This is a genomic window from Kitasatospora sp. NPDC001660 (assembly GCF_053596725.1).
The window spans coordinates 1-109,939 of the sequence record NZ_JBSFGU010000022.1 but is presented as its reverse complement, the minus strand read 5'-3'; the positions used below and the strand labels follow the sequence as shown (position 1 = coordinate 109,939).

Genomic DNA, 109,939 nt, shown 5'->3' with positions numbered 1-109,939 from the left:
CGCCTTCGCGTCGTAGCCGTACATGTCGTCCGCGTCGGAGCCATCGTTGACCCGCAGCGGCTTCCCGCCGACGAGAGCGACGATCTTGGCGTAGGCGGTGCGCTCGACCTCCTGGAACTGCGTCCACACCTCGGCGATCTCGGCGCGTCGACGGTTGTTCTCGTGGACCTTGCCCTCGTCCTGACGCCAGTCGTGGTCACCGTCGGCCTTCGACTTGAACGCCTCGGCCTGGATCTTGAGGTCGTGCATCCGCGCCACCAGCGGACGCGCGTCCCGGCTGTAGGCGCCCAGGGCGCCGGCGATGGTGCACGCGTCGGAGCTGAGCTTCGTGCCGAGGTCGTCGACCGGCTTGGTGGTCGCGAAAAGCTGCTCGGCCTCGGGTGCGTGGTAGTAGGACTTCAGCCCGCCGAAGCTCGTGTGGACGCTCCCCGCGGCCGCGGCTGTCGCCGCCCCTGCCGTCGAGATCGACTTCACCCTGTTGTCCAGTGCGAACAGATCGCCGGTGAAGACCGGGACCTCGGCAGGGTTGACCGGATCGTTGCTCACTTCGCCCCCTCCGGCCGGATGCCCAGCGTCTGAAGGTTCGCGGTCCTCCCCGCTTCCTGCGCAATCTTCCCCGCCGTCAGATCACTCGCGTGGTATGCGTTCGTTGCCTCCACCGTGTCAGCCAGAAGCGTTTCGCCCCGCTCCGCCATCGACCTCAACCCGATGTGACGGCCCTCCAGATACGGCGACAGCCCCGCCGCGACCGGCCCCAGAGCGTGGTGCGACAACAGAGGGGCACCCGCCGACACCCCGCCCCGGACCTCGGCCCCTTTCTGCAATCCCGGCACCGCAGTCCCCGCCGCTTGCGCGGCCCCGATCAGTCCGTCCTTCTTCAACTGCCCTTGCCCGCCCTGCGGCTGGACCACCACGTCGCCCCCTGCATCCGCTACCCCGGCCGGCCGAAATCGCCGAGCACAGCCCCGCACACACACCGCGCACCGCAGCAGGAACCGAGACAGCAGCAGCGTCCCAGCCCCCGGGCACGCCCCCCGTGCGGGCCAACTCTCTTTGCCCCAAACCGAACAATCTTCGACACCGAACGATACCCAAGGCGTCACTCCGGGTCGCCATCGAGTCACCGTTCCCGGTACGGCGGCCGCGCCCGCCGTGGGTGGCGCGGCCGCCGTGGCCCTGCACGTCTACGTCCCCGACGTCGACGCCGTCACCGACCAGGCCGTCACCGCCGGCGCCGAACTCCTCGCCCCGCCCGCCGCCATGTCCTACGGCTACCGCCAGTCGACCCTCCGGGACCCCTTCGGCCATGTCTGGATCTTCCTCACGCCCCTGTCGCCCCCGACGGCCCTCACGGCCTGAGCCGGGCCGCGGAGAGAGGATCGAACTCGACCGCGGTGACCTCCGCTACCCGGCCAGCGCCGCTTCGATGGCGGCCTCCGCGTGGAGGCGGGCGGTGGGGAAGACGGGGAGGGGGCTGTCGGTGGGGCGGACGAGGAGTTCGATCTCGGTGCAGCCGAGGATGATGCCTTCGGCGCCCGCGGTCGCCAACTCGGCGATCACCCGCCGGAATTCGGCGCGTGACTCCTCGCGGACGACGCCGACGCACAGCTCCTCGTAGATCACCCGGTGCACCAGGGCGCGGCCGTCCGGGTCGGGGGTGATGACGTCGAGGCCGCCCGCCGCCAGCCGGCCGCGGTAGAAGTCCTGTTCCATCGTGAACGCCGTCCCCAGCAGCCCGACCCGCCGCAGGCCGGCGGCCCGGACCGCGGCGGCGGTGGCGTCGGCGAGGTGCAGGAGCGGGACGGAGGCGGCGGCCGCGACCTGGTCGGCGACCTTGTGCATGGTGTTGGTGCAGATCAGCAGCAGGTCGGCGCCGGCCGCCTCCAGGGAGCGCGCCGCGTCGGCCAGGATCTCGCCCGCCTCGGTCCAGCGGCCCTCGGCCTGGAGGCGCTCGACGGCGGCGAAGTCGAGCGAGTAGAGCACGAGTTGGGCGGAGTGCAGGCCGCCGAGCCGCTCCCGGGCGAGTTCGTTGAGGAGGCGGTAGTACTCGGCGGTGGATTCCCAGCTCATGCCGCCGATCAATCCGAGCGTCTTCATGGGCCAGTTATAAATCAAGCCATGATGATTCGGCAAATATATAAGTCAAGCTTTCATCAGGGCGTTCGCGGGACGCGGTGTTGCCACTCCCTCGTGAAGACGACCGAGCCGGCCTCCAGGGCGCGGAGCTGGACGATGCTGATGAAGTGGGTGGCGTCGCAGCGGAGTTGGGAGCGGGTCTGGAGGGTGACGTCCCAGCCGATGTCGGGGCGTTCGATGCGGGTGGTGTGGTCGGTGCGGGCCTGGGCGCTGAGGGGGGCGTCGGTGAGGACGCGGTAGGCGGTCACGGTGTGCTCGTCGCGGACGAGGCCGTCGGGCTGGGTGCGGGTGCCGTCGGTGGCGGGGGAGAGCTCGGTGCGCCACTCGTGGCGGCCGAGGTCGTGGACGGTGACGCGCTCGGGGTGGGCGGTGAGCGGCTCGGTGAGGTGGACGGCGAGCGGGTCGGGCAGCACCGGGGACTCGAAGACGACCGGCGTCGCGCCCAGGTCGGCGGCGAGGCGGCGGGCCGGCAGGGTGAGGGCGCTGTGCGACGGGTCGACGGCGTACTCGGCGCCCTCGGGGGCGGGCCACACCCAGGGCCAGTACGCGGACGAGAGCGCGAGCCGCAGCCGGTGCCCGGCGGGGACGGCGAAGGCGCACGCGGCGAGCTCGACGACGACGTCCTCGGGGCCCGACGGGCCGGCCGCCGCCAGCACGCCCCGCGTGATCAGCTCGGACGTGCCGTCCGGCCCGACCGCGCACAGCCGGGCGACGACCAGCGCGGGTCGCCCGTCGTCGCGCAGCCGGAGCCGGACGGACGGGATGCCGAGCACCTCGACGGGCTCGGGCAGCGGCCGGGAGTCGAAGCAGACCGAGCGCCCGTCCTCCTCCCGCTGGTCCGGCGGCCGGTCGGCGGGCCGGCCGAGCGGGACGTAGGCACCCGCGTCGAGGCCGGTGTGCTGGGGCGAGCGGACGTGGACGTAGCGGTCGTCGGAGGCGGTGCCGGCGGTCTGCAGCTGGCCGTCGAGGCCGTAGTGGACCTCGCGGACGTCGGGGGAGGGCCAGAGCTCGTCGCCGACCCAGCGGGTGCCGAGCAGGCTGCGCAGGGCGGGCTCCTTGCGGACGCCGGTGTCGATGTCGCGCAGCCAGTGGTCCCACCAGCGGAGGGTCTCGGGCAGGGTGTCCTCGGGCAGACCGTGCGGCCAGGGGCCGACCAGGGCGCGGGCCTGCGGCGACGTGGCGAGCAGGCGCAGGACGAACGAGCAGGACGGGTCGCCCCAGCCGGCGATCGCGAACGCGGGGACGGAGACCGGGACGGACGTCTCCCCGGCGGTGAGCCAGGCCTCGGCGGGCGGCTCCAGGGACTCCAGCCGGGCCAGCCACTGCGGGCGCCAGGCGTCGCCGACGTGGCGCGGGTCGGGCGGCCGGGCGGCGTCGGCGACGAGGGCGGTGAGGCGGGTGTGCAGGTCGGCGGCGAGGACGGCGCCACCGAGCCGGTGGCCGCCCTCGGGGCAGGCGGTGACGACGGCCCGGACCGTCTGGGGGGCGCGCGCGGCGAGCCGCAGGGCGGTGGTGCCGGCCGCGCCGACGCCGAGCAGGCCGACCCGGCCGCTGCACCAGGGGCGGGCGGCGAGCCAGGCGATCACGGCGGTGCCGTCGGCGAGCTCCTGCTCGTCGCCGGGGGTGACGGGCAGGCCGCCGGAGTTGCCGTGGCCGCGGGTGTCGACCCGGACGGCGGCGTAGCCGTGGCCGGCGTACCAGGGGTGGCGGCGGGCGTCGTCGGCGGCGGACCAGTCGGTGAGCCGTCCGGCGGAGTACTCCAGCAGGGCGGGGACGGGCCCGTCGCCCACCGGGCGCCACACGCGGGCGGACAGCTCGGTGCCGTCGGGCAGCGGGATGCGGACGTCCTCGCGCGTGGTGTGGAAGGGGTACGACGGCATGGCCGCTCCCATCGGGTCCCGGGCCGGTGAGTGCCGACGGGGGTGTGCGTGCCGGCATTCCGACCCTAGGGGAGGAGTCTGCCGATTTCCTGATGAATCGGGCGCGGTGGTGAAGGCCCGGGTTTGCGCCACCTTCACCTGCCCGGGTCGCTGTTCGCGGCATCTGGTATTTGCGAATCGCTTGCAACTGCCTCCCGGTCGAGGGAAGGATGGCCCAGCACTCCGATCACACGAAGGGACCACAGCATGGCCACCCCCGCCGCAGGCGCCCCGTCCGTCAGATGGCGCGACCGGCTCACCCGTGAGGAGTGGATCCGCCTGGCCGGCATGGGCGGCTTCATCCTCGCCCTGCACGTGGTCGGTTGGTTCACCCTGCTGGCGCTCGTCGCGCCCGAGCACTACGACGTCGGCGGCCAGGTCTTCGGTGCCGGCATGGGCCTCACCGCCTACACGCTCGGCATGCGGCACGCCTTCGACGCGGACCACATCGCGGCGATCGACAACACCACCCGCAAGCTGATGGGCCAGGGCAAGCGGCCGCTGTCGGTCGGCTTCTGGTTCTCGCTGGGCCACTCCTCGATCGTCTTCGGCCTCTGCGCCCTGCTGGCCTTCGGCATCCGCTCGCTCGCCGACCAGGTCGAGGCGGACGACTCGACGCTGCACAGGATGACGGGCCTGATCGGCACCACCGTCTCGGGCACGTTCCTGCTGCTGCTCGGCCTGATCAACCTCGGCGCCTTCAACGGCATCCTCAAGGTGTTCCGCAAGATGCGCGAGGGTGAGTACGACGAGGAGGAGCTGGAGCGCCAGCTGGAGAAGCGCGGGCTGATGAACCGCATCCTCGGCCGGGTCACCCGGGCGGTCACCAAGCCCTGGCACATGTACCCGGTGGGGCTGCTGTTCGGGCTCGGGTTCGACACCGCCACCGAGGTCTCGCTGCTCGTGCTGGCGGGCGGCGCGGCGGCCTTCTCGCTGCCCTGGTACGCGCTGCTCACGCTGCCGATCCTGTTCGCGGCCGGGATGAGCCTGCTGGACACGATCGACGGTTCGTTCATGAACTTCGCCTACGAGTGGGCGTTCTCCCGTCCGGTCCGCAAGATCTACTACAACCTGACCGTCACCGGCCTGTCCGTCCTGGTCGCGCTGGTGATCGGCCTGATCGAACTGATCGGCCTGCTCGGCGAGAAGCTGGACATCACCAGCGGCCCGATCGGCTGGATCGGCTCCCTGGACCTCAACTTCGTCGGCTACGCGATCGTCGGCCTGTTCGTGCTCACCTGGGCCGGGGCGATCCTGTTCTGGAAGTACGGCAAGGTCGAGGAGAAGTGGTCGGCGGGCCTGGCCTCGGCGGGCGCCGAGACGGAGTAGCCCAGGACACGCATCAGGGGCGGCGGACCGGAGGACGGTCCGCCGCCCCTGCGGCTCTCCCGGGTCAGCGCAGCGCGGCCAGCACCGCGGCCGCCATCACCTTCTCGCCCGTCGCGTTCGGGTGGAACGGCACGGCGGGCGAGCCGGGCAGCGCGCCCTCGACCCAGCGGTCGTCCGAGCACGCGTCGTGCCCGGCGGTCGGTGTCCGGGTGTCGACGTAGACCGCGCCGTTGGCCGCGGCGGTGGCCTTGAGCATGGCGTTGAGGCTGCTCAGCGTCCGGTACAGGTACGGGATGTCGCGCGGTGCGATGGGCTGGCGCAGCACGCAGGACGAGCCGTCGGCGGGCAGCACGGACGGGTAGCCGACCAGCAGCACCTTGGCCTTGGGGGCCTTGGCGTGGATCTCGGTGATGGCCTCGGCGAGCCGGGGCCGCGCCGCGTCGATGCGGTCGGCGAGGTCGTCCTCGCCGTACTGCCAGCTCCAGCTGCTCCAGCCCCAGTGGCCGTGGTTGTAGACGTCCTGGCAGGGCGTGCCGAGCGGGTTGACGATGGCGCCGGCGATGCAGGTGGCGATGACGTCGCCGATGCCGATGTCGCTGGTGCCGAGGTCGTTGCCGCCGATGCCGAGGGTGATGAGGTCGGTGTCGGGGGTCACGGCGTCCAGCTGCGGGTCGTTGACCTTCAGGAACAGGTCGTACTGGGGCTCCGTGATGGCCTTGACCTTGGCGGCGGCGCAGGTGACGTCGGTGTAGGCGCCCGCGTGGAGGGCGGCGGCGACGAGGTGGCCGTAGTTGTGGTCGGAGCGCAGGCACAGGCCGGCGGACTGGCCGGGGACGCCCGCGCCGGCGGCGTAGGAGTCGCCGAGCGCCACGTAGTGCTTCGGGGCGGGGGTGGCCGCCTGGGCGGTGGTCGAGGTGAGCGCGAGCGCGGCGCCGAGGGCGACGGCGGCGAGCGCGGAATTCCGGGCACGGCGGACGCGTGCGCGGGCGGGGCGTTTCCGGGCAGGGCGGAGCACGGTTCCTCCTGGGGGAGAGAAACGACGAGGTGGGGGTCGTGCCAGCCGGGGCGCCACAGCTACTCGCAGGTAAGTTACTGCGAGGTTACGCGTCCGTCCATCCTTTGCGCGGAAATTCCCGACAATGCGTCAAGTCCGGGCGCCCGGTTATTTCGAATTTCGCTCCACCGTGTATCGGAGGTATTTCCGAAACGCCGTGGAGCGGAATTGGCGCGACTGCTTGTTACCCACCGGTTGACCGGACGTCACCGCAGGCCGCAGTATCGGGCGCACAGCGACGGCGCCCGCCCCGCGCCGTCCGCGCCCCCGCGACGGAGGACTGCGCAATGGCCCTGGACGCCGACGTCATCGTCATCGGAGCGGGACTCGCCGGTCTCACCGCCACCGCCGAACTCGCCGACGCCGGACGGAAGGTGATCCTGCTCGACCAGGAACCCGCGGCCTCGCTCGGCGGCCAGGCGCACTGGTCCTTCGGCGGCCTCTTCCTCGTCGACTCCCCCGAGCAGCGCCGGATGCGGATCCGCGACTCGCACGCCCTCGCCTGGCAGGACTGGCTCGGCACGGCCGGCTTCGACCGGCCCGAGGACGCCTGGCCGCGCCGCTGGGCCGAGGCCTACGTCGACTTCGCGGCCGGCGAGAAGCGGGCCTGGCTGCACGGGATGGGCGTGCGGTTCTTCCCCGTGGTGGGCTGGGCCGAGCGCGGCGGCTTCCTCGCCGACGGGCCCGGCAACTCGGTGCCGCGCTTCCACATCACCTGGGGCACCGGGCCCGGACTGCTCGAACCCTTCGTCCGCCGGGTCCGCGCCGCGGCCGCCCGCGGGCTCGTCGACCTGCGGTTCCGGCACCGCGTCACCGGGCTCGCGGCCACCGCGGGCGTCACCGACACCGTCACCGGCGAGGTGCTGGAGCCCAGCGCGGCGGCCCGCGGCGAGGCCAGCACGCGGGACGTCGCCGGACGGTTCGAGCTGCGCGCCCAGGCCGTGATCGTCACCTCCGGCGGCATCGGCGGCAACCACGAACTCGTCCGCAAGGCCTGGCCCGCCCGGCTCGGCACCCCGCCCGCCCGGCTGCTCTCCGGCGTGCCCGCGCACGTCGACGGCCTGATGCTCGGCGTCACCGGCGCGGCCGGGGCCAACCTGGTCAACGGCGACCGGATGTGGCACTACACCGAGGGCATCGAGAACTGGGACCCGATCTGGGCCCGGCACGGCATCCGCATCCTGCCGGGACCGTCCTCGCTCTGGCTCGACGCCACCGGCCGCCGGCTGCCCGTGCCGCTGTTCCCCGGCTTCGACACCCTCGGCACTCTCGAACACATCATGGCCACCGGGCACGAGCACACCTGGTTCGTCCTCAACCAGCGCATCATCGAGAAGGAGTTCACCCTCTCCGGCTCCGAACAGAACCCCGACCTGACCGGGAGGTCCGTGCGCGGCGTGCTCGGCCGCGCCCTGCCCGGCGCCCCCGGCCCGGTCCGGGGCCACCTGCGGCACGGGCCCGACTTCGTCGTCGCGGGCAACGTCCCCGACCTCGCCCGCGGCATGAACGCGAAGACCCGCCGGCCGCTGATCGACCCCGACGAACTGCGCCGCACCGTCGAGGACCGCGACCGGCAGCTCGCCAACCCCTTCGCCAAGGACCTCCAGGTCACCGCCATCCACGGCGCCCGCCGCTACCTCGGCGACCGCCTCGTGCGCACCGCCGCCCCGCACCGCATCCTCGACCCGGCCGCCGCCCCGCTGGTCGCCGTCCGCCTCAACATCCTGACGCGCAAGTCCCTGGGCGGTCTGCAGACCGATCTCGCGTCGCGCGTGCTGCGGCCGGACGGCGAGGTGCTCCCGGGGGTGTACGCGGCGGGGGAGGCCGCGGGCTTCGGCGGCGGGGGCGTGCACGGCTACCGCTCCCTGGAGGGGACGTTCCTCGGCGGGTGCCTGTTCTCCGGGCGTGCTGCGGGGCGTGCGGCGGCGGAGGCGACGGCGTAGGGGGCTTCCCTCCGTCAGTCGTCGCCGCCCGCGGGCCGCAGCGGCGACCGGGGGTACGTGCTCGGCGCGGTCCTGGCGGCCCAGGACCGCGCGGAGGCGGCGGAGTTGCGTCAGGCCTGAGCGGCGGTGGGCGCTCGGCGGACCTTCCGGACGGCCTTGACGGTGGCGAGGACCGCAGCGGCCGTCCCGATGCCGATCCAGCCGAAGGCACCGGTCAACTTGCCCGGCAGCGGAGGTGTTTCGGGAGCGGGGCCGGTGTGCCAGACCACCCGGTCGCCGAGCTGGTCCAGGTCCACCGTCGCGGTGCCCTGCCGGTCGTCGACGAAGGCCTTCCCGAGGGGGACGGCGACGTCGACCTCGCGCGGGCACGTGCCGTCCACCGGGCGCCCGTTGAGCGTGAAGTGCCCGGCCCGGCAGGTGATCCGGTCCCCGCCGAGGGCCATGACCCGTTCGAGGAGGACGTGGTCCGTCGCCGGCGGGGTGCCGAGGAGGTGGACCTCTCCGCGCTGCACGTCCGAGGCCTGGACCCGGTCGGTGAGGAGGGTGTCGTCGTCCAGGGTCTTCACCGAGTAGCCGGTGAGGAGCACCGCCAGTCCGACTCCCACCGCCAGCAGTCCGGCCACCCCGGCCGCGATCCACGCCCGGAGCCGCCGTCGTCCGTTCATCGGTCGGTGAGTCCCGGTCGCAGGCGGGAGAGGGTGGCCGGGGCCTGGAGGCGGGTGGCCACCTCGGCCGCGTCGGAGGCGTCCAGGCGCATCCGCGGCACGGCGCTGTCGGCGGTCGCATGTCCCATGGGGGCATCCTACGGACCGCCTCCGGGCGGGTGGCACCCGCCGGTGGTCCGGAACCCTGAAGGTACGCTGCGGAGGCCGAGCGGGCCCCGACCAGAGGAGAAGCCGAACCCATGAGCCGCCGAGACCGCGACCGCCAGCGGGCCGCCGCCTCCCCGGTGACCGTCACGGTCTGCCGCGGCTGCTGCTGCGGCACGGAGGAGAAGCACCCGGGCGTGGACCACGCCGGGCAGTACGAGCGGCTGCGTGCGGCGGTCGGCTCGGCGGGCCGGGTGCGGGCGGTCAAGTGCCTGGACGCGTGCACGCATTCGAACGTGGTCGTGGTGGGCCCGTCCGGTGAGGGCCGCGCGGCCGGGGGCCGTCCGGTCTGGCTGGGCTGGGTGCTGGCCGACGACATGGTCGACGAGATCGCCGCGTGGGTGCACGCGGGCGGCCCCGGCCTGGCCGATCCGCCGGGTCTGCTCGACCTCCAGGAGATCGCGGTCTCGCGCCGGGTCCGCGAGGGCCTGCCGGAGTGACAGCCCCGGAGTGACAGCCCCGGAGTGACGCGGCCCGCGCCGGTCGTCCGCAGATAAGTCTCACCCTGGGTCAACTGGCGCGACTACCATGACCGGTGGCTCCGAGCGGATCCGCCCAGGGAGGAAGACGATGACCACGGTCTGCCGCATCTGCGCGGGCACCGGCCGCACCGCCGGCCTCAACTGCCGTACCTGCCAAGGCACCGGGACGACGGAGGTCGGCGGCGGGGGCGGCAACTGCTTCCTGTGCGACGGCACCGGGGTGTACGTCCGCTACCGGGTGGACGCGACCGGCGCCAAGCACGCCTACCGCGATGAGATCTGCCGCACCTGCGACGGCACGGGCAACCGCGCCTCCACGAGCTGGGACGAGCCGTCCGGCTGAGGACCGACGCGGAGTCACGCCCCTTGTGGGCAAGGCGTCATGGTCCGGTGCCAGCGTGGTCGCGGACAAGCTCTTTGCCCGACCTTGACCAGGTGTTGGCATTTGTGTGGTGGGTGCGCTCCGGCCCGTTCACCGCGCGTCCGTGCCCGGGCAATCCACCGCTGGAAGAGTCCCGCGCATGGATATCCCTCACATGGGCGTACCGGCCGAGCTCGCCGCACGCATGAGCATGGCCGAGCAGCACGAGTACCTGCGGGCCCGCTTCTCCCGTCGCCGGATGCTGCGCGCCGGTGCCGCGACGGTGGGCGCCATCGCGGTCGGCGGGGCGCTGGGCGCCGGCACCGCGGCCGCGGCGCCGGCCACCCCGCAGCTGCTGACCGGCACGACGGAGGCCATCGACGGCGCGCTGGTCGCCCCGGTGGGCCGTCACCTCCAGTTCGGCCCCGAGCCGGACACCCAGTTCCGCATCTCGTGGCAGGTGCCGGTGCCGGTCAAGAAGCCGTTCCTGCGCTTCGGCAAGCACCCGTGGGACCTCGGCCACAAGATCGAGGCCGAGGTGCGGGCGCTGCACACCCCCGCCCTGATCCCCGGCAGGCAGCCGGTGGACCAGTACTACCTGCACGTGGCGCTGGAGGACCTGGAGCCGGACACCACGTACTACTACGGAGTGGGCCACCAGGGCTTCGACCCGGCCGCGCAGCAGCGGATCTCCACGCTGAACACCTTCCGCACCGCGCCCTCCCGCGACCACCGCTGGGGCAAGGTGTACGAGCCGTTCACCTTCACCGCGTTCGGCGACCAGGGTGTCAGCAAGCACGCCGAGGGCAACGACCACGTCATCCTGGCGCAGAACCCGGCCTTCCACCTGCACGCGGGCGACATCTGCTACGCCGACCCGAAGGGCTCCGGCCAGGACTCGGACAAGGACGCGTACGACGCCAGGACGTGGGACGCCTTCCTGGCCCAGACCGAGACGGTCGCCGCCAAGGTGCCGTGGATGGTCTCGTACGGCAACCACGACATGGAGGCCTGGTACTCGTCCAACGGCTACGGCGGCGAGAACGCCCGCTTCTACCTGCCGGACAACGGGCCGGACCCGCGGGTCGTCCCGGGCGTCTACAGCTTCCGCTACAAGAACGTCGGCGTCATCTCGCTGGACGCCAACGACGTCTCCTACGAGATCCCGGTCAACCTGGGCATCTCGGCCGGCAAGCAGACCAAGTGGCTCGCCCGCACCCTCAAGGACCTGCGCAGCGACGAGACCGTCGACTTCATCGTGGTCTTCTTCCACCACTGCGCCTTCTCCACCACCACCGCGCACGCCTCCGAGGGCGGCGTCCGCGAGGCCTGGGTGCCGCTGTTCGAGAAGTACCGGGTCGACCTGGTCGTCAACGGCCACAACCACGTGTACGAGCGCACCGACGCGATCCTCGGCAACAAGGTCTCGAAGCAGGTGCCGAGCGGCGCCACCGTCGAGCCGGCCAAGGACGGCGTCGTGTACGTGACGGCGGGCGCGGCGGGCCGCAGCCTGTACAAGTTCGACACCCCGGACACCTACGAGGGGCACGAGAAGCGCGTCGACGCCGTGCAGACGTACTACTTCGGCAAGGGCGGCGCGAAGATCACCGAGACCGTCGAGTGGTCCCGGGTGCGGTTCACCGACTACTCCTTCATCAAGGTCGACGTGACTCCGGCGGGGCCGGGCCGGAAGTCGTCGATGAAGGTCACCGCGCTGTCCGAGACCGGTGCGCAGATCGACGACTTCACGATCCTGCGGGCGGTCGGCGAGGGCTGGGACTCCGGCGCGGACGACGACGGCGAGGGCGGCGGCTGGGGCTGGTAGGCCCCGAGTGCGCGACCGGGCCCCGGCGTTGAGGAAACGTTCCCTTGGGAGTGTTCCTCAGCGCCGGGGCCCGTACATGATCACGCCGACCCCGGCCAGGCAGATGAGCGCGCCGATCACGTCGTAGCGGGTCGGCCGGAAGCCGTCCACGGCCATGCCCCACACCAGCGAGCCGGCCACGAACACCCCGCCGTACGCGGCCAGGACGCGGCCGAAGTGGCTGTCCGGCTGGAGCGCCGCGACGAACCCGTACGCGCCGAGCGCCACCACGCCCACGCCCGCCAGCCACCACGGCCGTTGCTCGCGCGCGCTCTGCCAGATCAGCCAGCAGCCGCCGATCTCGGCGAGTGCGGCGAGGGCGAACAGGGCGAAGGAGCGCAGGACGGTCATGGGCCGAGCGTAGGGCCTGCCGTCGGACTCCCGCCTGCGTGGCGGCGGGAGTCCGACGACAGGTGCTGGGCGCTCAGACCTGCCGGTACGTCGCCAGGAAGCGGCCGATCCGGTTGATCGCCGTCTCCAGGTCGTCGGCCCGGGGGAGGGTGACGAAGCGGAAGTGGTCCGGGCGGGGCCAGTTGAAACCGGTGCCCTGGACGACGTGGATCTTCTCGCGGAGCAGCAGGTCCAGCACGAACTGCTCGTCGTCGACGATCTTGTGCACCGCCGGGTCGAGCTTGGCGAAGGCGTAGAGCGCACCCTTGGGCTTGACGCAGCTGACGCCCGGGATCTCGTTGAGCGCCTTGTGGGCGACGTCCCGCTGCTCGGTGAGCCGGCCGCCGGGCAGCACGAGGTCGTTGATGGACTGGTGGCCGCCGAGCGCGGCCTGGACGGCGTACTGCGCGGGCACGTTGGGGCACAGCCGCATGCCGGAGAGCATGGTCAGGCCCTCCAGGTAGTCGGTGGCGTGCTGCTTGGGCCCGGAGACGACCAGCCAGCCGCTGCGGAAGCCGGCCACCCGGTAGGCCTTGGAGAGGCCGTTGAAGGTGAGGGTGAGGACGTCGTTCGCGAGCGCGGCCAGGCAGTGGTGCTCGGTGTCGTCGTAGAGGATCTTGTCGTAGATCTCGTCGGCCAGGACCATCAGCTGGTGGCGGCGGGCGAGGTCGAGGATGCCCTCCAGCAGTTCCTTCGGATACACCGCGCCGGTCGGGTTGTTGGGGTTGATGACCACGATCGCCTTGGTGCGGGCGGTGATCTTGGCGGCGATGTCGTCGAGGTCCGGGTACCAGTCGGCCCCCTCGTCGCACAGGTAGTGGACGGCCTTGCCGCCGGCCAGCCGCACGACGGCCGTCCAGAGCGGGTAGTCCGGCATCGGGACGAGCACCTCGTCGCCGTCGTCGACGAGCGCGGTGACGGCCATCTGGATCAGTTCGGAGACGCCGTTGCCGAGGTACACGTCGTTGACGTCGACGCCCTCGACCCCGCGCTGCTGGTAGTACTGCACGACGGCGCGGCGGGCGGGCAGGATGCCGCGCGAGTCGCTGTAGCCGTGCGCCTTGGGGAGGTTGCGGATGATGTCCTGGACGATCTCCTCGGGCGCCTCGAAGCCGAACGGCGCCGGGTTGCCGGTGTTCAGCCGCAGGACGCTGTGCCCGGCCTCCTCCAGCGCGTTGGCCTGGTCGACCACCGGTCCGCGGATCTCGTAGCACACGTCATTGAGCTTGCTGGACTGCCGAAACTCCATCTGCGGCCTCCCGACCGTCACGAGCACCCCGTTCGCGTTCTGCAGCTTTGTTCTACCAAGTAAGCACTTGGAAAGTCCAACCTTTTGGCTATGCTGATCCACATGTCACGCCGAAGCTACGACCAGTACTGCGCCGTCGCCCGCGCCCTGGACGCGGTGGGGGAGCGCTGGAGTCTCCTGATCGTCCGTGAACTCCTCCGCGGCCCGCGCCGCTACACCGACCTGCACGCCGACCTGCCCGGCGTCTCCACCGACATCCTCGCCGCCCGGCTCAAGCAGCTGGAGGGCGACGACCTCGTGCTGCGCCGCCGCCTCGAACGGCCCGCCAACGCCACGGTCTACGAGCTCACCGGGCGCGGACGCGAACTGCGGCCCGTCATCGAGGCGTTGGGCGAGTGGGGCCTGCCCGCCCTCGGTGAGCAGCGGCCGACGGACGCGGTGCGGGAGCACTGGTTCACGGCCGCGCGGGCTGCGGCCGTGGAGACGGAGAGCGCGGCGGATGCCGTGGATGCCGTGGGCGTCGCGGTCGTCGCGGGCTGAGGCTCCGGGCTTCAGGGCCCAGGGGCGGCGGTCGACACCCCCGTGGCCGGCCGCCGCTCGTGCGCCCAGGGCGGCGAGCGGCGGTGAACGGGCGAGCCGTGCCCGATGAGCGGGGCGGGGGTGGCCGATTCCGGCGCTCCGCTCCGCGCGTACGATCGTCGGACCACGGAGCAGTCGGAGGAGAGCGGAGAGCGCCCGTGCCCACCACGTACCGCAGTTACGTCGCCGTCGGGGACTCCTTCACCGAAGGCATGTGTGACGATCTCCTGCCCGACGGCCAGTACCGCGGCTGGGCCGACCGGGTCGCCTCCGCGCTCGCCGGCGAACTGGGCGAGGACGACGGCTTCCGCTACGCCAACCTCGCCGTCCGCGGCAAGCTCATCGGCCAGATCCACGACGAGCAGCTCGCCACCGCGGCCGGGATGGGCGCCGAGCTCGTCACCCTCGCCGGGGGCCTCAACGACGTGCTGCGCCCCGGCTGCGACATCGCCGAGGTCGAGCGGCTGCTCGGGCGCTGCGCCGCCGAACTGCGGGCCACCGGCGCCACCGTCGTCATGTTCACCAGCACCGACCCCACCCGTCGGCTCGCCGGCAGCGCCCGGCTGCTGCCCGCCATCCTGCGGATGAAGGCCTTCGTGCACGAGCTCGGCCAGGACGACGGCATCGCCGTGGTCGACCTCTTCTCCGCGCCCTGCTTCGACGACCGCCGGCTCTGGGCCGAGGACCGCCTGCACCTCTCGTCCGAAGGTCACCGCCGGGTCGCCGCCGCCGTCCTGGAGGCGCTCGGCCGCCCCGCCGACTTCGACTGGCGCGCCCCCCTGCCGCCCGCCGCCCCGCGAGGCCGCGCCGAGAAGCTCCGCTCCGACGCCCGCTGGATCGGCTCCCACCTCGGCCCGTGGATCGGCCGCCGCCTCACCGGCCGCTCCTCCGGCGACGGCCGCCCGCCGAAGCGGGCGGAACTCCTGCCCTACCGCTGAGCCGGCCTCGGGGGCCGTCGTCCGACTTCCGTCTGCCGGGCGGCTATCGGGCCTGGGCCGTCGGTTCCAGGACGAGGCTCGCCATCGGGGCGTGGACCGTCCAGCCGAGTGCCGAGTACAGTGCCCGGCCGTCGGGGGTGCCGACCAGGACGGCCTGCCCGGCCCCGGCCTCGCGGGCGGCGTGCTGGAGAGTGCCCATCACGACGCTGCCCAGCCCCCGCCGGCGGTGCTCGGGGGACGTGACGATCTGGTCCGGCACGGCGACCGGGCCCGCCAGGCCCGCCTGCCCGCGTGCGGCGAGGTGGCCGGCCTCGGTGCGGACCAGCGTGCGGACGACACCGCCGCGGGTCCAGGTGGTGACGGTGTAGCCGGCCGGTGCCGCGGGGCGCCCGGCGCCGTCGAGGGGCAGGCTCATCAGGAAGCCCGGCTTGTCCAGCCGCCACTGCGGCCCCAGCCACGGGCGGACGGTGTCGTCCTCGGCGAACAGCTTGAGCCAGGTGCCGGGGGCCGTCGTCGCCTCGGCGATCTTGCGGACGTCGCCCTCGGTGGGCTCCGGCAGCACGTGGCGCGCGACCTCGCCCGTCGGCGCTCCGACGTCGATGCTCCAGCCCCACGGCTCGGCGGCGGGTTCGGCCGCGCCCCGGGAGGCGACCCAGCCGGAGATCCACCGGCGGACGAGTTCCGTGGTGTCCGAGTCCCGCATCGCCCTACCCCCGCGCGTAACAGATGAACCAGTATAGGACACCTTACATGCCGTGGAGGGGTGCGGCCAGGAGCGCAGTAGGCTTGGCGGGTTCGACGCACCGGGACGACAGCGGTGCCCCAGGCCGGAAGGACCACAGCACGTGAGCGAGCGACGGGGGTCCCCCCGGCCGGAGGCTGGCGGAGAGCGAACCATCGAGAGGTGCGCGTTGCGCGAAGCGGCCGCCGGGCGCAGCGAGGGGGGCGCATGAGCGGGTCGCTCCCGACCGAACTCCGGTCCGACTGCACGAGCTGCTTCGGGCTCTGCTGCGTCGCCCTCCCGTTCGCCGCGGGCGCCGACTTCGCCGTCGACAAGGCCGCCGGCACCCCCTGCCGCAACCTGCGGACCGACTTCACCTGCGGGATCCACGAGCGGCTGCGCGACACCGGCTTCCAGGGCTGCACCGTCTACGACTGCTTCGGCGCCGGCCAGCGCGTCTCCCAGGTGACGTACGGCGGGCGCAGCTGGCGCGAGGAGCCGGCGAGCGCGCGGGAGATGTTCGACGTGTTCCCGGTCGTGCGGCAGCTGCACGAGCTGATGGCGTACCTCGGCGAGGCGCTCGGCTTCGACGCCGCCCGGCCCGTCCACGCCGAGCTGAGGGAAGCCCTGGAGGAGACCGACCGGCTCGCCGGCGGCACCCCGCAGGAGGTCCTCGCCGTCGACGTGAACGCGCACCGGCAGCGCGTCAGCGAGCTGCTGCTGCGGGCGAGCGAGGAGGTCCGCGCCGCCCTCCCGCGCCGCCGCGAGCACCGCGGCGCCGACCTCTTCGGCGCCCGGCTGCGCGGCGCCGACCTGCGCGGTGCGAACCTCCGCGGGGCGCTGCTGGTCGCCGCCGACCTGGGCGGTGCCGACCTGCGGCTCGCCGACCTGATCGGCGCCGACCTCCGCGACGCCAACCTGGCGGGCGCCGACCTCACCGAGGCCCTCTTCCTCACCCAGGCCCAGCTCAACGCCGCCCGCGGCGACGCCACCACCCGCCTGCCCGCCGGCCTGACCCGCCCGACCCACTGGCCGGCCACGGCCCCGGCCGCCCCGGCGCCCCGGCCGGCCGCCCCGCGCAAGCCGCGCGGCGGGGGCCGCTCCGGCACCGCTCGGCCGCGCCGGCGGTAGGGAAGGTCCGCGGCCGTGCGGGGTGGTGGCCGCGACCGCCGTGCCGTCCGGGCCGCCCTCGTCGTGCGGGTCGTTCACTCGGCGCCCTGTCGGGTCGGCAGGTCGTTCACGGCCTCGTTCACGGCACCGGCCGCCTCACGGTCGGCGGCGAGCGGCACCCGGCCCCGGTAGGCCGCGACGATCTCGGCGACTGCGACGAGGTCGGCCACCGTGCCGACCTCTCCGACTGCTGCGATGGCCCCGGCCGTCCCTGGCGGGTGCCGACGGCCGGCCGGGCCTGGAGCGTGGCGTCAGGGCGTGAGCAGCCGGGCCCGCAGGGCGTCGATCTGGTCGCGGTCGACGCCCAGGGTGCCGGTGAGGTAGCCCTCCACGGAACCGTGGAGGGCGGCGAGGTCGGCGAGGACGAGGCGGATGACGGTCTCGGGGGCGCGGCCGAAGCCGGGCCAGCGGAGGGTGCGGCCGGGGTTGGCGGCGTGCCAGGCGGCGACGAAGTGCGGGGTGGCCAGCTCGGTGAGGGCGAAGTCGGCGGCGATCTCGTCCTCGTGGACGCCGAGGAGGGTGAGGAGGAGGGCGGCGATGAGGCCGGTGCGGTCCTTGCCGGCGGCGCAGTGGAAGACGAGCGGCTCGTGGGCGGCGGTGATCACGTCCAGTACCTGGCGGATCTCCTTGACCCCGTCCTGCGCGACCTCGGCGAAGCGGTCGGCGAGGTAGCGCCAGGGGTCGAGCGCGGGGTCGATCTCGGCCTGGTCGTAGGGCCGGTGCTCGATGGAGAGGTTGTGGTACGCGAGGCCGTCGAGGGCGGGCACCCGGCCCTTGGCCTCGATCTCCCAGGGGTAGCGCAGGTCGATCACGGTGCGGATGCCGAGCTCGCGGAAGCGGTCGAGGTCGGCGGGCTCGGTGAGCTTGGCGAGGGAGTCGGAGCGGTAGACCAGGCCCCGGCGCACGGACCGTCCGTCGGCGGCGGGGATGCCGCCCAGGTCGCGGACGTTGTGCAGACGCTCGAAGGCGATGTGACGTGTTGTCATCCCCGCACTGTAGCCGGGTCGAGGTGCGGTGGCATGACCGAGGAATGATCTTAACCTGAGTAGATTCTTTACTGAGTTCAGTTATGCTGGCCGTCGTACGTTCGACAACGGCGGTCGGGAGGTCGCGGCATGGTGGCGGGGATCGACGGCGAGCTGGCGCGCGAGCGGGCGTACGCCGCCCGGTGCCGGGAGGCGCTCGCGCGGCAGGTGGACGACGCCGGGTACCAGGTGATCGCGGGCGAGGACGTGTCCGGCGACGGCGCGAGCGCGGAGGCGCTCGGCCGCTACCTGCGCACCCGGGCCCGGCGGATGGCGGACCTGCCGGACAGCCCGGCCTTCTTCGGCCGGCTCGACTTCGGCGACGCCCCGGAGGCCGGCGACCACCGTCGGCAGCGCTACTACGTGGGCCGCCGCCGGATCTCCGAGGACCCGACCGCGCCGCCCCTCGTGGTCGACTGGCGGGCCCCGGTCTCCCGGGTCTTCTACCAGGCCGGCCCGCACGACCCGCTCGGCCTGGCCGGGCGCCAGCGGTTCGGCTGGGCGCCGTCGAGCCCGGGCGCGCCCGAGGACCTCACCGGCCTGGAGGACGAGCGGCTCGGCGGGCCGCCCGTCGGCGCCCGTGGCGGCATCCTGGCCGCCGAGATCGAACGCCCCCGCACCGGGCCGATGCGCGACATCGTCGCGACCATCCAGCCCGAGCAGGACGCGCTCGTGCGCGGCGGGCTCGCCGAGTCGGTGTGCGTACAGGGCGCGCCCGGCAGCGGCAAGACCGCCGTGGGCCTGCACCGCGCCGCGTACCTGCTCTACACCCACCCGCAGCGGATCCGGCGTTCGGGCCTGCTGGTCATCGGCCCGAACCGGGCGTTCCTGCGCTACATCGCCGAAGTCCTGCCCGCGCTCGGCGAGATCGACGTCGCCCAGTGCACCGCGGAGGACCTGGTCGCCGCCCACCCGGTCCGCGCCGAGGACGACGGGCGTGCCGCGGCCGTCAAGCAGGACGCCCGGATGGCGGCCGTCCTGGAGCGCGCCCTGTACGCCCGCGTCCGGGTGGCGGGCGCCGAGCCGGTGGTCGTCACGGAGGGTTCGTACCGCTGGAGGGTCCCGGGGGAGGCGCTGGACCGGATGGTCGCCGAGGTGCGCGGGCAGGGCGTGCCGTACGCGATCGGGCGGGAGCACCTGCGGACCCGGGCGGTGGCGGCGCTGCGGGACCGGGCCGAGCGGCGGACGGGCGTCCGCAGCGGGACATGGGAGGCGCGGATCGGGCGCTGCCGGCCGGTGAAGGAGTTCCTCGACGCCGCGTGGCCCGCCGCCCGCCCGGAGGCGGTGGTGGCCGAACTGCTCGGCGACCCGGCGGTGTTGGCGGCGGCCGCGGCCGGACTGCTGGACGAGGAGGAACAGGCGGCGGTCCGCTGGCGCCGCCCGCCGCGTTCGGAGCGGAGCGCGGCCTGGTCGGAGCACGACCTGTTCCTGCTGGACGAGGTCGCGAGCCTGATCGAGCGTCCGGCCGGGTTCGGGCACGTCGTCGTCGACGAGGCGCAGGACCTCTCGCCGATGCAGTGCCGGGCGATCGCCCGCCGCAGCGGCTTCGGCTCGCTCACCGTGCTCGGCGACCTCGCGCAGGCCACCACGCTCCGGGCGGCGCGGAGTTGGCCCGAGCAGCTGGCCCACCTCGGCAAGCCGCAGGCGGCGGTGGTGCCGCTGACCACGGGCTTCCGCGTTCCGGCGGCGGTGATGGAGCTCGCCAACCGGGTGCTGGCGGCGCTCGACGTGGACGTGCCGCCGGCGGTTTCGCTGCGCGCGGGTGGCGAGGTGGCGATCCGTCAGGTGCCGTGCATCGGCGTAGGGGTGGTCGAGGCCGTCCGCAGGGCGCTCGGCCGCGAGGGCTCGGTGGCCGTGATCGCGGCGGACGCGGAGGTGGCGCGGACGGTGGAGGTGCTGGCGGCGGCCGGGCTGTCGGCGGCGACCGCGGACGGGGTCGGCGGGGCGGCCCGGCTCACCGTGCTGCCGGCCTCGCTGGCCAAGGGCCTGGAGTACGACCACGTGGTCGTCCTGGAGCCGGCCGCCATCGTCGAGGCCGAACCGCGCGGACTGCACCGCCTCTACGTGGCGCTCACCCGGGCCGTCTCCCGCCTCGACGTCCTGCACACCCGCCCGCTCCCGGAGGCCATGCGGGCGGGGGTCGCGGGCTAGTGGTGGCCGCCGGCTAGCGCCGGGTCCGGCGCCCCGGCCCGGCAGCCTGGGCCCAGCCGTGCTCCAGGAGTTCGAAGGCGCGGTCGGCGTCGCCGACGGCCTCGAAGCGGAGCTCGTCGGCGCTCTGGCCGTCCTCGGCGATGCGGTGGTTGTTGTGCTCGGCGAGGACGCGCTGGGTCGCGGTGATCTGCGCGGCCAGGAGCCGCGCGGTGAGTGCGCGGGGCGGGGTGACGTCCGGGTCCTCGCGCAGGGCCTCGGCCAGGGACTCCTCGGCCCGCGCGAGGTACTGGGCGCCGCGGGCCACCAGGCTCGGCGTCGAGCGGACGAGCCGGGTGAACGCCAGCACACCGGGGTGGTCGTTGAGCCCGGTGATCGGGTCGCGCCGGTCCAGCCCGGCCACGAAGTCCCGGTGCAGCGCGCCGATCACCGTCTCGCCCGGCGCCCGGCCGCGGACCACGTCGGCGGCCTGGTCCTGGTGGTCGGCGAAGCGGTGGACGACCAGGTCCTCCTTGGAGGAGAAGTAGCTGAACAGCGTCGGCTTCGACACCTCGGCGGCCGCGGCCACGTCCGCCACCGACACCCGGTCGAACCCGTGCTCCAGGAACAGTGCGATCGCCGCCTCCGAGATCGCCCGCCGCGTCCGTTCCTTCTTCAGCTCCCGCAGTCCGCTCATGACGTCCAGGCTAGCAGCCCGCCTTGACCAGGGAAGGTTTCTTACCTGGTCTGGAGTGCTGGGAGTTCCGGGGCCCCAGGATCCGGCGGGCCGACCCGACGATCAGGCGGTGCGGTCGGTGAGGACCTCGCGGACGACGTGGCGGGCGGCGGCGGTGAGGGTGGGGTTGGTGTGGCGGTAGTACGGGATCGCGATGAGGGCGATGGACAGGGCCCAGGCGCGGGCGCGGGACCACATGGCGTCGTCGGCGTCGAGGGCGGCGCGGAAGGTGGCGCGGGCCTGGGCGGGCAGGACGGTCCACGCGGCGATGACGTCGACCGTCGGGTCGCCGACGCCCATCAGGCCGAAGTCGATGACCGCGCCGAGCCGGCCGGAGGGGGCGAGGAGGAGGTTGCCGGGGGAGAGGTCGCCGTGCATCCAGGTGGCCGGTCCCGCGTAGTCGGGCAGGCGGAGCGCCTTGTCCCACAGGGCCGTTGCCGTCTCGGTGTCGATCGCCCCGGTGAGCCGGGCGAGCGCCGCGCGGGTGGCGCCGTCGCGCGCGGCGAGCGGGACGCCGCGGGCCGCGGAGGGTCCGCCGGCCGGGTCGACCGAGCGCAGCGCGGTGATGAAAGCGGCCAGGTCGCGGGCCAGTTGGAGCGGGGCGGAGAGGGCGCCGACGGTCGGGTTCGCGCCGTCCAGCCAGCGGACCACCGACCACTCCCACGGGTAGCCGGCGGCGGGCCGGCCGAGGGCGAGCGGCGCGGGGATCGGCTGCGGCACGAGCGGGGCGAGCCGCGGCAGCCAGTACTGCTCGCGCCCGACGCCGTCCGCGGCCCAGCCGACCCGGGGGAGGCGGACGGCGAGGTCCGGGCCGAGCCGGAACATCGCGTTGTCCGTCCCGGTGGAGGCGACCGGCCGGATCGGCAGGCCGACCCACTGCGGGAACTGGGCGGAGAGCAGCCGCCGCACCAGGGCCGCGTCGATGTCCGGTTCGTCGGGGTGCATCCTGGCGGCAGCGCACATGCCCGGCAGCGTACAGCGCCGTCCGTGCGGCCAGCAGGCGGATCATCGAACTCCCGTGACAAATTCGGATCATCAGGTCACTACGCTGGCGCGATGATCACCACACGGGGGCAGGCGAACGGGCGGCCCGGCAGACGGACGGACAGACCGGCGGACACACAAGCAGGCAACAGACGCACCAGCGAGTGGACGGCCCCCGAGCGCTGGGCGTTCGGCGGCGCGCTCGCCGTCCTGGCCGTCCTGCTGCTCCTGGCCGTGATCGGCCACTACAACAGCCGCTCGGGCGGCTACCTCGTCCTGCGGCAGTGGTTCGACCGGCCTTTGCTGCTCTGGACGTTGGCGATCCCGGCGCTGTTCGTCGCGGTGCTCAACGTCCCCTGGTGGATGTGGCTCCGGATCCTGCTCGCCACCGCCGTCACGCTGCTGGCGGCCGGGACGATCATGCTCTGGCTCTTCCTCTGGACCTCCACGGTCGTGAAGGGCACCCAGGAGGCCCCCGGCCGCGCGGACCGGCGGATCGTGCAGGAGGAGACGGGCTGGGCGCTCGACTCCACCACGGCGTACTACGTCGACGAGGGCACCGGACTGACCACCCGCCGGTGGCTGATCGTCGACGAGGGCCCGTACGACGATCCGACCGGCACCACCGTCCGCTGGTCCGGCCCGGACCGGATCCAGGTCACCACCGACACCGGGACCGTCACGATCGACCTCGCCGCCGACGGCCGGCCGAGCCGGGAGCTCCACCTCGACGGCTGACGTCAGCCGAGCGTCACCCGCACCCCGACCGTCCCGCCCCGGCCGAACCGCACCACGTTGGCCGCCAGCGCGAGCGCGCACAGCAGGCCGTACTTGCGGCGCAGCAGCTTCCGGTACGCGGGCGCCCGGGCGGCGTCGAGGACGGCGGTGGCCGGGACCTGCTCGCCGAGCAGGGTGCCGCGGATGTCGCACGGCCCGACCAGGACGTCGGTGCGGTGGCGCAGCCGCTTGACCTTGCCGGTGCGGGTGACGGTGGTGAAGACGAGCGCGTCGCCGTCACGCGCGACCCACACCGGGGTCGGCACGCCGGTGCCGCCCTGCCGGAAGGTCGTGAACAGCAGGTACTTGGCGGAGGCGAGCCGGTCGAGCTGCGCGGCACGCCCCGCCTCCAGCGAAGGGGAGGTGTCCATGGCCGCCACCGTAGGGACCGGCAACGAAGCCGCGCTCAAGCCTCGTTGGGGCCGGCCGCCGCACCCGCCACGCCCGGCCGCCCCGGGTGCGACCGGGAGCCGTCGCCGGCACCTGCCAGAATGCAGGACGTACGGCGAACGCACTGAAGGAGAAGGTGACCGGCTACGTGACCACGCCAGTCGATGAGCAGGCCCGGCAGGCCCAGCGGGCGATCGAGCGGAAGATCGCCGAGGAACTGGGCGTCCGCGACGGGCAGGTGAAGGCGGCCGTCGACCTGCTCGACGGCGGCGCGACCGTCCCGTTCGTGGCCCGTTACCGCAAGGAGGCCACCGGCTCCCTCGACGACGCCCAGCTGCGCACCCTGGAGGAGCGGCTGCGCTACCTGCGCGAGCTGGAGGAGCGCCGCACCGCCGTCCTGGACTCGATCGAGGCCCAGGGCAAACTGGACGACGCGCTGCGCGCGCAGATCCTCGCGGCCGACTCCAAGGCCCGCCTGGAGGACATCTACCTGCCGTTCAAGCCGAAGCGGCGCACCAAGGCGCAGATCGCCCGCGAGGCCGGCCTGGAGCCGCTCGCCGACACCCTGCTCGCCGATCCCGCCCAGGACCCGGCCGCACTGGCCGGCCAGTACCTCAACGCGTCGGTGGCGGACGGGGCGGCGGCCCTGGAGGGTGCCCGCGCGATCCTGGTCGAGCGCTTCGGCGAGGACGCCGACCTGGTCGGCTCGCTGCGCGAGCGGATGTGGACCCGCGGCCGGCTGGTCGCCAGGGTGCGCGACGGCAAGGAGCAGGACGGCGCCAAGTTCGCCGACTACTTCGACTTCGCCGAGCCCTACACCAGGCTCCCCTCGCACCGCATCCTCGCGATGCTGCGCGGCGAGAAGGAGGAGGTGCTCGAACTCGAACTGTCCCCGCTGGACGGCGACGAGGACACCGACCTGCCCGGCGCGACCGACTACGAGCAGCGCATCGCCGCCCGCTTCGGCATCGCCGACCACGGCCGCCCGGCCGACAAGTGGCTCGGCGACACCGTCCGCTGGGCCTGGCGCACCCGCATCCTGGTGCGCCTCGGCATCGACCTGCGGGCCCGGCTGCGCGCCGAGGCCGAGGACGAGGCGGTGCGCGTGTTCGCCGCCAACCTGCGCGACCTCCTGCTCGCCGCCCCGGCCGGCACCCGCGCCACCATGGGCCTGGACCCGGGCTTCCGCACCGGCGTGAAGGTGGCCGTCGTGGACGGCACCGGCAAGGTCGTGGCGTACGACACCATCTACCCGCACCAGCCCGCCAACAAGTGGGACGCCGCCCTGGGCACCCTCGCGGCGCTGGCGAAGAAGCACAACGTCGACCTGGTCGCGATCGGGAACGGCACCGCCTCCCGCGAGACCGACAAGCTCGCCGAGGACCTGCTGGGGCGCCATCCCGAACTGGGGCTCACCAAGGCGATGGTGAGCGAGGCCGGCGCCTCGGTCTACTCGGCCTCCGCGTACGCCTCGCAGGAACTGCCGGACCTGGACGTGTCCATCCGCGGCGCGGTCTCCATCGCCCGCCGCCTGCAGGACCCGCTCGCCGAACTCGTCAAGATCGACCCCAAGTCGATCGGCGTCGGCCAGTACCAGCACGACCTCAGCGAGGTGAAGCTCTCCCGCTCGCTGGACGCCGTCGTCGAGGACTGCGTGAACGCCGTCGGCGTGGACGTCAACACCGCCTCCGCGCCGCTGCTCACCCGCGTCTCCGGCATCACCGGCACGCTCGCCGACAACATCGTCGCCCACCGCGATGCCAACGGGCCGTTCCGCACCCGCCGGCAGCTCAAGGACGTCGCCCGGCTCGGCCCGAAGGCGTTCGAGCAGTGCGCGGGCTTCCTGCGCATCCCCGGCGGCGACGACCCGCTGGACGCCTCCAGCGTGCACCCCGAGGCGTACCCGGTGGTGCGCCGCATCCTCGCCGCGACCGGTGGGGAGCTGCGCGAGCTGATCGGCAACGGCGAGCGACTGCGCACGCTGCGCCCGGGGGACTTCGCCGACGACACCTTCGGCATCCCGACCGTCACCGACATCCTCGGCGAGCTGGACAAGCCGGGCCGCGACCCGCGTCCGGCGTTTCGCACCGCGACCTTCAAGGAGGGCGTCGACACCATCGGCGACCTGGTGGTCGGCATGGTGCTGGAGGGCGTGGTCACCAACGTCGCCGCGTTCGGCGCCTTCGTCGACGTGGGCGTCCACCAGGACGGGCTGGTGCACGTCTCGGCGCTGTCGAAGAACTTCGTCAAGGACCCGCGCGAGGTGGTCAAGCCGGGCGACATCGTGAAGGTCCGGGTCACCTCGGTGGACGTGCCGCGCAAGCGGATCGGGCTCACGCTGCGGCTGGACGACGAGCCCGGCCGCGGCGGGGAGCGCGGCCGTGGCGGCGGCGACCGGCAGGCCCGCCCGCCGCGCCAGGACCGGCGCGGGGACGACCGCCGCGGCCAGGACCGGCGCGGCCCCGGCGGCTCCGGCGCCGGCACCCCGCCGGCGAACAGCGCCATGGCGGACGCGCTGCGCCGGGCGGGCCTGGCCGGCGGCTCCGGCGGCCATGGCGGACGCGACGACCGGCGCTCGGGCCGCCGCTGAGCGGCCCGGGCAGGGACGGCGGCGGGGCCGGTGGACGCGTGCCACCGGCCCCGCTCCCGTGTGCGGGCGCTCAGCCGAGCCCGGCCCGCCGCCGCAGCTCCACCGCGAGCCCGATCAGCTCGCCCCACCAGGCGTCGTGCGAGGCCGCCAGGAGCCGCTGGGCCTCGGCGGCCGGCAGCGCGCGGACCTCGACGACCTGCTCGCCGTCCGAGGGGTTGCTCGGCGCGGAGTCCAGCGCGACCTCCGCCCAGCCCCACAGCCAGGCCTTCTCCGGGTGCGGCTGCCACGGCCGGTACGGCGTCGGGTCGTCCGTGCGGCAGCGGTGCGCGCCGAGCCACGCGGGATCGCCGAGCAGGCGGGCGCCCGCCTCCTCCTCCAGCTCGCGCTCCAGGCAGTCGGCGATGGTCTCGTCCTGCTCGCGCGTGCCGCCGGGCAGGAACCAGTGGTCCCGCTCGTCCCGGCAGAGCACCACGCCGCCGTCCGCGAAGCCCACCAGGTGGACGTTGGTCACCAGTTCGTCCGGCGGCAGCTCGGTCGAGAACTGCGCGTCGTACCTCCCCCAGGTCCAGTACTGCGGCGCGTGCAACGCGGGGAAGAGCGCGGCGAGTTCGGCCGCTCTGGCGGACGGGCCGGTGGCGGTCCGGTCTGTTGTATCGGTCATTCGGTGATCGTAGTGCCGGCCGGGAAACGGCGAGGGCCGCCGGGATGGACGCGGGAGAGGTCGGCGGTGGCGGTGGCGATGGCGCGCGGCCGCCGGGGCTGGGCGAGGCCGATCGGCGCCGACCGGTCGGCGACCCAACTCCCCAGCGAGGTCTCGGCGGTGATGCCCGGACCGAAGCCGGCGATCAGGCCCCGCGTGCCGTCCGCGACGCCGCCGTCGGCGAACAGCCGGGCGAGGGCGTCGAAGACGACGGCGCTCGCGATGTTGCCGCGCTCGGTCAGCGTGGCCCGGCTGTAGCGGAACACCGCCGGTTCCAGGTCGAGGAAATGGCAGAGGTCGTCGAGGATGCGCGGACCCCCGGCGTGGACGATGTAGAAGCCGAGCCCGGAGACGTCCCAGCCGTGCTCGGTGGCCAGGCCGCGCAGGGCGGGCGCGAGCATCTCCATCGTGCCGGGGACGCGCCGGTCGAGCTGGAAGTGGAAGCCGGTGTCCCTGACCCCGTAGGAGATCCAGCGCTCGGTGTCCGGGACGAGGTGCGAGCCGTTGCGCTCGACCCGCACCCCGCTGCCGCCGTGCCCGCGCATCACCACGGCGGCGACGGCGTCCCCGAACAGGCCGTTGGAGAGCAGCGATCCGACCTCCAGGTCGGTCGGCTGGTAGCAGAGCGAGCAGAACTCGCAGGCCACGATCAGCACGTTGGCGCCCGGGTAGGCACGGCAGAAGTCGTGCGCGCGGTTGACGGCGGCGCCGCCGGCGGCGCAGCCGAGCTGGGCGATCGGCATCTGCCGGGTGTCCGGGCGCAGGCCCAGGGCGTTGATCAGCCAGGCGGTCATCGACGGCATCATGAAGCCGGTGCACGACACGTAGATGACGAGGTCGATGTCCTGGGCGTCCAACTGGGCGTGCCGGAGGGCGGTTTCGGCCACCTCGGGGACGCGGAGCTTGGCCTCGCGCTCGTAGACGGCGTTGCGGGCGGTGAAGCCCGGGTGCTCCAGGGTCCGCTCGATGGGCTGGACCAGGTGCCGGGTCCGCACGCCGGTGTTCTCGATCAGCCGCAGCGCGAGGCCGAGCTGGGGGTGGCCGGCGTGCATCGTGCGGGCCAGGTCGAGGGTCTGGTCGAGGGTGATGACGTGCTCGGGCACGGCGATGGCGGGGCGGCAGAGTGTTGCCATGGGTACGGGTCTCCCCTGGGTGGCCCGCGGGGCGGGCCGACGGGCGGGCGCAGGGCGGCCGGTGGCGGCGGTGGACGGACGGGCGCGCGCGGCGGCGCGACGGGTCACCAGGCGAGCGGCAGGGTCCGCGGGTAGCGCCAGATGGAACCGGTCCGCCAGTCGAGCTCCGTCGGCGGGACGGCCAGGCGCAGCCCGGGGAAGCGCCGCAGCAGCGTGCCGATGGCCACCTGGAGCTCCATCCGGGCCAGGTGGGCGCCGAGGCAGTGGTGCTGGCCGTGGCCGAAGGTCATGTGGGTGGGCGCGCCGCGGTCGAGGTCGAGCTCGTCGGGCCGCTCGTAGACCGCGGGGTCGCGGTTGGCGGCCAGGTAGGAGACGTGCACCGGCTCGCCGGCCCGGACGAGCACGCCGCCCAGTTCGACGTCCTCGGTGGCGACCCGGGCGATGCCGACGCCCTGGCGGAACGGGATGAAGCGCAGCAGCTCCTCCAGGGCGCGGGGCAGGAGGTCGGGCCGAGCACGGAGTTCGGCGAGCTGCTCGGGGTGGGTGAGCAGGGTGTAGGTGATGTTGCTGAGCTGGTAGGTGCTGGTGTCGTGGCCGGTGACCAGGAGCACCATCGCCATGACGGCCAACTCCTGGTCGTCCAGCAGCTCGTCGCCGTCGCGGGCGGTGGCGAGGGCGCTGATCAGGTCCTCGCCGGGGGAGCGGCGGCGGGCGGCGGTCAGCTCGGTGAAGTAGGCGCGCAGGGCGGCCTTGGCGCGCTCCTGGCCCTCGCGGCCGTCCGGGCTCATGGCCATCATCGCGACGGCGTGGCCGCGCAGTTCGGCGCGGTCCTGCTCCGGGATGTCGAGCATCTCGCAGATGGTGGTGAGCGGGAGCCGGGAGGAGAGGAAGTGCACGAGGTCGGCGGGGGCGCCGTGTTCGGCCATCTCGTCGAGGTGGGCGTCGACGATCCGCTGGGTGTGCGCCCGCATCCGCTCGACCTGGCGGTTGGTGAACCCCTGGGCGACGAGGCGGCGCAGCCGGTTGTGGGCGGGCGGGTCCATCAGGTTGATCGCCTCGGCCTGGGCGATCGGGGCGGGCGTCATGCGGGGGAGGTCCCGCCCGATGCCGGCGGCTCGGCTGAACCGGCGGTCGGTGGTGACGACCCGGACGTCCTCGTAGCGGGTGGCGAGCCAGGCCTCGCCCTCGCCGTGCGGCAGCCGGATCCGGGCGACCGGGGCCTCGGTGAGCAGCCGCTTGAGGAGGGGGTCGAACTCCAGGCCTTCGGTGTGGTTGAAGGGGCAGTCCCACACGGGGGCGGAGGTAGTCACGGGTCAATCCAAAGGCCGTAGGTGATGCCGCCCCTACGGGAGCCGGCGTGCGGGGCTCTCGTACGGGCTCGGACATGCCGATTTTTCCCCATGGGCTGGCAAAAATGTGGACGGGAAAGGGAGTTACCTCGAACGAGTTAGATGAATGATTGTCGTGCGAATCAAGGGAGTTGAGCGGGTGTCCTCACAAAGCCGCGCGTTCACCGACCGCTTGGGGCGACCAGGCCGGTCTCGTACGCGAGGACCACGGCCTGGGCCCGGTCGCGCAGGTCGAGCTTGGCGAAGATCCGGGCCACGTGCGTCTTCACCGTCGATTCGCTGAGCGTCAGTTCGCGCGCCAGCTCGCCGTTGGACAGTCCGCGGCCCATCAGGGTGAGCACCTCCACCTCGCGGGGCGTGAGCGGCGCGAGGTCCCGGTGCACCGTGGCGGCGCCCGGGGCGGCGGGGGCATCGCCGGAGGCGAACCGCTCGACGAGCCGACGGGTGATGGAGGGGGCGAGGAGGGCGTCGCCGGTGTCCACGAGGCGGACGGCGGCGGCGAGGTGGGCGGAGGTGACGTCCTTGAGGAGGAAGCCGCTCGCCCCGGCGGCCAGGGCCGCGTAGACGTAGTGGTCGAGGTCGAAGGTGGTCAGCATGACGACCCGGCACCCGGGCGCCAGCGCGAGGATCCGGCGGGCCGCCTCCAGGCCGTCCATGCCGGGCATCCGGATGTCGAGGAGCGCGACGTCCGGCCGGTGCGTGACGGCCGCGGCCACCGCCTCCGCGCCGTCGGAGGCCTCGGCGACCACGTCGATGCCGCGCGCGGTGAGGATCATGCGGAAGCCGGTGCGGACGAGCTCCTGGTCGTCGGCGATCACGACGCGCGGGCGGCGCTCCGTCGGCGCCCCCTGCGCCGTCTCCTCCAGGCCGGTCACGGCCGGTCCAGCGGGATGCGCGCGCGGACCCGGAAGCCGCCGCCCAGCCGACGCCGGGCGTCGAAGTCCCCGCCGTACACGGCGACGCGCTCGCGCAGGCCGAGGAGCCCGCGCCCGGCACCGTCCGCCTGCTTGGCGGGCGCCGCCGCGCCGGAGAGCACGCTCGTCCCGCTGTTGAGCACCTCCACCCGCAGGTAGTGGTCCGCGTAGCGCACGGTCACGTCCGCCGTCACCCCGTCCCCGTGCTTGAGCGCGTTGGTGAGCGCCTCCTGGATGATCCGGTACGCCGTCACGTCGATGCCCCCCGGCAGCGGGCGCGGCTCGCCGCAGACGCGGACCTCCACCGGCAGGCCGGCGAAGGCGAAGCGGTCGATGAGGGGGCTGAGCCGGGCGAGGCTGGGCTGCGGGGCGAACTCGTCCGCGTCCTCCTCCTCGGAGCCGTCCGCCGCCGGGGCGAGCAGGCCGAGCAGGTGCCTCAGTTCGGTCATGGTGTCGCGGCCGGCGGCCTCCACGGCGGCCATCGCGGCGGCGGCCTCCTCGGGCATGGTGGCGAGGACCTCGCGCGCGGCGCCGGCCTGGACCACCATCACGCTCACGTTGTGGCTGACGATGTCGTGCAACTCGGCCGCGATGCGCGCCCGTTCGGCGTCGACCGCGGTCCGGGCAGCGCTCTCCCGCTCGCGCTCCAGCAGCCAGCCGCGCTCCCCGACCGCCGCCCGGTGCAGCCGCCGCGCCCGCCCGAGGGCCACGCCCAGCCAGCCAGCCGCGGCGGCCGATCCGCCCGCCGCGGCGAGTGCCGCCCAGTCCCACTCCGTTCCCCACACGCCGCCAGCCTCCCAGCTCAGAGCATGATCCACATCATCCGGGGGTGCCGGTCCCGTACATCCCCGGTACTACGGCCCGCGCCGGTTACACCCGGGGTGGGACGCGACGGGCGCCCGGCCGCTCCTACCGTCGTCGCCATGAGAAACGATCACGACAGGACGGCCGGGCCCGGAGACGCGCAGGCCGTCGTCGAGCTGTCCGGGGTGCGCAAGGAGTTCGGCGAGGCCAGGGCGCTGGACGGGCTCGACCTGACGATCCGGGCGGGCGAGGCGGTGGCCGTGATGGGCCCCTCCGGCTGCGGCAAGTCCACCCTGCTGAACATGGTCGCCGGGCTGGACCGGCCGACCTCGGGCACCGTCCGGGTGCACGGCCAGGACCTCGGGCAGCTGAACGAGACCGGACTCGCGCTGTTCCGCCGCCGCCACGTCGGCATGATCTTCCAGTTCTTCAACCTCATCGACGACCTGCCGGCCCTCGACAACGTCGCCCTGGCCGCCCAGCTGACCGGCACCACGGCCAAGCAGGCCCGCCGCCGCGCCCTGGAACTGCTCGACGAACTCGGCGTCGCCCACCGCAAGGACACCTACCCGGCCACCCTGAGCGGCGGAGAGCGCCAGCGGGTCGCCGTCGCCCGGGCCCTGATGAACCGCCCGGCACTGCTGCTCGCGGACGAGCCGACCGGCGCCCTGGACAGCCGCTCCGGCGAGCAGGTGATGGACCTGCTGATCGACCTCAACCAGATCGGGCAGACCCTGCTGATCGTCACCCACGACCCCAACCTGGCCACCCGCTGCGCCAGCCGGCTGGTCGAGGTCGCGGACGGCAAGGTGGCGCGCGAGCGGATGCTGGAGGCGTCCTCGTGACCGGAGCCGTGTGGCGCGCTTCCCGGGCGGCGGTGAAGCGCCGCCGGGTGCAGACCGTCGTGATCGGCCTGGTCGTCTTCTGCTCCACCGCGACCGTGCTGCTCGCCCTCGCGGTGATCAGCGCCGCCCGGGCCCCGTTCGACACCGCCTTCGAGGCCGAGCACGGCGCGCACGTCGTCGCCCTCTTCGACCCGGCCAAGGCCACGCCGGAACAACTGGCCGCCACCGCCCACCGACCGGGCGTCGAGGCGGCCGCCGGGCCCTTCGACCAGGCCGTGGTGACCATCCCCGCCGAGTGGGTCGGCCGCGCGCGGGGCCCGCTGACCCTGGTCGGCCGGGCCGACCAGGGCGGGCCGGTGGACCAGGTGCGAGTGCTCGCCGGCCGCTGGGCCGCCGCACCCGGCGAGGTGGTCATCAACAACCCGGCCGGGGGCGCCGGGGAGAAGTACGTCGGCACACCGCTCACCACCAGCACCGGGGTGAGACTCACCATCGTCGGCTTCGCGTCCGACATGAGCCAGAGCGCTGGCGGCTGGGTCACCCCCGAGCAGGCCGCCGCCCTGCACCCCACCGGCCGGCAGATGCTCTACCGCTTCACCGGCGCGGCCACCGAGCAGCAGCTGACCGCCTCGCTCGCCGACACCACCGAGGGCCTGCCCAAGGACGCCGTGGCCAGCGCGCAGTCCTACCTGGTGCTCAAGCAGGCCTTCTCGGCGGGCGCCGATGCCTACCTGCCGCTGATGACGGTCTTCGGCGTGCTCGGCCTGGTCGTCGCCGCGCTGATCGTCGGCAACGTGGTGAGCGGCGCGGTGGTCTCCGGCTACCGGCACATCGGCGTGCTGAAGTCGATCGGCTTCACCCCGCGCCAGGTGGTGGTGGTCTACCTGACCATGGTCTCGGTGCCCGCCGTCGTCGGCACCGTCCTCGGGACGGCGGCCGGCTGGGCGGCGTCGTACCCGATCCTCGAAACCGCCTTCAGCGGGATCTCGACCGGCACCGCCGTGATCGAGCCGGCCGGCTGGCTGCCCGCCGCCACCCTGATCAGCGTCCCGCTGCTGGTCGCCCTCGCCGCGCTCGTCCCCGCCTCGCGCGCCCGCCGGCTCTCCGCCGCCCAGGCCATCTCGGCCGGCAGCGCGCCGCGCACCGGGCGCGGGCTCAAGGTCCAGCGCTGGCTGAGCGGCACCCGGCTGCCGCGCTCCGTCAGCCTCGGCCTCGGCCAGCCCTTCGCCCGCCCGGCCCGCACCGCGCTGACCATGGCGGCGATCGTGCTCGGCGTGGTCACCGTGACCGTGACCACCGGGGTGAGCAGCACCCTGGCCAAGACCATGCCCACGCCCGACCACAAGACCCACATCGACGTGGCGGCCGGCGGCTTCTCGGGCAGCAAGATCGAGCCCCGGCTGACCCCGGAGCAGACCGAGGCGATGCTCCACGCCATCCCCGGCGCCGAGCGGGTCTCCGTCCGCGGGCTGGTCCGGGTCGGCATCGTCGGCCAACCCCAGCTCGTCTTCGCCGACTTCTACGGCGGCGACGACATGGTCGACCACCGGCGGCTCCAGGCGGTCGAGGGCCGCCCGGCGACCGGGCTGGGCGAGATCGAGGCCGGACCGGGCTTCCTCGACCAGCACGGGGTCAGGCTCGGCGACCGGCTCACCCTGGTCCTGGACGGCCGGCAGACCACCGTCACCATCGTCGGCGAGGAGGACGCGGGCAACGCCAACGCGATCTCCTCCAACGACGCCACCAGGGCCCTGCTCACCCCCGACCCGCACGTGGTCGAGTACGACGTGAGGCTCGCCGACGGCACCGACGCCGAGGCGTACCAGAAGGCGGTCACGGCCGCCGACCCGAGCCTCTCGCCCTCGATCTTCACGGCGGGCACGGAAGGGTCCGTCGTCGCGATCCAGACCTTCAGCACGACCTTCAGCATCCTGCTGTCGGTGGTCGCCGCGCTCGGCGTCTTCAACACCCTGCTGCTCACCATCCGCGAACGCCGCCGCGACCTCGGCATGCTGAAGTCGATCGGGATGACGCCCCGGCAGGTCGTCGCGATGACGGTCACCTCGGTGACCTGGCAGGGCGTGGTCAGTGGGATCATCGGCATCCCGGTGGGGATCCTGGTGCACCGGCTGATCGTCGAGAACGTCCGGATCATCGACTTCCCGGAGTCGACGATCGACATCTGGGGCGCCCCGCTGCTCACCGGCCTCGCCCTGGCGGGCGTCGCGATCGCCGTCCTCGGCGCGCTCGTGCCGGCCCGCTCGGCGGCCCGGCTGCCGATCGCCGAGGTGCTGCACAACGAGTAGTGGCCGGCCGTGGACAGCACGACCACGGCCGGCCAGGAAGCCGCGAGCGGCTTGAGCGGCGTCCGCCACCTGTACGTCAAACCGAAGGGCAGCTCCGCCGCGAACCAGCTCGCGCACGTGCCGACGGCCCCGGTCCTGGTGCTCCCGGCCTCCCGGACGGTGGTCCGGGTCGGGCAGCCCGTCGTGCTGAGCTGGGCGGCGTCCGGCACCACCTCCCAGGTGGACGTGCTGCTGCCGAGCGGCCAGTGGCAGGACTTGCCGTGGCAGCCCTCCACGTCGTACACCTTCACGCCGACGGCCCCGGGGACGTACCTGTGGATCGCCTACACCTCGAACGGCTCCAACTGCGGCGCGGTGGTCTGCGTCAGCGGGTCGAGCGAACAGCGGTACCTGGTCGTCGCGGCCGGGTCGCGGACGTCGGATGCGGTCCCGGCCGGGTGACGGCGTACCTGGCCGGGCTCGGGCTCGACGTGTCCGGCGTGGACGTGTCGGACGAGATGGTCCGGCTCGCCCGCCGTGCGTATCCCGAACTCCGGTTCGTGGCAGGCCCGATGGGTTCGCTGGAGGTCGCGGACGGCACCCTCGGCGGCATCCTGGCCTGGTACTCCGTCCACCACACGCCGCCCGCGCACCTGCCCGCGCTGTTCGCCGAGTTCCGGCGCGTCCTTCGCCCGGGTGGCCGGCTGCTGCTCGGCGGCCACGCCGGGGACGCTCACCTGCGACCGGCCGAGGCGTACGGGCATCCGGTGTCGTACGAGTCCCACCTGGTGCCCGCCCCGCGGCTCGTCGAGCTGCTCGCGCGTGCCGGATTCACCGTCACCACACGCGTGGAGCAGCCGCATCCGGCGCGCGCGGATCGTTCGTACGTCTGCCTCCTGGCGGACGCCGGATAGCTCCCGCGGGGGAGGGGGTTCGGTCGGGTGGGTGACGTCCGGGCCTCCGGACGCGGCGAGAGTGGAGCCATGGCGATCACACTCCCCCTGGGCGACACCGAACGCCCCGTGCAGCGTTGGGCCCTGCGGCTGGCGAAGGCCCTGCCGTTCATCGTGCTGCCGCACTGCCTGTGGCGGCTCCCGTTCGCGGTCGGCTTCGAGATGGGCACGATCGACCCGAACCGGCCGCCGATGCCCTGGTGGGCGCCGGGCTACGTGGTCGGGCTCAGCGTGCTCACCGAGGCGCTCTGCCTGCTCACCCTCGGCCTGGTCGCGGGGTGGGGCGAGGTCTTCCCGCGCTGGGTGCCGTTCCTCGCGGGCCGCCGGGTGCCGCCGCTCGCGGCCGTCGTGCCCGCGGTGGTGGGCGGCCTGGTCCTGGTGGGGCTGTTCGGCCTCCAGCCGCTCGCCTGGATCGGCGTGCTCGACGAGGTCGGTTTCAGCAACGGGTGGTGGCTGGCGCTCGCCCGGGTGTGCATCAGCCCGGCGATGCTGTGGGGCCCGATCGTGCTGGCCCTGGCCTTCGCCTACTACCGTCGCCGTCGGCCCGGGGCCGCAGCCCGGTAGCCCCCGGGGCGGTTCGCGCGGGAAGTCGGATCGGCCGACTTCCTGCGCACGCGTCGTTCGGCGGGGCTGCTACTGCGCTCCGACGATCAGTGATTCGGCGAGCCGGTCGGCGGCATCGGCGTCCAGGGGGGCGTGGCCGAGGAGGAAGCGGTACCAGAAGACGCCGTAGACCTGGTCGACGATCAGGTCGAGGTCGGCGCCCTCGGGGAGCTGGCCGCGCTCGCGCCCGCGGGTGAGGAGTTCGCGCAGGGCCGTCCGGCGGGTCGCGGTGAAGGTCTGCATCAGGTCGGCCAGGTGGGGGTCGCGGGCGGCCTCGCGGACGAGGGTGCGCAGAGCTGAGGCGCTGGTGTCCTGCTGGGCGGCGTCGAAGGTGGTGGCGACGAAGGCGCGCAGGTCGGTGCGGAGGTCGCCGGTGTCGGGGCCGGCGACGTCCTGGTCGGCGCGGTCGGTGATGGCGTCGAGGAGGACGGCGCCCTTGGAGGGCCACCAGCGGTAGACGGTCTGCTTGCCGACGCCGGCGGTGCGGGCGATGGCGTCGATGGTCACCGGCGTGCCGTCGGACTCGGCGAGGAGCTGCAGGGCCGCGTCGAGGATGGCCCGGTGGGCGGCCTCGTTGCGACGGCGCCCGGTGTGCGGGCGGGCAGCGCCCGGCTGGGGGTCTGTCGCGTTCATCGGTGGTCCGTCCTCTCGCCCTCCGGGTCCCGTCCGGCCCGGCTTCCACCCCACTTGACAAGACTAGCAGTCTCGGCAACCATCATTACCGGAACGGGCGGTCTCGACAAGCCGGAAGGAAGCACCACCATGAGCACCACGTCAAACCTCTTCGCCGGACAGCGCGTCGTCGTGATGGGCGGCAGCTCGGGCATCGGCGAGGCCGCGGCCGCCGCGTTCGCCGCCGACGGCGCGGAGGTCGTGATCACCGGCCGGCACCGCGAACGCCTCGACGCGGCCGTCGCCCGGATCGGCGGCAAGACCACCGGCGCGCAGGTCGACGCTGCGGACGCCGTCGCCGTCGCGGCCTTCTTCGCCGAGGGCGGCGCCGTCGACCACCTGGTCCTCGCGGTCAGCGGCTCGGCCGGCGGCGGCCCCTTCGCCGGGCTCGACCTGGCGGACCTTGCGTTCGGCTTCGATGCCAAGTTCTGGCCGCAGGTCCGGGTCCTGCAGACGGCCCTGCCGCACCTGCGGGCGGACGGCTCCGTCACCCTGATCACCGCCGCCTCGGCCCGCGCCGCGATCCCGGGCACCGCCGGACTGGCCGCCATCAACGGCGCGCTGGAGGCGATGGTCCCGCCGCTGGCCGTCGAGCTCGCGCCGCTGCGGGTCAACGCGGTGTCGCCCGGCGTCGTCGACACCCCCTGGTGGGACCGCGTCCCGGCCGAGCAGCGCAAGGCCCTGTTCGACGGCCTCGCCGCCACCACCCCGGTCGGCCGGGTCGGCCGCGCCGAGGACGTGGCCCGGGCGATCCACATGATGGCGGCCAACACCTTCGTGACGGGCGTGGTCCTCGACTGCACCGGTGGCGCCAACCTGGCCACCGGCCGCTGAAACGGCGGAGGGCCGACCGCGCCGGTGTCCCGGTGCGGTCGGCCCTCCGCGTGTGCGTGCCGCTGCTGCGGTCAGGTGCGGCGGGACCGACCGGCCGGGGTTTCACCACGCGGCCTCCTGGTAGTCCTTGAGGAACACTCCCGACACCGGTGAGCCGGACTCGCCCCGGACGATCGGGTCGTAGACGCGGGCGGCGCCGTCGACGATGTCGAGGGGCGTGCGGAAGCCGTGGGCGGCGATCCGGGACTTCTTCGGGGCCGGGTTCTCGTCGGTGATCCAGCCGGTGTCGACGGCGCACATGTGCACGCCCTGGCGGGCGAGTTCGGCGGCACTGGTGCGGGTGAGCATGTTGAGGGCGGCCTTGGCCATGTTGGTGTGCGGGTGGCCGGCGGTCTTGTTGACGACGGCGAAGCGGCCCTCCACGGCGGTCACGTTGACGATGTAGCGGCGCGGGTGCGGGGAGGCGAGCAGGAGCGGGAGCAGGCGGTCGCAGAGCAGGGCCGGGGCGAGGGCGTTGACCAGCTGGGTCTCCAGCACCTCCGCCGGGTCGAGCCCGCCGAGCCGGGCGGACCACGAGTTGCCGGGGGCGAGGTCGGGCAGCAGGCCGGCCTCGTCGGGCAGTGGCAGCAGTCCGTGGGCGGCGGCCGGGGCGCGGTCGAGCTCCGCGGCGGGCCAGGCCGAGGTGAGGGCGGGCATCGGCCGGAAGCCCGGGGCGTGCGCGACGGCGCGGCGGTCGGCGGCCGCCAGGGCGTCCTGCTCCCCGACGGCGAGCAGCGCGTACGACTCGGGCGGGCGGCGCAGGGTCTGCGCGGCGTTGTTGATCAGGATGTCCAACGGCCGTCCGTCGGCGCGCAGTTGCTCGGCGAGTCCGAGGACCTGGCGCGGGTCGCGCAGGTCGATCCCGACGACGGTGAGCCGCTCCCACCACTGCGCGCTGCCCTCGGCGGCCCGGAAGCGGCGGACGGTGTCGTGCGGGAAGCGGGTGGTGACCGTCAGCTCGGCGCCGTCGCGCAGCAGCATGAGGGCGAGCTGGAAGCCGATCTTGACCCGGCCGCCGGTGAGCAGCGCGCGCCGGCCGCGCAGGTCGGTGGCGAGGCCGCGCCGGGCGGTGTTGTCGGCGGCGCAGTCCGGGCAGAGCATGTGGTAGAAGCCGTCGACCTGGCGGTACTGCTGCTTGCAGACGTAGCACCGGCGGGGTGTTCGCAGCTCGCCGACGGGCCCGCCGGCCGGGGCGAGCGGGGCGTCCTCGCGGCGGTCGAGGGCGCCGGTCGCGGTGGTGGCGAGCAGTGCGGCGTCGGCGTCCCGGAGGGCCTGTTTGGCCTCCTGGCGGCGGCGCTTGCGGCTCTCCATGACGAAGGAGCTGAGCTGCCGTTCGGCGTGCAGGCGGGTGCGGTCGTGGGGCGGGAGGCCGCGCAGGCGGCGCAGGGTGGTGCTGAGCGCGGCGAGTTCCTCGGCGGTGACGGTCTCCGTGGCGGTGCCGGCCCCTGCACCCGCGGTGCTGAGGCTGGTGGCCGGGTCGAGCTGGTGGTCTTCCGTTCGGATCGTCCGGACCGTCATGTCCGCCCCCTCGTGTCGTGCCGTGGGTCGGACTGTAACGGAGGGGCGCACGTGATGTGACCTCAATAAATCGGGGACCGGGAGCGCCGGCACCGAACGGCGAGGGGCCGGCGGCTCTTCGTGCCCGCCGGCCCCTCGCTCACGGGAATCCCCTGGTCAGTCCGCGTACTGTGCGAAGAACCTGGCGAACTCGTACGGCTGCTGCGGGATGTCGGTGCACTTCGACAGCGAACCGCCGGTGCACGCGTGGGCGTCGCGGGTGGCATCCCGGAGCAGGTTTCAGGGAGGCCTTGGGGCGGCGGGGCCGGACGGCCCCGGAGCCGGGCGGATCAGTTGCAGCAGGGCTTGCACTCCTTCACCTGGATGTTGTCGAGCACCGGTCCGTACGCGCCCGCCACCGTGCTCTGGAAGCCCAGCGTGGTGGCCGAGTTCTGCGCGACGAAGCTGAACTGCCGCCCCACGTAGCCCATCGCGGTCTTCGTCTTTCCGGTGACGTCGAAGGAGAAGTTCTGGAAGTCCTGGCCGTCGATCAGCGCCCGGCCGGTCCGCAGCGCCGGGCCGCCCTCGGGGTTGCCGGCCAGCGCGTACGTCACCGAGTAGGTGACGCCGGGGACGGTGGTGAAGGTCTGGGCGATGGCGCCGCTGTCGCCGCCGTTGAGGTCCAGCGACTGGTCGCCCTCGGCGGCCTGCCAGAAGCCCGCGCCGATCAGGTCGACGCTGCCGGCCGTGATCACCCACGGGCCGACGGTCTGGCCGGCGACCAGGTCGGTGAAGCCGTTCGCCGAGGCCTTGGGCGACTCGAAGCTCCCGTTGTCGAAGTGGCTGAAGGAGCGGTGCCCGCCGGTGGCGTGTGCCGGGACGGCGAACGCGGTGGAGGCGGCGACGAGGACGGCGACGGCGGCGGCGGTGCGGGTGCGGCGGCGGTTGCGGGCGAACGACATGGTCGACTCCTTGGCGGCAGGCGGTGCGTGGAAACGGCCGGTGATCGAATGCGTACGGTGATCGGCCGCGCACCGAGCGTCGGCCGTGCCGCCGGACCCTGCCAAGACCGGGCGGGTGGCGCCCGGTGGCGCGGGAGTCACGATGATCGGCTTCCGTGCGCCGGTTTGACGAGCCGCCGCCCGTGATCACACGCCGAACGCTTCGGGGACGAACGCCGAGGACGGACGGCCGGGTTGGGCGGCCTGGTGGTGAAATGGTCGGCGCGCGCTCCGAGCGCGCCCCTACGGTGGGCCGATGACCGGACAATCGACAACCGTCTCCTGTCGGAGCTGGTGCCGGCGGGGCTTCGGCGCGTGGGTCCGCTCGTGGTCCGTCCATGATCCGTTCATGATCCGAAAGGCGCTTGACCTTGAGTGCACTCCAAGGTGGAGGCTGTTCCCCGTTGACCCACTGAGCCACCAGAACTGGGCCACCAGAACTGAGCCACCAGATCGGAGAACCGTCATGCGCACTGCCCCGTTCGGACTCAACGGCCCGGAGATCGGCGTCCTCGGTCTCGGCTGCATGGGGATGACCCACGCCTACGACGTGCGGAACCGGGACGACGAGAAGTCCGTCCAGGTGATCCGCCAGGCGCTGGACATCGGCGTCACCCTGATCGACACCGCCGACATGTACGGCCCGTACACCAACGAGGAGGTGGTCGGCGCCGCCCTCGCCGGCCCGTACCGCGAGCGCGCGTTCCTCGCCACCAAGGTCGGCATCGTCCCGGGCGGCAACGGCCAGGGCGAGCGCGACGGGAGCCCGGAGCACGTGCGCCGCTCGATCGACGACAGCCTGCGCCGCCTCGGCACCGACCACGTCGACCTCTACCAGCTGCACCGGGTCGACCCGGCCGTCCCGATCGAGGAGACCTGGGGCGCCCTCGCCGAGACCGTCGCGGCCGGCAAGGTCCGCCGGATCGGGCTCTCCGAGGTGACCGTCGAGGAGATCAAGCGGGCCCAGGCGGTGCACCCGGTCGCCTCCGTCCAGAACGAACTCTCGCTCTGGACCCGGGATTCGCTGGCCGAGGTGCTGCCGTACACCGAGGAGCAGGGCATCGCCTTCCTGCCGTTCTCGCCGCTCGGCCGCGGCTTCCTGACCGGCGGCATCTCCTCCTTCGACGAGCTGCCCGCCGACGACTTCCGCCGCCGGCTGCCGCGCTTCCAGCAGGACGCGCTCAAGGCGAACCTGGCGCTGGTCGGCAAGGTCGGGGAGGTCGCCGAGCGGATCGGCGCGACGTCCGCGCAGGTGGCGCTCGCCTGGGTGCTGGCGCAGGGTCGGTACGTCTTCCCGATCCCTGGCACCCGGACCCCGCGCTACCTGGTGGACAACGCCGGCGCGGCCGACGTCGTGCTCTCGGCGGCCGACCTCGCCGAGCTGGACGCCATCCCGTCGGCGACCGGCGGGCGCTACTGAGCCTCCCGCCGCCGGGGCCTACCGCTCCTTGACCCACACCTGCTGCCGTCCGGTCTCCGCCGGGGCCCGGACGGCGGCCGCGTCGATCCGCTCCAGCCGGTAGCCGAGCTTGCGCGGGACGGCCGCGCTGGCGCCGTTCGCCTGGTCGCAGCGGATCTCCACCCGCGCGATCCCGGGCAGCGCCAGCGCGGCCGAGGTCAGCGCCCCGGCCGCGGCGGTCGCGATGCCGCGGCCGACGTGCCGGGCGCCCACCCAGTAGCCGATCTCCAGCGCGCCGGGGCCGATCCGGCCGTGCAGGCCGAACGCGCCGATCACGCTGCCGGGTTCGGTGTCCAGCCCGACCAGGTACATGAAGTCGGTGCCGGCGTCCCAGGCCGCCGCGCCGGCCCGGGTCAGCTGGGCCGTCCGGGCCCGGCTGGGGGCCTCGGCCGCCCACTCCAGCCAGGGCCGCAGGTGGTCCAGGTTGGCGCGGACGGCCTTGTTGAGCGCGGTCGTGTGCGTGGTGAGACGCCGGTGCAGCGAGACCCCGCCGGCCAGCCGCAGCAGCTCCGGAGGCCGACCGGCGGTCGCCTCACCCGGGGCGGCCGGGTGGTGGTCACAGGACCGTGGCTGTGCATCGCTCATGGCGGCGATTATGTCCTTGGCCCGAACCTGTCACCAACGGTTTCCCCCGCGGACCGGAAACGGACCGGGGGCGGACCGGCAGTCGGACCGGTGGCGTACGGGAATCGGACACCCGCCCGTTCAGAGCCGCACGAGCACCTCGTCGAGCTCCTTGCGCCGCAGATCAGGTACGCGCGCCCCCTCGGCCGGGTACCCGACCGGGATCACGTACGCGGCGCGCTCCTCCACCGGGCGCTCGCACACCTCGTTGAGGAACTTCATCGGGCTCGGCGTGTGCGTCAGCGTGGCCAGCCCGGCCTGGTGCAGCGTGGCCAGCAGCAGCCCGACCGCGATCCCCACCGACTCCTTGGTGTAGTACGGGCGCGGCGAGCCGGGCCCCTTGTGCACCTCGAAGACGACGATCACCGCCGGAGCGTCCTCCAGGAACGGCTTGCGCCAGTCGGTGCCGATCGGCGCCAGCGCGGCCAGCCACTCCTCCGAGGCCCGGTGCGCGTAGAACTCGCGCTCCTCCGCCTCGGCGGCCTCGCGCAGCCGCCGCTTGCGCTCCGGATCGGTGATCACCACGAACCGCCACGGCTGCACGTGCGCGCCGCTGGGCGCGGTGTTGGCGGTCCGGACCGCCCACTCGACCACGCCGTCCGGGATCGGGCGGGTGGAGTAGTCGCGGACGGTCCGGCGCTGCGCCATCACGTCGTGGAAGGCCCTGCTGCGGGACTCGGCCTCGTGGGCCGGCACGGTCATCGGGGCGAGGGGGACGGTCGGGTGCGAAGTCCCTGTCGATGCGCTGTCAACCATGGCCGACAGCACAGCACATGGCGGTTCCACCGGGAAGAGGTCGAGACCATTCCCGGCGGAACCGGCGGAACCGGTGATCCGGCCGCGCTCTAGAGCTCGTGCACCCGCCCGTCCCGGACCTCCAGGCGCCGGTTCACCGTGACGGTGTCCAGCATCCGCCGGTCGTGCGTGACCAGCAGCAGCGTGCCGGTGTACGACGCGAGGGCGGACTCCAGCTGTTCGATCGCGGGCAGGTCCAGGTGGTTGGTGGGCTCGTCCAGCACGAGCAGGTTGACCCCGCGCGCCTGGAGCAGCGCCAGCGCGGCGCGCGTGCGCTCGCCGGGGGAGAGGGTGCCGGCCGGGCGCAGCACGTGCACCGCCTTCAGGCCGAACTTGGCGAGCAGCGTGCGCACGTCCTCCGGCGTGAACTCGGGCACGGCGGCGGCGAACGCCTCCGCCAGCGGTTCCCCGCCCAGGAACAGTCCGCGCGCCTGGTCGACCTCGCCGACCACGACGCCCGAGCCCAGCACGGCGCTGCCGCCGTCGAGTTCGAGCCGGCCGAGGAGGGCGGCCAGCAGCGTGGACTTGCCCGCGCCGTTGGCACCGGTGATCGCGACCCGGTCGGCCCAGTCGATCTGCAGGTCCACCGGGCCGAAGGCGAAGTCGCCGCGCCGGGCGACGGCCCCGCGCAGGGTGGCGACCACCGAGCCGGAGCGCGGCGCGGCGGCGATCTCCATCCGCAGCTCCCACTCCTTGCGCGGCTCCTCGACCACGTCCAGCCGCTCGATCATCCGCTGGGTCTGCCGGGCCTTCGAGGCCTGCTTCTCGGTGGACTCGGCGCGCGTGGCGCGGGCCTTCTTGTCGTTGTCGCCGCCCTTGCGGCGGGCGTTGCGGACCCCGTGCTCCATCCAGTTGCGCTGCATCTGGGCCCGGGCCTCCAGCGAGGCCTTGGTGTCGGCGTAGTCCTCGTACTCCTCGCGGGCGTGCCGACGGGCCACCGCCCGCTCCTCCAGGTACGCCTCGTAGCCGCCGCCGTACAGGTTGACCTGCTGCTGGTGCAGGTCCAGCTCCAGCACCCGGGTGACGGTGCGGGCCAGGAACTCGCGGTCGTGGCTGATCAGCACGGTGCCGGCGCGCAGGCCCTTGACGAAGGACTCCAGCCGCGCCAGGCCGTCCAGGTCGAGGTCGTTGGTGGGCTCGTCGAGCAGGAAGACGTCGTAGCGGGAGAGCAGCAGCGAGGCGAGGCCGGCCCGGGCGGCCTGGCCGCCGGACAGCGCCGTCATCGGCAGGTCGAGCGAGACCTTCAGACCGAGCGAGTCGGCGACCTCCTCGGCGCGCTCCTCCAGGTCGGCGCCGCCGAGGTCGAGCCAGCGGTCCAGGCCGGCCGCGTACGCGTCGTCGGCGCCCGGGCGGCCCTCGACCAGGCCCTCGGTGGCCTCGTCCAGCGCGGCCTGCGCGGCGGCGACGCCGGTGCGGCGGGCCAGGAAGTCGCGCACCGACTCGCCCTCGCGCCGCTCCGGCTCCTGCGGCAGGTGGCCGACGTTGGCGCTCGCCGGGCTGAGCCGCAGCGAGCCCGCCTCGGGGGTGTCCAGCCCGGCCAGCAGCCGCAGGAGGGTCGACTTGCCGGCGCCGTTCACGCCGACCAGGCCGATCACGTCGCCGGGGGCGACGACCAGGTCCAGGCCGGAGAAGAGGGTGCGTTCGCCGTGGCCGGCGCTGAGGTCCTTGACTACGAGTGTGGCGCTCATGATGGGACCGATTCTACGGAGGCGCGTCGCCGCAGCGGAAAGGACCGGGGCCGCGGCTGTTCCCAGCCGCGGCCCCGGTACTCGGGCGCTCAGCGCGTCACCCGCGCTCCCGCGTCACTTCGTCTTCTTGGAGATGTAGTCCAGCGCCTTGGCCGCCACGTCGTCCAGGTACGGGCCGGCCTCCCAGGTGTTGTCCTCGCCACCGATGGAGGTGTCCGAGACCAGCACCTGCTTGCCGTCCTTCATGGCGAACCAGCCGCCGCCGCTGTCGCCGCCGGTGCCGTTGCAGCCGGTGGTCAGCATGGCCGGGCGGGACGGGTCGATGGTGCGGCGCACCGGCTTCGGGGCGTCGCAGTGGTCCAGCTCCATGCCGTCGAACGGCTTGGCGGCCGGGTAGCCGTAGCTGCTGACCGCGGTGATCTGGTCACGCGGGGCGTTGAACCAGACCGGCACGGAGCCGCCGACCGTCTCCTCCAGCGACTTGCCGCTGCCGTCCGGGTTCGCGACCCGGATGATGCCGAAGTCGTACTGGCTCCACGGGCCGCCGCTCTCCGGGTCGGCCTCGCCGGCCCAGGTCGGCGACACGATGCCGGCGGTGGCGCCCCACTCGCCGAACGGCTCGGCCTGCGCCAGCGTGCCCTGCTTGCCGTTGCTCAGCACGCCGTTGCTGTTGAAGGCCGGGGCGAAGACGATGTTGGTGTGCGACTTGCCGCCCTTGCCGCCGTGCAGGCAGTGGCTCGCGGTCCACACCAGGTTGCTCTTGCCCGGGTTGGCCGGGTCGGAGATCACGGTGCCGGAGCAGACGTACTCCTGGTTGCCGTCCATGAAGAACAGCTTCCCGTTGACGTCCAGGTTCTTCGCGAACGGGTGCGGAACCGGCTTCATCTGGACCAGGGCCGGCTTCGGGTCGTTGCCGCCGTCGGCCGGCGGCTCGACCGGGGCCTGCGAGGTCGGCTGGGCCGGCGCCGGGGCGGCGCTGGTCGGGGCCGGGGCGGCGGTCGGCTGGCCGGTGGGCTGGTTGCCCAGGCCCGGCTTGACCGGCTTGGCCTTCAGGATCTTCTGCAGGTCCCAGTAGCCCTTGACGGCCGGGGTGATGACGTTGGCCTGGGCCCACTTCTCCCAGTCCTCGGGCTTCCACTTCTTGATCTCGTCGATCGTCGGGAGCTTGATGGGCGCGGCACCCGGCTTGGCGGTGTCGCCCGCCGCGGCGGTGGTGGGCGCCGCGGTCTGCGCCCCGTTCGAGCTGTCGCTGTTGTCCGGTCCGCACGCCGTGGCCAGCATCATCGTCAGGGCGACGACGGAGGCCCCCATGGCGGCACGGGTCGTCCGGGATATCGGTGACATTGAGTTCAGTTCCCCCTGTGTATGGACGCCATACGGCCCGATCCGCAGGTACGGCCCCGAGGGCCGCAGGTATGGCAGATGAGGAGTCTGCCATGCCGCATAAGGGCTTCCTTACGTCCACCCCCGGCTGAGACGAGGCTGTCACGGGATCAGCACCGGATCGGCACCTCGGCTTTGCCGACTTCGCCGGTGCCTGCGGACGCCTGCCGACGTCTGCCCGTGGGTCGTACGGAAATTCGGTTGCACGCGGTCCGGGCGATCCGTAGCGTCGTGCCCGTCAGCCACCAGAACAGGAGAAGGCCGTTGCTCTACTGAGGTCCCAGGACACCGCCCCGCCGCGCAGGCCCCTTTGCCGCGCGGTGTGCGAGTTGGTGTGCGACCTCAGTCACGGCCTCCGTGGCTCCCCCTGCCGCACCTTCCGCACCCGCGGTGTCTCCCCGTGTTGCTCCTCTTTCCCACCAGCAACCATCCGGGAGGCCGACCATGGCACAACCCACCACCGCCGTCCTGTGCACCGACCTCGACTTCGAGTGGCCCGACGGCAAGCCCGTCCTCGACGGCTTCCAACTGGCCGTCGGCCCCGGCCGCACCGGCCTGATCGGGCTCAACGGCGCAGGCAAGTCCACCCTGCTGCGGCTGATCGCCGGGGACCTGACACCCACCGGCGGAGCCGTCCGCGTCGCGGGCGAACTCGGCTACCTGCCGCAGGGACTGACGCTCGACACCTCCCTGCGGGTGGACGAGGCGCTCGGCATCCGGACCGCCCGCGAGGCCCTGCACGCCATCGAGTCCGGCGACACCGCCCAGCGCCACTTCGACGCCGTCGGCGACGACTGGGACGTCGAGGAGCGCGCCCGCGCCACCCTCGACCGGCTCGGCCTGCAGCGGCTCGGTCTCGACCGCACCACCGGCGAACTCTCCGGCGGCGAGGCCGTGTTGCTGCGGCTGGCCGCCTTGCTGATGCGCCGGCCCGACGTCCTGTTGCTCGACGAGCCCACCAACAACCTCGACCGGGCCGCCCGCGAGCGGCTCTACGAGACGGTGGCCGGCTGGCACGGCGTCATGCTGATCGTCAGCCACGACCGCGAGCTGCTCCGGCACGTCGACCAGATCGCCGACCTGCGGGACGGACAGGTCACCTGGTATGGCGGCGACTTCACCGAGTACGAGCGCACGGTCGCCGCCCAGCAGGAGACGGCCGAGCGGCTGCTGCGCAACGCCGAGGCCGACGTCCAGCGCCAGAAGCGGGACCTGGTCGAGGCCCGCACCCGGCTCGAACGCAGCGCCGGCTACGGCAAGAAGCGCTCGGTCACCCGCAACGACCCGCACATCTTCGCCGGCAAGCTCAAACGCCAGGGCCAGGAGACGGCGGGCCGGATCACCGGCATGCACACCGAGCGGCTGGAGGAGGCCAAGCAACGGCTCACCTCCGCCGAGGAGGCGGTCCGCGACGACGCCGAGATCCGGATCGACCTCCCGCGCACCGCCGTCCCGGCCGGGCGCACCGTGCTCACCCTGCAGAAGGTCCGGCTGCCTTACGGCACCACCGCCGACCTCGACCTGCGCGGCCCCGAGCGGATCGCACTGGTCGGGCGCAACGGCGCCGGCAAGACCACCCTGCTGCGCACCATCGCGGGCGAACTCGCCCCGCTGGCGGGGGAGATCACCGCGCCGGTGCCGCTGCGCCACCTGCCCCAGCGGCTCGACCTGCTGGACGACGGGCTCACCGTCGCGGAGAACGTCAAGCGGTTCGCCCCCGCCGCCGGGGACAACGCGATCCGGGCCCGGCTCGCCCGCTTCCTGTTCCGCGGCGCGCGGGCCGAGCAGCAGGCCGCCACGCTCTCCGGCGGCGAGCGGTTCCGGGCCACGCTGGCCGCCCTGCTGCTGGCCGACCCGCCGCCGCAGCTGCTGCTGCTCGACGAGCCGACCAACAACCTGGACCTCGCCAGTGTCCGCCAGCTCACCCAGGCGCTCGCCGCGTACCAGGGCGCGCTGATCGTGGCCAGCCACGACCTGCCGTTCCTGCGGGGCCTCGGCCTGACGCGGTGGCTGGAGCTGGACGGCGAGCTGAGGGCGGTGGATCCGATGTAGCCGCTACCGCCCTTCCCCGGCCAGGACGGCGCCGGCCGTGCTCAGGGCCGAGTCCTTGAGCCCGGCCGGCTCGTCCGGGGTGAACACCGGCACCCGGAGGTCCGCCGGGATGCCCGGGCCGTCGACGCTGCCGCCGTCCGGGGCGAGGAACCTCTCGTTCGGCAGCCCGACCGGGAAGTCCGGCGAGATCTGCCGGGTCATCACGTCGGAGAAGACACCCGCCCCGGGTGTTGTCGCCGGTCCGCGTGACGTGCGGGGGCGGCCCGTCAACGCCTGGGTGAAGGTCTCGGCGGCGCTGACGGACAGCGAGGAGGCGAGCCGTGCGGCGTGGTCGGTGTTCACGGTTCGGTGTTCAACTGCCTTGGGAGCCAGTAGCATCGGGGTCATGCCAGCGCTCAACATCGAGTACACGGAGCACGAGCTCGCCGCGATCCGCGAGGCGGCCGCTGCGGACGGGAAGAGTGTCAAGGCGTATGTGCACGACCTGAGCGTGCGGGAGCAGCAGCGGCGGGTGTTCGTCGATCATGCGGTGGCGTTCTGGAAGGAGCACCGGGCGGAGTTCGACGCCGCGTTCCCGGAGGACGCGCCTGCCGCGTGAGGGGTTCGGGCCCGATGGTGCCGTACGTCGACCTGCGCTGGCTGCTGGACGTCCAGGAGCATGCCTCGCCGGAGGACCTGAGCGTGCGGGACTACTCGGCGCTGCAGGCCGCGGTCGCGCGGCACCGGGTCAACACCGCCCAGCTCGGGCATGACGCCGATGCCGCGTGGTGCGCGGCGACGCTGATGCACACGATCGTGCTGCTGCGTCCGCTCCCGGTCCGCAACAACCTGTACGCCTGCATGACCACGGCTGCGTACATGCACGCCGCCGGGGAGGGCATCGACCCGCCGTACGGGGCGCTGGTGGAGCTGGCGCGGGACGTCGTCGAGGGCCTGGCGGACGTGTACGCCGCGGCCGACCGGATCCGCTCCTGGCGGATCTGAGCGGGTATCCGGGCGTGGATCCGAGCGGGTGGCTGGGCGCGGATCCAAGTCGACCGCCGCGCGATCGCCACAAGGGGAAACGTTTATGCCTCGGCCTTCATCGCCTCGGCGGCGCCCGGCCGCAGCCTGCCCGCGACCAGCGTCCCCAGCCGGTCCAGGCCGACCACGGCTGCGCCGAGCGCGATGAACTCGACCGTCAGCATGCCGATCTGGCCCCACACGTAGCCGTAGCCCTTGGTGGTCGGGTCGAAGAAGAAGTACGGGTACTTCAGCGGGAAGTCGGCGAACAGCGCGTTGCGGGTGAGCACGACCGCCGCGTAGCCGAGCGGGAAGGCCAGCCAGCGCGGTATGTCCCGCCACGCGGAGGCGTTGCGCGGCTTGAGCACCAGCCAGTCGACGACCACCATCACCGGCGTCACGTAGTGCAGGAAGAACGACGACCAGTGCGCCAGCCTGTCCGGCCCGCTGACCAGCCCCGGCAGTGGGTCGGCGCCGTGCTGGAGCAGGATGTGCGAGACCAGCCCGGTGATGACGATGTACAGCGTGGCGGCGCCGCGCAGCCGGGGTGCGGGCGCCGCCACGGTGCCGCGCTTGAGCATCCAGTAGGCCGCGCCGATGAAGTAGCCGAGCACGATGACGTTGCTCTGCACGGTGAAGTACACCAGCGACGCGTTGCCGAGCGTCAGACCGAGGAATGCCGACAGCGCGATGCCCATGCGCCACCACAGCGCCGGGCGGGTCCGGACTGACATGCGGCCACCAGTTCGTTTCAGGCGATACGGGAGGTATCGGACGGTCGGGGGGATCGCAGCACTCTACTCGCAGGTAGTGGCCGGACGAAAGAATCGTTCCTGCTCATCGTTCCTGTTCATCGTTACCTGCATAGCGGGCGGAATACGGCTCAGCCGGGCAGCACGAACCCCGACTCGTACGCCACGATCACCGCCTGGGTGCGGTCCCGCGCGCCGAGCTTGGCGAGCACGCTGCCGACGTGCGTCTTGACCGTCTCCTGGCTGACGACGAGTTCCCGCGCGATCTCCCCGTTGTTCAGCCCGGTGGCCATCAGCCGCAGCACCTGTCCCTCCCGCTCGGTCAGCCGCCCGATCGGCCCCCGGTCCTGGGCGGCGGTGCCGCGGGCGGCCGCGGGCGCGTGCCGCAGCGCGAGCTCACGGACGGCCGCCGGGAACAGCAGCGAGTCCCCGCGGGCGACCAGCCGCACCGCCTGCACCATCTCCTCCGCCCGCGCCCGCTTCAGCAGGAACCCGGCCGCACCGGCCCGCAGCGCGTCGTACACGTGGTCGTCGTGCTCGAAGGTGGTCACCACGAGGATCCGTGGCGGCTCGGCCATCCCGCCGACCAGCTGCTCGGTGGCCCGGATCCCGTCGATGCCGGGCATCCGGACGTCCATCAGCACGACGTCCGGCCGTAGTTCGCGCACCAGCGGCACGACCTCGGCGCCGTCCGCCGCCTCGCCGACGACGCCGAGGTCCGGCTCGGCGTCGATCACCACCCGCAGCCCCATCCGGACCAGCCGCTCGTCGTCCGCGATCACCACACGGATGTTCCCGGTCATCTCATCCTCCCCGTTCATCCTCCCCATCGGCCCTCTGGTCCTCTGGCGCACTCGTCCGTCGGCCCATCGGCCCATCGGTTCTATCGGCCCGCCGGCAGCCACACGGCCAGCCGCCATGTCGTCCCGTCCCCGGCCGGCCCCGCCTCGCTGCCGCCGCGCAGTGCCACCGCCCGCTCCCCGATCCCGCGCAGCCCGCGCCCGCCGCCGGGGCGGCTGGGGCGCGTGGGGCCCAGGGGATTGGTCAGTTCGATGTCCAGCCGCCCGTCCGCCAGGGCCACCCGCAGCCCGGCCGGCGCGGGCCCGGCGTGCCGCAGCACGTTGGTGAGGCCCTCCTGGACGATCCGGTACGCCTCGCGGGAGAGCGCCGGCGCCAGCCGGTCCAGGCCGGGGGAGAGCTCGGCGTCGACCCGCACGCCGGTGCGGGCGAGCTGGCGCAGCAGGTCATCCAGCCCGGCCAGAGTGGGCCCGACGGGCCCGTCGCCGGTGTCCTCCTCGCGCAACAGTCCCAGCACGGTGTCCAGTTCGGCGACGGCCGCCCGCGCGGTCTCCTCGATCGCGGCCAGCGCCTCGGCGGCGAAGTCCGGGTCGCTGCGCAGCACCCGGGCCGCCGCCGAGGCCTGGATGCCGACGGCGCTCAGCGCGTGCCCGACCGAGTCGTGCAGTTCGCGGGCCAGCCGGTTGCGCTGGGCGAGCACGGCGGCCCGGTGTTCGGCCACGGCCAGCCGCTCCTCGGGGGTCGGGCCGAGCAGGACGGGCGCCCAGCGGGCGAGCAGAGCGCCGCACGCGGCGTTGACGCCGACGATCAGGGCCAGGACGGCGAGGCCGAGGGCGGCGCCGGTGACCAGCCAGCCGGGGAAGCGGTGTTCCCAGTACTGGGTGAGGTCGTGGGCGCCGGGGGAGTGGAACACCAGGACCACGGCGAACGGCGCCCCGGCCAGCGTCATGCCGGCGACCACCCCGCCGAGGAACAGGTGCAGCACGTACCAGACGGCGGCGCGCCGCCGGGCCGCCCATGACCGGGTCGGGCCGGTGGCGAGCTCCTCGGGCCGGTCGGGCGCGCACAGCGCCCGCGCCGCCGCGCTCTCCAGCGTCCGGACGGTCGGCAGCAGCGCGGTGACGGCGGCCATCGGCAGCGAGGTGCCGACCGAGAGGAGCTGGAGCAGGAGTTGGCGCAGGTGGGACTGGTTGTTGTTGAGTGCCCCGAGCAACACCTGCGAGAGCAGCCAGTACGGCATCAGCAGGGCGCCGCCGAGCACCAGGTGCACCCAGCGCAGCCGCGCCCGTCGCCCGAACAGCGCCTCCGCCGTCCGCCGGATCCGCCCGTGCGGCTGCGCCTTCACCAGCGTGCTCACCTGCCCGCCCCCGTGGTCACGCGCGCGACTCTACGGCAGGCAGCGGCCTCCCGGCGGCGGCCGCCGCCCGTTCGGTCAGCGCCATCGCGCCCGCCGCCAGGATCAGCAGCCCGGCCACGACCTGCCCGGCCTCCACCAGGACCATCAGTCCGGGCACCGCGCTCGGCAGGTCCGGGACGGTCGTCGTGCTCCCGAACGCCACCAACTGCCAGGCGCCCCAGGCGAACATCGACCCGGCCGCCGTCCACACGACCACGAGCGGCGTCCGCAGCCGCCGCCCCGGCCCGACCCGGAACACCAGCACCAGCAGCGCTCCCGCCGCGGCCACCGCCATCACGGCCGTCACCGCGTCCATCGTCGCGACCGACCTGCTGCGCTCCTCGACCCAGCGCAGCGGCAGCCCGGTCGTCCCGCCCGCCGCCCAGTACGCCCGGGCCAACGCGACGCCCAGCGCGAGCAGCGCGGCCACGCCCGCGAAGACGCGCTGCACGGGGAGGGTGGGAGAGTCGGGCAGGTCGCCGATCCGGTCGCTCATCAGGCCCGCCCAGCGCCGCCGGGCGTACAGGACGAACGCGAGGATCAACGCCACGCCCTGCACCGAGAAGCCGCCGTACACGAGCGCGAACACCCACCCGGAGAGGCCGTCGTCCGCCTGCCGCGTCGGCGTCTGCTGCTCCGGGCCGAGCACCAGCCCGGCGAGCAGCGACACCGGCAGGGCCACCAGGATCGTCCCGAGCAGTCCGGTCGCCACCCACATCGGGAACGCCACCAGTCCGGCCGGCGCCCGCCGGCCCCATGGCCGCACGAAGGTGAGCGCGAGCGCCAGGGCGATCGCGTCCATCCCGAAGGTGATGAGGTTGAGCAGCCACAGCTTGTCCATGGAGCCCGGGTCGTGCACGCCGACCTCGCATCCGGTCAGCCACAGCACCTTGAGCGTCAGGTAGGGCACCGTCGAGGCCATCGCGACCCCGGCCGCCACGCCCCGCACCACGTCGTCCTTGTGTCTCATGCCCCCACGATCGCGCCGGGGCCGGGGGCGGCACGTCGGCCCTGGTCACGATCGTCCTCCCCCTGGCGGGGGATCCGGCAGCTCCCGGGGCATGAGGCCTCAGGACATTCGGTGGATGAGCCGCTCCTCGTGGTCGATCCTGCCGTCCGGGTCCGGGACCAGCCCGAGCCGCTCGGCCAGCCGCCTCGACGGCAGGTTGTCGGCGCGGATCAGCGCGGTCACCGGCACGCCCGGGAACCGTGGCCGGGCCTCCGCGAGCGCCGCCCGGGCCGCCTCGGCCGCGTACCCGAGGCCCCAGGCGGACGGCCGGAACCGGTAGTAGAGGTTGAACACCCGCTCGTCGTCCAGCGTGTTGAGACACACCCCCGCGAACCCGATCACCACCCCCGGCTCCTCGCGCGTCGCCACCGCGCAGTACCCGACCCCCTCCTCCTCCCACCGTGCGAGGAACCGGTCCAGCATCTCCCGGCTCTCCGTGCGGTCCCGGTGCGGCCCGTACGGGTTGTACCGGTTGGTCTCCGGATCCCCGTGCACGGCGAACACCGCCTCGACGTCGTCGTCCTGCGGCCGCGTCAGCCGCAGTCGCCCGGTCTCGGTGACGATCGTGCGTTCCGTAACGGTCATGACGGTTCCCCCGCGTCATTCGTAATAGGTCAATTGCACAATAGACCATTACGGCGATACTCGTGTCGCCGTTGCTCGTCTCGCCGTTGCTCGTCTCAGGGAATCGGCTCGCACTCGATCGCCTCGCCCTCCGGTGGTGGGGAGCTGTTGCTACGGGTCGTCGCCGCCCGGGAACGGGCGGCGCCCGTTGGGGGCGGGCCCTTCGACGCGATGGACAGATGTGCCCTCCGTGGTCGTGATGGTGCAGGGGGCGGGGGTGCGGCGGTCTTGTTACCGGCGGGTCGCTTCTCTATCATCGCGAGTGTTACAGCTTTACTGTCAAACCCCGAAGGGTTCTGCAGCCAGTGCGTGACACCAGTGGTTCACAGGCCGTGGGCTCCGGCCCGTTGGCGGGTGTGCGGGTGGTCGAGCTCGCGGGGATCGGCCCCGGACCGTTCGCGGCCATGCTGCTCGCGGACCTGGGCGCGGACGTGGTCCGGGTGGACCGGCCCGACCCCTCGCCGCTCGGGATCGACCCGGCGCGCGACGTCACCAACCGCAACAAGCGCTCGGTGCTGATCGACCTCAAGTCCCCCGACGGGCCCGCCCGGGTGCTCGACCTCGTCGAGCGGGCCGACCTGCTGATCGAGGGCTACCGGCCCGGCGTCGCCGAGCGGCTCGGCGTCGGCCCGGACGCCTGCCTCGCGCGCAACCCCGCACTCGTGTACGGCCGGATGACCGGCTGGGGCCAGGAGGGGCCGCGCTCCGCGCAGGCCGGGCACGACATCGGCTACGCGGCGGTCGCCGGCGTGCTCGGGCTGGTCGCCGCTCCCGGTGGGGCCGAGGAGGCGCCCGGGATCCCCGCGAACCTGCTCGGCGACTATGCGGGCGGCTCGCTCTACCTCGTCGTCGGCCTGCTCGCCGCGCTGCACCACGCCCGCACCACCGGCACCGGCCAGGTCGTCGACGCGGCGATCGTGGACGGCGCCGCGCACCTCGGCAGCATGCTGTGGGGCCTGCTCGCGGCCGGCCACTGGCAGGATCGCCGGGGCGTGAACCTGCTCGACGGCGGCGCCCCCTTCTATGCGATCTACCGGGCGGCGGACGGCGGCCACCTCGCCGTCGGCGCGCTGGAGCCGCGGTTCTACGCCGAATTCGCCCGCCTGCTCGGCCTCGGACCGGACGCGCCCGGCCAGTACGACCTCGCCCGCTGGCCCGAACTGCGCACCCTGATCGCCGAGCGCTTCGCCACTCGCACCCGCGCCGAGTGGGAGGCCCTCTTCGCGGGCTCCGACGCCTGCGTGGAACCGGTGCTGACGATGCGCCAAGCCGTCGCCGACGCCCACCTGGCGGCGCGCGGCACGTACGTCGAGGCGGACGGCGTCACCCAGCCCGCCCCCGCCCCGCGGTTCTCCGCCACCCCCGGAACGCTGCGCCGCCCGCCGGCCCGGCCCGGCGCGCACACCGCCGAGGTGGCCCGCGACTGGGGCGTGCCCCTCCTGGGCCCCGACGAGGAGGGCCCGGTGGACGGCCCGGTGATGGGCGACCCGGACGGGGACGGCCTGGACGTGGGCGACCCGGGCATGGACAACTCCGCAGCAGACCAAGGAGCGTAGCGTTGCAGCGCGACATCTTCACCGAGCAGCACGACGACTTCCGGGACACCGTCCGGTCGTTCCTCGCCAAGGAGGTCCTGCCGCACTACGACCGGTGGGAGAAGGCCGGCATCGTCGACCGCTCCGTCTGGCTCGCGGCCGGCCGACAGGGCCTGCTCGGCACCGCCGTCCCCGAGGAGTACGGCGGTGGCGGCGCCCCGGACTTCCGCTACGCCGCCGTGCTGGCGGAGGAGTTCGCGCGCGCCGGGGCCCCCGGGCTGGCGATCGGGCTTCACAATGACATCATCGGCCCCTACCTCACCTCGCTCGCCACCGACGAGCAGAAGCGCCGCTGGCTGCCCGGCTTCTGCACCGGCGAGATCATCACCGCGATCGCGATGACCGAGCCCGGCGCCGGCTCCGACCTCCAGGGCATCCGCACCCAGGCGGTCGATCAGGGCGACCACTACCTGCTCAACGGCACCAAGACCTTCATCTCCAACGGCATCCTCGCCGACCTGGTGATCGTCGTCGCCCGCACCACCCCCGAGGGCGGCGCGCACGGCCTGAGCCTGCTCGTCGTCGAGCGCGGCACGCCCGGCTTCGAGCGCGGCCGCAACCTCGACAAGATCGGCCAGAAGTCCCAGGACACCGCCGAGCTGTTCTTCGAGGACGTCCGGGTGCCGAAGGAGAACCTGCTCGGCGAGCTCAACGGCGGGTTCGTCCACCTGATGCAGAACCTCGCCCAGGAGCGGCTCGCGATCGCCGTCGCCGCGATCGCCGGGGCCGAGCACCTGGTCGAGATCACCACCGACTACGTCAAGCAGCGCGAGGCCTTCGGCCGTCCGCTCGCCAAGCTCCAGCACGTGCGCTTCGAGATCGCCGAACTCGCCACCGAGTGCGCCGTCACCCGGGCGTTCGTCGACCGCTGCATCACCGAGCACAACCGCTACGCGCTCACCCCGGCGGACGCCTCGATGGCCAAGTGGTGGGCCACCGAACTGCAGAAGCGCACCGCCGACCGGTGCCTCCAACTGCACGGCGGGTACGGGTACATGAGCGAGTTCCCGGTCGCCCGCGCGTTCACCGACGGGCGCATCCAGACCATCTACGGCGGCACCACCGAGATCATGAAGGAGATCGTGGGCCGCTCCATCCTCGGCTGACCCCCTCCGCCCCCCACCCCGAAGTCCTGAAGCCCCGAAGTCCTGAAGCCCCGAAAGGCGTTCCCACCGTGACCACCGAAGCGTACGTCTACGACGCGATCCGCACCCCGCGCGGCCGGGGCAAGGCCACCGGCTCGCTGCACGGCACCAAGCCGATCGACCTGGTCGTCGGCCTGATCCACGAACTGCGCCGCCGTTACCCCGACCTGGACCCGGCCGCGATCGACGACATCGTGCTCGGCGTCGTCAGCCCGATCGGCGACCAGGGATCCGACATCGCCCGGATCGCCGCGATCGCGGCCGGCCTGCCCGACACCGTCGCCGGCGTCCAGGAGAACCGCTTCTGCGCCTCCGGCCTGGAGGCCGTCAACCTGGCCGCCGCCAAAGTCCGTTCGGGCTGGGAGGACCTGATCCTGGCCGGCGGCGTGGAGTCCATGTCGCGGGTGAAGATGGCCTCCGACGGCGGCGCCTGGTTCGCCGACCCGATGACGGCGTACGAGACCAACTTCGTCCCGCAGGGCATCGGCGCCGACCTCATCGCCACCATCGAGGGCTTCTCCCGCACCGATGTCGACGCCTTCGCCGCCGAGTCCCAGGCCCGCGCCGCCAAGGCCCAGGCGGACGGCCTGTTCGACCGCTCGGTCGTCCCGGTCCGCGACCGCAACGGACTGGTGGTCCTGGACCGCGACGAGTTCATCCGCCCCGGCACCACGGTCGAGACCCTGGCCGGCCTCAAGCCCTCCTTCGCCCAGATCGGCGACGCCGGTGGCTTCGACGCCGTCGCGCTGCAGAAGTACCACTGGGTCGAGGCCATCGACCACGTCCACCACGCCGGCAACTCCTCCGGCATCGTGGACGGCGCCGCGCTGGTCGCCATCGGCAACCGCGAGGTCGGCGAGCGGTACGGGCTGCGCCCGCGCGCCCGGATCGTCTCCGCCGCCGTCTCCGGCTCCGAGCCGACCATCATGCTCACCGGCCCCGCCCCGGCCACCCGCAAGGCCCTCGCCAAGGCCGGGCTCACCGCCGCCGCCATCGACCTCGTCGAGATCAACGAGGCCTTCGCGGCCGTCGCCCTCCGCTTCATCCGCGAACTCGGCTTCCGCCCCGACCAGGTGAACGTCAACGGCGGCGCGATCGCGCTCGGCCACCCGCTCGGCGCCACCGGCGCGATGCTGATCGGCACCGTGATCGACGAACTGGAGCGGCGCGACCTGCGCTACGGCCTCGTCACCCTGTGCGTGGGCGGCGGCATGGGCATCGCCACCGTCGTCGAGCGCATCTGACCTCCCCGTTCCTCGGATTCCCGGAGACCCTGACCTCATGAGCGACACCACCACCATCCGCTGGGAGCAGGACCAGGACGGCGTGGTCACCCTCGTCCTCGACGACCCCACCCAGTCCGTCAACACCATGAACGACGCCTTCACCGCCGACTTCGACACCGTCGTCGAGCGGCTGGCCGGCCTCGCCGCCTCGGACGAGCTGCGCGGCGTCGTCGTCACCTCGGGCAAGAAGACCTTCTTCGCCGGGGGAGACCTCCGGATGCTCTCCGCCGCCCGCCCCGAGGACGCCGCCGCCGTCTTCGAGAAGTCGATGCGGCTCAAGCGCGCGCTGCGCACCCTGGAGACCCTCGGCAAGCCGGTCGTCGCGGCCGTCAACGGCAGCGCCCTCGGCGGCGGCCTGGAGATCGCGCTCGCGTGCCACCACCGGGTCGCCCTGGACACCCCCGCCAGCCGGATCGGCCTGCCGGAGGTGACCCTCGGCCTGCTGCCGGGCGGCGGCGGCGTGGTCCGCACGGTGCGGCTGTTCGGCATCACCGACGCCCTGCTCAAGGTGCTGCTCCAGGGCCGCCAGTACCGCCCGGCGCAGGCGCTGGAGCACGGCATCGTCCACGAACTCGCCGCCACGCCGGAGGAGCTGACGGCGAAGGCGCGGGCCTGGATCGAGGCCAACCCGAGCGCCGTCCAGCCGTGGGACGTCAAGGGCTACAAGATCCCCGGCGGCACCCCGTCGACCCCGGCGCTCGCCGCCAACCTGCCGGCCTTCCCGGCCAACCTGCGCAAGCAGCTGGCCGGTGCGCCCTACCCGGCCCCGCGCAACATCCTCGCCGCCGCCGTCGAGAGCGCCCAGGTCGACATCGACACGGCCATGACGATCGAGGCCCGCTACTTCACCGAGCTGGCCTGCGGGCAGACCAGCAAGAACATGATCCAGGCCCTGTTCTTCGACATGCAGGCCGTCAACTCGGGTGCCGGCCGGCCGAAGGACGTCGAGAAGCGGACGGTCCGCAAGGTCGCCGTCCTCGGCGCCGGCATGATGGGCGCGGGCATCGCCTACGCGTGTGCCAGGGCGGGCATCGAGGTCGTGCTCAAGGACGTCAGCGTCGAGGCCGCCGAGCGCGGCAAGGCCTACAGCGCGGGCCTGCTGGAGAAGGCCGTCGCCCGCGGCCGCTCCACCGAGGCCGGGCGCGACGAACTGCTCGCCCGGATCACCCCCACCGCCGACCCCGCCGACCTGGCCGGCTGTGACGCGGTGATCGAGGCCGTCTTCGAGAACACCGAGCTCAAGCACAAGGTGTTCCAGGAGGTCGAGGGCGTCGTCGCCCCCGACGCGCTGCTCTGCTCCAACACCTCCACCCTGCCCATCGGCCTGCTCGCCGAAGGCGTCCAGCGCGTGGGCGACTTCATCGGCCTGCACTTCTTCTCGCCGGTTGACAAGATGCGGCTGGTGGAGATCATCCGCGGCCCGCAGACCGGCGACGAGGCCCTCGCCCGCGCCTTCGACCTCGTCCGGCAGATCGACAAGACCCCGATCGTCGTCAACGACTCGCGTGGCTTCTTCACCTCCCGGGTGATCGGCCAGTTCCTCAACGAGGGCGTGGCCATGATCGGCGAGGGCATCGAGCCCGCCAGCATCGAGCAGGCCGCCGCCCAGGCCGGCTACCCCGCCAAGGTGCTCTCGCTGATGGACGAGCTCACCCTCACCCTGCCCCGCAAGATCCGCGACGAGTACCGCCGTGCCACCGAGGCCGCCGGTGGCACCTGGACACCCCACCCGGCCGACGCGGTCGTCGACCGCATGGTCGACGAGTTCGGCCGCCCCGGCCGCAGCGGCGGCGCAGGATTCTACGAGTACGGCGAGGACGGCCGACGCGGGGGGCTCTGGCCGGGGCTGCGCGAGCACTTCACCCGCGCCGACGTCGCGGTGCCCTTCGAGGACCTCAAGGAGCGCATGCTGTTCAGCGAGGCGCTCGACTCGGTGCGCTGCCTGGAGGAGGGCGTCCTGACCTCCGTCGCGGACGCCAACGTCGGCTCCATCCTCGGCATCGGCTTCCCGGCCTGGACGGGCGGCGTGTTCCAGTACATCAACGGCTACGAGGGCGGCCCGGCCGGCTTCGCGGCCCGCGCCCGGGAACTCGCAGCCGCCTACGGCGAGCGGTTCGCGCCGCCCGTGCTGCTGGAGCGGATGGCGGCGGAGGGGCGGACGTTCTCCGACTGACGTTGTCCGAGTGAGGCTCTGGGACTGAGGTTCTCCGACTGATCCGTCAGTCCTGGGAGGGTGAGGCCGTGTCACGCACGGCCTCACCCAACTCCTCCCGCAGCGACCGCTGGAACGCCGTCACCAGGGCCTGCGCCACCATCGGCTGGATGTGGTCCGTCAGCGCCTTCATCCGCGCCAGCTCGTCCGGCGCCGGCTCGCTCTCCCGGTACGGCTTCCACACCGTCTCCCGGAAGAGCCGGTGCAATTCCCGTGCCGTGGCCCGGCTGTGCTCCAGCACCACCGCCCGGGCCGCGAGCAGCGTCTCCAGTGGGATCGGCACGTCCAGGATGCGCACCCCCAGCGGGAGCAGCCCCGGATCCACCCGGAACACCTCCGGGTCGGCCGTCCGCTCCAGGGCCCCCATCGCGACGAGCCGCTCCACCTGATCCTCCGACAGCCCGCGCCCGGCCCGGCGCTCCAGCTGCGCCCGCCCGACCTCCTCGGCCGCCTCCGGCGTCCACGAGGCCACCAGGGCGCGGTGGATCGCCAGGTCCAGCGGCGTGCTGTCCTCCGGCAGGCGGGCGAGGTAGCGCTCGATCGCCGCCAGCGTCAGCCCCTGCCGTTGCAACTCCTCGATCAGCCCCAGCCGGTCCAGGTGCGCGACGCCGTACAGCCCGACCCGGCGCGGCCCCAGCTCGGGCGGCGGCAGCAGCCCCTTCGTCCCGTAGAACCGGACGGTCCGCACCGTGACCCCCGCCCGCGCCGCCAGCTCGTCCACCGTCAGCCGCACCTCGCCCGCCACGGCCCCGTGCTCCCCCATCCGCTGCCTCCCGCCGCGCTGGCACACTCATGCTGTAACAGCAGCAGTGTGACAGTGCCCGCCCCGCCGGTCCACCGCGTCCTCGGGCACTGCCGGCCCGGGGAGGGCGACCGGCGGGGGTGGGGGTGACGGCCGGTTCAGCGGGAGGCGGCCTCCGCCAGGCCGGGGTGGTGGCGGCGGGTGACCTCGGGGTGCGCCCTCGTGTACCCCTTCCACTCGTTCTGCCCGAACTCGGCGAACAGCGGGTTGTCCGGGTCCTCGGTGGCACCAGGGGCGTGGTGCGCGAGCGGGAAGTCGAGCGGCTCGATGTGGGCGTCGAGGCGGGGGTTGTAGAAGAACGGCACCGAGTAGCGCTCACGCGCTCCGGGCGGGCTGACCACGCGGTGGCTGGTGGCCTTGAGGTAGCCGTCGGTGGCGACCTCCAGCAGCTCGCCGAGGTTGACGACGAACGCGCCCTCCATCGGCGGGACGTCGAGGAAGGTGCCGTCCGGGCGCTCGACCTGGAGCCCGCCGACGGTGTCCTGGAGCAGCAGCGTGATGAAGCCGTAGTCCTTGTGCGCGCCGACGCCCTGGCCGGCGCCGTCCGGGGCCGTGCCGGGGTAGCGGACGAGCTTGAGCCGCAGGTGGGGGTGGCCGGCGAAGGCGGCGTCGTAGAAGTCGGGGCGGGCGCCGATCGCGGTGAGGAGTTCGTGCAGCAGGCGGCGGGCGACCGTGCCGAGGCGGTCGATCCAGCCGAGGGTCGCGGTGCGCAGTTCGGGCAGTGCCGCGGGCCACTGGTTGGGGCCCTCCAGCCACCAGTACGGCGGCTCGCCCCGGCCGGGGACGTGCGGGGGCAGCTCGGCGCCGATGTCCAGCTGGTCGCGCCAGTCCTGGCTGCCGCCGGTGCGCTCGTCGCCGGTGCGGGTGTAGCCGCGGTAGTGAGGGGAGTTCAGGTTGCTCACGGCGAGCCGGTCGGCCTCGGGGAGGGCGAAGAAGGCGCGCATCGCGTCGGTGAGAGCGGCCGTCTCGGCCGGGGTTATGCCGTGGCCGACGAGCTGGAAGAAGCCGACGCCGGTGGCGGCGGCGCGCAGTTCGTCGTGCAGGCGGCGGCGGTCGTCGGGGCCGCCGTCGGCGAGCGAGAGGTCGATCACCGGGAGTGACTGGAGGTGGGGCTGGGTGTGCTGCTGCGTCATGGGTGACATCCGCTGGGTCTCGTCCCGGCCGGTCCCGGTGGTCGACCGGGGGAGGGCGGAGCGGCGGCCTGGTGCGGCGCGTGCTCCGGGTGCCGGGTGGTGGTGGCGGCCCGGTGGGGGCCGCGCTGAGGGTGGGTGGCGCGAGGTTCAGCCGGAGCGTCGACAGGACATGCTCGTCACGCGGAGCAGGTCCACGTGGCGACGACGAACAAGGATGAGCACGCCACCCAGCCTAAATGACCTGCTCTGTCCCGGGCGAGCCCCCCTGCAGCGGAGGGCTCGTCCCCACTTTCCTATGGTGTTGTCAAGGAGCCCTTCTCTCGGTCGGGCGGTCCTCAGTCGCCCGGTTCCGGGCCGTTCGGTTCTCGGTCGCTCGGTTCCGCGTGGTTCAGTTCCGCATGGTTCGGTTCTTCTCTCCGTTGTTGAGGTAGGCGAGGACGGCCAGCACCCGCCGGTTGTCGTCGTCCGAGGGCTGGAGGTCGAGCCGGACGAAGATCGACGCGGTGTGCTTGGCGACCGCACGCTCGGTGATCACCAGCTGCTGGGCGATCGCCGCGTTGGACCGGCCCTCGGCCATCAGCGCGAGCACCTGCCGCTCGCGCGGGCTGAGGGTCGAGACCGGACCGGCCGAGGAGTTGTGGGTGAGCAGTCGGGTGATCACCTCCGGATCCATCGCGGTGCCGCCCTGGGCGACCCGCCGCACCGCGTCGATGAACTGGGCGCCGTCCATCACCCGGTCCTTGAGCAGGTAGCCGATGCCGCCGGTGCTGGCGCCCGACAGCAGCTCGCGGGCGTACAACTGCTCGACGAACTGGGAGAGCACCAGTACGGGCAGCCCGGGGTGGGCCTGACGGGCCGCCAGGGCGGCGCGCAGCCCCTCGTCGGTGAAGCCGGGCGGGAGTCGGACGTCGACCACGGCGATGTCCGGCCGGTCGGCGGCCACCGCGGCGAGCAGTTCCTCGCCGGTCTCGACGGCTGCCGTGACCTTCATGCCGCTGGCCTCCAGCAACCGGGTCAGCCCGTCCCGGAGGAGGAAGAGGTCTTCGGCGATGACAACGCGCACGGGATCTCCAGGTTCACGATGGTCGGACCGCCTGACGGGCTGCTGATCGCGAGCACCCCGTCGAAGGCGGCCAGTCGGCGTTCGGTACCGCTGAGGCCAGTGCCCCGGGACGGGTCGGCGCCGCCGCGCCCGTCGTCGGTGACCGATATCCGCAGCAGCCCGTCACTGTGCCCTATCTCGATCCACACGTGCGAGGCGCCCGCGTGCTTCACCACGTTGGCCAGCAGCTCGCTGACCGCGAAGTAGGCGGCGGACTCGACCGGCGCCGGGGGACGGCCGGGCAGTTCGCCGGCGAAGGTGACCGGCAGGGGCAGGTCCAGCGCCGTGGCCTGCACGGCGTCGGCCAGGCCGCGGTCCGCCAGCACCGGCGGGTGGATGCCGCGGACCAGGTCCCGTAGTTCGCTGAGCGCCTTGGCCGAGGAGAGCCGGGCCTCGGCCAGCAGCGGGCGCAGCGCCACCGGGTCCTCCACCAGTTGGTCGGCGACGGTCAGCAGCATGCCGAGCGCCACCAGCCGGGCCTGCGCCCCGTCGTGCAGGTCCCGCTCGATGCGGCGCAGCTCGGCGGCGCCGGCGTCGATGGTGTCGGCCCTGGTCCGGGCCAGGTGGCTGACCTGGCGGGCCAGTTCGGCCTGCCGCGAGGGCCCGAGCAGTGCGCGGGCCGCCCGCTCGTGCAGCCGCAGGACCGGCGGGGCGGCCCAGAGGGCAGCCACCGGCGCGATCCAGAGCCCCATCATGTAGACGATCCCCAGGTGAAGGAGGGGGCCGTCGCGCCCCAGGACCTCCAGCGAGATCGGGGCCAGCAGGACGATCGCGGCGGTGAGCAGGTAGGCGAGGCCGCTGAGGGCCGTCCAGGCGAGGTCCCGCCAGACGGCCGGGTCGGTCAGCCAACCGCCGGATCGCAGCCGCCGCCACGGCCCGTCGCCCGCGGCGCGGCGGTACGGCACCGGGACCGGCCGGCCGCTCCACTTCCCGACGACGCGCCTGGTCTCCGTCGCGATCCAGCGCGCGCCGAGCAGCCCGAACACGAGCATCGCCGGGGCCAGCCAGAGCGAGCCGGAGCGGCCGTCGGGCGCCGCGCCGCCGTACAGGTGGGTGGCCATCACCGCGAGTGCGCCCGGCACGAACAGGGCGGCCCCGATGGCCCGTCCGCCGCCCCCGGTGGCCCAGCAGAGCGCCCAGAGGGCCATCGGCGCGAGCGGCACGAACAGGATCAGCGGCCCGCCCGGTGAGCGCCCGCCCGCGTCGGCGGGGCCGAACAGCGCGGCCGCCAGCAGGACCGGCCCGGCTGCCAGTGCGACCAGCCCGGTCACGCCCAGCGTGACCGCGTAGAGTGCGCGCACGCCGGCCACGACGGCGCCCCCTGCCCGCGCGGCGGCCCACGCCACCACGTTCGTGCTCGTCCCGGCATCGGTCCTCATCCCGCGCCTCCTCTCCGTACGGCGGCCCGCAAGCCCCCCGGTCGATCAGTCGGCAGTCAGTCTGCACGGCCGTCGACCTGCGGCGCTCTAGGTCTGAGCCCCGAATACCAGGTGTATCTGAATACACCTCAGAGACGCCGCCTAGGCAGCTGTCCGGCCCCGGGCGCTGATCCATAACGTCGTGTTCCGTCAGTCGGCCCGGGCCTTCCGGTGCCGGATCCCGATCAGTGGAGGGCTCGTGAGCACGCCGATCATCCAGATTCGCGGCGTCGGCAAGACGTACGACCGATCCGACGCCGCACGCCCGGCGCTGGCCGGGCTCGACCTCGAGGTGCGGGCCGGTGAGGCGCTGGCCGTGCTCGGCCGCTCCGGCAGCGGCAAGTCGACGCTGCTCAACCTGATCGCTGGGCTCGACCGGCCGAGCGAGGGCGGCGTGGTGGTGGACGGCGTCGCCGTGCACGAGCTCGGCGAGGCCGCGCTGGCCGAGTACCGGCGGACGCGGATCGGCATGGTCTTCCAGTTCTTCAACCTCCTGGACGACCTCAACGTCGAGGACAACGTCCTGCTCCCGGCCCAACTGGCCGGGATGCGGCGGGAGAAGGCGCGCGTCCGGGCCGGCGAGCTGCTGGAACGGCTCGGGGTGGCCCGGCACGCCACCGCCTTCCCGGGCCGGCTCTCCGGAGGCGAGCGCCAACGCGTGGCGGTGGCAAGGGCGTTGATGAACCGGCCACCACTCCTGCTGGCCGACGAGCCGACCGGCGCCCTCGACTCCGCCTCGGCCGCTGACGTCCGGGGCCTGCTCACCGAGCTCAACGCGGAGGGCCAGACGATCCTGCTGGTCACCCACGACACCGCGCTCGCCGAGGCCTGCGCGAGCCGGACGATCGAGCTGCTCGACGGCCGCCTGGTCCGGGACACCGCGGTGGCGCCCGCCACGGGAGGCGTGCGATGAGCGAGCGGTGCGAGCGAATGATGAGAAGGCGCGTGTGGGCGAATGCCCCTGCCGAGCGAAGCGAGGTGGGCGCATGAGTGCGCTGAGCAAGGTGGTGCGGGCCGGGGTCGGGCGCAAGCGGGTTCAGACGCTCGTCATGGTGCTCACCACGATGATGTCCGTGACGGCGTGCATCCTCGCGACGGGACTGCTGGTCGCCGCCCAGGGGCCCTACCAGCGGTCCTTCGCCGACCAGCGCGGCGCGCACCTGAACGTGCTGTACGACCCGGCCAAGGCGAGCCCCGCGCAGCTCGCCGCGGCGGCGCACGCCACCGGCGTGACGGCCTCCGCAGGCCCCTACCCGGCGGTCACCGCCCAGGCGCGGTCCGGCCAGGACACCCAGATCCCGCCGCCCGGCAGCCCGCTCCCGCCGCTGACGCTGGTCGGCCGGGCGCAGGGCGGTCCGATGGACGACCTGCACATGGTGATGGGCCGGTGGGTCGCGGGCCCCGGCGAGGTGGTGTTCCTGGACGGCCACTCCCCACTGGCCATCGGCGACAGCATGGCCTTCCCCGACCTGCCTGGTCATCCGACCCTCAAGGTCGTCGGTATCGCCTCCTCCATCTCCTGGAGTGCGGACGGTTGGGTCGCCCCCGAACAGGTCCCGGCGCTCACCGCGCCCGGCACGGTGCCCGCCCAGCAGTACCTCTACCGCTTCGCCCACGCCGCCACCGACGCCGAGGTGGAGGCGGACCACGCCGCGCTCGTCGCCGCAGCGCCGGCCGGCGCGCTCACCAGGGCCACCTCCTACCGGCCAGCCCAGGCGGAGGCCAACCGGACGGCCTCGACCTTCGTCCCGTTCGTGACGGCCTTCGGGGTGCTCGGCCTGGCCATGTCGGTGCTGATCATCGGGGTCGTGGTCAGCGGCGCCGTCAGCGCGGCCACCCGGCGGATCGGCATCCTCAAGGCGCTCGGCTTCACCCCGGCGCAGGTGGCCCGTGCCTACGTCGGCCAGGCGCTGGTCCCCGCCGGGATCGGCACCGCGCTCGGCGTGCTCGGCGGGAACGTGCTCTCCGTGCCCGTCCTCGGGATGGCCCACAAGGCCCTGCACGGTGGCCTGCTCGGCATCCCGCTCTGGGTGGACCTCGCGGTTCCGGCCGTCGCCCTGGCCGCCGTGGTGGCCACCGCGCTGGTGCCCGCCCTGCGCGCCGGGCGGCTGCGCACGGTCGAGGCGCTCGCGGTCGGCCGGACGGCGCCGGGTGCCAAGCGGGCCACAGCCCGTGGCAGCGGTGCGGGCCCGGTGGCCGTATTCCAGCGGCTGATCGGCCGGCTGCCGGTGCCGCGCGCCCTGAGCCTCGGGCTGGCGAGCCCGTTCAACCGGCCGGGCCGCTCGGCGACCACCGCTGCCGCGGTGGTGCTCGGCACCGTCGGGGTCACCCTCTGCGTCGGCCTGACGATCTCGCTCGGCGCCTTCCAGGACGGCCTGACCGCCGAGCACGCGGGCAAGGTTGTGGTGGAGGCTCCGATCGACGGCGCCGTGAAGGTCCCCGACCACGCGGACGAGGCTGCCGTGGCCGAGTTGATCGACGCCCGCCCCGGCACCCGGGCCTGGTACAGCACCGTCCCGACACCGGTCTCCGTGGCCGGGAGTACGGCGCGATCCGAAGTGCTCGCCTTCTCCGGCGACGCCTCCTGGAGCGGTTACCAGATGGTCTCGGGCCGCTGGTTCCGGGGCCCCGACGAGGCGGTGGTCGGCTCCGGCTACCTCCGGGCCAACCAGGCGAAGGTGGGCGACACCATCACCCTCACCGACCACGGGCGCTCCGCCCCGGTGCGGATCAGCGGCGAGGTGCTGGCCACCAACGACCTGGTCTTCGTCGACCGGGCTGCGCTGACCCCGCTCGGCTCGCCCGTCCAGGCCGAGGCGATCGGGTTCCACATCGACCTCACCCCGGGCACCGACGCCAAGACCTACGTCGACGGGCTTGACGTGGCGGTCCGGCCGCTGGGTCTGGGCGCCGAGCCGGGCGGGGCGCACCTCAGCATCGTCGTCCTGGCGATGAACACCCTGGCCGGGACGCTCACCCTGCTGCTGATCGCGGTGGCCGGCCTCGGCGTCCTCAACACCGTTCTGCTGGACACCCGCGAGCGGGTGCACGACCTTGGGGTGCTCAAGTCGCTCGGGATGTCGCCCCGGCAGACGGTCGGCATGGTGCTCACCTCCGTCTGCGGGAGCGGGCTGGTGGCCGGACTGATCGGAGTCCCGATCGGGATCGCGGTGCACCACTGGGTGATGCCGGCGATGGCGAGCGCCGCCGGAGTCGGGGTGCCCGAGGCGGACCTGACGGTGTTCGACCCCGCGGTGGTGGGGCCGCTGATACTCGGAGGCCTGGTGCTGGCGCTGATCGGCGCCCTCCTGCCCGCCACCTGGGCGGCCCGTACCCGGACGGTCACGGCGCTGCGCACCGAGTGAGCCCGGCGGGCCGGGCCGCCGGAGCAGGCGGCCCGGCCCGGGCAGTGGCCACGCGTGGGGCGGAGCGGCAGGTGGCCAGGGTGGGGCCAGACCCCGGGCGGCGTCGCCTCCTGACCGGCCGTCACCCGCAGGGCCGCCATCTGCAGGGCCGCCGCAGGGCCGGCTCAGGCGAGCCGCGCCGCCGCGTACGCCTCCATGGCGGCCCGCTGATACGCGGCCAGGCCCGGGGCGATGGCCTCGTAGGCGGCGTGCCACTGCTCGTGCTCCACGCAGGACCGGGCGATCGCGAGGTACTCCTCGACGGCGATCGGTCGGAGCGCGGTGAGCGCCCGGTACTCCGCGTCGATCTTGGTCTGCACCGGCTCGGCGCCGGCCGGGAGGCCGTCCGCCATGAACTCGGCGAGCCGGATCATCTGCGCGGTCCGCTCGCGCTGGCCGGCCTCGACCTCGGCCGGGGTCATCGCGGCGGTCGCCCGCAGGGCGGCCTCCGCGTGCTCGGGGAAGTCGCGCAGGCTCTCCTCGACGTCGGCGGGCTGGATGCCCTCGAACAGGTTCTCCGGGCGGTTGATGCTGGTCATGGGCGTGCCGTCCTTCCTGGACCGTTCCAGTTCGGCGATCGTGCGGGAGACGGTGGTGGCCAGGCCGTCCAGCCGGTCCCGCTCGGCGAGCAACCGGTGGTGGTGGCCCCGCAGGGCCTCCAGCTCGTCCACCTGCTCACCGAGGATCCGGGCGATCTCGGTCAGCCCCACGCCCAGTGCCCGCAGCACGAGGATCTGCTGCAACTGCAGCAACTGCCGCTCCTCGTAGTAACGGTGGCCGTTGGAGCCTATCCACGCCGGGGACAGCAGCCCGATCTCGTCGTAGTGCCGCAGGGTACGGGCGGTCACGCCCGACATCCGGGCGACCTCCGCGATCGGCCAGGCCATGGCCGCCTCCTCCAGTTTCGGTTCCCACACGTTCGCCGTTTCCAGGGCCGGTGCCTCCGGCCCTGGTCACGACGGTAGAAGCTGCCGTTGCGGCAACTTCAAGCCCGAACTCCGTCCGCACGTCGAAGCGCTACGCCGCTGCCTCGCCGAACCAGTCCAGCGACTGCCCGTGCGGTCCGGTGAAGGCCACCGGGTGCTCGTCCAGGGCGAGCGCGAACAGGCCGGACCCGGAGGGCGCGGGCCGGGGGAGGCGCCTTTCGACGGCGGGCAGCACCGGGACGGCCTCGTTGGAGACCCAGTGCCCGGGCAGGTCGCGCACGGTGGCGGTGAACTCTCCCGCTCCCCCGGCGACAGGTACGCGAGCACGGGAACACCACCGGCGTCGCCCCCGCGGGCACGCGCTCCACCAAGTTCACCGGAACCTGCCGCGGAAACAACCGCAGCAGCAACCGCGAAAGCGACCGTGGAACCGGCCGCAACTCCCCTGAACCGGAGGCCCGATGAAGCCTGTGACGAACGCCTCGACGACGCACCCCACGGCGTCCCCGAGGAAGTCGAGGATCCGTACCCGCACCGCGCTCGCCACCACCGCCGTGGTGGCTGCCGCCGACACGTTCACCGCCGGCGTCGGGGTGGCGCAGGGCGGGGACGAGAACAGCCGCCAGGGCAAGGCCGCCGAGCGCGAGACCGCCGCGCGGCTACCACCCCGGCCCGTGCCCCGCCTGCCAGCCCGCCCCGGACCGCGGGCGCGGACGACGGACCTGCACCAGGGCGGCCAGCGCCCACACAGTCGTCGTGAGCAGCGCGTAGAAGAGCAGCAGCGCCCAGAACGGCGTGGTGGACACGCTCCCGTCCTCGAACCGGCACCACGCGTCGGGCGGCAGCCATGAGGCGCCCGTCTCCAGTAGCCGCCCGCCGCCGGTCACCAGGCCCCACTCGCAGCGCTCGGCGAAGTCCAGCGACCGCACGTACAGCACCCCGTACACGACGCCCGCGCCGGCGAGCGACAGTGCCGCGCCGACGCCGAGCAGGAGCGCCCGTCTTCGCGCGGTCGCCGTACGGATGTTCGTCACCGAGGCAGCGTACCGGCCTGTGGGCAGGCACGACCGGATCGCCGCCGGGCGCGAGGCAGGACGGCCACCCTTCGTGTTCGTGCTACTGCGGGGCCGTCTCCGCAGGGCCGTCGTGAAGGGCCGCCGTCGTAACCGCCCCCGCACCGCCTCCGGCCGCCCGCGAACGCCTCTGCGAAAGCCCCTTGTCAAGGCCCCTGTCAAGGCCTCTCCGGAGGCCTTCGCGACGAAGGTCTCCGTGAAGACCGTGAAGACCCCCACGAAGCTCCCCGCGACGGTGCCCCCTGAGGCCCCCGCTCACCCCAGCAGGCCGCCCATGTGGGCGTCCTCGGCGAGCAGCCGCCACGACCGCCCCGGTGCGAACGCCTCCGGATCGAGGGCCTCCAGCACGCCGTCCACAACGGTGCTCAGCAGCGACTGCGGGTCGAACGCCGCCCAGGTGCCGCGGCCCACGCCGTAGTCCCAGCGCTCCCACTCGGCACGCATGCGCTCGTACGTCCACAGCGAGTAGAGCAGGGCGGACAGGTCGCGGTTGAGGTACGCCTCGGGCTCGCCGTCGTCGTACCAGTCGGGCAGCTCCAGCCGGCCGGTCGCGCCGTCCAGCGCGATCATGAGATCCGTCGGCCAGTGCCCGAGCGCCACGAAGTCGCGCTGGTAGGGGCGCTCCTCCTCGCCGTCGAAGTACTCCGGGTACGCCTCGCCCATGGTCACCAGCGGCTCCTCGGACACCCCGAACATCGCCCCGCCCAGCGGCAGGCCGATCTCGGTCAGCAGCCGGCGCGTCGGCTCGTGCACGAGGCGCGGCGGCAGTTCCTCGGGGCGGTAGCGGTGCACCAGGCCCTCGTCCGTCAGCGTCGCGATCTCCGCCACCAGCTCCGCGCCGATCTCGTACGCGGGCCCGTCCGGGCCGCCCGGCAGTGCGCCCCAGCCCAGCACCCGAACCAGCAGCGCCGTGCCCCAGTGTGCGGGCGGGACGTCCGGCCGGCCGAACAGCCCGGGATCGAGCTCCCGCAGCCGTCGGTCGGTCGCCGCCATCACCTCGGCCACGACGGCCGGGCCGCGCCGCCCGCCCAGCGCGTCCGGTTGCCGGGCGGCCTCGGCCACCGACTCGACCTCCCGCACCAGCGCGGCCAGCGTGGGCAGGTCGGAGGCCAGGAGGTCCCGCTCCAGCCGCCCGCCGGAGGGCTTCGCGAGGAACACCTCGCCGGTCACACCGTCCAGCAGCACCGCGTTCCCGGAGCGAGCGAAGGGCGCGCAGTACTCCGTCTCGCCCAGCACGAACAGCCGCCCGGCCTCCAGCGCGCCGTGCGACGGATCCTGACGGCCGAGCGGCCCAGGCTCAAGCGGCTCCAGCTCTTCCAGCGGCCCGGCGCCGAACAGCCCGAAGTCCAGGAACGCCCCTGCCCGCGGCAGACTCTCCCGCGCCAGGAACTCCCGGCTCCCCGCGTGCACCACCCCGGCCGGCAACTCCCCGGCCATCACCAGCCCGTACCCCACGAGCCCACCACCCTCCCCGTACGACCCCTGACCACCCCGACCCTAACGGCCGCCCCCGACACCCTCGCACCGGGCCCGCGCTACGCCCGTGATCCGTCGTCCACGTTCCACTGCACCGGCAGATCGCCGTCGCAGAACACGCACACGAACCAGCCCTCGCGGACGGTGTTGTTGCGCAGGCAGCCCGGACAGCGCCGGAACACCACCTCGTGCGTGAACCCCTCGGGGCGCCGCACGCCGATCCGCTCCAACGCCGCCGCGACGGCAGGCCACGAGGCGACGTCCGGGCAGTAGCCGGTGGACTGGTTGCTGACCTCCTCGGCCGCCCAGCCGCCGCAACCACTGCAACCACTGCCACCGCGACCACTGCCGCAGACACCGCCGTCCCGCCCGAACCGGACCTCCCCGGCGCTCAGCACCAACTCGCCGCCCGCGCAGGCCACGTGCTCGCTGCGGCGCGGGGCGAGGCGCAGGAAGCCGGTGAGGTCGACGACGAAAGTGAACGGCTCCGCGAGCTCCGCCGCCGTCCGCTCGCCCGCCCAGGCGGCGAACTGCGCTTCCGTCCGGAACAGCCGGCCGCCAGGGCCGCCGCCGTTCCACAACCCGGGCGGTCCCACGTACCGGTACGCCCGCCCCGGACCGGCCGACACCTCCGCCGGGACGCCGTGGTCCCGCAACCGCAGGCCCAGGGCGGCCATCTCGGCGGCCGTCCCCGACAGGCCGAACTCGCGGAAATCGGTCAGCAGTTCACGCGCCCGCCCGAGCGGGACGCCCGGGTCCTTCCGGAAGGCCCGCAGCGTGGCCACCGCATCGACCGACGGCCCGACCGGCCGCAGCCGGGACGGCCCGTGCGCGGTCAGCAGCGCCTCCCGGACGGCCTCCGGCGCGGGATCCGGCCCCGCGTGCTCACAGCGGCTGGGGCTGTGATCGGTCGAGGTCGGGATCAACCGAGCCCGGCGGCGTCCCGCGCGGCGCGTTCCACGTGGGCGTGGTGGGCGGCCCACCAAGTGGCGTCGCCCGGAGCGGTGTTGGCGTCGGCAGGGCGTTGGCCGGTGGCGCCGTCGACGAGTTCGCGGACGAGGTCGGCGTGGCCGGCGTGGCGGTGGGTCTCGGAGATCATGTGGACCATGACCCGGTGCAGCGTCTGCTTCGACCGCGCGCCGAACGGCACTTGGCCGATCGCGTCGAGCGGAAGCGCCTCGATCGTCTCGTCGGCGTGCGCGCAGGCCCGGTGGTATCGCCCGACGACGTCCTCCGTGGTCTCGTCGGCCCGGGCCCAGAGGTCGGTGTTCGGCTCGGCGTCGCCGGTGATCCAGACCGGGGCGGGTTCGGGGAAGGGCCGGCCGAAGGTGGCGCCGAAGTAGAGCGCCTCGGCGCCGGTGAGGTGCTTGACGAGGCCGAGCAGGTTGGTGCCGGTCGGGGTGAGCGGGCGGCGGAGGTCGTACTCGCAGAGGCCGTCGAGCTTCCAGAGCAGGACGTCGCGGGCGTCCTGGAGGTAGATGCGGAGGTCGGTCTTGGGATCGGTGGCGGTCATGGGATCAGTCTGTGGAGCGTATGGGTACTGTCCACCGGTTTTCGCCGGGCGTCCGCCGTCCGTCGGGCGGCCCGCCGACGTGCTCTAACCTCACCGCATGGGCGTCGACATCACGGTCCTGGCGGTCGACTGGGGCCACCTCATGGACATCGCACCGCACGACCGGGCGGAGGTGCTCCAGGAAGCGGCGTACCCGGACGACGACGACCGCGTCGTCCACGCCGGCTGGGTGTGGTTCGCCGCGCCGGGCCCGTCGTGGCTGGGCCGGTTCGAGTTCGGCGGCACCCTCGGCTCGTACAGCCGCACTTCTCCGCCGCGCACGGCTGGGACCACGCCCGGGGCGCCGTCGGGGAGGGGCTGCGGGCGGCGCTGGACGACTTCCTCGGGGCCCTGATCTGGTGGGGGCGCGAGATCGAGACCGACACCGAGCACGTGGAGGCCGGAGTCTTCCCTCCCGGCGCCCCGTTCTGGCGGTCCGGTCCGCTGATCGCGTGGGGCCCGCGGGAAGCGGCGCGCCTGAACCGCCGCTGGCAGGAGGTCGCCACCGCCCTGCCCGAGCTGCGCGAGCCGTACGACCGCCACGCCGCCGACCCCGGCGGCTGGATCGAGGGATTCGACGACTTCGCGAGGCTGCTGTCCGGGTGGGCGGAAGTGCTCGGCGAGGCCGAACGGCGCGGGTGGGGAGTCGTCGGGCTCCCCATCTGACGCCTCACTACGCCTCACTGACGCCTCGCGCACCTGAGAGCTCCCGCGCGCGGCTCTCACCTCGCCTTTTGCGTGACATTGTCATGCTCTGACCAATGCAGAGCGTGACGGGCGGGACGGGTGATTCGGACTTGAATCTTTGCGAACGAATGTTCGATCCTGGGACTGTGCTCGTTTTCGAACCCGCTTTCGAATCCACCGTAGGGCGGCCCACGCTCCGACCGGTGGCGTCGACGGCTGCGCCGGCGGAGGCCCCGGCCGCCGAACGGGGGCTGCTGCCGGTGGTGCCCGCCCTCCGGGAGGTGCTGCCGGAGGGCGGGCTGCGACGGGGCACCGCCGTGTCCGTCGCGGGCGGGGACACCGGGCTTCTGCTCGCGCTCGCCGCCGGGGTGAAGGAGACCAGGGGCGGCTGGGCGGCGGCCGTCGGCCTGCCCGACCTGGGGCTCGCCGCGGCCGAGGGGTACGGGCTGGACCTGCGGCGACTGCTGGTCGCGGACGACCCGGGGCCGCACTGGGCCGAGGTGGTGTCGGTGCTGGCCGGCGCCGTCGAACTGGTCATGTTGCGCCCGGACGGACCCGTCCCGCCCCGGCTGGCCGCCCGCCTGGCGGCGGTGCTGCGGCGCAGCGGCTGCGTGCTGCTGGTGGCAGGGCCGTGGCCGGGGGCGGCACTGCGGCTGGGGGTGCGCTCCGGGCGCTGGTTCGGGCTGGGGGACGGGTACGGGCAGCTCGCCGGGCGGCAGGTGGAGGTGGTGGCCGAGGGCCGCGGCTCGGCCGTGCCCGGCCGGACCGCCCGCCTCTGGCTGCCGGACGAGCACGGCGCAGCCCGCCCGGTCGGGGAGGCGGTCGAGGAGAGGGCCGGGGAGGCCGGGGCGGCCGGGGAAACGAACGGGTTCGAAACCGGCGCGTTCGAAACCGGCACGTTCGACGCCTCCGAGCGCGCTCGCCACCTGCCGGTCGAGCCCGACGCGTGCGAACGCGTGCGCCGACTCCCCGCCGAGCCCGTCGCCGCCTACCGGGCTCCGGAGGCGGCCGAGCCCGCCGAGCGCGTGGCGGTGGTGTGAGATGGCGGACGGTGGTACGCCGCGCGTGCTGGTGGTCTGGTGCCCGGACTGGCCGGTGGTGGCCGTCACGGGTGACGACCCGGTGGCAGTGACCGAGGGCGGGCGGATCCTCGCGTGCTCGGCGGGTGCCCGGGCGGCCGGGGTGCGGCAGGGGCAGCGGCTCAAGCTGGCGCAGCGGCTCTGCCCGGCGCTGGAGCTGCGCGACCGGGACCCGGAGGCGGAGACGCGCCGGTTCGAGCCGGTGGTCGCGGCGGTGGCGGCGTTCACGCCCCGGGTGGAGGTGATCCGCCCGGGCCTGTGCGCCATTCCGGTGAAGGGGCCGGGCCGCTACTTCGGCGGCGAGGAGGCGCTGGCGTCGAAGGTCCGGACGGCGGTCGCGGCGGCCCTGGCCGAGGAACCGGTCCCGGACGCCGTCCCCGGCGGGGACGCGGAGCCCGCACGCCCGGACGGAGCTCCCGGGCCCTGCGCCGCCCCCCACGCCCAAGTCGGCGTGGCCGACGGCCTGTTCGCCGCCGTGCTGGCGGCCCGGGCCGGGGTGCTGGTGCCGGCCGGGCGGACGGCGGAGTTCCTCGCGCCGTACCCGGTGAGCGCGCTCGGCGACGAGGACCTGGCGGAGCTGCTGGGGCGGCTCGGGCTGCCGACCGTCGGGGCGTTCGCCGCGCTGCCGCCGGAGGCCGTCGCGGACCGGTTCGGCCCCACCGGGACGGCCGCGCACCGGCTGGCCCGGGGCCTCCACCCGCGCCCGCTGGTGCCGCGCGCGGAGGGGCCCGACCTGGCCGTCGAGCAGCACTTCGACCCGCCGCAGGCGCTGGCCGAGCCGCTGGTGTTCGTCGCCCGCACGCTGGCCGGGCAGTTGCACCAGCGGCTCGCCGAGGCGGGGCTGACCTGCCAGCGGGTGGCCGTCGAGGTGGCGTGTGCGGACGGCCGGACGGCGTCGCGCCTGTGGCGGCACGAGGGCCGGCTGTCGGCGACGGCGCTGGCCGAGCGGGTCCGCTGGCAGCTCCAGGCCTGGCAGAGCGCCGGCACCTTCGCGCCCGCACCCCGCCCCGACGACCCCGCCACGCCCGGATCGAGCACCGGCCCCCGAACCGGCGGTTCCGCCACCGGCCCCACCCGGACCGATGTCCCCTTGGCGACCGGCCCCCTGGGCGACGGCGCCGGTCCCGGGCGCGCTGGGGCTGATGGCCCCGCCACCGGCCGCACCCGGACCGATGCCCCAGACAACCCCGACGTCGGCTTCATCCTGCTCCGGCTCGTCCCCGACGGCCTGTCCCCGGACGAGGGGCGGCAGTTGGCGTTGTGGGGCCAGGCGGTCGCGGACGACCGGGTGGAGCGTGCGGTGGCCCGGGTGCAGGCGGTGCTCGGGCACGCCGGGCTGCGCCGGATCGAACCGGCGGGCGGGCGCGGACCGGACGAGCAGGCGGTCAGGGTGCCGTGGGGCGAGCCGTACGAGGCGGCGGCGCCGGCCGACGCACCGTGGCCCGGGCGGCTGCGGGACGTGTGGCCGGCCGTGGTGCTGCGGGAGCCGGTGCCGGTGCGGGTGCTGGACGAGGCCGGGCGGCCGGTGGTGGTGGACGGCCGGGCGGGGGTGTCGGCCCGACCGTCCGTGGTCGTGGTGCGGGGGCGGGCGGAGCGCGTGGACGGCTGGACCGGGCCGTGGCCGGCGGTCGAGTACTGGTGGGACCAGTCGCTCGCCCGCCGCCGCGCGCGGTTCCAGGTGGTGGTGGGCGACCGGGCGCTGCTGCTGACCGTGGAGGGGGGTGGGTGGTACCTGGAGGCCGGCTACGACTAGCGGCCCTTCGAACGTCACCCGAGTACGACCCGAGGGGGGCCGAGAGCACGAGAACGAAGGCAACCCCCGATGGGCTTCACCAGCCACCCCACCGTCCCCTGGAGCGAACTGCGGCGCCGTATGGCCGGCGGCGCGTCGGACAAGGTCGTTCCCCTGCACCGCCCCGTCCGGGACGGGGACGGCCCCCGTTCCGCGCCCCGGCCGCGCGAGCCCGGGGAGCCCTGGGCCGAACTGCACGTGCACTCCGCCTTCAGCTTCCTCGACGGCGCGAGCGACCCGGAGGACCTGGTCGCCGAGGCGCTGCGGCTGGGTGTGGAGACGCTGGCGCTCACCGACCACGACGGCCTCTACGGCGCGGTCCGGCTCGCGGTGGCCGCCCGGGGGACGGGCCTGGCCACCGCTTTCGGCGCCGAGCTGACGATCCGTCACGCTCCGGACCGCACCGAGCACCTGCTCATCCTCGCCCGCGACCCCGAGGGCTACCGCCGTCTCTCCGCCGCGATCGCCGCCGCCCAGATGGCCGGCGGGGCGAAGGGCCGCCCGGCGTACGACATGGAGGCGCTGGCCGAGGCGCACGGCGGCCACTGGGCGGTGCTCACCGGCTGCCGCCTCGGCCGCGTGCCCGCCGCACTCAACGGCATCGCCCTCAACAACACTGCTCTCAACGGCATCGCCCTCAACAACACTGCTCTCAACGGTGCCGCCCTCAACGGCACCACCGGGGCCGGCACCGCCCCCGACAGCGACGGGAGCCCCGCCCGTCAACTCCACACCCTCACCGAGCTGTTCGGCCGCGAGAACGTCCACGTCGAGCTGATCGACCAGCGCCTGCCCGGCGACGACCGGCGCAACGACGCCCTCGCCGCGCTCGCCGCCCGCCTGCGCCTGCCGGTCGTCGCGTCCACCAACGCCCACCACGCCGGCCCGGCCCAGGGCCGCCTCGCGCAGAGCCTCGCCGCGCTGCACGAGCGCCGGACCCTGCAGGACGCGGCCGGCTGGACGCAGGCGGCCGGCACCGCGCACCTGCGCTCGGGCCGGGAGATGGCCGCCCGGCTGGCCCGCTTCCCCGGTGCGCAGCGGGCGACCGTCGAGCTCGGCCGGGCCTGCGCCTTCGACTTCACCAAGCTGGACCCGGAGCTGCCGGGCTTCCCCGTCCCGGAGGGTGAGACCGAGATCGGCCACCTGCGCGCCCTGGTGGCGGCCGGCGGACCGGCCCGGTTCGGCCCGGTCAACGCCGCCGCCCGGCGCCAGCTCGCCAAGGAGCTGGACGTCATCGAGGACCTCGACCTGGCCGGCTACTTCCTGATCGTGCACGACATCGTCGACTTCTGCCGCCGCGAGGACATCTGGTGCCAGGGGCGCGGCTCGGCCGCCAATTCGGCGGTCTGCTTCGCCCTCGGGATCACCGCCGTCGACCCGATCCACTACAAGCTGCTGTTCGAGCGCTTCCTCTCCACCGCCCGGGACGGGCCGCCGGACATCGACCTGGACATCGAGAACCGCCGCCGCGAGGAGGTCATCCAGTACGTCTACCGCCGCTACGGCCGCGAGCACGCCGCCCAGGTGGCCAACGTGATCACCTACCGGCCCCGGCTGGCGATCCGCGACGCGGCCCGGGTGCTCGGCTACCCGCAGGGGCAGGTGGACGCGTTCAGCCGGCAGACCGACTTCCGCTCGGCGCCCGGCGCGGACGCCGTCGTCCCCGCCGACGTGCTGTCACTGGCCGGGCAACTCCACGGCCTGCCACGTCACTTGGGCATCCACTCGGGCGGCATGGTGCTCACCAAGGAGCCGATCGGCCAGATCTGCCCGACCGAGTGGGCCCGGATGCCCGGGCGTTCCGTCCTGCAGTGGGACAAGGAGTCGACGGCCGGGGCCGGGCTGGTGAAGATCGACCTGCTCGGCCTCGGCATGCTCGCCGCGCTGCACGACGCCTGCGACCTGGTCGCGCGGCACCACGGCCTGCGCTACGACTTGGCGTCCATCCCGGACGACGACAAGGGTGTGTACGCGATGCTGCGGCGGGCCGACACCGTCGGGGTGTTCCAGGTCGAGTCGCGGGCACAGATGGCGACGCTGCCCCGGCTCAAACCGGACCACTTCTACGACCTGGTGGTCGAGGTCGCGCTGATCCGCCCCGGCCCGATCCAGGGCGGCTCCGTCCACCCGTACCTGCGCCGCCGGGCCGGCGTCGAACCGGCGGGCTGCCCGCACCCGTTGATGGAGAACGCGCTCGGCAAGACGCTCGGGGTGCCGCTGTTCCAGGAGCAGATGATGCAACTCGCCGTCGACTGCGCGGGGTTCACCCCCGCCGAGGCGGACCGGTTGCGCCAGGCGATGGGCGCGAAGCGCTCGCACGAGCGGGTCGCCCGGCTGCGGATGAGGCTGCTGGGCGGGATGGCGGAGCGCGGCATCCCGCCCGAGGTCGCCGAGGACGTCTACGGCAAGATCGAGGCGTTCTCCAGCTACGGCTTCCCGGAGAGCCACGCGATCAGCTTCGCCTACCTGGTGTACGCGAGCGCCTGGCTCAAGTACCACTTCCCGGCGGCCTTCACCTGTGCTCTGCTGGCCAACCAGCCGATGGGCTTCTACTCGCCGCTCAGCCTGGTCTCGGACGCCCGGCGGCACGGCGTCCGGGTGCGCGGGGTGGACGTCAACGCGAGCGGCGCGCGGCCCACCCTGGAGCCGTACCGGGGGCCGACGCCGAAGCCGCCGCTGACGGCGGGCCGTCCGCAGCCGGCGATCCGGCTCGGGCTGGAGACCGTCCGCGGCATCGGCTCCCCGCAGGCCGAGGCGATCGCGGCCGGACAGCCGTACGCGGACCTGGAGGACTTCGCCCGACGCACCGGCCTGCCCGCGCCCGTCCTGGAGGCGCTGGCGACGGCCGGCGCGTTCGACTGCTTCGGCCTGACGAGGCGTCAGGCACTTTGGGCGGCAGGTGCGTTCGCCGGGATCTCGGCCGAACTCCTGCCCGGCACCACGCCGGGCACCGAGGCGCCGTCGCTGCCCGGCATGAGCCCCGTCGAGGAGACCATCGCCGACCTGTGGGCCACCGGCACCTCGGCCACCAGCCACCCGCTCCAGCACCTGCGCGCCCACCTGGAGCGCGGCGGCGCGCTCTCTGCCGCCCAACTCCCGGACGTCCCACCGGGGACGGCGGTGGTGGTCGGCGGCCTGGTCACCCACCGGCAGCGGCCGCCGACGGCCGGCGGGGTGCTGTTCCTCAGCCTGGAGGACGAGACCGGCCTGATCAACGTGATCTGCAACCGCCCGGTCTGGGAGTCCCAGCGCCGCACCGCCCTCGACCGGGCCGGCCTGCTCGTCCACGGCCACATCGAACGCGACCGCGGCGCCACCAACCTGATCGCCACCCGGCTCACCCCGCTGCGGATCGGGCTCTGAGCCCTTGGACCACTCAGCCGGGGCAGCGCACGAGCCCGCTCAGGTCCAGGTCGAAGTCGAACGGATCGGGGATGCGCATGCCGTCACCGAACTCCCGGTCGTGCCGCACGTGGTAGCGGTCGCGGTTCGGTTCGGAGAACGTGCCGCTCGTAGAAGCTCATGATGCCTCCTCCGGTATGTGCATTCGGCGGACCCGCAGTCTATGCATGTGCCCGGCCGACGCCGTTCAGGCGCCGGAGGCCGGCCGGCGCCCCTTGCCCGGGGCTCCGGCGAAGACCTGGGCGATGGGGAGCCACGCGGTGGCGGTCGGGCCGGTGGCGGTGAGGGCGAGGTCGTCGTGGTGGCGGCGCTGGGTGACCAGGAGGCAGAAGTCCAGCGCCGGGCCGCGCACCACGTCGGCGGCGTCGGCCGGCCCGAAGGTCCACACCGTGCCGTCGGGGGCGGTCAGTTCGAGGCGGACCGGGTTCTGCGGGGCGGGCTGCCCGTGCAGGGTGAAGGCGAAGCCGAGGGTGCGCAGCCCCAGGTGGGCGATGTGCCGCAGCCGTGCCGTGGGCTCGCGGGTGACCCCGAGCGCGTCGGCGACGTCCTGGCCGTGCGCCCAGGTCTCCATCAGTCGGGCGGTGGCCATCGAGGCGGGCTTCATCGGCGGGCCGAACCACGGCAGCTTGACGTCGGCCGGGGTGGCGGCCAGTGCGGCCTGCACCTCGTCGCGTCCGGTGCGCCAGCGGGCGAGCAGGGCGGCGGGCTCCTCGACGGCGCCCGCGGCCGCGCCCTCGTCGACCGGGTCCCGGCCGGCCGCGAGGAGTTCGCCGAAGACGGCGGCGGCCTCCGCGGTGAACGCCTCGCCGTCGTGGGCGGCGCGGACGGTCCAGTCGTCGGTCCAGGCGAGGTGGGCGATCTGGTGCGCGACCGTCCAGCCCTCGGCGGGTGTGGGCCGGGCCCACCCGGCCGCCGGCAGGCCGGCCACCAGCGCGTCCAGGACGGCGCTCTCCGCGCGCAGGTCGGCCAGCAGGCCGGAGAGCACATTCGGGTTGGTCATCGGCTTCCCCTCTTCCTCAGTTCTCCGGGCGGGCGCACTACTCGCCGGTAATCCCGCGCCGCACCCTACGCCGCGCCCGTCCCCCGCGCCCGCGACTCCGAGGAATACGCACGTCAGGACTCTCGCCACCGGCCGCGCCGCGTGTGACAATCGCGCGATGACGAGGGCTGACGACCCCATCTCCCCGGCGGACGACGTCGACGTGCGCGCCGCCGAGCTGGTCCGGGACGCCGTGCTCGGCGACCTGGCCCGCCGGGTGGTGGCCGAGTGCGGCGCCGACGTCGGCCTGGTCGGCGTGCCGGAGCCCCGGCCGGCCGGAGCCGGGGACGGCGACGGTGACGGCATGGTGCTGCGCCACTGGGCCGGCACGCGCGCGACCCTGCTGCACGACCTCGCCGTCCCGGCCGGCCTCGGCCTCGGCGGCCGGGCCCTCGCCGAACGCGTGCCCACCTGGGTGCCGGACTACCGTGCGGCGACGACCATTTCGCACCACTACGACGCGGCCGTCACCGCCGAGGACCTGTACGCGATGCTCACCGTTCCGCTCCTGTACGGCGGCACCGTGCACGGCGTGGTGTACGCCTCGCTGCGCGCCGTCGTGCCGTTCGGGGACGTCAGGATCGGCGCCGTCGGCGACCTGGCCGCGGCCGCCACCCGGGCGCTCGCGGGGGCGGCCGCGTGGAGCACGCCCCCGCCGTCCCCGCCGTCCCCGCCGCCCCCGTCGGCCCTGCAGCCCCCACGGCCCCCGTCGCCTCCGCAGCCCGCGCCGTCGCGGAGGGCGGTACCGCCGCTGACCCCGCGCGAGCACGAGGTGCTGCGCTGGGCGGCGACCGGCCGGACGAACCCGGAGATCGCCGCCCGGCTCGGCCTCACCCGCAACACCGTGACGGGCTACCTGAAGGCCGCCATGCACAAGCTCGGTGTCCGCAACCGCACCGAACTCGCGCTGGCCGCACGGGAGTCCGGGCTGGTCGGTTGACCGGCCGGCTCAGTTGACGTTCCGCGCCCGGCCGCTCCAGTACGGCTCGCGCAGCCGGAACTTCTGCAGCTTCCCGGTGGCGGTGCGCGGCAGCTCGTCCCGGAACTCCACCGAGGTGGGCGACTTGTAGCCGGCCAGCCGCTGCTTGCAGTGCCCGATCAGCTCGGCCGCGGTGATGCCGCCGTGCCCCTCCCGGAGCACCACCAACGCCTTGACGGTCTCGCCCCACTTCTCGTCCGGCACCCCGATCACCGCGGCCTCGGCCACCGCCGGGTGGGCGTACAGGCAGTCCTCCACCTCGATCGAGGAGACGTTCTCCCCGCCGCTGATGATGACGTCCTTCTTCCGGTCCGAGATGGTGAGGTAGCCGTCGGTGAGGGTGCCGCCGTCCCCGGTGTGGAACCAGCCGTCCCGCAGTGCCTCGTCCGTCGCCTCGGGCTGCCGCCAGTAGCCGTCCAGGACGGTGTTGGAGCGCACGAGCACCTCGCCGGACGGGTCGACCCGCAGCTGCGTGCCGAGCGACGGGGCGCCGGCCTGCACCAGCTTCTCCGCCCGTTCGCCGGCGGGCAGGGCGTCCCACTCGGCGCGCGTGCGGTTGACGGTGACCACCGGGGACGTCTCGGTCAGGCCGTAGAGCTGCATGAACTCCCAGCCCAGCTCCGCCTCGACACGCTCGACGACGGAGGTCGGCGGCGGGGCGCCGGCCACGATCATCCGCACCCGGTCGCGTCCGGGCACCGGTCCGTCCCAGCCGGCCGCCGCGTTCAGCACCATCTGGACGACCGCGGGCGCGCCGCACAGGAAGGTCACGCCGTGCCGGTCGATGCGGCGCAGGATCTCGGCGCCGTCCACCTTGCGCAGCACGACGTGCTGCGCGCCCAGGCCGGTGAGCACGAACGGCAGCCCCCAGCCGTTGGCGTGGAACATCGGCAGGGTGTGCAGGTAGACGTCCCGGTCGCGCGCGCCGTAGTGCAGGCCCATGGTCGTCGCGTTCAGCCAGATGTTGCGGTGGGTGAGCTGAACACCCTTGGGGCGGGCGGTGGTTCCGCTGGTGTAGTTGATGGTGGCGGTGTCGTTCTCGGAGATCGCGTACCGGCGGGGGGAGTTGCCGAAGTCGTAGAGCAGCGCGTCGCTGTCGGCGCCGATCACGAACTTGTGCTTGGCCACCACCCCGTCCAGCGCGTCGGCGAGTTCGGGGTCGACCAGCAGGACGGACGCGCCGCTCTGCTCGACGATGTACGACACCTCCTCGGCCTTGAGCCGGAAGTTCACCGGCACCAGCACCCGGCCGTACCCGCTCACCCCGAAGAAGGAGGTCAGCAGCCGGGCGGAGTTGTGCGACACGATCGCGACCCGCTCGCCCGGCCCGACGCCGAGCCGGTCCAGCCCGGCGGCCTGGGCCCGGGCCAGCTCGGCGACCCGGCGGTAGCTCAGCTCGCCCCAGGAGGCGGCCGGCTGCACCGGCTCGTCGACGATTCCGACCCGGTCGCCGTAGACCAGCTCGGCCCGGTCGAGGAAGTCCATCACGGAGAGTGGAATCTGCATGCGCCCACTGTCCTCTCCGGACCGCCCCCTGCACACCCCCGATCGGGGGTGTCACCCGTCCAAGGGCCCGCCCGCCGCGAGGTCCGAAATCGCTGCGCCCGCAGTCGCTGCGCCCGCCGCCTCCAGGGCGGCGAGCAGCCGGTCCCGGGCCTCGGTCTGGGCGGCGATCCGGCGCTCCAGCACGGCCAGCCGCTCGCGGGCGATGCCGAGCGCCCGCGCGGACGGCCGCTTCGCCATGACGTCGCCGTCCAGGCAGCCCAGCAGTGGCCGGAGGTCCTCCAGGGTGAGCCCGGCGTCGACCAGCGCGCGGATGTTGCGCACCCGGACGGCGTCGGCCTCCCCGTACTCGCGGTAGCCGTTCGGTGCGCGCTCGGCGGTGATCAGCCCGGCCTGCTCGTAGTGCCGCAGCGCGCGGGCCGTCGTGCCCGTCAGCTTCGCCAGTTCCCCGATCCGCACCGCGTACCGCCCCCCGCCCTGCCCGCTCCGCGCCCTGCTCGCTCCGCGCCCTGCCCGCCCGGAGCCCTGCCCGCTCCGCGCCCGGCAGGTCATCCCACGAGCGCGCCCCCGTCGACCGACAACACTACGCCGGTGACGAACGACGCCTGCGGGGCGGCCAGTTGCGTGATCGCCCAGGCCACCTCCTCCGGCCTGCCGATCCGGCCCAGCGGCGTGTGCGCGATCTGCCACTGCCGGACGGCCGCGCGCTGCTCGGGACCGAACGCCGCGTGGTCGGCGATCGGCGTGTCGATCGCCCCGGGCGCCACCGCCACCACGCGGATGCCGCGCGGGGCCAGTTCCACCGCCCAGCTGCGGGTCACCGTCTCCAGCGCGGCCTTGCTCGCCGCGTACACCGCGCCGGACGGCCAGCCGCGCTGTCCGACGGCGGTGCTGACGTTGACCACCACGCCCCGGCTCCCGGCGAGCGCAGGCACCGCGGCCTGCCCGAGCAGGACCGGGGCGACCAGGTTGGTGGACAGCAGCGCCTCGACGCCCGCCCGGTCGTAGTTGCCGATGCCCTGCCCGCTTTGCACGATCCCGGCGTTGTTGACCAGCACGTCCAGCCGCCCGTACCGCTCCAGCGCCGCCGCGACGATCGCCTCCGGCGCGCCCGGCCCGGTGATGTCGGCGGCCAGCGGCTCGATCAGCCCCGGGTAGGCGGCGGTCTCCGCGAGCGGTTCCGGCCGCCGCCCGACCGCGACCACTCGCGCACCCTGCGCGGCGAACGCCCGCGCCGTCTCCCGTCCGATCCCCGTCCCGGCCCCGGTGACGAGGACGACCCGCTGCTCCACGACGTCCCGCTGTTCCACGACGTCCCGCTGCTCCACCACGTCCTCGATGTCCATGCCGTCAGCCTCCGACCCTGACGCCAGCGGCAAGGTCAAGCGCCGGCTGTCGGAGGAGATCGGCAGAATGCCCGGCATGGCAGAGAACGAGACCGCAGCGCGCATCGAGGACACCCCGCTCGCCGCCTGGGCCGCCGAGCACGGCCTGACGGTGGTGCACCGGGGGGTGGTCCCGTCCAGCGTCCGGGAGGCGGGGCTGGGAGGGCCTCCGGTGATCGCCACCACCGCCCGCCCGATGGCCGACGGCCTGCTGCTGCGGCCGTTCGAGGACGCGGACGCCCCCGCGCTGATCGAGGTCTACCGGGACGAGACGCTGCGCCGCTTCACCCGCATACCGGTGGACGACGCCGACGAGGCCGCGCGCTGGCTGGACGCGCAGTACCGCGGCTGGTCGGAGGGCTCCCGCTACAGCTTCGCCGTCCTGGACGCGGACGAACTGGTCGCCAACGTGGTGCTCAAGCGCGGCACCCCGGGCGGCGAGGCCGCCGAGGTCGGCTACTGGACGGCCGCCGCCGCCCGCGGCCGGGGCGTCGCGCCGCGCGCGGTGGAGGCGCTGACGGCCTGGGCGTTCGCCGCGTTCGCCGACGAGGGCCTGGCCCGGATCGACCTGCTGCACCAGGTGGACAACGTCGCCTCCTGCCGGGTGGCGGAGAAGAGCGGGTACGCGTTCCAGGAGGTGCTGACGGCCCGCCCGCCGGAGTTCCCGCTCGACGGCCACCGGCACTCCCGCAATCGGCTGGACGGAGTCGAACGGACCGGGTCACAGTAGGGCGCATGGCTTCTCTGGTACGACACGTGACGATCGATTGCGCGGACCCGTACGCCCTCGCGGGCTTCTGGGCGGGGGTGCTGGACGGCACCGTCGGCGAGGACGACAACCCGGGCGACCCGGAGGCGGCGGTGGAGTCCGCGGGGGCTTCGCTGCTGTTCATCCGGGTGCCGGACGGCAAGGCGGTGAAGAACCGCGTCCACCTGGACCTCCAGCCGCAGGACCGCTCCCGCGAGGAGGAGGTCGAGCGTCTGCTGGCCCTTGGCGCGACCCTCGTCGACGACCGCCGCACCCCCGACGGCCGCGGCTGGGCCGTCCTGTCCGACCCCGAGGGCAACGAGTTCTGCGTCGAGCGCAGCCACGCCGAACGCGTCGCCACCGGCGACGCCTGATGCGGGTCGAGGGTGGTTCCAGGCCGTGCGCGCGGCCTGGAACCACCCTCGGTCAGCTGCTCATCGCCGGGGAAGTGGCGGTGGTCAGCCCGGGATCTGGCCGTTGCAGGTGTTCATCCACGAGCCCATCTGGTTCTGGGTGCCGTAGTCGCCGGAGTGGTGCGCGGCGAGGTAGACGTTGTAGATGTCGGCCTTGATGTCGCCGCCGGTGATCGGACCGACCTGGCCGTCCTGCTGGATGCCCTTCGAGCCCTGGTAGGCGACCACCGCGTTGTAGGTCAGCTGGCCGAACTGGCTGTCCGGGTCCAGGCCGGCGTTGTCGAGGTAGTTCATCGCGGTCTGGACGCACCACACCGGCTGGCCGCTGCTGCCCCACTGGATCGTGGAGGCGGCGCTGGCCGTGCCGACGGCCAGGCCGAGCGCGGCGCCGGCGCCGAGGGTGAGGGTGGCGGCGCGAAGTGCCCACTTCTTCTGCATGTGGAGTCTCCTCAATCGCACAAGTCGCATGGGTGACGGGAACGTTGTCGTGTCGCTCCCGTCGCATTCGATCGTGCGCCGTCGCGTCGGTGCGGACCAGGCCTTCCGGCGGGTTGGCCGAAAGCCCGCGAGGCGGCGGGGTGTTCCCCTGCCGGATCGATTCACGTCAGGCCGCCGGACGCCGACCGGCCGATCGGTCGGTGAACTTCGACACTGATCGACGTATTGGCCTGGCGCCATCCTTAGTCTTTACCCACCGCCCGGGCGGAACCGCCGCGCAGCGGAATTCCGGCCTCCGCCCGGACTGTCGCGCCACCTGCGGGCTGATCGGTTGGCCGATAATCGTCGATGCCTGACGACGCGTCAGAATCCCCCGCATCGCCACCGAACGGACAGGCAGGTACCCCATGGCCACAATCGCCGTGATCGGCGCAAACGGCACAATCGGCAGCGCCGTCGTCGCGGAGGCGACGGCGCGCGGACACGAGGTTGCGGCGGTGGTGCGCGATCCGGACCGGTACCGGGGGGACGCGGCGGTCGTCGAGCGCGGCGACGTGCTGGACCCGGCGGACGTGGCCCGGGTGGCGGCCGGCCGGGACGTCCTGGTGAGCGCCGTCGGCGGCGGCGACGGGCCGGGGCACGTCGCGCTCATCGAGCCCGCCGCCCGGGCGCTGGTCGAGGGCCTGCGTGCGCTCGGCGGCGACGCGCCGCGGCTGATCGCGGTCGGTGGGGCGGGCAGCCTGGAGACCGCGCCGGGCGTGCGGCTCTGGGACGCCCCGGGGCTGCCGGAGCCGATCCTGCAGATCATGCACGCGCACGGCGAGGCCCTCGACTACTACCGGACGGTCTCCGACGTCCGCTGGACGGTGCTCAGCCCGGCCGCCGAGATCGGCCCGGGGGAGCGGACCGGCCGCTACCGGACGGGTCTGGAGCAGCTGCTCACCGATGCGGCCGGCCGCAGCCGGATCTCGGTGCCGGACTACGCGGTCGCCGTGGTCGACGAGATCGAGCAGCCCGAGCACATCGGCGAGCGCTTCACCTGCTGCGCGCTCTGAGACCTTCGCCCGCGAAGCCCCTGCCCGGAGCCCCCGTCCGGAGCCCTTGTCCGAATATGCCTATCCGACCTGGATCGAGCGCTTGGCGAGCCCCATCCAGAAGCCGTCGATCACGCTGCGCTGGCTGTCGAGGTCGGCCTCGCCGGCACCGAGAGTGACGAACAACGGCGCGAAGTGCTCGGTGCGCGGGTGGGCCAGCCGTCCGGCCGGGGCCTTGCGCTCGAAGTCCAGCAGCGCGTCGAGGTCGCGCGCCGCGAGCGCGCGCCGGCCCCAGTCGTCGAACTCGGCCATCACCGAGCCGACCCGCCCGTCGCGGCTGAGCGCCCGCAGGTTGTGGGTGAAGAAGCCGCTGCCGACGATCAGCACGCCCTCGTCCCGCAGCGGGGCGAGCCGGCGGCCGATCTCCATCAGCCGCTGCGGGTCGAGCGTGGGCAGGGAGACCTGGAGGACGGGGACGTCCGCCTCGGGGTACATCTCGACGAGCGGGACATAGGCGCCGTGGTCGAGCCCGCGGTCCGGGATGTCCTGGACAGGCGTGCCGGGGGCGCGCAGCAGCTTGCGCACGCGATCGGCGAGCTCCGGTGCGCCCGGCGCGGCGTACTGCACCCGGTAGTAGTGCTCGGGGAAGCCCCAGAAGTCGTAGACCAGCGGCACGGTGTTGACGGCGCCGAGCGCGAGCGGGGCCTCCTCCCAGTGCGCGGAGACCATCAGGATCGCCTTGGGGCGGGGCAGGCCGGCCGACCAGGCGGCGAGCTGGCCGGGCCAGATCGGGTCGTCGGCGAGCGGCGGCGCGCCGTGCGAGAGGTACAGGGCGGGCATGCGCTCGGGGGCCGCGGTGCTCATGGCGACTTCCTCAAGGAGGGGGTGTTCCGGGGTGGGGCCGGGGCGTTCCGGGTGAACGGCGAGGTAGTTCAATTTTGAACCTCCAGGAACCGACGGTACACCTTCGTTCGAATTTGAACAACAGGAGTAGGCTGAGCCCCATGTCCGCATCCCGTGAACCCCGCTGGCTCGACGAGCACGAGATGGCCGCCTGGCGGGGTTTCGTCGTCGCGAGCAACCTGCTCAACCGTCGCCTGGAGCGCCAGCTCAAGGAGGACTCCGGCCTCTCGCACACCCAGTACGAGATCCTGGTGCACCTCTCCGCCGCCCCGGCCGGCTCGCTGCGGATGACCGAGCTGGCCGAGAAGCTGGTCACCTCCAAGAGCGGCCTCACCTACCAGGTCACCCAGCTTGAGCGGATGGGTCTGGTCGGCCGCCGCTCCTGCCCGAGCGACGTGCGCGGCGTGATGGCCGAGCTCACCGACCAGGGGCGCGAGGCGGTTCGCCAGGCCGCGCCCGGCCATGTCGCCCTGGTTCGCGAACTGCTGATCGACGTGCTCACCCGTGAGCAGCTCGCCGTCCTCGCGGAGGGATTGGGTGAGGTCAGCGCCCGGCTGCGGCCGGACGACGTGCCGTAGCCGCCGGGCCGCGGCTCGAAGCCGGAACCGGAGCCGGAGCCGACCGCGTGCGCTCGCCGGGCGCGGCGCCCGCGTGGATCAGGTCGAGCAGGTCGTGCCGCACCTGGAGGTCGGTGGAACTGATGCCGGTGACCGGGTGGTCGAGGAGGCTGGGCGGGTCCACCGGCTGACGGCTCAGGCCGTCGCGAGCGAGACCTCGGTCGACTTGATCAGGGCCACGACCGGCGAGCCGGGCGCGAGGCCCAGGTCGGCGGCGGCGTCGGCGGTGATCGCGGCGGTCAGCGCGCCGCCCGCGACGTCGACCTTGACCCCGGCCATCGCGCCGCCGGCGGCCACCTCGGTGACCGTGCCGGGGATCTGGTTGCGGATGCTCAGCCCGGCGACCGGGCCGGTGGCCAGGGCGACCTCGGTGGACTTCACCAGGGCCCGGACGGAGCTGCCCGCGCCCAGCCCGAGGTCCTTGACGGCGTCCACGGTCACCGCGGCGGTGAGCTCCTGACCGGAGGAGAGGCGGACCTTGACGGTGGCCATCACCTCACCGGTGGTGACGGAGCTGACGGTGCCGGGCAGCTGGTTGCGGATGCTGAGGCTCATGAGAGGTGCCTTCCGATCGTGTTCCGCGACGGGAACGAGGGATGCTGGAACACCGAGACTGGGGCCGTGCCCACCCTCACCCTACCGACCAGGAAACCGCAGGTCAGGCAGGGTTTGACGGTCCCTCCGGAGGCGTATCGCAGCCGCCAGGGCGACTGCTCCCGAGGCCTCGCATCCGCTGGCCCCGGCCCGGGTCCGACATGCGGACCCGGGCCGGGAGCGACGGCGTTCCGTCACATGACCTGCCTGTGTCACGGCGGAGCATCATCGCTGGTCGCAGGGGGTGCAGGCAACGCGCCGAAACCACTCGCCCGACGCCCGTTTCCATGCCAACATGCCGCATATGGGGACGATCCTGCACGGCACCCTCGTCACGCTCAGGCCCGCCACCGGGGACGACATCCCGGCCCTGGCGGCGATCCGCGGCACGCCCGAGGTCTACGCCCGCTGGCGCGGCGGGGAGGACCTCGCGGACGAGGTCGCCACCGACCTCGAATCGCCCGACACCGAGACCCTCGCCGTCGAGCTGGGCGGCAAGGTGGTCGGCGCCATCCAGTGGTACGCGAACAACGACGACGACTACCGCCACGCCGGCATGGACCTCTACCTCGACCCGGGGGTGCACGGCCTCGGCCTCGGCACCGACGCGGTCCGCACCCTCGCCCGGCACCTCCTGCGCGACCACCACTACCACCGCCTGATCATCGACCCGGCCGCCGACAACGCCGCCGCGATCCGCTGCTACGAGAAGGTCGGCTTCCGGCCGGTCGGCACCATGCGCCGCTACGAGCGCGGGCCGGACGGCACCTGGCACGACAACCTGTTGATGGACCTGCTGGCGGAAGAGCTCGTCGACGGCTGACGGGTCGTTCGGCCGTCAACTGGCGGTGGTGCGGCGGCAGGAGGCGCAAGGATGTACGGACATCTCGTCGTACATCTGGTCAGGGCTGTACAGACATCTCGCGTTCTTCCCGATGTACTGGGCAGTAGCTAGCGTTCCGCTGCCATCCCCGAGCGGTCGTGACCCTGTGCCCGCCGGGATCCGCAGGGTAGACGAATCCCCAGGAGAACGCCCATGCTCTCGCGTCGCACGGCCACCGCCCTCACCTCGGCGGTCGCCGCCGCACTGCTGCTCGGCGGCACCGCCCCGACGGCCGTCGCCGACACCCAGGCGGCCCCCACCGCGCTGTCCGTCTTCGCCTTCAACGTCGACCTCGGCACCGCCGTCGTCGACAGCACCCAGAACGAGCAGGCCGCCCGCCGCACCCCGGTCATCGAGCAGATCGTCCGTCAGCACAACGCGGACGTCGTCATCCTGGACGAGCAGTTCAACAACAGCTCGACCGCCGACATCAACGCCAAGCTCGCCGACCTGTACCCCTACCGCACCCCGGTGGTTGGCCAGACCTGCTCCGGCGGCGGCTGGACCGGCATCAGCGGCAACTGCTCCAGCTCGTGGTTCGTCATCAACGGCGGCACGATGATCCTCTCCAAGTACCCGATCACCGCCCAGTACGCCCACGTCTTCAGCAACTCGACCTACGGCACCTGGGACTACCACGCCAACAAGGGTGCCGCGCTCGTCCGGGTGAACAAGAACGGCTCCACCGCGTGGGTCGTCGGCACCCACCTCCAGGCCGACGAGTCGGACACCTCCACCGACACCACCCAGGCCACCCGGCTCGGCCAGCTCGGCGAGATCCGCAGCTGGGTCAACGGCATCGCCGGCACCGGCGCGCCGGTCCTGATCGGCGGCGACCTCAACGTCGAGTACTTCCACGGCCAGGCCCGCGGCGACTACGCCAACGCCCAGTACGCGGTGGACGGTGTCCTCGGCACCCCGGCCACCGACCCGAACCAGACGCTGAACACCATGGACTGCACGGTCTCCGCCTGGTGCCAGTACATGTCCGGCGTCGAGACCTTCCCGAAGGACTACCGGGACGACCTCGACTACATCGGCTACCTCAACGCCCCCGGCCGCCCGGTACCCGCCTCGATGTCCACCGTGCGGATCGACATCGACCCGCAGCAGGGCTGGATCTCCGGCCAGTCGGACACCAACGCGCCCAGCGACCACTACCCGGTCGAGGCCACCTTCCAGTTGAACTGACACGCCAACCGCCTCTGCCCGTACGGTGGTTGCCCCACCGGTCGCCGTGCGGGCTCAGGGCCCCCAGGTCGGGCCGGACGGGTTCGGGCAGCCGCAGGAGCGGCGCAGCACCAGCCGGGCCGGGAAGGTGCGTGTGCCGGTGGCCCGCCCCTCGGCACCGCCGAGCACCAGGTCCACCGCGGCCCGGGCCATGCCGTCCTGTGCGGTCTCGACGGTGGTCAGTGCCGGGCCGGCGATCACCGCCTCCGCGATGTCGTCGAACCCGGCCACCGCGAGCTCCTCCGGGACCCGGATCCCCAGGTCGTCGGCGGCCCGCAGCAGGCCGATCGCCTGGTCGTCCGTCGCGCAGAACACGGCGGCCGGGCGATCCGGCCGGGCCAGCAGCCTGAGCGCCTCGGCGTGCGCGCGCACCCGGTCGAACGGCGCGGGGACGAGCCGGCCCTCGGTCGGGAGCCCCGCCGCGGCCAGCGCGGCGGCCCACCCGGCGGTGCGCCCGGAGACCGGGTCGGCCGGGCTCAGGGCGAAGGTGCCGCCGAAGCAGTGCACCTCGGCGTGGCCGTGGCCGAGCAGGTGGCGGACCACCTCGGCGGCGCCGCCCTCGTCGTCCGCGACCACGGCCACGCCGCGGGACGTCTCGGCGCGGTGGTGCAGGAGCACGACGGGCGTGCCGTCGGTCGCGTCGAAGCCGCTCACGCCGGGGCCGGCCGGGTCCTGGGTGACCAGGATCAGGCCGTCCACCTGCATGCCGAGGAACGCGCGGATGTAGTGCGCCTCACGCTCGTCCGCGTAGTCCGAGTTGCCGATCAGCAGCAGCCGGCCGCGCTCGGCGGCGGCCTGCTCGACCTGGTGGGCGAGGCCGGCGAAGAACGGCTGGCGGGCGTCCGGGACGACCATTCCGATCAGGTCGGTCCGCTGCCGCGCCATGGCCTGGGCGACCCGGTTGGGCCGGTATCCCAGCTCCTCCACCACCGCGAGCACCTTCGCGCGCGTGGCCGGTGCCACCGGACGCGGCCCGTTGTTGATCACATAACTCACGACGGCCGTGGACGTCCCCGCCGCCCTCGCCACATCGTCCCGCGTCACCCTCGCCATGCCAGCGAGCCTACACATCACCTCCGACAGTCCCGTTTCCCGTGATCGCGGGCTGCGTGCCCGCCCGGTCAGCCTGACGATGTGGCGACGATCGCGGCGCTGCGCGAGACGAGCATCGTGATCGCCGCACTGATCGCCACGGCGGTGTTCCGCGAGCGCCCGGGCCGGCTGCGGCTGACGGCCGGCGTCACCGTGCTGGCCGGGATCGTGGTGCTGGAGCTGGCCCGGTGAGGGGCGGGCCGGCCCCTCACCGGGGCCCGTTCGATCAGTCGGCCGCCGGGGCGTCGTCCGGCACGAGCACGGTCAGCGCTGTCTGCGCCAGGGTGAAGCCGAGCCGCTCGTACACCCGGCGGGCCGGGTTGCCCTCGGTCACCGTCAACTGCACCTCGGTGAGCCCGCGTTCGGCGGTGCCCGCGACCGCCCGGCGCAGCAGGTCGGCGCCGAGGCCGGGGTAGCCGTGCTCGGGGTGGCGGAAGACTTCGGCCACCCAGGGCACGCCACCCCGGTCGGTGAGCACGGCGCCGCCCGCCACCCGGTCGTCGGCGTCCACGGCGAGCAGGCTGGAGGGCAGCACGGGCCCGATGGCCCGGCCGGCGAGCAGCGGGACGAGCCGCTCGGCCAGCGCCTGCCGGTCGTCGCCCGCGAAGCGGTCCACGTGGCCGGGGCCGAAGGCGGCCCGCCAGGCCTCGAACAGCTCCTCGGGCGCGCGGTCGCAGGGTGCGGCCCGCAGGCCGCCGCGCAGCGGCGCGCCCGCCCAGTCGGCGGGCGGCGGGTCGGCGACCAGGTCGCGCCGGAGGGTGTGGGCGTGCCGCAGCACGGTGGCGCCCCGGTCCAGCAACTGCCGCCCGAGCTCGGCGGATCCGGAGACCACCCACCCGCGCAACTCGGTGCGGACGAAGTCCGCCGGGTCCACCCGCGTCGTCGCCGGGCCGCCGCCGTCGAGGACTTCGAGCAGGTCGGCCCAGGGGCGCCCCTCCCGCTCGCCCCGCCGGTACCGCACCACCGGCACCCCGTCGGAGGTCCGCCCGATCACCCAGTCCGTCTGCGCCACGCCTGCCCCGTCGTCGGATCGTTCGCGTCCCGCCCATGCTCGGCGAGATCGGCTCCTCGGGGCAACCGGATCTCCGAAGGACGGATCGTCAGGAGATCACGGCCGCGCGGACGCACAGTACGTCGGGCAGGTGCGACTTGAGCAGCGTCCAGTTCTCGCCCTCGTCGTGGCTGCCGTACACGTCGCCGGTCCGGTTGCCGAAGTAGATGCCGGCCGGGTCGGCGTCGTCGGTGCGCAGGGCGTCGCGCAGCACGATGCCGTAGTGGTCCTCGCCCGGCAGGCCGTTGGCGAGCGGCTGCCAGCTGTCGCCGGCGTCCTCGGTGCGGAAGACGCGACAGCGGCGGCCGGGCGGGATGCGGTCGTCGGCGCCGCCGAGCGGGAACAGGTAGGCGGTGTCGCCGCGCCGCGGGTGCGCGGCGATGGCGAAGCCGAACTCGGCGGGCAGCCCGTCGACGATCGGCCGCCAGCTGCCGCCCCAGTCATCGCTGCGGTAGACGCCGCCGTGGTTCTGCAGGTAGAGGCGGTCGGGGTGGACCGGGTCCGGGGCGATCTTGTGGACGCACTGGCCGAACTCGGGGTACTGGCTCTCCACGGGGAAGAACTCGGCGCGCAGGCCGGTGTTGGACGGTTCCCAGCTGTCACCGCCGTCCTTGCTGCGGTAGACGCCGCCACTGGAGACGGCGACCAGGAGCCGCTGCGGGTCGCGCGGGTCGGTGAGGATGGTGTGCAGGCCCTGGCCGCCGTAGCCGGCGCCCCACTGGGAGCGCTGCGGGTGGTTCCACAGCGCCTCGACGAGGGCGAAGGTCTCGCCGCCGTCCTCGGAGCGGAACAGCGCGGCCGGTTCGGTGCCCGCGTACACGACGCCAGGGGCCTCGGGCCCGGCGGGCTGGAGCTGCCAGACCCGCGTGAGCGAGGCACCGGTGTCCTCCGGGAAGCGGATCGCGGGCTTCGGGGGCTCGTACCAGGTGGTGCCGAGGTCGTCGGAGCGCCAGACCGACGGGCCCCAGTGGCTGCTGTCGGCGCCGACCAGCAGCCGGGCGCGGCCCTCGCGGCGGTCGACGGAGACGGAGTAGATCGCGTTCATCCGGAAGTGCGGCCCGCTGAACTCCCAGTTCAGCCGGTCGCGGCTGCGGCCGAGAAAGAGGCCCTTCTCGGTTCCGACGGCCAACAGCACCTCGGTCATGCCACACCACCTGGTCACGAGAAACCGCCCCCCGGGACGTCCCCCGACTGCCAGTCTCCCGCCGTCCACCCAAGGTCACATCTCGCCGCGCCGGAGTCGCGCGGAGTCGCGCCGGTGACCGGGGCGGACGTTCGGTTCCGGCGGGCGGTCAGCCCCGGCAGCCCTCCAGGAGCCGCAGCCACACCTCGCTGATCGTGGGGTAGGCGGGCACGGCGTGCCAGAGCCGGTCGATCGGCACCTCGCCGACCACCGCGACGGTCGCCGAGTGCAGCAGTTCGGCGACCGCCGGACCGACCAGGCAGGCGCCGACCAGCACTTGGCGCTCCAGGTCGAAGACCACCCGGGCCCGGCCGCGGTAGCCGTCGCCGTACAGCGAGGCCCCGGCGACGGCGCCGAGGTCATGGTCGACGGCCTTGACCCGCAGCCCGGCCTGCTCGGCCGCCGCCAGGGTCAGGCCGACGGCGGCGACCTCCGGTTGCGTGAAGACCACCTGCGGCGCGCCCGCGCTGTCGGCCGACGCGGCGTGCGCGCCCCAGCGCGAGGTGTCCAGCGCACGCCCCTGAGCGCGGGCCGCGATGGCCGCACCGGTGATCCGCGCCTGGTACTTGCCCTGGTGGGTGAGCAGCGCCCGGTGGTTGACGTCCCCGGCGGCGTAGAGCCACTCTCCGGGCACGCCGAGCACCGTGCAGCTGTCGTCCACCTCCAGCCAGCCGCCCGGCTGCAGCCCGACCTGCTCCAGGCCGATGTCGGCGGTGCGCGGGGCCCGGCCGGTCGCGTACAGCACGTCGTCGGCGCTCAGCGGCTCCCCGTTCGAGAGGGTCAGGAGGACCGGCCCGGAGCCGTCCGCCCGCTCCAGCGCCGTGACCTCCACCCCGAACCGGACGTCCACCCCGGCCTCGCGCAGGCCCTCGGCGACGAGCTCGCCCGCGAACGGCTCCATCCGCGGCAGCAGCCCGTCGCCGCGCACCAGCAGCACGACCTCCGCGCCGAGCGCCCGCCACGCCGTCGCCATCTCCACGCCGACCACCCCGCCGCCGACCACCGCCAGCCGCCCTGGGACGGCCTGCGCCCCGGTGGCCTCCCGGTTGGTCCACGGCCGGGCCTTCGCCAGCCCCGGCACCCCGGCCGGCAGCACCGGGCGGCTGCCGGTGCACACGGCGACGGCGTGCCGGGCGGTCAGCACCCGCTCGCCGCCGTCCTCCGCCTCGACCGTGACGGTCCGCACGCCGGCCAGCCGGCCGTGGCCGCGCACCAGCTCGACGCCGGTGTCGCGCAGCCACTGCACCTGGCCGTCGTCCCGCCAGTGCGAGGCGAAGGAGTCCCGCCGGGCCAGCACCGCGACCGGGTCGAGCCGCCCGGCGCCGACCGCCTCGCGCGAGCCGGCCACCGCGCGGGCGTCGGTCAGCGCGGCCGCCGGACGCAGCAGCGCCTTGCTCGGCATGCAGGCCCAGTACGAGCACTCGCCGCCGACCAGTTCGGCCTCGACGATCACCGTGCGCAGGCCGGCCGCGACGGTCCGGTCGGCCACGTTCTCGCCGGTCGGCCCGGCCCCCAGCACGATGACGTCGAACTCTTCGGGTGTGGTCGTCATGCGCGTTCCTCCGTCGTCTCGATGGTCACCCCGGCTTGCAGAGCCGGCGTGACGGGCGTGCGGTCGCAGATGTTCAGCAGCCGGGCGCGCTGCGCCTCGTCGAGCGCCCCGGAGAGTGCGACCCGGCGCGTGATCCGTGCGCCCACTCCGTTAGTCCCGGTGTTCGTCCCCGTACCCGTCCCGTACCCGAGCCTGACCCGGACCGCCTCCAGCGGCCACTCCTCGCGATCGGCGTACGTCCGCAGGGTGATCGCGGTGCACGAGCCGAGCGAGGCGAGCAGCGGCGCGAACGGCTCCGGCCCGCTGTCCGAACCGCCGCGCCGCACCGGCTCGTCGGCGGTCAGCGGGTGGGTGCCGGCCTTGACGTCCACGTGGTACGGCGCGTCGGCGGCGCTCCCGGTGACGAGTGCTGTGGTGACCCGCTTGAACTTTGGCCCGGCGGTGGTGTCGGCGGCCTGCTCGCTCATGGGTGGGGCTCGCTCTCCTTTCGGGTCCGGCCTCCACGCCGGGCACGGGCCCGGGCCACGTGCCCGGCGCCGTGCCCATCCTCCGCCGCCGTCCGCCGTCCGCGCAGGCGAACACGCGGACGGCGGGCGGCCGGGGTGTGGCGTGGACGCCGGTCAGAGCGCCGCGAGTTCGGCCAGCTGCGCCGCCGTGTCGGCCGGGTGGGAGAACATCGGCCAGTGCCCGGTGGGCAGTTCGCACAGCTCCCAGTTCGGCCCGTTCAGCCCGGCGAACCACGGGTGGCCGGCCTCGATCATCGCGTGCACCCGGGCGAGGGGGAACGAGCAGGCCACCAGCGCCTGCGGCAGCGCGGCCCCGGCGCCGGTGAGCCGGATCCGGTCCCGGTAGGCGCCGGTGGGGTGCCGGGGTGGTCCGCGCGCCGATCCGGGCGAGCACCGTCTCCTCCAGACCCTCCGTGCTCGCGCCGTGCTCCGCGATGGCGGCCCAGGATGGCATCGGCAGCGGGCCGCCGAGACGGCGCTCGCGAAGATCCGGCGGGTGCTGCCGCCCGCCCTGCGCGAGCGGATCGACGCCGTCGAGCGGACCCTCGGCCTGACCGCCGCGCCCGACGCCGGGCCGAGTCCGGCGGCCGCCGCACTGTTCACCCTGGCCGACGCGGCCCACCGCCGGCGCCGGGCGCTCCTCGGCCACCGGGACCGCGAGGACCGGCCCAGCGAGCGGGAGTTCGACCCGTACGGCCTTATCTTCGCCCGGGGAGGCCCACTCCACGGGCCCGCTGGACGGCTGATCAGCCGGCGATCACGCCTGGCCGCCGGCCGCCTGCTCCTGCGCGACCTTGCGCTTCACCTCGGCCATGTCCAGCTTCCGCGCCTGGCCGATCAGGTCCTCGAACACCGCCTCCGGCAGCGCGCCGGCCTGCGAGAAGACGAGCACGCCCTCGCGGATGATCGCCAGCGTCGGGATCGACTGGATCCCGAACGCGGACGCGAGCTCCTGCTGCGCCTCGGTGTCCACCTTGGCGAACACGAGGTCCTGGTGGCGCTCGGCGGCCTTCTCGTACACCGGGGCGAACTGGCGGCACGGTCCGCACCACCCGGCCCAGAAGTCGATGAAGACGAAGTCCTTGCCCTCCGGGCCGGGGACGATCTCGTCGAAGTTCTCCTTGGTCAGCTCGACCGTGTTGCTCATCTCGCGATTCCTTCCCTTCCGGAGGCGGCGGTTCGGACCATGCGCCCGCGACAACGGCCCGCCGGCACGGGCTATTCCGCCGGTCTCCCGGGGAGCGCCGGACGATCACCACGTGGAGCGTCCCGGCGGGTGGCTGCGCCGAGCCGGACGGCGACCGGGACGCGCTGCAGACCACTGGCGGCACGGTGCTCCAGCCGGGGGACACCGACCACTTCGAGGTGCGCGCCCGGGGCGCCGGCACCGTGCTCGTCTCCGTCCCGGCACACCGTGCTCAAGCCTGCTCAAGCCCGTTGCGGCCAGTGCGGGTTCGGCGTGCCCTCGGCGGTCATGTGTGCGCGCCGCCAGATCCCGGGCCAGGCGCGCGTTCTGCCGGCGGACGTAGTCGGGCAGCCGCAGCGCCGGGTGACGGAACGGGTCCTGGTGCCAGGCGTCCTCCGGCGCTCCCGGGTGGCTCCGCAGCCACCACGGCCGCGGGGCAGGCCCGGCCCGGCGCCCGGCCCGCTTCTCCGCCCGGCGCTGCGTCGCGTACTCCTGCGCCCGCGCGGGCCACAGCACCCGTGCGTCGTGCAGCTCCTCGACGGCCCGGACGAGCGCGTCCGGGTCCGCCTGCGGCCGCCGGGGGATCCGGGCACTGAGCGTGAGGTGGTGGTACGTCGCCCGGAATCCGTACGGCGCGAAGCGCGTCAGACAGGTGCGCAGGGACACGAGCCGTCGGTGGATGGGGAGTTGGGCATCGTGCACGAGAGCCCGGTGGGTCAGGAAGCTCGCCACTCTACTCGTCCTCGACCGGCGGGTCGGGCACCCGGCCGAGTGCGGCGGCGATGCTGGCGGCGTGCTCCGGCAGCTGCTGTTCGGCCCAACGCCCGGCCAGGTCGACGAAGTTGCGCAGGTCCAGCTCGGCGCGCACGACCAGAGCGCGCAGCTCCTCCGAGGGCAACTCGATGACCGGGCTGTCCTTCTTGAGGTCCATGTCGACGGTCAACCGGACGACGTCGTCGAGGCGTTGGGCCAGCCGGGGCGGGCCATGGCCGAACCCGCCGGTGCCCTCGCTGTCGAGCACCTCCAGCCACTCGCGCCACTCTTCGAGGCCGTTGCAGCAACCCGGGTCGAAGACGACACCGGTGGCGGTGTCGGTGACGCGGAAGCCGCCAGGGGCGTACGGGTGCGGGTTGGTGAGCAGCCCGAGCAGGAAGGCGGCGACCGGATCGTCCGGACCAGCTCGGTCGTGCCCGGCCCCATCTCGCCGGCAGCGCGCCGGACAGCATGCCGGACAACCGTCGCACCCCCTTGAACACGTTCAAACCGATCGCCGATGCGACTCCACGCCGGCGACTCGAACGCGTTCAACTTGCCATCCGTCCCGCCCTGGCCCCACCCCGGCCCCTGCTGCCCTGGTGCGGATGCCGGGTGCGGCGCACTCTGGAGGAGTAACCGATGGAGGTGATCCGCCATGCAGACTCTGGTCGGTTGGCACATCGAGATGGAGTTCCGCGAGGAGGGCCCGCGGACGACCGCCGCCGCCCTGCTCCGGCTGGCCGACGGGACCGAACTGCGAGCCCACGGCAACAGCAGCCGCCACCCTTCGGACCCGGAACAGTTGCGGGTCGGCGAGGAGATCGCCGGGGCCCGCGCGCTCAACGACCTCGTCTCGCAGCTCCTCACCAAGGCTCACGCCGAGATCCAGGAGGTCAGCCCCGTCCCGACCCACCCGCTGACGTGACCGGCCCCGGCGGCGGTCCGGGCGCCCGGGAGGGCGCGTGGGAACAGCACGGGCCGCGCATCCCGCTGATCTGCCCGCGCTGCGGCCACGAGCAGCGGGTGGTGCCCGGCGGTCCGGAGCGGGTGGTCAGGGTCGTGCACGTGGGGACCGGCCGGGAGGCGTGCGAGCCCGGGGACCTGGCCCGGGCGCCGGACGACGGGGACTGATCTGGGACTGAACCGGGGCTGGGCCAAGAAGAGTTGACGCCGAACGCCGGGGACCGTGTCGGTCCCCGGCGCGTCGGCCCGGCTCGACCCGGTCCGGTTCGGCCCGAGTTGGGCCCGGTCCAGTCCGGTGTCAGTTCGGGCAGTACGTCGTCGGCAGTCGCCACTCTGGCCCGACCAGCCGCTGCTCCAGCTCGTCGATCGTGATCCGGATCCCGACCGTCCCCGCCAACCCGACCCGGAACCGGCTGCGGGCCAGCGCGATCAGGGCCGTCAGGCCGTACTTGTTGATCAGCGAGGTGCGGTAGCGCGCGGTCGCGTCCGCGTCGCAGACCCGCGCCCGGGCCGGGAGCCGGCGGCCGGTCGGGCGCCCGTGGGTGTCGCAGGGGCTGATCAGCACCTTGGGGTGGCGCCGGATCCGTTCGGCCTCGCCCGAGTGGGCCGGGGTCCAGATCCCGAGCGCCGGACCGTCGGCGACCACCCAGATCTGCGACTCCAGCCGGCTGCCGTCGTCGCCGAAGGTGGTGAGCAGGAGGTATCTGGCGTCGGCGAGCTGCTCGGTACGGTCATGCACGATGTCCTCCCTCTGGCGTGGGGGGTCGGAGCCGGATCAGTGTCCGTGGCCCTCGGAAATCTCGTGGTACTCGTCGGCGGTGGGCTTGGCGATCTGCGCGTGCTCGCCGTGGAACCCACGGGACAGCCTCGCACGGGTGCGGGCGAGCGCACCCGCCGGGCGGGCGACTCCATTCTCGTCGATCGCGGCCGGCGCTTCGAGGGGGCGCGGCTGCTCGTGCGCGGTGAGCCGGTGCAGTTCGGCGGGTGCGAGCCCGGCGTGCACCTCGGTGAACTCGCCGTGCGGCAGGCGCCGGATGATCCCGGTCTCGCGGCCGTGCAGCACCTTGTCCCGGTCCCGGCGCTGGAGGCCGAGGCACCAGCGCTTGGTCACCACGAAGGTGATCACCGGCGCGACGAAGAAGCCGATCCGGACGGCGTACGTGATGGCGTTGAGCGACAGGTGCAGGTGGGTGGCGACCAGGTCGTTCCCGCCGCCCGCGAGCATCACCAGGTAGACGCTGATCCACGCCGCGCCGAGCGCCGTGCGGACGGGCGCGTTGCGCGGCCGGTCCAGCAGGTGGTGCTCGCGCTCGTCGTTCGTCACCCAGCTCTCGACGAACGGGTAGCCGGCGATCGCGCCCAGGACGAGCGGGAAGAGCGTGAACGGGATGAGCACCCCGAGGTTGAGGGTGTGGCCCCGGAGCCCGATCTCCCAGCCGGGCATGACGCGGATCAGGCCCTCGGCGAAGCCCATGTACCAGTCCGGCTGGGCGTCGGTCGACACCTGGTCGGGGCGGTACGGGCCGTACGCCCAGATCGGGTTGACGGTTGCGATCGCCGACACCAGCGCGATGATGCCGAACACGAGGAAGAGGAACCCGCCGGCCTTGGCCATGTACACCGGCATCAGCGGCATGCCGACGACGTTCTTCTCCGTCCGTCCGGGCCCGGCCCACTGGGTGTGCTTGTGGTAGAAGACCAGGATCAGGTGGGCCACCAGCAGCCCCAGCATGATGCCGGGGATCAGCAGCACGTGGATGGTGAAGAACCGCGGGATGATGTCGTGCCCCGGGAACTCCCCGCCGAACAGGAACATCTGGACGTACGTGCCCACCAGTGGCACGGCCAGCACCACGCCCTCGATGAACCGGATGCCGGTGCCCGACAGCAGGTCGTCCGGCAGCGAGTAGCCGAAGAAGCCGTCCAGCATGCCGAGGAAGAGCAGCAGGAAGCCGAACACCCAGTTGATCTCGCGGGGCTTGCGGAACGCGCCGGTGAAGAACACCCGCATCATGTGCACGAACATCGCGGCGACGAAGACGATCGCCGCCCAGTGGTGGATCTGCCGGATCAGCAGGCCGCCGCGCACCTCGAAGCTGATGCCCACGGTCGAGGCGTAGGCCTCCGACATGGGCACGCCCTTGAGCGGGACGTACGAGCCGGCATAAACCACCTCGCCCATGCTCGGCTTGAAGAACAGGGTCAGCCAGACACCCGTCAGGATGATGATCAGGAAGGTGTACAGGCAGATCTCGCCCAGCATGAAGGACCAGTGGTCCGGGAAGATCTTGCGCAGGTTGGCCCTGGCCAGGGTGTAGATCCCCAGCCGGCCGTCCGCCCGGTCGGCGGCGCGCTGCGCCCGTCCTGGGCTCTGATTCCGGGTCATGGTCCACGCACCTCAGTCGAACGGAAACGGGGATTGTTCCCCATTTCGAACCGGGGCCCACCATAATCGGGGAGTGCTCCCCGTATCTACTCGGGGGTCACCGCCGGTCGCGCGAGAACGGCGAGCGGCCCGCCGAAACGGCGAGCGGCCCGCCCGGTGCCGTGAGACACCGGACGGGCCGCGTACGCGCACCCGAAGTTCGCCCGCGAGGGGTCAGTGCACCAGCACCGGCACCTCGTTGCCCTCCTGGGCGGCGGCGGTCGAACCGGCCACCGCGCCGGGGCGGCCGGCGTTGACGAAGGTGAACGCCACGGTCGCGGCCGCCACCAGGATCCCGAAGGACACCCAGATCGCGGTCGAGAAGCCGTGCACCATGCCCTGGAACTGCAGCACCTTCGCGGCGGCGGGGTCGGTCGCCGCGGCGGCGGTCGCGTGCGAGGCCAGCCAGGTGGTGGTGGCGCTGGCCGCGATGGTGTTCAGCAGCGCGGTGCCGATCGCGCCGCCGACCTGCTGCGAGGTGTTGACCATGGCCGAGGCCACGCCCGCGTCGCGCGGCTGGACGCCGTGCGTGGCGAGGCTCATGGCCGGCATGAACGCGGTGCCCATGCCGAGGCCCATCAGGATCAGGCCGGGCAGGATGTGGACCGGGTAGGAGGAGTCCAGGCCGATCTGGGTCAGGACCAGCATGCCGATCGAGGCGATCAGGAAGCCGGGCGCCATCAGGAAGCGCGCCGGGACCCGGGTCATCAGCCGGGCGCCGATCTGGGTCGAGCCGGTGATCATGCCCGCCACCATCGGCAGGAACGCGACGCCGGTCAGGACCGGGCTGTAGCCGAGCACGATCTGCAGGTAGTAGGTCAGGAACAGGAACAGGCCGAACATGCCGATCACGGCCATGCCGAGCGACAGGTACACCCCGCCGCGGTTGCGGTCGAGCACCACGCGCAGCGGCAGCAGCGGGGCCTTGACCTTGCGCTCGACCAGGACGAACGCGGTCAGCAGCAGGGCGGCGGCGACGAACAGGCCCAGCGTGCTGCCGGCCGTCCAGCCGTTCGTCTCGGCGCGGGTGAAGCCGTAGACCAGGGAGACCAGGCCGGTGGTCACGAGCAGCACGCCCGGGACGTCCAGACGGTTGCGGTTGCGGCCCTCGCTGGGCTCGCGGATCACCAGGACGGCGCCGGCGGCGGCGATGATGGCGAACGGGATGTTGACGAAGAAGGTCCAGCGCCAGTTCATGTACTCGGTCAGCAGGCCGCCGAGGATCAGACCGATGGCGCCACCGCCACCGGCGATCGCGCCGTAGATGCCGAAGGCCTTGGCGCGCTCCTTGGCCTCGGTGAAGGTCACCGCGAGCAGGGACAGCGCGGCGGGCGCGAGCAGCGCGCCGAACACGCCCTGGAGGGCGCGGGCGCCGAGCAGCATCGCGGTGTCGGCCGCGGCGCCGCCGAGCGCGGAGGCGAGGGCGAAGCCGGTCAGGCCGACGATGAAGGTGCGCTTGCGGCCCCACAGGTCGGCGATCCGGCCGCCGAACAGCAGGAGGCCGCCGAAGGCCAGCGCGTAGGCGGTGATCACCCACTGGCGGTTGCCGTCGGAGATGCCGAGGTCGCGCTGGGCGGACGGCAGGGCGATGTTCACGATGGTCGCGTCGAGGACGACCATCAGCTGGGCGAGGCCGATGAAGATCAGCGCCTTCCAGCGCCGGGGATCGGGCAGCGTGGCCGGGCGGGCGTCGGTTTCGGGCATGGCGGTACTCACTTCGCGGTGCGTGCGGGGCGTGAAAGGTCAACTGGCGTACGGAATCCAGGAGTTGTCGCCGTACGCGGGCGTGCCGGGATCAGGCCGCGGCGGCCTGGGGTTCCGGTCGGTCGGTGGTCGGTCGGTGGTGGGTGGTCGGTCGGAGGTCGGAACGGATCAGTGGTGGGCGGCCTGGAAGTCCTCGAAGGTCGCGGGCCGGCCCGGCAGGACCGAGCGGGCGGGCGCCCGCAGGCCGTCCAGGAACAGCTGCAGGTGCCGGTGCACGAAGTCGTCGAGCATCCGGCAGGACGTGTTGGGCAGCGGGCGGGACAGCTGGCTCATCGCGACGAACAGGTCGCCCTGGCCGACGCCCGACCGCAGCTCGCCCGCCGCGTCGGCCCGCTCCAGCAGACCGCCCACGGCGGCGTGCAGCCGCTCGCGGATCTCGACCACGTCCGGGTCGAACGGGTCGACCCGGGTGCCGAACACCATGCACAGCGCGCCGACCTTCTCCTCGACGGTCGCGTGCGCGAACCGCTGGAGCGCGTCGAACGGGCTGGTGCCGCCGTCCGCCTCGGCCGTCGCCGTCTCGGCGAGGGCCAGGATGCGGCTCTTGACGAGCAGTGTCACGGCCAGGATCAGCGACGCGCGGTCCGGGAAGTTCCGGTACAGCGTGGCGTTGCCGACCCCCGCCCGCTTCGCGATCTCGTCCAGCGGCACGTCCGCGCCGTGCTCGACGAACGCGTCACGGGCCGCCAGCACGATCCGCTCCCGGTTCCGCGTCGCGTCGGCGCGCAGCTTGGGCGTGCGGACGGCCTCCACGGAACGGGCCGGCTTGGTGACGGCGGTGGTCATGGCGACTGCTCCTCACAGGATACCGGGGAACTTTTCCCCGCTTCTGCCTACGAAGGAGCAAACGGGGATTCCATCCCCGGATATTTCGCCGCCCCGCGTGACCTGCGTCACATCTCCTCGATGGTGCCGGCCGGGGCGGGATCGCGCTCCACGCGCCCCACACCGACGCGAACGAGCACGGCATGATTCTCACCTTCCGCGGCGAACTCGCCCTCGGTGGCTGCGAATCCGAAGAAACCGTCGCCACCCCGCATGCGCCCGGCGGGCGCTATCGGCGGAACCGAGATGGCCCGTAGCCACTGTGCTCGTTGTACCGGGGGATGCCCGAGGCGGAGGAGGAAGGCCCATGGCCGCGATCTCCGAGGACACCGAGCCGCTCAAGAACTGGGTGCGCTGAACCCGGCCGTGCCTGCCATGGCCGGATACGCCCGTCGGCCTAGGCTGTGGGCGTCCCGGGCGGCCGGTGGGTCGTGGGAGTCGGGAGGGGCCCGGCGGCCGGGTGGTGGCGAGGAGGTCCGCGATGGGCAGCGGTGAGACCGCCCGGGTGCGCTGCGTGGAGGCCGTTCCGTGCTGGGTGAGCCTGACGGCCCGGGACCTGGAGGGCGCGAAGGCGTTCTACGGTCCGCTGCTGGGCTGGGAGTTCGAGCCCGGGCCGGACCGTTTCGGCCCCTACGCGCACGCGGTGGCCGGCGGTGAGACGGTGGCCGGCCTGGGTGTCGCGGGTGGCGGCTGGGCGATGCCGGTCGCGTGGACCAGCTACTTCGGGACGGAGAGCGCCGACGCCGCCGCCGACGCGGTGCGTGAGCGCGGGGCCACCCTCGCCGTCGGGCCGCTCACCTTCGACGTCGGGCGGATCGCCTTCGCGGCGGACCCGGCCGGCGCCGCGTTCGGCATCTGGGAGGGCATGCTGGGCCGGGCCCGGCGCCTGGACCTGCCGGGCGCCCCGGTCTGGATCGAGCTGCGCACCCCGGACCCGTTCGCGGCGGCCCTGTTCTACGGCGAGGTGTTCCGCTGGGACGGCCGCGACCCGGAGCGGTTCGACGTGCGCTGGGAGCACGACCGGGTGGTGCTGCGCGCGGAGGGCCACAGCGTCGCGGCGCTCGCGAAGGAGCAGGCGGGCGGCCCGGCGGGGCTGCCGCCGCACTGGGAGGTGTCGTTCTCCGTCGCGGACACCGACCGGGCGGTCGCGCTGGCCGAGCGGCTGGGCGGTTCGGCGCTCGGGCCCGCCTTCGACTCCCCGTACGGGCGGGTGGCGCGCCTCCAGGACCCGGAGGGCGGCCGGTTCGCGGTGATCAGTCCGAAGGGCTAGCCGGCGGGCCCGCCTCGGCGATCTCCTCGCGGTCGGCCCGCAGCCGGTCGCCGAGCGCCGCGCGGGCCGCGGCGGGCAGGGCCTTGCGGGCGGCGGGGAACAGCTTCTTCTCCTCGGCCGTGTGGTGCCGCCGGACGGTGTCGGCGAGCCCGCCGAGGAGGGCGGCGAAGGCCGGGTCGGCGGGGGAGAGTCCCTGGAGGTCGGACAGGTACTGCCCGATCGCCAGGTGGTCGTGGATGCTGCTGAAGACCAGCGCCCCGCCGTCCGGCACGTCGTGCTGGACGACCGGGAAGAGGTGCTCCTCCTCGGCGGCGCAGTGGGTGAACAGCAGGTCGGTGAGCTTCACCAGCAGATCGGTGCGCTCGGCGGTGCCACCGGGCGCCGACTCGATCCGGGTGAGCAGGTCGGCGACCGCCCGGTGGTCGGCGGTGAACTCGCCGAGGATGTCCGGCCTGCGGCTCATGGCATGCCCGCCTCTCGCACGGAAAACGTCCCCCGCTCCCTCCAGTGTCCGGCATCGGCTGACGCGCTCGGCGAAGCCGTGGGTCAGCGCCCCTTGATCACGACGTCGGTGGTGAGCCGGCCCGGGTGGCAGTGCCCGGAGACGTCCCCGAACGACAGGCGGACGGTGAGCGGGCGCCGGTTGTTCACATTCGAACTTCAAGGTACGGTCAAGGAGCGGCCGGTTCAAATTTGAACTAAAGCGGGGTGCCCGAGCGCGGCCGCATCACCACACCGCACCCCCGCGACCGACCCCCCACCGATGGAGACGCGCATGCCGAGCAGCAGCCCGAGCACGACCGCCCCCACCACTGTCCGCCCGGGCCGGGCGACCCCCGGCCCGGCGGAGACCTCCCCGCACGCCTACGACGCCGGGCTCCTGCTCCTGCGCCTCGTGCTCGGCCTGACCATGGCCGCGCACGGCAGCCAGAAGCTGTTCGGCTGGTTCGGCGGCGGCGGGATCGACGGCACCGGTCAGTTCTTCACCGCCAGCGGCTACCCGGCGGGCAACGCCATGGCCGTCGTCGCGGGCCTCACCGAGACGATGGGCGGCCTCGCGCTCGCGATCGGCCTGCTCACCCCGCTGGCCGGCGCCGCGATCGTCGGCACGATGGTCAACGCGATCGCCGTCACCTGGGGCGGCGGCTTCTTCGCGCCGAAGGGCGACGAGTACGAGCTGCTGCTCACGGCCGGCGCCGCCGCGCTCGCCCTGACCGGCCCCGGCCGCTACGCCGTGGACCGCTTCCTGCCGGTGGTCCGGGCGCACCGCCTGGCGTACGGCGCGGCCGCCGTCGTGGTCGGCCTGGCGACCGCGGGCGTGATCCTGCTGCTCCGCAAGTAGTCACCGACTCCCCTGCGCCGGAGCCGTGGCGGCGAACCGCCGCCACGGCGCCGGCGTTGGCGTCACTCGTCGATCCGCACCAGCGCCAGCGTGATGTTGTCCGGTCCGCCGGCCTCGATCGCGGCCTTCCACAGTTCGAACGCCGCCTTGCCGTCCGACCGGTCCGACCCCTCGTACGGCCGGGCGAGCAGTTCGGCGAGATCGTCCTCGGGCACCGGGTCGGTGAGTCCGTCGCTGCACACGAGGTAGCGGTCGCCGGCGGCGAGCGGGGTCGTGCGCACGTGGGGTTCGACGAAGGTCAGGCCGAGCGAGCCGCCCAGTGTCTGGGTGACCACCGAGGTGGTGCGCCGGCCGGGCGGCAGCGGCGGGCTGTCGTCCACGCTCACCCGGCGCAGCCCGTCCGCGGTGATCCGGTAGACCCGGCTGTCGCCGATGTTGAAGGCCACCGTCTGTCCGGGCAGCAGCACCAGGCCGGCCACCGTCGTGCCCATCGCGGCCAGCTCCGGCTGCTCGGCGGCGGCCGCGTACACCGCGAGGTTGCAGTCCTGGAGCTCCTCGCGGACGGCCTCCTCGCCGTCCAGCCCGGGGCCGTCCGCGGCGAGTCGGCGGGCCACCAGGGCGCTGGCCACCTCGCCGCCGGGGTGGCCGCCGAGGCCGTCGGTGACCGCGACGACGCAGGGCGGGCCGAGCGGGAAGAGCAGGGTCTGCGGGTTGGTGGTCACCGTGGCGCAGAGCGTCCACGGTCCGACCGTGAGGCTGTCCTCGTTGTGCTCGCGCACCAGGCCCTCGTGGCTCAGCGCGCTCACCGCGATGTACGGCGCCATCGGCTCGCCGCCCTTCGGGAGCTCTTCTCATCCCATTGTCGGCGCCGCCCTCCGCGGGTGGCAGCCGGAAGCAGCCGGGAGTCGCACCTCTGGTGCGCTTCCCGCGCCCCTCTGGTGCGCTTCCCGCGCCGATCCGCCCGCTCTGCGGTGTAATCGTACGAATGATCACGTTTCGCTGATCAGGTTTCCGCCGCTCCTCCTGACGCACTCCGGAGGGAACCGACCGTGCAGCCCGAGCCGCAAGCCGTCCTGTCCCCGCTGACCAGCGCGGCCGTCTTCCTGGTCCTCACCGTCGAACCGGGCGGCGAGAACACCGTGCGCGACCTGCTGCCGGACCTCGCCGGGCTGCGCCACTCGGTCGGCTTCCGTGCCCCCGAGGGTGGCCTGACCTGCGTCACCGGCATCGGCTCGGAGGCCTGGGACCGGCTCTTCGCCGGCCCCAGGCCGGCTGGACTGCACCCGTTCCGCGAGGTGGCCGGCGCCCGCCACCGGGCCCCGGCCACCCCCGGCGACCTCCTGCTGCACGTGCGCGCCGGGCGGATGGACCTCTGCTTCGAACTCGCGGCCCGGCTCACCGACCGCCTCGTCGGCGCCGCCACCGTCGTCGACTCCGTCCAGGGCTTCCAGTACTTCGACGACCGGGACCTGCTCGGCTTCGTCGACGGCACCGAGAACCCCGAGGGCCGCGCCGCCGAGACCGCCGCGCTGGTCGGCGACGAGGACCCGGACTTCGCCGGCGGCAGCTACGTCGTCGTCCAGAAGTACCTGCACGACCTCGACGGGTGGAACGCCGCCGGCGTCGAGGAACAGGAGCGGGCGGTCGGCCGCACCAAGCTCGGCGACATCGAGCTCGACGACGCGGCCAAGCCCGCCGACGCGCACATCGCGCTCACCGTCGTCACCGGGCCGGACGGCGAGGAGCGGCAGATCGTCCGCTTCAACATGCCCTTCGGCTCCTTCGAGCGCGGCGGCGAGTACGGCACGTACTTCATCGGCTACTCGCGCACCCCCGAGGTGACGGAGGAGATGCTGCGCAACATGTTCGTCGGCCGCCCGCCCGGCACCACCGACCGGCTGCTCGACTTCTCCACCGCCGTCACCGGCTCGCTCTACTTCGTCCCGACCGCCGACTTCCTCGACGCCCCGCCGCCCCCGCCGCCCCCGCTGCCCGTGCCGCCCGCCGCCCCGGGGGACGGCTCGCTCGGCATCGGCGGCCTCAAGCGGACCTCCTGACAAGGACCTTCGCACCATGGACAACCTGCACCGGGACCTCGCCCCCGTCTCCGCCGCCGCCTGGGCGGAGATCGAGGAGGAGGCCCGCCAGACGTACCTGCTGCACATCGCCGGCCGCCGTGTCGTCGACCTGCACGGCCCCGAGGGCGCCGGCCTCGCAGCCGTCGGCACCGGCCACCTCACCGGCATCGACCCGCCCGCCGACGGCGTCGGGGCCCACGCCCGCGAGGCCCGGCCGGTGGTCGAGCTCCGCGTCCCCTTCACCGTCGCGCGCGACGCCGTCGACGACGTCGAGCGCGGCGCCCGCGACTGCGACTGGCAGCCGGTCAAGGACGCCGCCCGCACCCTCGCCCTCGCCGAGGACCGCGCCGTCTTCGAGGGCTACCGGGCCGCCGCCATCGAGGGCATCCGCGCGGCCTCCACGAACCCGCCCGTCCCGCTCCCCGACGACGTCCGCGACTATCCCAACGCCGTCAGCCGCGCCCTCAGCGTCCTGCGCCTCGCGGGCGTCGGCGGCCCGTACTCGCTCCTCCTCGGCGCGGACGCCTTCACCGCCGTCAACGAGACCAGCGACCACGGCTACCCGGTCCACAACCACCTCGCCCGGCTCCTGGACGGCGACATCATCTGGGCCCCCGCCATCGAGGGCGCCTTCCTGCTCTCCACCCGCGGCGGCGACTTCGAACTGGTCCTCGGCCAGGACGTCTCCGTCGGCTACCTCTCCCACGACGCCGACTCGGTGCGGCTGTACCTGCAGGAGTCGCTCACCTTCCGCGTGCACACCGGGGAGGCGGCCGTCGCCCTGGGCAGTCCGGCACCCGAAGGTTCGGCGCCGGAAGGTTCGACGCCGGAGGGCGGCCCGCGGCCCCCCGGACACCGGGAAGGGTACTGAGTTCCTTTACGAGGGGTACTGAGTGCCGTATTCTCTCATCGGAGCCTCTGACGCCAGTCGAAGAGAGCCGACACGGCATACCGGTCCAGGTGGCGCTTGCGGCGCGCACGGCGCGGCCGGGCCGGGATTGGCACTCAGTACCCTCGGCATGACCTGAGGCCATGGATCCAGTGCACCCGTGACAGGAGAACCGCTCATGAGCTTGAGGATCGTCGTCTGCGTGAAGTACGTGCCGGACGCGACGGGCGACCGCCGCTTCGCGGACGACCACACCACCGACCGGGACGGCGTGGACGGCCTCCTGTCGGAGCTGGACGAGTACGGCGTGGAGCAGGCGCTGCGGATCGCGGAGGCGAACGAGGGCGCCGAGGTCACGGTGCT

The 109,939-nt window shown here is 73.7% G+C and carries 110 protein-coding genes and 3 pseudogenes (1 of these 113 cut by a window edge); 49 read left to right on the top strand and 64 right to left on the bottom strand.

Annotation, left to right across the window (positions count from 1 at the left end; translation table 11 throughout):
• Together ACWCXH_RS23580 and ACWCXH_RS23575 are read right to left on the bottom strand one after the other, a co-directional pair.
• Positions 1-546, bottom strand: the start of a protein-coding gene (locus ACWCXH_RS23580) for a hypothetical protein (protein ID WP_449803435.1). The gene continues 1,920 nt to the left of window position 1, outside the view; 546 of the gene's 2,466 nt are visible here — the first part of the coding sequence; the start codon lies at positions 544-546; its stop codon lies beyond the left edge, outside the window.
• Positions 543-914, bottom strand: a complete 372-nt coding sequence (locus tag ACWCXH_RS23575; protein ID WP_449803434.1) for a DUF6507 family protein — start codon at positions 912-914, stop codon at positions 543-545. Before ACWCXH_RS23575 ends, ACWCXH_RS23580 begins: the two co-directional genes overlap by 4 nt.
• Positions 915-1,053: 139 nt before the next feature.
• Between ACWCXH_RS23575 and ACWCXH_RS23570 the strand changes: the two genes are divergently transcribed.
• A complete protein-coding gene (locus ACWCXH_RS23570; protein WP_449803433.1) occupies positions 1,054-1,359 on the top strand; it encodes a VOC family protein in 306 nt (101 codons plus the stop codon).
• Between the two features lie 45 nt (positions 1,360-1,404).
• On the opposite strand, the gene ACWCXH_RS23565 is transcribed toward ACWCXH_RS23570, so the two are convergent.
• Together ACWCXH_RS23565 and ACWCXH_RS23560 are read right to left on the bottom strand one after the other, a co-directional pair.
• Positions 1,405-2,097, bottom strand: a complete 693-nt coding sequence (locus ACWCXH_RS23565) for an aspartate/glutamate racemase family protein (RefSeq protein ID WP_449803432.1) — start codon at positions 2,095-2,097, stop codon at positions 1,405-1,407.
• A 56-nt stretch (positions 2,098-2,153) separates the two neighbouring features.
• On the bottom strand, positions 2,154-4,016 hold the full coding sequence (locus tag ACWCXH_RS23560) for a CocE/NonD family hydrolase (protein WP_449803431.1): 1,863 nt from the start codon (positions 4,014-4,016) through the stop codon (positions 2,154-2,156).
• Positions 4,017-4,262: 246 nt separating this feature from the next.
• Between ACWCXH_RS23560 and ACWCXH_RS23555 the strand changes: the two genes are divergently transcribed.
• Positions 4,263-5,384 (top strand): HoxN/HupN/NixA family nickel/cobalt transporter, encoded by a 1,122-nt coding sequence (locus tag ACWCXH_RS23555; RefSeq protein WP_449803430.1) that lies wholly within the window; start codon positions 4,263-4,265, stop codon positions 5,382-5,384.
• 64 nt (positions 5,385-5,448) lie between these two features.
• Here the strand turns inward: ACWCXH_RS23555 and ACWCXH_RS23550 are convergent, their stop codons facing one another.
• Positions 5,449-6,399: an SGNH/GDSL hydrolase family protein gene (locus tag ACWCXH_RS23550; protein WP_449803429.1), complete on the bottom strand. Its 951-nt coding sequence runs from the start codon at positions 6,397-6,399 to the stop codon at positions 5,449-5,451.
• A 326-nt stretch (positions 6,400-6,725) separates the two neighbouring features.
• Between ACWCXH_RS23550 and ACWCXH_RS23545 the strand changes: the two genes are divergently transcribed.
• Positions 6,726-8,381 carry an FAD-binding dehydrogenase gene (locus ACWCXH_RS23545; protein ID WP_449803428.1) on the top strand — a complete coding sequence of 552 codons (1,656 nt, stop codon included), beginning with the start codon at positions 6,726-6,728 and terminating at the stop codon, positions 8,379-8,381.
• Positions 8,382-8,491: 110 nt separating this feature from the next.
• On the opposite strand, the gene ACWCXH_RS23540 is transcribed toward ACWCXH_RS23545, so the two are convergent.
• Positions 8,492-9,046: a S26 family signal peptidase gene (locus tag ACWCXH_RS23540; protein WP_449803427.1), complete on the bottom strand. Its 555-nt coding sequence runs from the start codon at positions 9,044-9,046 to the stop codon at positions 8,492-8,494.
• On the bottom strand, positions 9,043-9,174 hold the full coding sequence (locus ACWCXH_RS23535) for a hypothetical protein (protein ID WP_449803426.1): 132 nt from the start codon (positions 9,172-9,174) through the stop codon (positions 9,043-9,045). Before ACWCXH_RS23535 ends, ACWCXH_RS23540 begins: the two co-directional genes overlap by 4 nt.
• 111 nt (positions 9,175-9,285) lie before the next feature.
• On the opposite strand from ACWCXH_RS23535, the gene ACWCXH_RS23530 reads away from it, so the two are divergent.
• The 3 genes from ACWCXH_RS23530 (at position 9,286) to ACWCXH_RS23520 (ending at position 11,918) form a co-directional block, all read left to right on the top strand.
• On the top strand, positions 9,286-9,690 hold the full coding sequence (locus ACWCXH_RS23530; protein WP_449803425.1) for a (2Fe-2S) ferredoxin domain-containing protein: 405 nt from the start codon (positions 9,286-9,288) through the stop codon (positions 9,688-9,690).
• 130 nt (positions 9,691-9,820) lie between these two features.
• Positions 9,821-10,075, top strand: a complete 255-nt coding sequence (locus tag ACWCXH_RS23525) for a hypothetical protein (RefSeq protein ID WP_449803424.1) — start codon at positions 9,821-9,823, stop codon at positions 10,073-10,075.
• 178 nt (positions 10,076-10,253) lie between these two features.
• The gene (locus ACWCXH_RS23520; RefSeq protein ID WP_449803423.1) at positions 10,254-11,918 is read left to right on the top strand and encodes a purple acid phosphatase family protein; all 1,665 of its coding nucleotides are present in this window, start codon (positions 10,254-10,256) and stop codon (positions 11,916-11,918) included.
• Between the two features lie 57 nt (positions 11,919-11,975).
• Here ACWCXH_RS23520 and ACWCXH_RS23515 read toward each other — a convergent pair whose 3' ends face one another.
• Together ACWCXH_RS23515 and ACWCXH_RS23510 are read right to left on the bottom strand one after the other, a co-directional pair.
• On the bottom strand, positions 11,976-12,308 hold the full coding sequence (locus tag ACWCXH_RS23515; RefSeq protein ID WP_449803422.1) for a YnfA family protein: 333 nt from the start codon (positions 12,306-12,308) through the stop codon (positions 11,976-11,978).
• Positions 12,309-12,381: 73 nt separating this feature from the next.
• Entirely contained in the window at positions 12,382-13,596 is a 1,215-nt protein-coding gene (locus ACWCXH_RS23510) for a pyridoxal phosphate-dependent aminotransferase (RefSeq protein ID WP_449803421.1), read from the bottom strand.
• Between the two features lie 102 nt (positions 13,597-13,698).
• Between ACWCXH_RS23510 and ACWCXH_RS23505 the strand changes: the two are divergent.
• Together ACWCXH_RS23505 and ACWCXH_RS23500 are read left to right on the top strand one after the other, a co-directional pair.
• A pseudogene (locus ACWCXH_RS23505) lies at positions 13,699-14,097 on the top strand (winged helix-turn-helix transcriptional regulator); the annotation flags it as partial.
• Between the two features lie 236 nt (positions 14,098-14,333).
• Complete coding sequence (locus ACWCXH_RS23500) at positions 14,334-15,113, top strand: SGNH/GDSL hydrolase family protein (RefSeq protein ID WP_449803420.1); 780 nt, start codon at positions 14,334-14,336, stop codon at positions 15,111-15,113.
• A gap of 43 nt (positions 15,114-15,156) precedes the next feature.
• On the opposite strand, the gene ACWCXH_RS23495 is transcribed toward ACWCXH_RS23500, so the two are convergent.
• A complete protein-coding gene (locus ACWCXH_RS23495) occupies positions 15,157-15,816 on the bottom strand; it encodes a GNAT family N-acetyltransferase (RefSeq protein WP_449803419.1) in 660 nt (219 codons plus the stop codon).
• Positions 15,817-16,062: 246 nt separating this feature from the next.
• On the opposite strand from ACWCXH_RS23495, the gene ACWCXH_RS23490 reads away from it, so the two are divergent.
• Positions 16,063-16,965 carry a pentapeptide repeat-containing protein gene (locus tag ACWCXH_RS23490; RefSeq protein WP_449803418.1) on the top strand — a complete coding sequence of 301 codons (903 nt, stop codon included), beginning with the start codon at positions 16,063-16,065 and terminating at the stop codon, positions 16,963-16,965.
• Positions 16,966-17,039: 74 nt separating this feature from the next.
• Here ACWCXH_RS23490 and ACWCXH_RS23485 read toward each other — a convergent pair whose 3' ends face one another.
• Together ACWCXH_RS23485 and ACWCXH_RS23480 are read right to left on the bottom strand one after the other, a co-directional pair.
• The gene (locus tag ACWCXH_RS23485; RefSeq protein ID WP_449803417.1) at positions 17,040-17,174 is read right to left on the bottom strand and encodes a hypothetical protein; all 135 of its coding nucleotides are present in this window, start codon (positions 17,172-17,174) and stop codon (positions 17,040-17,042) included.
• An 81-nt stretch (positions 17,175-17,255) separates the two neighbouring features.
• Positions 17,256-17,990: a tyrosine-protein phosphatase gene (locus ACWCXH_RS23480; protein WP_449803416.1), complete on the bottom strand. Its 735-nt coding sequence runs from the start codon at positions 17,988-17,990 to the stop codon at positions 17,256-17,258.
• A 129-nt stretch (positions 17,991-18,119) separates the two neighbouring features.
• Here ACWCXH_RS23480 and ACWCXH_RS23475 point away from each other — a divergent pair, with 129 nt between their 5' ends.
• Entirely contained in the window at positions 18,120-20,180 is a 2,061-nt protein-coding gene (locus ACWCXH_RS23475) for a HelD family protein (RefSeq protein WP_449803415.1), read from the top strand.
• A gap of 13 nt (positions 20,181-20,193) precedes the next feature.
• Here ACWCXH_RS23475 and ACWCXH_RS23470 read toward each other — a convergent pair whose 3' ends face one another.
• Positions 20,194-20,862: a TetR/AcrR family transcriptional regulator gene (locus tag ACWCXH_RS23470; protein ID WP_449803453.1), complete on the bottom strand. Its 669-nt coding sequence runs from the start codon at positions 20,860-20,862 to the stop codon at positions 20,194-20,196.
• A gap of 93 nt (positions 20,863-20,955) precedes the next feature.
• Entirely contained in the window at positions 20,956-21,855 is a 900-nt protein-coding gene (locus ACWCXH_RS23465; protein ID WP_449803414.1) for an aminoglycoside phosphotransferase family protein, read from the bottom strand.
• 93 nt (positions 21,856-21,948) lie between these two features.
• On the opposite strand from ACWCXH_RS23465, the gene ACWCXH_RS23460 reads away from it, so the two are divergent.
• Entirely contained in the window at positions 21,949-22,614 is a 666-nt protein-coding gene (locus ACWCXH_RS23460) for a hypothetical protein (RefSeq protein ID WP_449803413.1), read from the top strand.
• Between the two features lie 2 nt (positions 22,615-22,616).
• On the opposite strand, the gene ACWCXH_RS23455 is transcribed toward ACWCXH_RS23460, so the two are convergent.
• A complete protein-coding gene (locus ACWCXH_RS23455) occupies positions 22,617-23,024 on the bottom strand; it encodes a PPOX class F420-dependent oxidoreductase (RefSeq protein WP_449803412.1) in 408 nt (135 codons plus the stop codon).
• A gap of 167 nt (positions 23,025-23,191) precedes the next feature.
• Between ACWCXH_RS23455 and ACWCXH_RS23450 the strand changes: the two genes are divergently transcribed.
• On the top strand, positions 23,192-25,633 hold the full coding sequence (locus ACWCXH_RS23450) for a Tex family protein (protein WP_449803411.1): 2,442 nt from the start codon (positions 23,192-23,194) through the stop codon (positions 25,631-25,633).
• A gap of 70 nt (positions 25,634-25,703) precedes the next feature.
• Here the strand turns inward: ACWCXH_RS23450 and ACWCXH_RS23445 are convergent, their stop codons facing one another.
• The 5 genes from ACWCXH_RS23445 to ACWCXH_RS23425 form a co-directional block, all read right to left on the bottom strand.
• Positions 25,704-26,294: an NUDIX domain-containing protein gene (locus ACWCXH_RS23445; protein ID WP_449803410.1), complete on the bottom strand. Its 591-nt coding sequence runs from the start codon at positions 26,292-26,294 to the stop codon at positions 25,704-25,706.
• Positions 26,291-27,466, bottom strand: coding sequence for a type III polyketide synthase (locus ACWCXH_RS23440; RefSeq protein ID WP_449803409.1), 1,176 nt, complete (start codon positions 27,464-27,466; stop codon positions 26,291-26,293). Before ACWCXH_RS23440 ends, ACWCXH_RS23445 begins: the two co-directional genes overlap by 4 nt.
• Before the next feature lie 104 nt (positions 27,467-27,570).
• Complete coding sequence (locus ACWCXH_RS23435) at positions 27,571-28,776, bottom strand: cytochrome P450 (RefSeq protein WP_449803408.1); 1,206 nt, start codon at positions 28,774-28,776, stop codon at positions 27,571-27,573.
• 200 nt (positions 28,777-28,976) lie between these two features.
• Positions 28,977-29,690: a response regulator gene (locus ACWCXH_RS23430; protein ID WP_449803407.1), complete on the bottom strand. Its 714-nt coding sequence runs from the start codon at positions 29,688-29,690 to the stop codon at positions 28,977-28,979.
• A complete protein-coding gene (locus ACWCXH_RS23425) occupies positions 29,687-30,514 on the bottom strand; it encodes a sensor histidine kinase (RefSeq protein WP_449803406.1) in 828 nt (275 codons plus the stop codon). Before ACWCXH_RS23425 ends, ACWCXH_RS23430 begins: the two co-directional genes overlap by 4 nt.
• A 138-nt stretch (positions 30,515-30,652) precedes the next feature.
• Here ACWCXH_RS23425 and ACWCXH_RS23420 point away from each other — a divergent pair, with 138 nt between their 5' ends.
• The 5 genes from ACWCXH_RS23420 (at position 30,653) to ACWCXH_RS23400 (ending at position 35,180) form a co-directional block, all read left to right on the top strand.
• Positions 30,653-31,378 (top strand): ABC transporter ATP-binding protein, encoded by a 726-nt coding sequence (locus tag ACWCXH_RS23420; protein WP_449803405.1) that lies wholly within the window; start codon positions 30,653-30,655, stop codon positions 31,376-31,378.
• The gene (locus tag ACWCXH_RS23415) at positions 31,375-33,684 is read left to right on the top strand and encodes an ABC transporter permease (protein WP_449803404.1); all 2,310 of its coding nucleotides are present in this window, start codon (positions 31,375-31,377) and stop codon (positions 33,682-33,684) included. Before ACWCXH_RS23420 ends, ACWCXH_RS23415 begins: the two co-directional genes overlap by 4 nt.
• 9 nt (positions 33,685-33,693) lie before the next feature.
• On the top strand, positions 33,694-34,125 hold the full coding sequence (locus ACWCXH_RS23410) for a hypothetical protein (protein ID WP_449803403.1): 432 nt from the start codon (positions 33,694-33,696) through the stop codon (positions 34,123-34,125).
• Positions 34,029-34,577, top strand: coding sequence for a class I SAM-dependent methyltransferase (locus ACWCXH_RS23405; RefSeq protein WP_449803452.1), 549 nt, complete (start codon positions 34,029-34,031; stop codon positions 34,575-34,577). Before ACWCXH_RS23410 ends, ACWCXH_RS23405 begins: the two co-directional genes overlap by 97 nt.
• Positions 34,578-34,646: 69 nt before the next feature.
• Entirely contained in the window at positions 34,647-35,180 is a 534-nt protein-coding gene (locus ACWCXH_RS23400; protein ID WP_449803402.1) for a hypothetical protein, read from the top strand.
• Positions 35,181-35,249: 69 nt separating this feature from the next.
• Here ACWCXH_RS23400 and ACWCXH_RS23395 read toward each other — a convergent pair whose 3' ends face one another.
• Positions 35,250-35,852 (bottom strand): TetR/AcrR family transcriptional regulator, encoded by a 603-nt coding sequence (locus ACWCXH_RS23395; protein WP_449803401.1) that lies wholly within the window; start codon positions 35,850-35,852, stop codon positions 35,250-35,252.
• 129 nt (positions 35,853-35,981) lie between these two features.
• On the opposite strand from ACWCXH_RS23395, the gene ACWCXH_RS23390 reads away from it, so the two are divergent.
• On the top strand, positions 35,982-36,725 hold the full coding sequence (locus tag ACWCXH_RS23390) for an SDR family oxidoreductase (protein ID WP_449803400.1): 744 nt from the start codon (positions 35,982-35,984) through the stop codon (positions 36,723-36,725).
• A 102-nt stretch (positions 36,726-36,827) separates the two neighbouring features.
• Here ACWCXH_RS23390 and ACWCXH_RS23385 read toward each other — a convergent pair whose 3' ends face one another.
• Positions 36,828-38,282 carry an SDR family NAD(P)-dependent oxidoreductase gene (locus tag ACWCXH_RS23385; protein WP_449803399.1) on the bottom strand — a complete coding sequence of 485 codons (1,455 nt, stop codon included), beginning with the start codon at positions 38,280-38,282 and terminating at the stop codon, positions 36,828-36,830.
• Positions 38,283-38,611: 329 nt separating this feature from the next.
• Positions 38,612-39,223: a choice-of-anchor C family protein gene (locus ACWCXH_RS23380; protein ID WP_449803398.1), complete on the bottom strand. Its 612-nt coding sequence runs from the start codon at positions 39,221-39,223 to the stop codon at positions 38,612-38,614.
• A gap of 505 nt (positions 39,224-39,728) precedes the next feature.
• Between ACWCXH_RS23380 and ACWCXH_RS23375 the strand changes: the two genes are divergently transcribed.
• Entirely contained in the window at positions 39,729-40,682 is a 954-nt protein-coding gene (locus tag ACWCXH_RS23375; protein WP_449803397.1) for an aldo/keto reductase, read from the top strand.
• 18 nt (positions 40,683-40,700) lie between these two features.
• On the opposite strand, the gene ACWCXH_RS23370 is transcribed toward ACWCXH_RS23375, so the two are convergent.
• From ACWCXH_RS23370 to ACWCXH_RS23355, 4 genes are all read right to left on the bottom strand, one after another.
• On the bottom strand, positions 40,701-41,306 hold the full coding sequence (locus ACWCXH_RS23370; protein ID WP_449803396.1) for a GNAT family N-acetyltransferase: 606 nt from the start codon (positions 41,304-41,306) through the stop codon (positions 40,701-40,703).
• A gap of 120 nt (positions 41,307-41,426) precedes the next feature.
• On the bottom strand, positions 41,427-42,101 hold the full coding sequence (locus ACWCXH_RS23365) for a nitroreductase family protein (protein ID WP_449803395.1): 675 nt from the start codon (positions 42,099-42,101) through the stop codon (positions 41,427-41,429).
• A gap of 89 nt (positions 42,102-42,190) precedes the next feature.
• On the bottom strand, positions 42,191-43,828 hold the full coding sequence (locus ACWCXH_RS23360) for an ABC-F family ATP-binding cassette domain-containing protein (protein WP_449803394.1): 1,638 nt from the start codon (positions 43,826-43,828) through the stop codon (positions 42,191-42,193).
• A 114-nt stretch (positions 43,829-43,942) separates the two neighbouring features.
• Positions 43,943-45,172 carry a trypsin-like serine peptidase gene (locus ACWCXH_RS23355; RefSeq protein WP_449803393.1) on the bottom strand — a complete coding sequence of 410 codons (1,230 nt, stop codon included), beginning with the start codon at positions 45,170-45,172 and terminating at the stop codon, positions 43,943-43,945.
• A 483-nt stretch (positions 45,173-45,655) separates the two neighbouring features.
• On the opposite strand from ACWCXH_RS23355, the gene ACWCXH_RS23350 reads away from it, so the two are divergent.
• Positions 45,656-47,263: an ABC-F family ATP-binding cassette domain-containing protein gene (locus tag ACWCXH_RS23350; protein WP_449803392.1), complete on the top strand. Its 1,608-nt coding sequence runs from the start codon at positions 45,656-45,658 to the stop codon at positions 47,261-47,263.
• 3 nt (positions 47,264-47,266) lie between these two features.
• Here the strand turns inward: ACWCXH_RS23350 and ACWCXH_RS23345 are convergent, their stop codons facing one another.
• Positions 47,267-47,605 (bottom strand): hypothetical protein, encoded by a 339-nt coding sequence (locus ACWCXH_RS23345; protein ID WP_449803391.1) that lies wholly within the window; start codon positions 47,603-47,605, stop codon positions 47,267-47,269.
• 43 nt (positions 47,606-47,648) lie between these two features.
• Between ACWCXH_RS23345 and ACWCXH_RS23340 the strand changes: the two genes are divergently transcribed.
• Complete coding sequence (locus ACWCXH_RS23340; RefSeq protein ID WP_449803390.1) at positions 47,649-47,861, top strand: hypothetical protein; 213 nt, start codon at positions 47,649-47,651, stop codon at positions 47,859-47,861.
• A gap of 14 nt (positions 47,862-47,875) precedes the next feature.
• Positions 47,876-48,247: a toxin Doc gene (locus ACWCXH_RS23335; RefSeq protein WP_449803389.1), complete on the top strand. Its 372-nt coding sequence runs from the start codon at positions 47,876-47,878 to the stop codon at positions 48,245-48,247.
• An 83-nt stretch (positions 48,248-48,330) separates the two neighbouring features.
• Here ACWCXH_RS23335 and ACWCXH_RS23330 read toward each other — a convergent pair whose 3' ends face one another.
• The 5 genes from ACWCXH_RS23330 to ACWCXH_RS23310 all read right to left on the bottom strand — a co-directional run bounded on the left by ACWCXH_RS23330 (position 48,331) and on the right by ACWCXH_RS23310 (position 52,805).
• Entirely contained in the window at positions 48,331-48,999 is a 669-nt protein-coding gene (locus ACWCXH_RS23330) for a Pr6Pr family membrane protein (protein WP_449803388.1), read from the bottom strand.
• A gap of 149 nt (positions 49,000-49,148) precedes the next feature.
• Positions 49,149-49,820: a response regulator gene (locus ACWCXH_RS23325; RefSeq protein WP_449803387.1), complete on the bottom strand. Its 672-nt coding sequence runs from the start codon at positions 49,818-49,820 to the stop codon at positions 49,149-49,151.
• 80 nt (positions 49,821-49,900) lie between these two features.
• Positions 49,901-51,172 (bottom strand): sensor histidine kinase, encoded by a 1,272-nt coding sequence (locus ACWCXH_RS23320; RefSeq protein WP_449803386.1) that lies wholly within the window; start codon positions 51,170-51,172, stop codon positions 49,901-49,903.
• Positions 51,173-51,188: 16 nt separating this feature from the next.
• Positions 51,189-52,181, bottom strand: a complete 993-nt coding sequence (locus ACWCXH_RS23315; RefSeq protein WP_449803385.1) for a hypothetical protein — start codon at positions 52,179-52,181, stop codon at positions 51,189-51,191.
• A 99-nt stretch (positions 52,182-52,280) separates the two neighbouring features.
• A complete protein-coding gene (locus tag ACWCXH_RS23310) occupies positions 52,281-52,805 on the bottom strand; it encodes a GNAT family N-acetyltransferase (RefSeq protein ID WP_449803384.1) in 525 nt (174 codons plus the stop codon).
• A gap of 344 nt (positions 52,806-53,149) precedes the next feature.
• On the opposite strand from ACWCXH_RS23310, the gene ACWCXH_RS23305 reads away from it, so the two are divergent.
• The 4 genes from ACWCXH_RS23305 (at position 53,150) to ACWCXH_RS23290 (ending at position 59,043) form a co-directional block, all read left to right on the top strand.
• Complete coding sequence (locus ACWCXH_RS23305; protein WP_449803383.1) at positions 53,150-54,400, top strand: CaiB/BaiF CoA transferase family protein; 1,251 nt, start codon at positions 53,150-53,152, stop codon at positions 54,398-54,400.
• A gap of 2 nt (positions 54,401-54,402) precedes the next feature.
• Positions 54,403-55,545: an acyl-CoA dehydrogenase family protein gene (locus tag ACWCXH_RS23300; protein ID WP_449803382.1), complete on the top strand. Its 1,143-nt coding sequence runs from the start codon at positions 54,403-54,405 to the stop codon at positions 55,543-55,545.
• A gap of 68 nt (positions 55,546-55,613) precedes the next feature.
• A complete protein-coding gene (locus tag ACWCXH_RS23295; RefSeq protein WP_449803381.1) occupies positions 55,614-56,828 on the top strand; it encodes an acetyl-CoA C-acetyltransferase in 1,215 nt (404 codons plus the stop codon).
• Between the two features lie 37 nt (positions 56,829-56,865).
• The gene (locus ACWCXH_RS23290) at positions 56,866-59,043 is read left to right on the top strand and encodes a 3-hydroxyacyl-CoA dehydrogenase NAD-binding domain-containing protein (RefSeq protein ID WP_449803380.1); all 2,178 of its coding nucleotides are present in this window, start codon (positions 56,866-56,868) and stop codon (positions 59,041-59,043) included.
• A gap of 46 nt (positions 59,044-59,089) precedes the next feature.
• Here ACWCXH_RS23290 and ACWCXH_RS23285 read toward each other — a convergent pair whose 3' ends face one another.
• From ACWCXH_RS23285 to ACWCXH_RS23270, 4 genes are all read right to left on the bottom strand, one after another.
• Positions 59,090-59,845 (bottom strand): MerR family transcriptional regulator, encoded by a 756-nt coding sequence (locus tag ACWCXH_RS23285; protein WP_449803379.1) that lies wholly within the window; start codon positions 59,843-59,845, stop codon positions 59,090-59,092.
• 137 nt (positions 59,846-59,982) lie between these two features.
• A complete protein-coding gene (locus ACWCXH_RS23280; RefSeq protein WP_449803378.1) occupies positions 59,983-61,017 on the bottom strand; it encodes an isopenicillin N synthase family dioxygenase in 1,035 nt (344 codons plus the stop codon).
• Between the two features lie 388 nt (positions 61,018-61,405).
• Positions 61,406-62,080, bottom strand: coding sequence for a response regulator transcription factor (locus tag ACWCXH_RS23275; protein WP_449803377.1), 675 nt, complete (start codon positions 62,078-62,080; stop codon positions 61,406-61,408).
• Entirely contained in the window at positions 62,032-63,498 is a 1,467-nt protein-coding gene (locus ACWCXH_RS23270) for a histidine kinase (protein ID WP_449803376.1), read from the bottom strand. The genes ACWCXH_RS23275 and ACWCXH_RS23270 overlap by 49 nt, the downstream gene beginning before the upstream one ends.
• A gap of 238 nt (positions 63,499-63,736) precedes the next feature.
• Here ACWCXH_RS23270 and ACWCXH_RS23265 point away from each other — a divergent pair, with 238 nt between their 5' ends.
• On the top strand, positions 63,737-64,450 hold the full coding sequence (locus ACWCXH_RS23265; protein ID WP_449803375.1) for an ABC transporter ATP-binding protein: 714 nt from the start codon (positions 63,737-63,739) through the stop codon (positions 64,448-64,450).
• A 73-nt stretch (positions 64,451-64,523) separates the two neighbouring features.
• Positions 64,524-66,902, top strand: a complete 2,379-nt coding sequence (locus ACWCXH_RS23260) for an FtsX-like permease family protein (protein ID WP_449803374.1) — start codon at positions 64,524-64,526, stop codon at positions 66,900-66,902.
• Positions 66,903-67,066: 164 nt separating this feature from the next.
• On the opposite strand, the gene ACWCXH_RS23255 is transcribed toward ACWCXH_RS23260, so the two are convergent.
• From ACWCXH_RS23255 to ACWCXH_RS23230, 6 genes are all read right to left on the bottom strand, one after another.
• Complete coding sequence (locus ACWCXH_RS23255) at positions 67,067-67,828, bottom strand: MerR family transcriptional regulator (RefSeq protein WP_449803373.1); 762 nt, start codon at positions 67,826-67,828, stop codon at positions 67,067-67,069.
• 130 nt (positions 67,829-67,958) lie between these two features.
• A complete protein-coding gene (locus ACWCXH_RS23250; RefSeq protein ID WP_449803372.1) occupies positions 67,959-68,147 on the bottom strand; it encodes a hypothetical protein in 189 nt (62 codons plus the stop codon).
• 379 nt (positions 68,148-68,526) lie between these two features.
• Positions 68,527-68,901 (bottom strand): hypothetical protein, encoded by a 375-nt coding sequence (locus tag ACWCXH_RS23245; RefSeq protein WP_449803371.1) that lies wholly within the window; start codon positions 68,899-68,901, stop codon positions 68,527-68,529.
• A gap of 294 nt (positions 68,902-69,195) precedes the next feature.
• A complete protein-coding gene (locus ACWCXH_RS23240; protein ID WP_449803370.1) occupies positions 69,196-70,395 on the bottom strand; it encodes an SUKH-4 family immunity protein in 1,200 nt (399 codons plus the stop codon).
• Positions 70,396-70,475: 80 nt separating this feature from the next.
• On the bottom strand, positions 70,476-71,093 hold the full coding sequence (locus ACWCXH_RS23235; RefSeq protein ID WP_449803451.1) for a hypothetical protein: 618 nt from the start codon (positions 71,091-71,093) through the stop codon (positions 70,476-70,478).
• A 245-nt stretch (positions 71,094-71,338) separates the two neighbouring features.
• Positions 71,339-71,929, bottom strand: coding sequence for a DinB family protein (locus ACWCXH_RS23230; protein ID WP_449803369.1), 591 nt, complete (start codon positions 71,927-71,929; stop codon positions 71,339-71,341).
• Positions 71,930-72,026: 97 nt separating this feature from the next.
• Here ACWCXH_RS23230 and ACWCXH_RS23225 point away from each other — a divergent pair, with 97 nt between their 5' ends.
• From ACWCXH_RS23225 to ACWCXH_RS23205, 5 genes are all read left to right on the top strand, one after another.
• On the top strand, positions 72,027-72,323 hold the full coding sequence (locus ACWCXH_RS23225; RefSeq protein ID WP_449803368.1) for a hypothetical protein: 297 nt from the start codon (positions 72,027-72,029) through the stop codon (positions 72,321-72,323).
• A 38-nt stretch (positions 72,324-72,361) separates the two neighbouring features.
• On the top strand, positions 72,362-72,634 hold the full coding sequence (locus ACWCXH_RS23220) for a hypothetical protein (RefSeq protein ID WP_449803367.1): 273 nt from the start codon (positions 72,362-72,364) through the stop codon (positions 72,632-72,634).
• A 224-nt stretch (positions 72,635-72,858) separates the two neighbouring features.
• Positions 72,859-73,695, top strand: a complete 837-nt coding sequence (locus ACWCXH_RS23215) for a hypothetical protein (RefSeq protein ID WP_449803366.1) — start codon at positions 72,859-72,861, stop codon at positions 73,693-73,695.
• A 1-nt stretch (position 73,696) separates the two neighbouring features.
• A complete protein-coding gene (locus tag ACWCXH_RS23210) occupies positions 73,697-75,487 on the top strand; it encodes a Y-family DNA polymerase (protein ID WP_449803365.1) in 1,791 nt (596 codons plus the stop codon).
• A gap of 69 nt (positions 75,488-75,556) precedes the next feature.
• The gene (locus tag ACWCXH_RS23205) at positions 75,557-78,889 is read left to right on the top strand and encodes an error-prone DNA polymerase (RefSeq protein ID WP_449803364.1); all 3,333 of its coding nucleotides are present in this window, start codon (positions 75,557-75,559) and stop codon (positions 78,887-78,889) included.
• Between the two features lie 226 nt (positions 78,890-79,115).
• On the opposite strand, the gene ACWCXH_RS23200 is transcribed toward ACWCXH_RS23205, so the two are convergent.
• Entirely contained in the window at positions 79,116-79,928 is an 813-nt protein-coding gene (locus tag ACWCXH_RS23200; RefSeq protein ID WP_449803363.1) for a TIGR03084 family metal-binding protein, read from the bottom strand.
• 157 nt (positions 79,929-80,085) lie between these two features.
• Here ACWCXH_RS23200 and ACWCXH_RS23195 point away from each other — a divergent pair, with 157 nt between their 5' ends.
• On the top strand, positions 80,086-80,907 hold the full coding sequence (locus ACWCXH_RS23195) for a LuxR C-terminal-related transcriptional regulator (RefSeq protein ID WP_449803362.1): 822 nt from the start codon (positions 80,086-80,088) through the stop codon (positions 80,905-80,907).
• Positions 80,908-80,916: 9 nt separating this feature from the next.
• Here the strand turns inward: ACWCXH_RS23195 and ACWCXH_RS23190 are convergent, their stop codons facing one another.
• The 3 genes from ACWCXH_RS23190 to ACWCXH_RS23180 form a co-directional block, all read right to left on the bottom strand.
• The gene (locus ACWCXH_RS23190) at positions 80,917-82,452 is read right to left on the bottom strand and encodes an AMP-binding protein (RefSeq protein ID WP_449803361.1); all 1,536 of its coding nucleotides are present in this window, start codon (positions 82,450-82,452) and stop codon (positions 80,917-80,919) included.
• Between the two features lie 51 nt (positions 82,453-82,503).
• Positions 82,504-82,908 carry a MerR family transcriptional regulator gene (locus tag ACWCXH_RS23185; RefSeq protein ID WP_449803360.1) on the bottom strand — a complete coding sequence of 135 codons (405 nt, stop codon included), beginning with the start codon at positions 82,906-82,908 and terminating at the stop codon, positions 82,504-82,506.
• An 89-nt stretch (positions 82,909-82,997) separates the two neighbouring features.
• Positions 82,998-83,795 (bottom strand): SDR family NAD(P)-dependent oxidoreductase, encoded by a 798-nt coding sequence (locus ACWCXH_RS23180; protein WP_449803359.1) that lies wholly within the window; start codon positions 83,793-83,795, stop codon positions 82,998-83,000.
• Between the two features lie 76 nt (positions 83,796-83,871).
• On the opposite strand from ACWCXH_RS23180, the gene ACWCXH_RS23175 reads away from it, so the two are divergent.
• Both ACWCXH_RS23175 and ACWCXH_RS23170 read left to right on the top strand, forming a co-directional pair.
• Positions 83,872-84,564 (top strand): GNAT family N-acetyltransferase, encoded by a 693-nt coding sequence (locus ACWCXH_RS23175; RefSeq protein ID WP_449803358.1) that lies wholly within the window; start codon positions 83,872-83,874, stop codon positions 84,562-84,564.
• A 5-nt stretch (positions 84,565-84,569) separates the two neighbouring features.
• A complete protein-coding gene (locus tag ACWCXH_RS23170) occupies positions 84,570-84,956 on the top strand; it encodes a VOC family protein (RefSeq protein ID WP_449803357.1) in 387 nt (128 codons plus the stop codon).
• A gap of 84 nt (positions 84,957-85,040) precedes the next feature.
• Here the strand turns inward: ACWCXH_RS23170 and ACWCXH_RS23165 are convergent, their stop codons facing one another.
• Entirely contained in the window at positions 85,041-85,433 is a 393-nt protein-coding gene (locus ACWCXH_RS23165; RefSeq protein ID WP_449803356.1) for a peptidoglycan-binding domain-containing protein, read from the bottom strand.
• 407 nt (positions 85,434-85,840) lie between these two features.
• Between ACWCXH_RS23165 and ACWCXH_RS23160 the strand changes: the two genes are divergently transcribed.
• A complete protein-coding gene (locus ACWCXH_RS23160) occupies positions 85,841-86,488 on the top strand; it encodes an NAD(P)-dependent oxidoreductase (RefSeq protein ID WP_449803355.1) in 648 nt (215 codons plus the stop codon).
• Positions 86,489-86,548: 60 nt separating this feature from the next.
• On the opposite strand, the gene ACWCXH_RS23155 is transcribed toward ACWCXH_RS23160, so the two are convergent.
• On the bottom strand, positions 86,549-87,331 hold the full coding sequence (locus ACWCXH_RS23155; protein WP_449803354.1) for a dioxygenase family protein: 783 nt from the start codon (positions 87,329-87,331) through the stop codon (positions 86,549-86,551).
• A 140-nt stretch (positions 87,332-87,471) separates the two neighbouring features.
• Between ACWCXH_RS23155 and ACWCXH_RS23150 the strand changes: the two genes are divergently transcribed.
• Positions 87,472-87,948: a MarR family winged helix-turn-helix transcriptional regulator gene (locus ACWCXH_RS23150; RefSeq protein ID WP_449803353.1), complete on the top strand. Its 477-nt coding sequence runs from the start codon at positions 87,472-87,474 to the stop codon at positions 87,946-87,948.
• A 174-nt stretch (positions 87,949-88,122) separates the two neighbouring features.
• On the opposite strand, the gene ACWCXH_RS23145 is transcribed toward ACWCXH_RS23150, so the two are convergent.
• On the bottom strand, positions 88,123-88,542 hold the full coding sequence (locus ACWCXH_RS23145; RefSeq protein ID WP_449803352.1) for a TOBE domain-containing protein: 420 nt from the start codon (positions 88,540-88,542) through the stop codon (positions 88,123-88,125).
• 343 nt (positions 88,543-88,885) lie between these two features.
• On the opposite strand from ACWCXH_RS23145, the gene ACWCXH_RS23140 reads away from it, so the two are divergent.
• Complete coding sequence (locus ACWCXH_RS23140; protein ID WP_449803351.1) at positions 88,886-89,404, top strand: GNAT family N-acetyltransferase; 519 nt, start codon at positions 88,886-88,888, stop codon at positions 89,402-89,404.
• Positions 89,405-89,617: 213 nt separating this feature from the next.
• On the top strand, positions 89,618-90,655 hold the full coding sequence (locus ACWCXH_RS23135; RefSeq protein ID WP_449803350.1) for a sphingomyelin phosphodiesterase: 1,038 nt from the start codon (positions 89,618-89,620) through the stop codon (positions 90,653-90,655).
• A 54-nt stretch (positions 90,656-90,709) separates the two neighbouring features.
• Here the strand turns inward: ACWCXH_RS23135 and ACWCXH_RS23130 are convergent, their stop codons facing one another.
• The gene (locus ACWCXH_RS23130) at positions 90,710-91,747 is read right to left on the bottom strand and encodes a LacI family DNA-binding transcriptional regulator (protein ID WP_449803349.1); all 1,038 of its coding nucleotides are present in this window, start codon (positions 91,745-91,747) and stop codon (positions 90,710-90,712) included.
• A gap of 81 nt (positions 91,748-91,828) precedes the next feature.
• On the opposite strand from ACWCXH_RS23130, the gene ACWCXH_RS23125 reads away from it, so the two are divergent.
• A complete protein-coding gene (locus ACWCXH_RS23125; protein WP_449803348.1) occupies positions 91,829-91,978 on the top strand; it encodes a hypothetical protein in 150 nt (49 codons plus the stop codon).
• Positions 91,979-92,012: 34 nt separating this feature from the next.
• Here ACWCXH_RS23125 and ACWCXH_RS23120 read toward each other — a convergent pair whose 3' ends face one another.
• From ACWCXH_RS23120 to ACWCXH_RS23100, 5 genes are all read right to left on the bottom strand, one after another.
• A complete protein-coding gene (locus ACWCXH_RS23120; protein WP_449803347.1) occupies positions 92,013-92,798 on the bottom strand; it encodes a GNAT family N-acetyltransferase in 786 nt (261 codons plus the stop codon).
• Positions 92,799-92,886: 88 nt separating this feature from the next.
• On the bottom strand, positions 92,887-93,981 hold the full coding sequence (locus ACWCXH_RS23115) for a WD40/YVTN/BNR-like repeat-containing protein (RefSeq protein WP_449803346.1): 1,095 nt from the start codon (positions 93,979-93,981) through the stop codon (positions 92,887-92,889).
• A gap of 148 nt (positions 93,982-94,129) precedes the next feature.
• Complete coding sequence (locus ACWCXH_RS23110) at positions 94,130-95,572, bottom strand: dihydrolipoyl dehydrogenase family protein (RefSeq protein ID WP_449803345.1); 1,443 nt, start codon at positions 95,570-95,572, stop codon at positions 94,130-94,132.
• Complete coding sequence (locus ACWCXH_RS23105; RefSeq protein WP_449803344.1) at positions 95,569-96,039, bottom strand: OsmC family protein; 471 nt, start codon at positions 96,037-96,039, stop codon at positions 95,569-95,571. Before ACWCXH_RS23105 ends, ACWCXH_RS23110 begins: the two co-directional genes overlap by 4 nt.
• Positions 96,040-96,192: 153 nt before the next feature.
• A complete protein-coding gene (locus ACWCXH_RS23100) occupies positions 96,193-96,369 on the bottom strand; it encodes a hypothetical protein (protein ID WP_449803343.1) in 177 nt (58 codons plus the stop codon).
• Between the two features lie 61 nt (positions 96,370-96,430).
• Here ACWCXH_RS23100 and ACWCXH_RS23095 point away from each other — a divergent pair.
• Positions 96,431-96,781: pseudogene (locus tag ACWCXH_RS23095) on the top strand (transcriptional regulator); the annotation flags it as partial.
• Between the two features lie 54 nt (positions 96,782-96,835).
• Here ACWCXH_RS23095 and ACWCXH_RS23090 read toward each other — a convergent pair.
• Both ACWCXH_RS23090 and ACWCXH_RS23085 read right to left on the bottom strand, forming a co-directional pair.
• The gene (locus tag ACWCXH_RS23090; protein WP_449803342.1) at positions 96,836-97,279 is read right to left on the bottom strand and encodes a thioredoxin family protein; all 444 of its coding nucleotides are present in this window, start codon (positions 97,277-97,279) and stop codon (positions 96,836-96,838) included.
• Positions 97,280-97,997: 718 nt separating this feature from the next.
• Entirely contained in the window at positions 97,998-98,285 is a 288-nt protein-coding gene (locus ACWCXH_RS23085; protein WP_449803341.1) for a hypothetical protein, read from the bottom strand.
• Between the two features lie 390 nt (positions 98,286-98,675).
• Here ACWCXH_RS23085 and ACWCXH_RS23080 point away from each other — a divergent pair, with 390 nt between their 5' ends.
• Positions 98,676-98,945, top strand: a complete 270-nt coding sequence (locus ACWCXH_RS23080; protein ID WP_449803340.1) for a DUF1876 domain-containing protein — start codon at positions 98,676-98,678, stop codon at positions 98,943-98,945.
• Positions 98,942-99,151, top strand: coding sequence for a hypothetical protein (locus ACWCXH_RS23075; RefSeq protein ID WP_449803339.1), 210 nt, complete (start codon positions 98,942-98,944; stop codon positions 99,149-99,151). The genes ACWCXH_RS23080 and ACWCXH_RS23075 overlap by 4 nt, the downstream gene beginning before the upstream one ends.
• A 130-nt stretch (positions 99,152-99,281) precedes the next feature.
• Here ACWCXH_RS23075 and ACWCXH_RS23070 read toward each other — a convergent pair whose 3' ends face one another.
• The 4 genes from ACWCXH_RS23070 to ACWCXH_RS23055 all read right to left on the bottom strand — a co-directional run bounded on the left by ACWCXH_RS23070 (position 99,282) and on the right by ACWCXH_RS23055 (position 103,958).
• The gene (locus tag ACWCXH_RS23070) at positions 99,282-99,722 is read right to left on the bottom strand and encodes a PPOX class F420-dependent oxidoreductase (RefSeq protein WP_449803338.1); all 441 of its coding nucleotides are present in this window, start codon (positions 99,720-99,722) and stop codon (positions 99,282-99,284) included.
• A 36-nt stretch (positions 99,723-99,758) separates the two neighbouring features.
• A complete protein-coding gene (gene qcrB / locus ACWCXH_RS23065) occupies positions 99,759-101,369 on the bottom strand; it encodes a cytochrome bc1 complex cytochrome b subunit (RefSeq protein WP_449803337.1) in 1,611 nt (536 codons plus the stop codon).
• Positions 101,370-101,582: 213 nt separating this feature from the next.
• On the bottom strand, positions 101,583-103,112 hold the full coding sequence (locus ACWCXH_RS23060) for an MFS transporter (RefSeq protein ID WP_449803336.1): 1,530 nt from the start codon (positions 103,110-103,112) through the stop codon (positions 101,583-101,585).
• A 168-nt stretch (positions 103,113-103,280) separates the two neighbouring features.
• Positions 103,281-103,958, bottom strand: coding sequence for a TetR/AcrR family transcriptional regulator (locus tag ACWCXH_RS23055; protein WP_449803335.1), 678 nt, complete (start codon positions 103,956-103,958; stop codon positions 103,281-103,283).
• A gap of 520 nt (positions 103,959-104,478) precedes the next feature.
• Between ACWCXH_RS23055 and ACWCXH_RS23050 the strand changes: the two genes are divergently transcribed.
• Entirely contained in the window at positions 104,479-105,267 is a 789-nt protein-coding gene (locus tag ACWCXH_RS23050; RefSeq protein ID WP_449803334.1) for a VOC family protein, read from the top strand.
• Here ACWCXH_RS23050 and ACWCXH_RS23045 read toward each other — a convergent pair.
• Positions 105,251-105,730: a hemerythrin domain-containing protein gene (locus ACWCXH_RS23045; RefSeq protein WP_449803333.1), complete on the bottom strand. Its 480-nt coding sequence runs from the start codon at positions 105,728-105,730 to the stop codon at positions 105,251-105,253. The two genes, ACWCXH_RS23050 and ACWCXH_RS23045, sit on opposite strands and share 17 nt — an antisense overlap.
• A gap of 312 nt (positions 105,731-106,042) precedes the next feature.
• Here ACWCXH_RS23045 and ACWCXH_RS23040 point away from each other — a divergent pair, with 312 nt between their 5' ends.
• On the top strand, positions 106,043-106,609 hold the full coding sequence (locus ACWCXH_RS23040; protein WP_449803332.1) for a DoxX family protein: 567 nt from the start codon (positions 106,043-106,045) through the stop codon (positions 106,607-106,609).
• A gap of 62 nt (positions 106,610-106,671) precedes the next feature.
• Here ACWCXH_RS23040 and ACWCXH_RS23035 read toward each other — a convergent pair whose 3' ends face one another.
• Positions 106,672-107,433, bottom strand: a complete 762-nt coding sequence (locus ACWCXH_RS23035) for a PP2C family protein-serine/threonine phosphatase (protein WP_449803331.1) — start codon at positions 107,431-107,433, stop codon at positions 106,672-106,674.
• Positions 107,434-107,658: 225 nt separating this feature from the next.
• Here ACWCXH_RS23035 and ACWCXH_RS23030 point away from each other — a divergent pair, with 225 nt between their 5' ends.
• The 3 genes and pseudogenes from ACWCXH_RS23030 to ACWCXH_RS23020 form a co-directional block, all read left to right on the top strand.
• Entirely contained in the window at positions 107,659-108,666 is a 1,008-nt protein-coding gene (locus tag ACWCXH_RS23030; RefSeq protein WP_449803330.1) for a Dyp-type peroxidase, read from the top strand.
• Positions 108,667-108,682: 16 nt separating this feature from the next.
• Positions 108,683-109,558 carry a family 1 encapsulin nanocompartment shell protein gene (locus ACWCXH_RS23025; RefSeq protein WP_449803329.1) on the top strand — a complete coding sequence of 292 codons (876 nt, stop codon included), beginning with the start codon at positions 108,683-108,685 and terminating at the stop codon, positions 109,556-109,558.
• A 196-nt stretch (positions 109,559-109,754) separates the two neighbouring features.
• Positions 109,755-109,939: pseudogene (locus tag ACWCXH_RS23020) on the top strand (electron transfer flavoprotein subunit beta); the annotation flags it as partial.

What these genes read in the sequence shown, in the direction of transcription:
- ACWCXH_RS23035 (WP_449803331.1), bottom strand. Translation starts at nt 107,433, where the DNA reads ATGGCGCCGTACATCGCGGTGAGCGCGCTGAGCCACGAGGGCCTGGTG.
- ACWCXH_RS23115 (WP_449803346.1), bottom strand. Translation starts at nt 93,981, where the DNA reads ATGACCGAGGTGCTGTTGGCCGTCGGAACCGAGAAGGGCCTCTTTCTC.
- ACWCXH_RS23200 (WP_449803363.1), bottom strand. Translation starts at nt 79,928, where the DNA reads ATGACCAACCCGAATGTGCTCTCCGGCCTGCTGGCCGACCTGCGCGCG.
- ACWCXH_RS23530 (WP_449803425.1), top strand. Translation starts at nt 9,286, where the DNA reads ATGAGCCGCCGAGACCGCGACCGCCAGCGGGCCGCCGCCTCCCCGGTG.
- ACWCXH_RS23370 (WP_449803396.1), bottom strand. Translation starts at nt 41,306, where the DNA reads ATGAGCGATGCACAGCCACGGTCCTGTGACCACCACCCGGCCGCCCCG.
- ACWCXH_RS23175 (WP_449803358.1), top strand. Translation starts at nt 83,872, where the DNA reads ATGGCAGAGAACGAGACCGCAGCGCGCATCGAGGACACCCCGCTCGCC.
- ACWCXH_RS23155 (WP_449803354.1), bottom strand. Translation starts at nt 87,331, where the DNA reads ATGAGCACCGCGGCCCCCGAGCGCATGCCCGCCCTGTACCTCTCGCAC.
- ACWCXH_RS23160 (WP_449803355.1), top strand. Translation starts at nt 85,841, where the DNA reads ATGGCCACAATCGCCGTGATCGGCGCAAACGGCACAATCGGCAGCGCC.
- ACWCXH_RS23455 (WP_449803412.1), bottom strand. Translation starts at nt 23,024, where the DNA reads ATGGACACCTCCCCTTCGCTGGAGGCGGGGCGTGCCGCGCAGCTCGAC.
- ACWCXH_RS23225 (WP_449803368.1), top strand. Translation starts at nt 72,027, where the DNA reads ATGGGCGTCGACATCACGGTCCTGGCGGTCGACTGGGGCCACCTCATG.
- ACWCXH_RS23385 (WP_449803399.1), bottom strand. Translation starts at nt 38,282, where the DNA reads ATGACGGTCCGGACGATCCGAACGGAAGACCACCAGCTCGACCCGGCC.
- ACWCXH_RS23340 (WP_449803390.1), top strand. Translation starts at nt 47,649, where the DNA reads ATGCCAGCGCTCAACATCGAGTACACGGAGCACGAGCTCGCCGCGATC.
- ACWCXH_RS23555 (WP_449803430.1), top strand. Translation starts at nt 4,263, where the DNA reads ATGGCCACCCCCGCCGCAGGCGCCCCGTCCGTCAGATGGCGCGACCGG.
- ACWCXH_RS23540 (WP_449803427.1), bottom strand. Translation starts at nt 9,046, where the DNA reads ATGAACGGACGACGGCGGCTCCGGGCGTGGATCGCGGCCGGGGTGGCC.
- ACWCXH_RS23280 (WP_449803378.1), bottom strand. Translation starts at nt 61,017, where the DNA reads ATGACGCAGCAGCACACCCAGCCCCACCTCCAGTCACTCCCGGTGATC.
- ACWCXH_RS23440 (WP_449803409.1), bottom strand. Translation starts at nt 27,466, where the DNA reads ATGGCAACACTCTGCCGCCCCGCCATCGCCGTGCCCGAGCACGTCATC.
- ACWCXH_RS23395 (WP_449803401.1), bottom strand. Translation starts at nt 35,852, where the DNA reads ATGAACGCGACAGACCCCCAGCCGGGCGCTGCCCGCCCGCACACCGGG.
- ACWCXH_RS23190 (WP_449803361.1), bottom strand. Translation starts at nt 82,452, where the DNA reads ATGCAGATTCCACTCTCCGTGATGGACTTCCTCGACCGGGCCGAGCTG.
- ACWCXH_RS23145 (WP_449803352.1), bottom strand. Translation starts at nt 88,542, where the DNA reads ATGAGCCTCAGCATCCGCAACCAGCTGCCCGGCACCGTCAGCTCCGTC.
- ACWCXH_RS23480 (WP_449803416.1), bottom strand. Translation starts at nt 17,990, where the DNA reads ATGACAACACGTCACATCGCCTTCGAGCGTCTGCACAACGTCCGCGAC.
- ACWCXH_RS23135 (WP_449803350.1), top strand. Translation starts at nt 89,618, where the DNA reads ATGCTCTCGCGTCGCACGGCCACCGCCCTCACCTCGGCGGTCGCCGCC.
- ACWCXH_RS23335 (WP_449803389.1), top strand. Translation starts at nt 47,876, where the DNA reads ATGGTGCCGTACGTCGACCTGCGCTGGCTGCTGGACGTCCAGGAGCAT.
- ACWCXH_RS23140 (WP_449803351.1), top strand. Translation starts at nt 88,886, where the DNA reads ATGGGGACGATCCTGCACGGCACCCTCGTCACGCTCAGGCCCGCCACC.
- ACWCXH_RS23330 (WP_449803388.1), bottom strand. Translation starts at nt 48,999, where the DNA reads ATGTCAGTCCGGACCCGCCCGGCGCTGTGGTGGCGCATGGGCATCGCG.
- ACWCXH_RS23055 (WP_449803335.1), bottom strand. Translation starts at nt 103,958, where the DNA reads ATGACCACCGCCGTCACCAAGCCGGCCCGTTCCGTGGAGGCCGTCCGC.
- ACWCXH_RS23380 (WP_449803398.1), bottom strand. Translation starts at nt 39,223, where the DNA reads ATGTCGTTCGCCCGCAACCGCCGCCGCACCCGCACCGCCGCCGCCGTC.
- ACWCXH_RS23130 (WP_449803349.1), bottom strand. Translation starts at nt 91,747, where the DNA reads ATGGCGAGGGTGACGCGGGACGATGTGGCGAGGGCGGCGGGGACGTCC.
- ACWCXH_RS23510 (WP_449803421.1), bottom strand. Translation starts at nt 13,596, where the DNA reads ATGGAGTTTCGGCAGTCCAGCAAGCTCAATGACGTGTGCTACGAGATC.
- ACWCXH_RS23235 (WP_449803451.1), bottom strand. Translation starts at nt 71,093, where the DNA reads ATGGCCGCCCTGGGCCTGCGGTTGCGGGACCACGGCGTCCCGGCGGAG.
- ACWCXH_RS23050 (WP_449803334.1), top strand. Translation starts at nt 104,479, where the DNA reads ATGGGCAGCGGTGAGACCGCCCGGGTGCGCTGCGTGGAGGCCGTTCCG.
- ACWCXH_RS23165 (WP_449803356.1), bottom strand. Translation starts at nt 85,433, where the DNA reads ATGCAGAAGAAGTGGGCACTTCGCGCCGCCACCCTCACCCTCGGCGCC.
- ACWCXH_RS23545 (WP_449803428.1), top strand. Translation starts at nt 6,726, where the DNA reads ATGGCCCTGGACGCCGACGTCATCGTCATCGGAGCGGGACTCGCCGGT.
- ACWCXH_RS23350 (WP_449803392.1), top strand. Translation starts at nt 45,656, where the DNA reads ATGGCACAACCCACCACCGCCGTCCTGTGCACCGACCTCGACTTCGAG.
- ACWCXH_RS23255 (WP_449803373.1), bottom strand. Translation starts at nt 67,828, where the DNA reads ATGGCCTGGCCGATCGCGGAGGTCGCCCGGATGTCGGGCGTGACCGCC.
- ACWCXH_RS23400 (WP_449803402.1), top strand. Translation starts at nt 34,647, where the DNA reads ATGGCGATCACACTCCCCCTGGGCGACACCGAACGCCCCGTGCAGCGT.
- ACWCXH_RS23150 (WP_449803353.1), top strand. Translation starts at nt 87,472, where the DNA reads ATGTCCGCATCCCGTGAACCCCGCTGGCTCGACGAGCACGAGATGGCC.
- ACWCXH_RS23490 (WP_449803418.1), top strand. Translation starts at nt 16,063, where the DNA reads ATGAGCGGGTCGCTCCCGACCGAACTCCGGTCCGACTGCACGAGCTGC.
- ACWCXH_RS23375 (WP_449803397.1), top strand. Translation starts at nt 39,729, where the DNA reads ATGCGCACTGCCCCGTTCGGACTCAACGGCCCGGAGATCGGCGTCCTC.
- ACWCXH_RS23465 (WP_449803414.1), bottom strand. Translation starts at nt 21,855, where the DNA reads ATGTGCGCTGCCGCCAGGATGCACCCCGACGAACCGGACATCGACGCG.
- ACWCXH_RS23170 (WP_449803357.1), top strand. Translation starts at nt 84,570, where the DNA reads ATGGCTTCTCTGGTACGACACGTGACGATCGATTGCGCGGACCCGTAC.
- ACWCXH_RS23080 (WP_449803340.1), top strand. Translation starts at nt 98,676, where the DNA reads ATGCAGACTCTGGTCGGTTGGCACATCGAGATGGAGTTCCGCGAGGAG.
- ACWCXH_RS23205 (WP_449803364.1), top strand. Translation starts at nt 75,557, where the DNA reads ATGGGCTTCACCAGCCACCCCACCGTCCCCTGGAGCGAACTGCGGCGC.
- ACWCXH_RS23475 (WP_449803415.1), top strand. Translation starts at nt 18,120, where the DNA reads ATGGTGGCGGGGATCGACGGCGAGCTGGCGCGCGAGCGGGCGTACGCC.
- ACWCXH_RS23565 (WP_449803432.1), bottom strand. Translation starts at nt 2,097, where the DNA reads ATGAAGACGCTCGGATTGATCGGCGGCATGAGCTGGGAATCCACCGCC.
- ACWCXH_RS23060 (WP_449803336.1), bottom strand. Translation starts at nt 103,112, where the DNA reads ATGCCCGAAACCGACGCCCGCCCGGCCACGCTGCCCGATCCCCGGCGC.
- ACWCXH_RS23365 (WP_449803395.1), bottom strand. Translation starts at nt 42,101, where the DNA reads ATGGTTGACAGCGCATCGACAGGGACTTCGCACCCGACCGTCCCCCTC.
- ACWCXH_RS23520 (WP_449803423.1), top strand. Translation starts at nt 10,254, where the DNA reads ATGGATATCCCTCACATGGGCGTACCGGCCGAGCTCGCCGCACGCATG.
- ACWCXH_RS23315 (WP_449803385.1), bottom strand. Translation starts at nt 52,181, where the DNA reads ATGAGACACAAGGACGACGTGGTGCGGGGCGTGGCGGCCGGGGTCGCG.
- ACWCXH_RS23360 (WP_449803394.1), bottom strand. Translation starts at nt 43,828, where the DNA reads ATGAGCGCCACACTCGTAGTCAAGGACCTCAGCGCCGGCCACGGCGAA.
- ACWCXH_RS23420 (WP_449803405.1), top strand. Translation starts at nt 30,653, where the DNA reads ATGAGAAACGATCACGACAGGACGGCCGGGCCCGGAGACGCGCAGGCC.
- ACWCXH_RS23270 (WP_449803376.1), bottom strand. Translation starts at nt 63,498, where the DNA reads ATGAGGACCGATGCCGGGACGAGCACGAACGTGGTGGCGTGGGCCGCC.
- ACWCXH_RS23260 (WP_449803374.1), top strand. Translation starts at nt 64,524, where the DNA reads ATGAGTGCGCTGAGCAAGGTGGTGCGGGCCGGGGTCGGGCGCAAGCGG.
- ACWCXH_RS23025 (WP_449803329.1), top strand. Translation starts at nt 108,683, where the DNA reads ATGGACAACCTGCACCGGGACCTCGCCCCCGTCTCCGCCGCCGCCTGG.
- ACWCXH_RS23535 (WP_449803426.1), bottom strand. Translation starts at nt 9,174, where the DNA reads ATGGGACATGCGACCGCCGACAGCGCCGTGCCGCGGATGCGCCTGGAC.
- ACWCXH_RS23110 (WP_449803345.1), bottom strand. Translation starts at nt 95,572, where the DNA reads ATGACGACCACACCCGAAGAGTTCGACGTCATCGTGCTGGGGGCCGGG.
- ACWCXH_RS23290 (WP_449803380.1), top strand. Translation starts at nt 56,866, where the DNA reads ATGAGCGACACCACCACCATCCGCTGGGAGCAGGACCAGGACGGCGTG.
- ACWCXH_RS23515 (WP_449803422.1), bottom strand. Translation starts at nt 12,308, where the DNA reads ATGACCGTCCTGCGCTCCTTCGCCCTGTTCGCCCTCGCCGCACTCGCC.
- ACWCXH_RS23195 (WP_449803362.1), top strand. Translation starts at nt 80,086, where the DNA reads ATGACGAGGGCTGACGACCCCATCTCCCCGGCGGACGACGTCGACGTG.
- ACWCXH_RS23560 (WP_449803431.1), bottom strand. Translation starts at nt 4,016, where the DNA reads ATGCCGTCGTACCCCTTCCACACCACGCGCGAGGACGTCCGCATCCCG.
- ACWCXH_RS23445 (WP_449803410.1), bottom strand. Translation starts at nt 26,294, where the DNA reads ATGACCGATACAACAGACCGGACCGCCACCGGCCCGTCCGCCAGAGCG.
- ACWCXH_RS23355 (WP_449803393.1), bottom strand. Translation starts at nt 45,172, where the DNA reads ATGTCACCGATATCCCGGACGACCCGTGCCGCCATGGGGGCCTCCGTC.
- ACWCXH_RS23325 (WP_449803387.1), bottom strand. Translation starts at nt 49,820, where the DNA reads ATGACCGGGAACATCCGTGTGGTGATCGCGGACGACGAGCGGCTGGTC.
- ACWCXH_RS23210 (WP_449803365.1), top strand. Translation starts at nt 73,697, where the DNA reads ATGGCGGACGGTGGTACGCCGCGCGTGCTGGTGGTCTGGTGCCCGGAC.
- ACWCXH_RS23105 (WP_449803344.1), bottom strand. Translation starts at nt 96,039, where the DNA reads ATGAGCGAGCAGGCCGCCGACACCACCGCCGGGCCAAAGTTCAAGCGG.
- ACWCXH_RS23230 (WP_449803369.1), bottom strand. Translation starts at nt 71,929, where the DNA reads ATGACCGCCACCGATCCCAAGACCGACCTCCGCATCTACCTCCAGGAC.
- ACWCXH_RS23390 (WP_449803400.1), top strand. Translation starts at nt 35,982, where the DNA reads ATGAGCACCACGTCAAACCTCTTCGCCGGACAGCGCGTCGTCGTGATG.
- ACWCXH_RS23040 (WP_449803332.1), top strand. Translation starts at nt 106,043, where the DNA reads ATGCCGAGCAGCAGCCCGAGCACGACCGCCCCCACCACTGTCCGCCCG.
- ACWCXH_RS23525 (WP_449803424.1), top strand. Translation starts at nt 9,821, where the DNA reads ATGACCACGGTCTGCCGCATCTGCGCGGGCACCGGCCGCACCGCCGGC.
- qcrB (WP_449803337.1), bottom strand. Translation starts at nt 101,369, where the DNA reads ATGACCCGGAATCAGAGCCCAGGACGGGCGCAGCGCGCCGCCGACCGG.
- ACWCXH_RS23495 (WP_449803419.1), bottom strand. Translation starts at nt 15,816, where the DNA reads ATGCGGGACTCGGACACCACGGAACTCGTCCGCCGGTGGATCTCCGGC.
- ACWCXH_RS23180 (WP_449803359.1), bottom strand. Translation starts at nt 83,795, where the DNA reads ATGGACATCGAGGACGTGGTGGAGCAGCGGGACGTCGTGGAACAGCGG.
- ACWCXH_RS23285 (WP_449803379.1), bottom strand. Translation starts at nt 59,845, where the DNA reads ATGGGGGAGCACGGGGCCGTGGCGGGCGAGGTGCGGCTGACGGTGGAC.
- ACWCXH_RS23460 (WP_449803413.1), top strand. Translation starts at nt 21,949, where the DNA reads ATGATCACCACACGGGGGCAGGCGAACGGGCGGCCCGGCAGACGGACG.
- ACWCXH_RS23310 (WP_449803384.1), bottom strand. Translation starts at nt 52,805, where the DNA reads ATGACCGTTACGGAACGCACGATCGTCACCGAGACCGGGCGACTGCGG.
- ACWCXH_RS23045 (WP_449803333.1), bottom strand. Translation starts at nt 105,730, where the DNA reads ATGAGCCGCAGGCCGGACATCCTCGGCGAGTTCACCGCCGACCACCGG.